Below are 115343 nucleotides of genomic sequence, written 5' to 3'. Positions count from 1 at the left end.
CTAGGTGATATTTTAGAGAAAGAACTGGATTCAACAGTACAACCGAGCGAATATTCCCTTTCATTTCTTCTAGCAGCTTAAGTGCTACTAAGGCTCCCATTCCTTCAGCGAATAAATGGATTTTATTATTTATAATCTCTGTTCGGATGACAAATTCATATAAGCGCTTAGCCAAATGTACCGCTTTGTCACTGCCCCAATTCTTCCCATACAAATTCGAATAGAAAACGGTGTAGCCTTGTTTCTTCAGCCTTGAAATAAGGGCTAATTTCCCTTCGTTTTGCGTCCAAAAGCTTGTTTTCTCATCAACAAAATGCCTTTCATCACCAATGATAAGGATACCGAAACCAGTAGGTTTTTCGGGATAATGAATCATATTCCATTCGGTATCCAGTTTAAAGTTTCGGTGCTCCATACGAAAAACTCCTTTAGCAATTTTTACTCTTATTAATGTATGACGGGAACATTAAAGTGTAAGGGAATTTGCCTAGTTCTGGATGATTTCTTTCTTAAATTGTTTGATTTATTTTGATTGTGTAAGCGGTACATCACCCTATATATCAAGTTTCACTTTAACAATCATATTCCCTATGGTAGAATGAAAAGGATGTTAAATAGTAAGAGGTGAATACGGTGAAATACTTTTGGACTTTTTTCTGGACATTCGCTCTAATTCAAATGTTAACGTATGTAGCAGGCGCTATGATGGGAACAGCATTTAATTTTACAACAGGTGCCGTGATGGCAGTAATAGCAACGATTATCATTTTGGTCGCTCCTGCTATTCTACCGAACGAGCCAAGCTGAAACGAAACTCATTAATAGGTGAAAAAAAGTCATCCTGGACAAAAATGCTAGGATGACTTTTTTCGTGTTTGCTTTACTTAATTTTTATTGTATCGCCCTCAAGAATTATCTGTACAGAACTATTTTCACCGATTTTTCCTGCAATAATTTCCCGTGCTAACATTGTCTCAACATTTCGTTGGATAAATCTTTTTAAAGGTCTAGCTCCGTATACAGGATCAAAGCCATTTGCTGCAATATATTCTTTTGCTTCTTCTGTTATGCTCAAATCAATTTGTTGATCTGATAATCTTTCTTTTAATTGTGTAATCAATTTCATGACAATTTCTTTGATATTATTCAATGTCAACGGCTTGAACATAATCACTTCATCGACTCGGTTTAAGAATTCAGGTCGAAAATGACCTCTAAGTTGAGACATGACATTATCCTTTACTTCCTCTGAAATACTTTCACTCTCACCTTGTCCATCTAATAAAAAGTGTGAGCCGATATTTGAGGTCATAATAATAACCGTATTTTTAAAGTCAACCGTGCGTCCTTGAGAATCAGTCGCACGTCCATCATCTAGCATTTGCAACAAAATATTAAACACATCTGGATGCGCTTTTTCGATCTCATCTAATAGGATGACTGAATATGGCTTGCGTCGAACAGCCTCCGTTAGTTGTCCTCCTTCTTCATAGCCTACATATCCTGGAGGAGCCCCTACGAGTCTTGATACTGAATGCTTTTCCATGTATTCAGACATATCGATACGAATGATTTGCTCTTCACTATCAAATAACGATTGAGCCAACGCTTTCGCCAATTCTGTTTTTCCGACACCAGTGGGACCAAGGAAAATAAACGAACCGATTGGGCGATTCGGATCTTTTATTCCAGCTCTTGCTCTTAAAACAGCATCTGAAACTAATTGCACGGCTTCATCCTGTCCGACAACCCGTTCGTGCAAAATGTTCTCTAATCGCAACAGCTTTTCTCGTTCACCTTCCACGAGCTTAGCAAGAGGAATCCCTGTCCATCTTGCAACAATATTTGCAATTTCCTCTTCTGTTACTTCTTCCCGTAATAAACGCTCTCCCGCTTGTTTGCTTACTTCTTCTTCAAGTTCTTTCAATTCTTTTTCCAACGTAGGTATTCGCCCGTGGCGAAGCTCGGCTGCCTTATTTAGGTCATAGTTATTTTCCGCATCCTCTAGTTCTCTTCGTAATCTTTCGAGAAGCTCACGCTTTTCTTGAACCTTTTGAATGCCTTCTTTTTCGGCATGCCATTTAGCTTTCATGGAATTGGCTTTATCTCTCAAATCAGCAAGCTCTTTTTGCAGAGCTTGAAGACGATTCTTACTTTGGTCATCGACTTCCTTTTGCAAAGCAGCTTCTTCAATCTCTAACTGCATCACTCGTCTTGTTACTTCATCCAACTCGGTTGGCATCGAATCAATTTCTGTCCGAATCATCGCGCATGCTTCATCTACTAAATCGATGGCCTTATCTGGTAGAAAACGGTCAGAAATATAACGGTCAGACAAAGTCGCTGCTGTGACAATAGCTCGGTCATGTATATTCACACCATGGTGAATTTCAAATCGTTCTTTTAGACCTCGCAAAATAGATATCGTGTCCTCTACGTCTGGTTCTTGAACAAGCACCTGCTGAAAACGTCGTTCTAAGGCAGGGTCCTTTTCGATATATTTTCGATGCTCGTCAAGGGTGGTAGCCCCAATACAATGAAGTTCTCCACGAGCAAGCATCGGTTTTAACATATTTCCCGCATCCATTGCCCCTTCTGTCTTTCCTGCACCGACGATCGTATGAAGCTCATCAATAAAGAGAAGAATTTTCCCTTCACTTTTCTTGATTTCGTTTAAGACAGCTTTTAATCTTTCTTCAAATTCTCCGCGAAATTTTGCCCCAGCAATTAGAGAACTCATATCAAGAGAGAATATAGTCTTGTCCTTTAATCCTTCTGGAACATCTTTTCTCACAATACGTTGTGCAAGTCCTTCAACTATCGCTGTTTTTCCGACACCTGGTTCCCCGATTAGAACAGGATTGTTTTTCGTTTTCCTCGATAAAATTCTGATGACATTACGAATTTCGCTGTCTCGGCCAATAACCGGATCTACTTTGCCGGCTTTAACTTCCGCGACTAAATCACGTCCATATTTTTTTAACACATCGTATGTTGCTTCAGGGTTTTGTGAAGTCACCCTCTGATTCCCCCTAATCGTTTTTATTTCTTGTAATAATACCTCATAGGTGATTTGATGTCGTTTTAGAATTTCATTTATGTTTGACTGCTGTAGCTTTGCTGCTGCAAGTAGCGTGTGCTCAACAGATAGAAATTCATCTTTAAAAAGATTCATTTCTTTTTCAGCTTCTGTAATTAATTTTTGTAGGGTATTTGTGATGTAAATCTTGCCTTGTTCGATACCACTTCCTGATACTTGTGGCTTTTTCTGAAGCAAACGATTGAGTTCATCGGAAAAAGTCTGTGAAGGGAGGTGGACCTTTTCTAGAATTGCTGCAATTAAGCTATCGTCTTGCTCCATCAATGCTAAGAACAAATGGACATCATCAATTTCTTGATGTTCGTTTGAAGTTGCCATAGACTGTGCACTCATAATGGCTGTTTGGAGTCGTTCTGTCATTTTATTTAAATCCACTTTCATTCCTCCTTTGACCTTTTTTGACCTTTAATTTTATTATATCCTTTTTATCCCATATGTAAAGCCATCCTTTTTACAGGATGGCCGGTTTGTAAGTATTGTCATTTCAACCTGAGTCTCGTGGTTTTGTTTTGTAGGACCATTGGCGATTATGGTTGGAGTTTTCAGGGAAACGGTCCCCGGCTTTAAGTTTGATCCTTTTCGGATTCATCACGCCGTCCCCTTCTTCTCCTATTTCTACATATATTCCATTGTTAGGCGCTTTTTGTCCTGCACGGAATCGATGCTGTTGTCCCATTTATACTCTCCTTTCCTCGAAGTTGCTTTTAGTATTTCCTTTTGAGTGGCTTTCATGAATGAACAGTTTATAATTTGATGAGGTCATTGATTTCATATTTTTAGACAAAGCCTCATTTAAATGAAAATATCAGACGTTTACAAATGATTCAAAAAAAAGCCCGCTCATGAACTGCACCCCGATAGTTAGACACTTAAATCTAACTATTGGAGGTGCTTTTCTTTTGGCCAAATTTACAGCGGAACAAAAAATTAATGGAGTAAAAGAGTATTTAAATGGTAGTGAAGGACAAAGAATCATTGCGGATAGAATTGGTGTAGATGAATCTGTACTTCGCAATTGGATTAAGCAATATGAACTTCACGGAGAGGATGCTTTTGTAAAACGCTATACAAATTATTCTGCTCAATATAAACTAGACGTACTAAACTATATGAACGATAATGGGACGTCTATAAATGAAACAGCTGCCATTTTCAACATCCCTTCTCCCTCAAGGGTCTATCAATGGTTAAAGTCTTATGAAGCTGGAGGAGTAGATGCCCTTATTTCAAAGAAAAAGGGGCGCTCTCCAATGAAAAAAGAAAATCAAAAACCAACCAAAAAGGGAGATTCAAAAGAAGTAACCGTAGAGGCTCTACAGGAAGAATTAGAACGTTTACGTATGGAGAATGCCTATTTAAAAAAGTTGAATGCCTTAGTTCAAAACAAGGAAAAATCACCAAACAAGACAAAGCACAAGTAGTCTATGAATTAAGGCATGAATTTCCGGTGAAAGCTCTTATTAATCTGGCAGGTATCCCTCGTAGTACTTATTACTATTGGGTGAAGAACTTCGATCGCCCCGATCCAGATGCAGAGCTAAAAGTATTAATTCAATCTATCTACGATGAACATGAAGGACGGTATGGATACCGCCGTATTCGTGATGAACTAAGAAATAGAGGGCATGTAGTAAACCATAAAAAAGTACAACGTCTTATGAAAGAACTTGGTCTAAAATGTTTAGTTCGTATGAAAAAATATAAATCTTATAAAGGGACTGTAGGAAAGACCGCTCCAAATATTTTAAATCGTAATTTCAAGGCGGAAAGACCCAATGAGAAATGGGTTACGGATATTACGGAGTTTAAATTGTTTGGGGAAAAGCTATATTTATCACCGATTTTAGATTTGTATAATGGTGAAATTATTACGTATACGATTGGCTCAAGACCAAGATACTCACTTGTTTCAACCATGTTAGATCAAGCTTTTGAATGTTTACAAGATGATGAGGGTGAGGAACTCCTTCTTCATTCAGACCAAGGCTGGCACTATCAAATGAAGCAGTATCAACACGCATTAAAAGGAAAAGGAATTACACAGAGTATGTCACGAAAAGGAAACTGTTACGATAACGCAGTTATCGAAAATTTCTTTGGCATTTTGAAATCAGATCTTCTTTATCTAAAGGAATTTGAAAATGTGGAACACTTTAAGCAAGAGCTAGAAAAGTATATTGAGTACTATAATCACAAACGAATTAAGGCAAAATTAAAAGGCATGAGCCCGGTACAATACCGAGTTCATGCCCACCAAGCTGCCTAATGAAATAACCTGTCTAACTTTATGGGGTCACTTCACTCAATGCGGGCTTTTTCTTACTTCAATATTTCAACCAACAATGCTTTTTGGGCGTGAAGGCGGTTGCCTGCCTGTTGGAAGACGTAGGAGTGTTTTCCATCAATGATGGCTGCGGTCACTTCTTCCTCACGGTGTGCTGGCAAGCAATGAAGGAACATATAATCATCCTTCGCACCCTTTACAAGTTCTTCATTGACTTGATATCCTTCAAAGTCCTTTAGCCGCTGTTCATTTTCAGCTTCTTGGCCCATACTTGTCCATACATCTGTATAAATGACATCAGCATCTTCGACGGCTTCATTTGGATTATTCGTCACGATGATTTCGGCTCCTGTTTGCTTAGCAAACTCTTGAGCTTTACTTAACACGACAGCATTTGGCTCATAGCCCTTTGGCGAGGCAACTGCTAATTTCATACCCGTTTTTGCCGCTGCAATCATTAAAGAATGCGCAACATTATTGCCATCTCCAATATAAGACATCTTAATTCCCTTCAAGTTCCCCTTTACTTCGATAACCGTTAGAAGGTCGGCCAAAGCTTGGCAAGGATGATAAAGATCAGTTAATCCATTAATAATCGGGATTGTCGCATGCTCTGCTAATTCTTCAACTCTTTTATGAGAGAACGTACGGATCATAACTGCATCAATGTAATGTGATAAAACTTTTGCCGTATCAGAAATTGGTTCTCCTCTACCTAGCTGCAATTCCTGACCGTTCAAATGGATTACTTGACCGCCTAGCTGAAGCATTCCTGCTTCAAAAGAGACTCTGGTACGGGTTGATGGCTTATCAAAAATCAAGCCTAAAATCTTCCCTTTTAAGAACGGGGTCTCTTCTCCAGATAAATGGGCATTTTTCAGTTCAATGGCTAAGTCAAGCAAGCCTTCTATTGTTTCAGAAGAATAATCTGCTAACGTGAGCAGGTCCTTCCCTTTTATATTTATTGCGTGTTCTTGAATTGCGATCATGAAATTTCCACGCCCTCTCTCAATATTGAGTGCCAATCTTCAATTGCCTTTACTTCAAAATCTTTTACATTCAGAGCCTGACAAAATGCCAGTAAACTCTCTTTTTCCGTAAACGTCATGATTCTCTTTTTTGTCGCTATTTCGCGCAATCTTTTGTCCGCAGGGAGAAACGAAGGATTGTAATAGGCAATCGTCTCATCCGTTAGTAAAGCTCTCTCCTCACTAACAACGATTGGAAATTTCCCATCTCGGTGACTCAATGCCACTTCTTCCTTCAAAACAATTTTCCCACTTGGTTTAATTGCAGCATGGAACACCTTTCTTAACGCTTCCTCAACTGTTTCACCAAGACAAATTCCTTCACCTGTTGATCTCATTTCAGCACTAACCTTGGAATCCAATCCTTTTAACGCAAAATTTGAGAATACCGGATATTTCACACAAACAAATGGTAGCTTCATTAAATTCTTCTCTTCATCGTATTTCGACAAATTATATTTCCCGAGCAATATTTTTGTCGCAATTTGCACAAGAGGAACTCCCGTCACTTTGCTTACAATTGGAGCAGTTCTACTAGCCCTTGGGTTTACTTCCAACACATAGACTTCATCGTTATTCACGATAAATTGGATATTCATAAGACCCTTATACTGCAGATGTTGGGAAATTTTCTTTCCGTATTCAAGCATTTTTTGCTGCACTGAATCAGATAAGTTTTGCGCAGGCAGAATCGACATACTATCGCCTGAGTGTACACCTGTCTTTTCAATATGCTCCATGATTGCTGGGGCTAGAATAAATTGTCCATCTGTCACCAAATCGATTTCTGCTTCAGCTGCATGAAGAAATTCATCTACTAAAAACGGATAATGCGCCTGACCACTTTCAATATAGTGATCGAGTTCCTCCTCGTTATAAATCGTCTCCATTCCTCTTCCACCGATAACGAAGGATGGTCTTAATAGGACTGGAAATCCGATTTTCTTAACAGCGGTAAGCAATTCATCTTGATTGTTAACAATATCTCCTTGTAAATGAGGAATCTCTAATTTTTCTAATAGCTGATAAAATAATTTTCGGTCTTCTAACACATCAATCGTTGCCGACTTCGTTCCTAAAATATTGACATCATACTGTTCCAGTTCGTTTGCAAGATTAATTGCTGTTTGCCCACCAAGCTGGATGATGCAATCGGTAATTTTCTCGGCTTCAATGACGTTAAGGATATCCTCTATCACAAGAGGTTCAAAATACAATTTGTCAGCTGTTGCGAAATCCGTACTAACCGTTTCTGGATTGTTATTGATCATGATCGTTTCAATTCCCTGTTCCTTTAATGCAAATACTCCGTGAACGGAACAGTAATCAAATTCAATTCCTTGACCGATTCGAATCGGCCCACTCCCAATTATGAGTACCTTCTTTTTGGATGATGGGAATTGCTCATTTTCTCCAAAGTAGGTTGAGTAATAATAATTCGATCTTGCTGCAAACTCTGCTGCACATGTATCAACCATTTTATAAGAAGGGATGATACCTAAGTCTTTTCGTTTGCTACGTACCGTTTTCTCAGTAGCCTTCCATACACTTGCTAAATATTTATCACTGAATCCTTTTTCTTTATAAAGCTGAAGCTGTTCTTTTGTAACGCTCTCCAAGTTGGTCGTAGAAATTTCTTTTTCTAAATGGACTAATCTGTCTAAATAAGATAGGAAAAAGAGATCAATTTTCGTTTGCTCATGAAGCTCGTTAATTTCTTTTCCTCTACGTAACAGTTCTAGTAAAACAAATAAGCGTTCATCATTTTGTTCTAGTAATTTTTCCTCAAGTTTCTGTACCGTAAGAGCTCCAAATCCAGAAAGCTGTAAATCGAGTACATCGATTTCAAGAGAATGAATCGCTTTTAATAAAGCACGTTCGAAGTTTCGATCTATCCCCATGACTTCGCCAGTTGCTTTCATTTGCGTCCCGAGCTTACGCTCAATCGTAGAAAATTTATCAAACGGCCATTTCGGAATTTTCACAATGACATAGTCTAGAGCAGGCTCAAAGCTTGCAAATGTATCTCCTGTTACAGGATTGATGATTTCATCTAATGTATATCCTACAGCTAGCTTCGCTGCCATTCTCGCAATGGGATATCCAGTTGCTTTTGAAGCTAACGCTGAAGAGCGGCTTACCCTTGGATTTACCTCAATAAGGTAATAATTTTTGCTCTTTGGATCGAGGGCAAATTGGATATTACAACCACCAATAATGCCAAGAGCAGAAATAATTTTAATGCTTGCTGCACGAAGCATTTGATATTCTTCATCCGTCAATGTTTGAGACGGGGCAACAACTATTGAATCTCCTGTATGAACACCGACTGGGTCGAAATTCTCCATATTGCAAATCGTAATACATGTGTTAGCTGAATCTCGCATAACTTCGTATTCAATTTCCTTAAATCCAGCGATACTTCGTTCAATTAAACATTGTTGGATCGGACTTTCTTGAAGCCCCCCTGACACAAGTTGTTTCAGTTCGTCTTCATTGATGGCAATCCCACCCCCAGTGCCTCCAAGGGTGTAAGCAGGTCTAACGATAATCGGAAAATCAATTGCTCGGGCGAAAGCTAATGCTTCATCAACAGTATGAACAATTTCACTCTCAGGCACAGGCTCATTTAAATCCTTCATAAGCTGGCGAAATGCCTCCCGATCCTCTCCTTTTTTAATTGATTCAATCGAGCTTCCGAGCATTTTCACACCGTACTTTTCGAGGATTCCTTGTTCGCTTAATTGAAAGGCGAGGTTCAAACCTGTTTGCCCTCCAAGCGTGGCAAGAATTCCATCGGGACGTTCTTTTTGAATGATTTTCTCTAAAACATCAACCTTCAATGGTTCAAAGTAAATTCGATCAGCAAAGTTGGAATCAGTCATAATCGTTGCTGGATTGTTATTTACAAGTATTACTTTATAGCCTTCTTCTTTAAGAGCGATACAGCCCTGAGTGCCTGCGTAATCAAACTCAGCTGCTTGACCAATGACAATTGGTCCTGAGCCGATGACTAGTATAGTTTGTATGGTAGAATCTTTAGGCATAAAGCGCGGCACTCCTCTTCGGTTCATTTATCATCTGTAAGAATTCATCAAAAATATAAGCTCCTTCACAAGGACCTGGATTAGCTTCTGGGTGGAACTGAACAGTTTGGATTGGCAAATGCTTATGACTCAGACCTTCCACTGACTTATCATGAAGATTGAAGAACCTCCCCATAAGTCCTGTTCCCTTTATACTTTCTTCATCAACCACATAACTATGGTTTTGCGAAGTCATAAAGACAACATTATTCTTTTCGTCTTTGACTGGTTGGTTCGCTCCTCTATGACCAAACAAAAGCTTTTTCGTATCTCCACCCATCGCAAGTGCTACTAGCTGGTGACCTAAGCAAATCCCTAGTGTTGGATAGTTCTCTAAAAGTTTTTTGATGTTAGGGAGAATATTGCTTAATTGTTTCGGGTCCCCAGGTCCATTGGAAAGGAGAATACCATCAGGATTCAATCCCTCAATGGTTTGAAAAGAAGTATTATAAGGAACGACCGTTACTTTGCAGCCTTTTTCAAGGAGTGAAGAAAGAATCGACTTCTTTGTTCCAAAGTCCATAAGAACGACATGCTTTTTTCCACTTCCGTATGTCTTGATCATTTTATCTGATACGTTTGGAACCTTATCATCAAGCAAATGGTCGTTATTCATTTCATGCGCTTCTTTATCCAACGTCATTCTTGCAGGCATAGACCCTTGATGGCGGATTTTTTTTACGACTGCTCTTGTATCAATATGAGAAAGCAAAGGAATATTCCATTTTTCTAAATACTGTTGCAGTGAGTAGGTTGCTTGATAATGAGATGATTCATTATTCGCCTCATAGACAACGACCCCCGCAACATGTGGCTGTTTACTTTCGAAGTCATCCTCATTTATCCCGTAGTTTCCAATTAACGGATACGTAAAAACAATGATTTGGTCCTTGTAGCTTGGGTCCGTTAATACTTCCTGGTAGCCAGTCATTCCTGTATAAAAGACGATTTCTCCATCTATATTTTGAGTTGGGTTGCTAGTTGCCCAATCTCCTTCGTACACATCCCCACTTTGTAAATGCAAATATCCCTTCACATCATACACCTCAAAATCTTTTGTATATTTATTTTAGATAATTTATATTTATGCAACAAACTGTAAAAAAATTTGTCTATACGGCTGCCTTACTTGTCTTTTCGATTGTATGCTTCATTATTTCTACACACTTGTCTATTTCACTTATCGATGTTGTTAACGGTGGAAGAAGCCTTAACACGTTTTCGCCCGCTGATAAAGCCAGGAATCCTTCGTTTCTTAGTTCTTGTAATAGACCTTGAACAGGTTGATCGAATTCAATCCCAATCATGAGTCCTAGTCCTCTAATGTCCTTTACAGACTCATGGTTTTGCAATTTCTTTGTTAATTGTGAAACTAAATATTCACCTTTTATTAATACCTCTTGCAAAAATATTTCATTAAAAATGATTTCCATTGTTGCAATCGCCGCTGAAATACTGACTGGGTTGCCTCCAAAAGTCGAGCCGTGACTGCCTGGTCCAAAATGAACTTTGAGGCTTTCCTTTCCAATAACAGCCCCGATTGGAAGTCCACTTCCAAGTCCTTTTGCTACTGTAACAATATCAGGTGTAAGATCGAAATGTTGAAAGGCAAATGGTTTTGCTGTACGACCAATCCCTGTTTGGATTTCATCAATGATAAGTAAGGATCCATACTCTTTGCAGAGCTCCTCAACCTCTTGTAAAAATGCCTGCTCACCAACGTGAATGCCACCTTCACCTTGAATGACCTCTAGCATAATCGCTGCTACATCAGTATCCATTTCATTCTTTAATGCATCGATATTATTAAATGGCACATATACAAACTTCTCGAGCATTGGGCCATAGCCTAGCTTGATTTTATCCTGTCCAGTTGCCGCCATCGTGGCAAAGGTTCTTCCATGGAAAGACTTTTCAAAGGTAATAATCTTAGTTTTTCCTGTCGCCTTACGAGCTAGTTTTATCGCAGCTTCATTCGCCTCTGCCCCACTATTCGCGAAAAACACAGCCTCTAACCCGGCAGCTGTTGCCAGTAATTGTGCTGCTTTTTCTTGCTGGCCAATTGTAAAAAGGTTCGATACATGCCAAAAATGGTCAAGTTGTTTAGAAACTGCTTCTTTTATCACCTTCGGCTGATGGCCAAGGTTACATACCCCAATGCCTGATGTATAGTCTAAATAGGTTATACCATTAATATCTGTTAAATAGGTCCCCTCAGCAGACACTGGCTCAACTTCCCAGCGTGCATAGGTCGGAAAAAGATAACTCATCGATTAGCCCTCCCTTTTCAAAGAATCTTCGTCCCATACCATTCATTATTGAGATAAAAGCTTTTCTTTCCTGCTACAATTCGGACACTCTTGATTCCCTTTTTTATCGCGGAGATTGCTGAGGTAACCTTCGGAATCATCCCACCATAGATATCACCTTTTTTGATGTAGCTTTCAATCTCGACTGCTTGGATGGAAGCTCGCATCATACCGTCTATCATAATGCCTTCTACATCTGTAACAAATAGGCATTGCTCCACCTTAAGAGCTTTGGCAACTGCAGCTGCTGCATAATCTGCATTCACATTCAGTTTTGTTCCATCTGCACATGCTGCGATTGGTGTAAGGACTGGGATGATATCTTGTTGTAATAGAAGCTTTAGTAGCTCAACATTGACTTCGGTAATATCCCCAACGAAACCAAGTTGGTCCTTATCAACATACTCAGCTGTTAGGATTCCAGCATCACTCCCATTTAGACCAACAGCCTGCAAACCATTCTCGGACAGCTTTTGAACAAGCTTACGATTGGTTTGACCAGACAACACCATCTCCACAACCTTTAATGTTTCTTCATTCGTTTTGCGTAGACCGTTCACATATTCAGCTTTGACATTTAATTGCTCAAGCATTTGATTAATGTCTGGCCCCCCACCATGGACAATGATGACTTGATAGTTCTGTTTTTTCAATTCATGGAGGCTTGTGAAAAATTCTGCAGACAATTCATCTAAAATACTTCCACCACATTTTATTAGGATCGTTTTCACTTGTATCTCCCCTATGTTCTGTAGCTAGCATTTATTTTCACATAGTCATATGAAAGGTCGCAGCCCCATGCCGTCCCTGTTCCATTTCCCATATGTAGGTCAACAAAGATTTGGATAAAATCCTGTTGCAAATAGGCACTTGCTTCTTCTTCTGAAAAATCGATCAGGTTACTCTTATCCAGCATCGTCACTGGACCTATGGAAATCGTTACTGTTTCAGCTTTCGCTTTCGTGTCTGCTTGACCGATTGCTCCAATAATTCTGCCCCAGTTGGCATCTGCCCCATAAATCGCTGTCTTCACCAAATTAGATCCAACAATTTGCTTCGCAACCTTGCGGGCATCTTCCTCGTCATAAGCACCCACAACCTGCACTTCTACTAATTTCGTCGCACCTTCTCCATCCTTCGCAATTTGCTTCGCAAGACTTTCACATGTTTTAGAAAGTAATCCGACAAATACATCCCAATCAGGATGGCTTGGTGATAAAGGCTGATTTTCAGCTAAGCCATTAGCCATTACTAAAACCATATCGTTTGTCGACGTATCTCCATCGACAGTAATTTGATTAAATGTATAATTTGTTATTTTTTTTAATGCCACTTGTAAGTACTCGGGAGAAATATTCGCATCCGTCGTCACAAAACCGAGCATGGTTGCCATATTGGGATGAATCATGCCAGAGCCTTTCGATGCTCCCCCCATATGAACCGTTTTGCCATCTATCGTACCTTTAAATCCACAACTCTTCATGCAAGTATCCGTCGTTAAGATAGCCGTTTGGAAACCTTCCGCAAACTCTTCTTCAGCACCGAGTTCCAATTGAGAAATACCATTCTTAATTTTATCCATTTTAAGATATTCCCCAATTACGCCTGTTGAAGCGACGGCCACTAAAGTTTCATCGATACCAACCTTTTTAGCTGCTAAAACCCTCATTTCATATGCATCTAGAAGACCCTTCTCTCCTGTACAAGCATTGGCACATGCACTATTGACGACAACAGCTTGTAACAGACCTCCGTGGCTCAAGCTCTCCTGTGTTACTTTGATTGGAGCTGCTTGAAAATCATTTAATGTATAGACAGCAGCACTATTTGCTGGAACTTCGCTAAAAATCATCCCTACATCCTTGCGTGAATGTCTCAATCCAGCGTGAGTGCCTCCTGTTAAAAATCCTTTCGGTGAAAGAATAGTACCATTCTCAATTTCTTGTATACTTGAAACCTTCGTAAGTGTTTCCACCTGGTCTCCTCCTTATGGGTAGAGAGGCATCATTTCAAGGCCTAGCGTTTCTTCTAGTCCAAATAGAATATTTGCATTTTGAACCGCTTGCCCTGCTGCCCCTTTCATTAAATTATCAATTACGGATACGATCGTTAATCGTCCGGTACGTTCATCTACATGTAAGCCAATATCACAATAGTTAGAGCCTGCCACTTCCTTGACAGAAGGATAACTGCCAAGTGGCCGCACCCGCACAAACGGAGCGTTTAGATAGGATTCGTTATATAAATCTAGAATCTGTTCCGTGCTATATCGGCCGCGTAGCTTGACATAAATCGTGGTCATAATCCCTCTTGTCATTGGCAATAAATGCGTACTGAAGGTGATTGGCCGGATACTTTCATTCCAAGAAAGCAATTGCTGCTCGATTTCTGGTGTATGCTGATGCTCATTCACTTTATAAATTTTGAAGTTTTCATTCACCTCTGCAAACAAGGAGCCTTTTGATAGCGACTTTCCTGCACCAGATGTTCCTGATTTCCCATCAATGATGATACTCTCTGTATCTATTAACCTTGCTTTTGTTACTGGAGCTAATCCCAACAAAGCTGACGTGGCGTAACATCCAGGATTTGCTATGAGTCTGGAATGCTTGATTTGCTCTTTGTTCCACTCGCTTAGTCCATATACAGCTTCCTCAATTAGCTGACCATTAGCTGGCTCCTTTTTATACCAGCGCTCATATTCACCTGATTTTTTGAGCCGAAGGTCTCCTGATAGATCAATAACTTTAATATCCTTATCTGAAAATTCATCGACTAGCTTACTAGAAACGCCAGAAGGAGTCGCTAAAAAGACAACATCACTTTCTGTCGAAATTCTGTCAAAATTTATTTTTTCAATCTGACTCTCTAAAATGTTATATAAATGTGGATACTCATTCCAAATCGGCACTTCCTCTTTGGTGGAATGAATTGAATGAATGTTGAATACAGGATGCCGATGGAGAATACGCAGCAACTCCACTCCCCCATAGCCTGTAGTCCCTATAACTGAAACTTTCATTTCATTCCCCTCTCTTTTATAAAATGCATAAATAACCATCTGAATTTATTTTTATAAATTTTCGTTGCTCTTATTATAAGAATTCATTTTCTTAAAATCAACCAATTTTTGAAATTAATTAAAAAATAGGACTCTCTTAATTTCTATCTGTTATTTTCTGGATGCGATTAATTGATTGACTATGCTATTTTTTATTTCTAAACTGATAATAGGTAGAACTTCATAGGCACTAGCTGTTCAAAAATTGTTCAATTTTATGACCTTCAGTGCAATGTGAAATCAACGCAGGTAAATTTTTCGCCTCATATAAAGGTGGTTAAAGGATGCAAGCATATACTGAAATATCAACAGAACTGCAATCATTTATTGAAGCGGTCCATCATAATCGTAAAATCGAAAAAGGGATGTTCCTATATCAAGAGGGTACTAAAGCGAATGAGTTGTTCTTGATTTTAAGTGGGAAGATTCAATTGAGTAAAATGATTCCTGATGGTCGTGAACTGACGTTGCGGATGGCATCAGAGGGTGATTTAATCGGTGAACTTTCCCTCTTCTGTTCTGCTCAAAATCATATGCAGAACGCAAAGGTAATGGAAAGTGGAGAAGTTGCTGTCATCTTCAAAAGTGAACTAGAAAAAAAGCTCAGTGAGAACCATGAGATCGCATTGGAGTTTATGAAGTGGCTAAGTCAGGAGCATCGCAAAACTCAGACAAAGTTTCGTGATCTGATTTTACACGGAAAAAAAGGTGCACTCTATTCCACGTTAATTCGTTTGTCTAATAGTTACGGACTCGATACAAAGGATGGCATCGTCATTAATACATCATTAACGAATCAGGAATTAGCCAATTTTTGCGGGACGTCACGCGAGGTTGTCAATCGTCTGTTAAGTGAACTAAGAAAAAGTAATATAATCTCGATTGATAAAGGCATTATCACCATTCACGATCTAGAATACATTAAGATCGAAATTGATTGTGAAAATTGCCCGATCGAAATATGCTCGATTGAATAGAAAGAACTCGGTCTTATGAACTACACCCAATTGCTAACGATTTGGGCGCAGTTCATTACTTGACCGAGTTCTTTTAAATTAGGACTGCAATTGTCATGGCGATAAAGAAAATGACAGCATTGACGATTTCTAGTATGCCAACATCCTTCATGGAATAGGGCTTCCCGTAAAAATAATATGCTCGAATAAGGCTTGGGATAAAGGCGAGCGCTACGATCCTATAGCCAAAAATCAGGTAGAGTACAGGAATGATGATATGGTAGGTCCAAGAAATTCGTTTGTAAACGATATTTTTCTTTTCCCTTATCATTGTTTTTACGTAGAAGGTTGAACCAATGAAAAACAAACTAGATGCTACAAAAATTAGTATTGTGTCTGCATTCGTATGACCATAGGGCAAATACGCACTCGCTAAACCAGCAATGCCAAACACAATGATCGCACTGAAATCATTCAGTAAAGCACGGTCATTTTTTTTACTCGAATAATAAGCATTTATGATAAAAAACGGAATCATTGCTATACCAAAATAAACAATTGACGGGCGAGTCCATAACGGGATTAACAATAAAACAAGAGCTGGAATGATATAAATAAGCGTCCACTTTCGATAGAACGGGATTTTTTTTCCTTTAAAAAGCAACAGCATTGGATAGGTTGCTAAATATAATAAAAGCCAGCCGATAAAAAACGGGATATGTTGCCAGATGAAGGCTTGCGTAACAACCCCTAACCAAAAAGGAATTATTAACATTGCCCACGCACCATGCTGTTTCGGCATAAATAATTTCATGCTAAACTCACTCCTAATTTTTCTCCTTAACCATACTATATATGATTAAAAAGGAATTACGAGTGAGTGTCATCACATATTGGAAAACCGACACATAATCTTCACAACTTATTAGTCGAAAGACCTTCTTTGCAAGTAATGCGCGAGCCATTGTGGTCCAGTTTCATCATGGATTGAAAAGGCTTGAATCGTTTCAAGATTATTGTTCAACTGATCCCAATAGAAAACGACTTTAATATTTTGCAACTGTTCGAGTAACGATAGATCCTCTTTTTTTCGAATCAGCACCCCTTTTGGAAACGACTCGTGCTTATGACCTTCAATGAGGATGAAATCTGGCTGAAAAAAGGACATTAGCTCGAGCTTCTCTTCAAGTGACCAATGATTTTTTTCTGCTTGCAGAAGAAGATGGCCATCACCTTCCACAAGCGTCGCAATGGCTCCAGCTTGTAAATGCTGATGCGAATCTTTTCCCTCTTGAAAATCTGGCTTCCCGCCATGCCCATGGTGCTTAATCGTCACTGCTGTTAATCCTAGTTGAGCTAATTCATTTATCACCTTTTTGATTAAGGTTGTTTTGCCACTGTTTTGAAACCCTACGATTTGAAAAATGGTAGGGTTCACCATGGCCATTCACTGCCTTCATGCTCCTCAAGTAACAGAATCTCTACTTCGTCTCCAGCTTGATAGCCTCGAGTACCACCGGGCAATATAGTTAATGAGTTCGCACCGGCTAGGCTCATCACAATATTCGATTTATCCAATCCGCTCGGTGTCGTGATTAATTTGCCATCTGTGATGAAGCATTTACTTCTGACAAAACGGGTAAATGGATTTGCTTTCGGAAAATCCACATCAAGTATTGCCTTTTCTTTTCGTAAATGCGGGTTTGGAGAAAAAAGCATTTTCCGTATAACCGGTCTTGCAAATAACTCAAAGCCGACATAACAAGCAGATGGATTGCCCGAAAGACCGAACAAGATTTTATCATGATAATGAGCAACGGTCGTAACACTTCCAGGACGCATTCCTACTTTATTAAACAACACTTCCGCACCTAGTTTTTCATAGATGGATGGTAAAAAATCAAAATCTCCAACCGAGACACCACCAGTTGTAACAAGCATGTCTACTTTTTCAATCGCTTCTTTGATTGCTTCAAAACATGTATCAAAATCATCAGGAAGCGTACCAAAATAAGTAACCTCTGCCCCTGTACGCTCCATTTGTCCACTAATCATATACGAATTACTATTTCTGATTTTTCCAGGCTCGAGCGGTTCGTCCACATCTAAAAGCTCTGTACCTGTAGCAAATAACCCAACCTTTGGTTTTGCTGCAACCGGTACCTTTGCATATCCAAAGGTTGCAAGCACAGCTTGTATGCCTGGGTTAATTCGCGTCCCCTTTGAAACGAGTATGTCTCCTTCTTTCGCATCTTCCCCCCGGAAAGATACATTTTCTCCCGGCTTATGAACACGTTTTGTTGACATATATGCTTGTCCGTCCCGCTCGTAATCCTTCGTTAATTCGAGCATGATTACACAATCACAGGCGTCAGGCATTTGAGCACCCGTCATAATTCTTACCGCTTGGAAAGGACCAACGCTTTTATTGGAAACCAATCCTGCTCCGATATGATCAATGACTTCAAACTCAACTGGATTTTGCTGGCTCGCTTCAGCTGTATCAATTGCCCGGACAGCATAACCGTCATATGGAGCACGATCAAAATGAGGTACATCACTTGTCGCTAACACGTCTTCTGATAAAAAACGTCCATAGCTTTCATTTATAGATACATATTCTGTTTTCCCCTTCATTCGGATGTTCATTATTTTCAACACTGCTTCACTTATGGAAATTGGTTTTCTGAACTCTCCCATTACTATCACTCCAACCTTGTAGTAAACCTATTTGATTATTATAAGCGTACAAAATTTCCCGCTACATGACAAATATCACAGGAAAAAATTTCATTTTTTTTGTGAATTATTATGATTAGCCTTCCTTCTGTTGCAAAGGGCTCCATAAACGCCTCACCCCAATATAATTTCTCCTGTGTGTGATATGTATCACGTAATTCTAAGAAAAAATCATATATGCTTACAATGTGAAAATAAAAATTACAGGAGGTCCAGGGTTATGTCCTATCCTTTTAACGAAGCTTCATTAGTAAAAGATATTGTGAATGAAATGCCTAAGGCTGCAGATATTTTTAAAAAGTACCGAATTGATTTTTGCTGTGGTGGAAACATCCCTTTAAGTGAGGCAGCAGTTCAAAGAGCAGTAAATGTTGAAGAATTGACGAATCAATTAATCCAAGTTTATGAGAACCATCAAAACTCAGCAGATTCTCCAGAGATTTGGACTGATTCCTCATCGGAAGAAATTATTAAGCATATCCAGGAACGCTACCACCGTCCACTTGAGGAAGAACTGGCTCAACTAAGCCCTTATGTGACAAAAGTAGCTAGAGTACACGGCGATGGCCATCCTGAACTTTTAAAGGTATATGAACTATTCTATGAATTAAAAAAGGAATTACTTGAGCATACGAAGAAGGAAGACGAATTCACTTTCCCTTCATTACTAAAGCTTGATGATCCTAACGTGGAAAATTCAGAAGAAATTGTTGCAGCTATCGTTGAGCTAGAAAAAGAGCATGATCATGCTGGTAGCATCCTAAAAGAATTAAGAGAGATTACTTCTGACTTTACACCACCAATGGACGCGTGTGGTTCCTACCGCTTAGTCTTCAAACGATTAGAGTTACTAGAAGCAGATACATTCATGCATATCCATCTTGAAAATAATATTTTGTTCCCAAGATATATCTAAACCCACGGCTGCGATACATTATCGCAGCTTTTCTCATGAAAAAAACTCTCTCAATTGCTTGAGAGAGTTTATCCACCTATATAGGACATTTCAATTTTCTTTCGATTTGCTACGGTTTCTGCAGTACGGATATCAGAGTAACGGTCATCTCTTCCATTCCATATTTCACAAACACGTTCAATGATTTCCTGGTCATTTACGCCTGTCCTCATGAAATCTCTTAAATCATGACCATTCCCATTGAACAAGCATGTATAGATCTTTCCATCAGCCGATAATCTTGAACGGGTACAGCTGGAGCAAAATGATTCTGAAACGGATGTAATAAAGCCAACATCCACATTGGTATCCTTATAACGATAACGCTTAGCAACCTCGCCATAATAGTCTGGGTCCACTGGTTCTAGGGAAAAACGCTCGCTCAGCTGCTCGAAAATTTCCTTCTTCGTTACAACATCATCCATTTTCCAACCGTTTGAACTTCCTACATCCATGAACTCAATATAGCGGAGCTGCAACTCATTATCCTTGCAAAATTGAGCCATCGGAATGATCTCCGAATCGTTTAGCCCTTTTTTCACAACCATGTTAATCTTGACGCCCAATCCTGCTTCTTGAGCAGCCTTTATTCCTTTTAAAATTGGACCAACACCAACATTACGCCCGTTGATTTCGCCAAACAATTCATCCTTTAAGCTATCTAAGCTAATATTGACTCGTTTTAATCCTGCTTCTTTTAATGCTTTCGCATGTTTTGGTAGTAAAACACCATTCGTAGTTAGACCGATATCCTTTAATCCTTCGATCTTAGAAAGCATCTCAACTAGATAAGGAAGGTCCTTTCGTAACAAAGGCTCTCCTCCAGTTAAGCGGATTTTTTCAACACCTAATCCAACAAAAATCCGTGCCAATCGCTCAATTTCCTCATAGCTTAATAATTGATTCCTTGGTAAAAACACAAAATCAGGGCCGAATATATCAGCAGGCATACAATATTGGCAGCGAAAATTACAACGATCTATAACAGAAATCCGCAGATCTCTTAATGGTCTATTTAATTGATCTTTTACTTTAGTCAATTCCCATCAACTCCATATTAGAGTGTGTTTCATTTCAAGCTTTATAATGTTATTACATCATAATTCCTATAACTATAGGTATAAAATGTATAATTGTCATGAAGTTGTCATCAATTTAACTCTTTTTTCTATTTTACCATTTACATTCAATAATCTCATAATGGCACATATCACACTTAAAAACGAATAATTTTTGATTCTAATTCAGGTATCTATTGGATCTTAATTTATTCTATAAAAAAAGGTACCGTCCTAGAATAGGTAACACAAAAATGGAGCGCACAAATCAGGCGCTCCACTCGATTACGCTTCTTTTTTTCTTAATGCTTTTGGAATATACACACAGAACGGTTCACTCTCTAAATAATCCCCTGTCATCGCGTAGGCGCGAGAGCGGGAACCACCACATACATTTCTGAATTCACAAACTCCGCATTTGCCCTTATATTTGTCTGGATTCCGCAAATCTTTGAAAATCGGTGATTCTCTGTATATTTCTGCAAGCGGCTGTTCTTTTACGTTCCCTGCCTTGACTGGTAAAAGTCCACTCGGGTATACATCACCAACATGCGAGATAAATACAAAGCCATTTCCATCATTGACTCCCTTAGGTGCGCGTCCTAATCCATCAATCGAACCAGTCAGTCCCTGCTCAGTTAACGCATCTAAATAGCGAATTTCTTCTGTTTGTCCCTTTTTCTCTTTGAGCTTTTGTTGAATAAAAACTCTACGGTAGTGCTGTCCCGCAGTTGTTTTAATATCGAATTTAACACGCTTGCTCAAATCGTGAAGCCACAGGAACACCTTCTCATGTTCCACTGGTGAAATCATGTCACTCTCTTGACCTCTCCCCGTTGGAACGAGGAAGAATACGCTCCAAAGCACACAATCTAACTCCTCAATCAACTGTGCCATTTCTTCTAAGTAATTCACATTATAACGAGAAATAACCGTATTAATTTGTATCGGAATCTCGAGCTCATGAAGATATTTGATTCTCTCCATCGTTAAATCAAATGAACCTGCAGTTCCACGAAAATGGTCATGAATTTCCGCATTATGACCATCTAAGCTAAATGCCCAGCGTGAAAGGCCAACTGCCTTCGCTTTTTCAATCGCTTCTTTTGTCACATTCGGCGTTGCACTTGGTGTCATCGAAACACGGACACCTTTTTTAACAGCGTATTCTGCAATATCAAATACATCAGGACGCATCAATGGGTCTCCACCTGTAAAAACAAGCATTGGATTATTCATTTCATATATTTGGTCAATTAAGTCTTTTCCTTGTTCAAACGTTAATTCACGGGGATCTCTTTTATATTGCGCCTCTGCTCGACAGTGTAAGCATTTCAACTGACAAGCTCTCGTTAACTCCCAAATGACGATAAACGGATCTTTATTGAAATCTCTACTAAAAACCATTCAAAACGCCTCCCAGCTATTTTGAGGGACTTTTTGTTTGAACCAATTTCGTATGACGAAATCGATTTAAAAAAAGTTTCTGTACATGCATTATAAAAGCTTTTTCGAGAGAAGAAAGTGAACTATCTCACAGTTGACGCAAAAAAACAGGGTTTCCCCTGTTTTTAACTGAAAAATATTTAGAATTAACGAATGCCTAAGGCAATTTTTGCATAACGAGACATTCTGTCCTTTGTCCATGGCGGATTCCAGACAATATTTACATCTGTACTCTTAACCTCAGGAATTTCATCTAACGCTGTTTTGACTTGATCAACAATTGTACCTGCTAGTGGGCAGCCCATTGTTGTCAATGTCATCGTCACCGTTGTATTCCCCTCTTCATCCATTTCTATATCATATACCAAACCTAAATTCACAATATCTATTCCAAGCTCTGGGTCAACAACAAGCTCAAGAGCTCCCATAATACTATCTTTTACTTCTTGATCCATTCGACTCACTCCCTTAAATCGTATTCATTTCTATCTTAGACAAAGATACCATTGTTTTCAAATGATAAGTCGATTTTATCTATTTTGTCGCGAAGTTGTAGTGATTTCCATCATATAAGGCTAAAATAAAATTATTTCATTGTTTTCGTAGCAATTTTTGCGAAAAGAGCCAAATATTTAATCATAATCTTTTACAAAACTTCACAAAAATTGATACCATTATTAAGATTTCCTATATTTTTAGTTTAACATGTAGACGGATAAAAACCTAAAGCTTTAAACTATTATTACTAAATAAAACACGAAGGAGAAATTATGGCAGAAAAACACTTAATCGCATTAGATTTAGATGGTACGTTACTAACCGATGATAAAAAAATATCTGAGACAACGAAAAAAGTTCTTAAGAAAGCTCAAATGGATGGGCATATTGTGATGATTGCAACTGGAAGACCATTTCGTTCTAGTGAAATGTACTACCATGAGCTCAATTTAAATACCCCGATCGTTAATTTTAATGGAGCATTTGTCCATCACCCTCTTCAAAATGATTGGCTCGGTTATCATGCTCCTCTCGATATTAAAGTGGCGAAGGATGTAGTTGAAGTATGTCATGACTACCAATTCCACAACATTGTTGCAGAAGTAATGGATAAGGTCTATTTCCATAATCACGACGAAAGAATTCTCGATGTGTTTTCCATGGGAAATCCAAAGATCACAACAGGGGATTTACGAGAATTCCTTACTGACTCTCCAACAAGTATGTTAATTCATACAGAAGAAGATCAGCTAAAAGTGATTCGCAAACACTTATCTGAAGTCCACGCAGAAATGATTGATCATCGCAGCTGGGCTGCTCCATGGCATGTTATTGAAATCATTAAACATGGGTTAAATAAGGCTGTTGGGATTCAAAAAGTAGCTGAGTATGTCAATATTCCGAAAGAAAGAATCATTGCCTTCGGAGACGAGGATAATGATTTAGAAATGATTGAATATGCTGGACACGGGATCGCGATGGGCAATGCGATTGCACCTTTAAAAAATATCGCCAAAGACATCACCGTGACAAACGAAGAAGATGGGGTCGCAGTTTATTTAAACGATCTTCTCAACCTTAAAGCGATTTAGGCAAAAAGTGGGTTCATGAACCTTAATGGTTAGAGCATACTAAACAGTGAAGCAGCTAAGATTTTTTCAAAAATCGACAGCAGTTTCGCAAGCTCGAAAAGCCAGGAGGGATTGGAATGGGTAGAAGTAGTAAATCGAAGCGCTTTGTCCAACGTGGAGTAGATGCAGTAACACAGCATGATAAACGCATTCCTTACCATACCACCTATGCCGAAGCGGAAGCTCAAAAAATGGCAAATGTTAAAGATTCCTCACTAGGAGGAATCTAGCATGGGTAATCGCCTGTTCATTGAAGCAAGAAATGCTGTAGAACAAGCCAAAAATGCTACCGGAAGCGGCCAGCATACTGAAATTGCTCGTGCGAAAAATGCCATTTCTTCCGCTTTTGCCAATTCTACAATGGCAGAGAGAAGACAATTAAGTCAACTGCAAAATGAGCTTGATCAATTAACGTAAAGAAAAGCCGGCACTGAAACATGGTGCCGGCTTTTCTAATCGTAAAATTCCTCTAATATGACAGGATAATTATGTACAATCTGATTGGCCTTATCCCGTTCATACAGATTAAGTATGAGAGTGGCGTTATCAGGAAGCTGTTCTGTAGGAATCTTCACAGCAATTTTAAAAGGAGCCGAGGATTTATCCGATAAGGTTACTTTCGTTTCATCGACATATTGATAATGCCCGTCCTCCACTGTGTAAAAAAATACTCCAGCTTCTGTACGAACTTCCCCTTCAACAAGATACTCTCCCTTTTCACCATCTACGAGAACATTTTTGAAAACAGCTTGTTCACCCTCTCCAAATAGTAGACTTGATAGAAACGGGATGAATAATAGGAATTGTAACAGACTCATCTTTTGGCACTCTCCTTTCTACTTCATTAGATTCTACTCTCCGGCAAAAAATGACTAGTCCTTACGGAAAAAACCGAATATCCCCGTTGTCTGAACAATATTTGTGAATGCATGTGGGTCGACCTCTTTTAAAATCTGCTGAAGCTCAAAAAGCTCATACCGAGTAATCACAATAATCATCATTTCCTTTGTTTCATTTGTAAAAGCCCCTTTAGCGGGGACTGTGGTAATCCCTCTCATTAACTTTGAATGAATCGCGTTTTTCAGCTCTTCGTATTTTTTTGTCACAATCATCGCTGTTAATTTTTCATGACGAGTATGAATCGCATCAATGACCCTTGTGGAAGCATACAAAGTGACGAGTGTGTAGAGGGCTTTTTCCCAGCCGAATAAAAAGCCTGCTGTCAAAATAATAATGCCATTCAAAGCAAAAAAGTAAGTCCCCACAGGACGATCTGACATTCTAGAAAGAACCATCGCAATGATATCCAATCCTCCAGTTGATGCCCCCATTCTTAACGTTAATCCAATTCCTACTGCCGCAATGACTCCTCCAAAAACAGCATTTAATAAAATATCATGTGATAATTGATAAATTGGGATAATTTCAAGAAATAACGACATGAGTGCCACACTAATAAAGCTGTACAAGGTGAACGACTTCCCTACTTTTAACCAACCAAGAATGGTTACAGGGATATTTAAAAGGAACAGGAGAATCCCAGTCGATACATTCCCGCCAAAAATACTTGATAATAGTTGGGCGGTTCCGGTGAATCCACTGGCGTATACGTTTGCCGGAATTAGAAAAAGATTCATGGCTACCGCATTTAATAGAGCTCCAATCAAGACAACTATGAGTTTTTTTACATGAAGCAGAATAATAACTACCTCCTTTTTCGAGTGAAAAATCTATCTCTTATCCCTAATTTCCCCATTCTAACTACTATTTATTGAGTTTTTCTCATAATTTCTATAAACTAAAAGAAATGATTGAAAGCAGGTGTATGTTTTATGTCAGTAAAAATTCTAGCTGACAGCGCGAGTGATTTACCACTAGAGTTTTTTGAAGAAAATGGCGTGACTCTCTTTCCTTTGGGAGTTCATTTAGAAGATAAGGAATACGAGGATCTCATCACAATTAAACCTTCCAAAGTTTACGATGCAATTCGTTCTGGCCATATGCCAAAAACATCACAAGTATCTCCTTCCCTTTTCGAAGAAGTTTTTACAAGCATGGCGAAAAATAATGAAGAAGGCATTTATATCGCCTTTTCATCTGGCCTTTCCGGTACATATCAAACGGCCGTCATGATTCGCGATCAAGTAAAAGAGGAGTACCCAAATTTAAAACTTGAGATTGTTGACACTAAGTGTGCTTCATTAGGTTGTGGTCTTGTTGTCATGGAGGCAGCGAAATTAGCGAATGCAGGTGCATCTTTTGAAGCTGTACTTGAGGATGTTAAATTCCGCAGCGAGCATATGGAGCATTTATTTACAGTAGATGATTTAGACCATTTGGCAAAGGGCGGACGTCTTTCGAAAGCATCAGCATTTATGGGTGGACTGTTGAATATTAAACCACTTTTAAATATGGAAGACGGCAAGCTTGTTCCGATTGAAAAACATCGTGGGCAAAAGAAGCTCCTTCGTCGCATTATCGAAGTAATGAACGAGCGTGGCAGTGAATTAGAAAAGCAAACGATTGGAATTAGCCATGCAGACAGTCTAGAAATGGCTCAAAACATGAAGGAATTAATTCAGGAAGAGTTAAAGGTAGCGGATGTAAAAATTTCCGATATCGGTGCAGCGATTGGTTCTCATACTGGAGCTGGCACAATTGCCTTCTTCTTCCTGAACGAATTACCTTCTAAGTAAAAGACTCTTTTCGCTAACTTAGTTGCTTTTGAATATTATTGTTCTTATGTATACCTATATTTCCCAAAAACAATGAAGATGTAGCGAAAAGTGCTGTGGAAACATAATATTGTAACTCATTAGATTTTTTTAAATAAGAAAGATATGTACATACTCCTTTTTAACTTGAAGAACAATAAAGCGATGACTTTTATTCTTTAATAGAAAGGAGTATTTTTTATGCCACATACTTCTGATAATGATAAAAAAGCGCAGGACAACAATGCTTTCCGCCATGAGAAAAACATGGAGCGAGAGAAAAATCGCAAAGCAGGTAAGCGCCAATACTCAAAAAAGACGGACCATCTATGATCGAAAAGAGCTGCTCCTTGGTGGGAGCAGCTCTTTTATCGTGGATATCGGCGATAATTTGGATATATCGGCGATTTTTTCATTTTATCGGCGAAAATGGAAATATATCGGCGTTTATCTCATTTTATCGGCGAAAAATCAATTATATCGGCAATCCGCTATAATGGCAGAGTGACTAGAACCACCCGCCAGACCATATATCGGTCTAAACCCAATATCAGCGAAAACAGCGACTCATACTCATTCCTCTGTTTTGTTGTACGTCCAGCCGTTCTCTTGATACACGCGGCCATCCTTCATGAGCTTACCCAATGCCCTTTTAAAAGCACCTTTACTCATTCCGAAACGCTCCTCAATGTCCTCGGGCATACTTTTATCCCAGTAAGGCATAGCACCGTTTCTTGTTTGCAAATATGCGTAGACTTTCTCTGCATCATCACCCAACGCCTCTTGCTTACGTGGCGCAAGGGAAACATTGATTGTCCCGTCCTCTTTTACATCGATAACGCGCCCCTCTACTTTTTCGCCTAAACGAGGTTCCACAAGACGCTGAGATTCATGAATAAAGCCTTTATAGCCTTCAGCGGTAAAAATCCAGCTTCCTACCTTCGCTGTGCGGTAGATATGCCCTTGAATATTCTTGTTAAAATCTTCACGCGTCGCCTTCACCCTTTTTTCATCAATAATCGGGTCAGTTGCAAGCTTTACGTAAATACGATTATTCCGATTCACTCTAAGCGTGATGTACAGAAGGTCGCCTACTGTCGGCCAAACAGATTGCTTCGTCGGCAAATCCTCTTCCCCTAGGAGCATCTCTTTGTTAATCCCAATATCAAGGAACACACCTAATCCTTCCTTCGTATCACTTACTTTTGCCCAACCATAAGTGCCTACACGAACCTCAGGGATCGTCGTTGTAGCAGTTGCTCTCCCATGGTTATCGGCGTAAAGAAAGACTTCTACCTCGTCTCCCTCTCTCAATTCAAGCTCTGTATCATTTTCATGAAGCAGGATATCCTCTTCCCCATCCGTTAAAAAATAACCATACTGGGCATATCGTGCCACCGTTAATGTTAGAATTTGTCCAATAAAATCATTTAAAGCCATTTAAAAAACACTCCTCAAAAATCCGAAAGTTGTTTGAACCTGTTAATTTTACTATAATGAAGCCATAATGGGAAATTGTAGTTAGGAGGAATTATGATGGCAAAAGAAAGTTCTTTTGATATTGTTTCAAAAGTAGAATTTTCAGAAGTAACAAACGCGATTACGATGACGATGAAGGAAATCTCCACTCGTTATGATTTTAAAGGGAGTAAAAGCAATGTCACACTCGATAAAGAGGAACTTGTTCTTGTTTCAGACGACGAGTACAAACTAGATCAACTTAAGGATGTACTCCTTGGTAAGTTGATCAAAAGAAGTGTACCAATCAAAAATCTTGATTATGGAAAAATTGAAGGTGCATCTGGTGGAACTGTGCGTCAACGTGCAAAGCTCGTTCAAGGTATCGATAAAGATAACGCAAAGAAAATTAATACAATTATTAAGAATAGTGGTCTTAAGGTAAAAAGTCAGGTTCAAGATGACCAAGTCCGCGTGACTGCAAAGAGCCGTGATGACCTGCAAGCAATTATTTCGGCTGTTCGAGAAGCAGATTTAACGATTGATGTTCAATTTGTCAATTATCGATAGGTGCTTGTCAAACTAAAACAGATCGCTTATAATGAAACAAACTTACATATATAGTAGGTTTCATAAAAACATAACACAATATATAGTATCAACCAATAAATTAGGTGTCTAAATAGACTTAATAGGGAATCTGGTGAAATTCCAGAACTGTACCCGCAACTGTAAGTGTGACGAAATAAGGATAACCACTATCGAAATGATGGGAAGGCCTTAGAGTAGGATGATCACAAGTCAGGAGACCTGCCTTTTTTATCGCGTCATATCTTCTTCGGGAGTTGGGAAGGTAAAACGAAGGTCTTTAAGAAAAGGCTTGTTCCTTTCTATCTTAAAATCAACGTTTTAACCCATCTTCATTTTGAAGGTGGTTTTTTTATTTACCCTTTCCTCTCGACCCAAATTTTAAAAAGAGAGGTTTTAACATGCAAACAATCGAATCAAATCAAGTACTCGAAGCACTTTCTCTTACTGCCAAAAAGTATAACTTAAATATTGGAGAAATCGAGCAACAAATCCTTTCAGCAGATGAAGCTTCATGCAAGCAACTCGTCCTTCAGTATGCCTTAGATCGAATTGACATGATTGAGCCGAATTGGACTTTTGTTGCAGCACAAATGCTTCTACTTGAGCTTTATGAAAAAGCAGCCCACTCAAGAGGCTATGAACCTAGCCAAAAATATGGCGATTTTTATACCCTTATTCAACACTTAACTGACATTGGCATTTATTCTAGTGATTTACTGCGATCGTACAGTAAAAACGAAATTGAAGTATTAGGGCGGGAAATCGCTCCAGAAAGAGATCATCTTTTTACATACATGGGATTATTCCTTTTATCTGACCGCTACTTAGCAAAAGACTATCATCAAAACTTGTACGAGCTGCCGCAGGAACGATTCATGATCATCGCTATGACCTTGATGAAAAACGAAAGTCGTGAAAACCGACTCACCTACGTAAAGGAAGCTTACTGGGCGTTAAGCAATCTATATATGACTGTTGCAACTCCTACTCTTTCAAACGCTGGAAAAAGCTTTGGGCAACTCTCTTCTTGTTTCATTGATACGGTCGATGACTCCTTAGACAGCATTTATCTGAACAACTGGGATATTGCTAGATTAAGCAAGGACGGTGGTGGGATCGGCATTTATTATGGTAAGGTGCGAGCTCTTGGCTCAGATATTAAAAAATTCAAAGGAAACTCCTCTGGTGTTGTACCTTGGATACGCCTAATTAACGATACAGCCGTCAGTGTCGACCAACTCGGCCAACGCCAAGGAGCTGTGGCTATTTATTTAGATATCTTTCATAAGGATATTATGAATGGTTTCCTGGATTTAAAAACCAATAACGGGGACGAACGCCGAAAAGCACACGATATTTTTACAGGAGTCTCGATTCCTGACCTCTTTATGGAAAAAATTGAAGAGGTTGATGAGACTGGTAAAAGCATTGGTGAATGGCATACTTTCTGCCCTCATCAGGTCAAACAAATTATGGGCTGGAAAGATGAAAATGGAGTTCCACTTGGTCTTGAGGATTTTTATGATGAGTTCGAGCACAAAGCCTTCACGGAGAAATACGAAGAAGCAGTGAACCACCCTCTCCTTCCTCGTAAAACGTATCGTGCAATGGATGTCATGGTTCGCATTATGGTAGCACAGCTTGAAACAGGCACACCATATATGTTTTATCGAGATGAGGTGAATCGTCAAAATCCTAACAAACATATACTCGGCCCTGGCCGCACGTCCATTTTTTGTAGCAATCTTTGTACAGAAATAGCGCAAAACATGTCGGCAACTACAATTCAAAAAGAATACACCGACTCAGACGGTAATATTGTCATTGTCCGCAGACCTGGAGATTTTGTTGTTTGCAATCTTTCTTCCGTACATTTACCTAATGCTATTGGTGCGAATGTTCTAGAACGATTGATTGCGATTCAAATGAGAATGCTAGATAACGTGATTGATATAAATGATATTTCCGTTAAGCAAGCCAAGGTGACGAATGAAAAATTTAGAGCTGTCGGGCTAGGTACCTTCGGATGGCATCATCTTCTCGCTTTGAAGGGAATTGAATGGGACACAGATGAAGCAGTCCAATATGCAGATGAAGTTTATGAAGATATTGCCTTCTACACGATTAAGGCATCTATGGAACTAGCCAAGGAGAAAGGTTCTTATTCTTTATTTAAAGGGTCGGAATGGGAGACTGGGGATTATTTTAAAAGAAAAGGCTATTGCTCCGAGCGATGGATCGAGCTTCAAGAAAACATTCGTGAAAACGGGGTTAGAAACGGTTGGATGATGGCTGTTGCTCCGAATTCCTCAACTGCGAAAATTGGTGGTTCAACGGACGGAATTGATCCGTTATATGCCCTTGAGTATGCCGAGGAAAAGAAGAATTTCAAGTTTAAAGTAACAGCACCGGATTTAAACCATCACACTTATTATTACTATCGCAAGGTTCGCCATGAACTTGACCAGAATTGGAGTATCAAGCAGAATGCGGCGAGACAACGCCATATTGACCAAGGAATAAGCTTCAACCTCTACGTGCGACATGATATTAAAGCGAAGGAACTTTTAGACTTGCATCTTGAAGCGTGGAAACGTGGGATCAAAACAACCTATTATGTTCGCAGCACGTCGCAAACTGAAATCGAAGAATGTGAAGCTTGTCATAGCTGAGAGGAGACCTTTTAATGCTCAAAAAAATTAAACTATTAAACCCTCAATTCCCAAATAAATCAACAGGCATCGTAAATGGACAAGCATCTGGGATTTTGAATTGGAATGATATCGCCTATCCTCAAATGTATCGAATGTATCAAACTCTACTGGCCAATTTTTGGAAGGCGCAGGAAATTAATATGCAGGATGATATTAAGCAATGGGATCAGTTAAGTTCGATCGAAAAAGATGTATTCCTTCGTGTGAACACACAGCTTGCATCCCTAGATAGTTTGCAAACACCAACGATGACCCAAGTAATGGATTATGTGACAGACCCAAGCTTTAAAGCAATTTTTGCGGTTATTTCACAACAGGAAGCCGTCCATAATGAGTCTTATTCCTATATTTTAAGCTCGTTGATTCCTTTAAGTGAGCAAATTGAACGATTCAATCAGGCAAAGGATGACCCCATTGTCCGTAAAAGAAATCAAATCATCCTAGTCGCTTATGAGAACTTCCGAAATGAACCTACTCCACAGCATTTATTCCAATTAGCTGTGCAATCGATCAATCTTGAAGGAATTTATTTTTACGCCGGCTTTGCCTTTTTCTATCATTTAGCTCGGCAACAAAAAATGCTAAAAACGAGCACAATGATTAGCTATATCCAAAGGGATGAAATGCAGCATGCTTATTTTATCGCGCAATTTATTCGGATTTTGTTGACTGAGAATCCTGACTTAAATACATCGGAAAATATTCAATATGTGTACGACTCTATTTCTGCTGCCGTTGAATTGGAAAAAGAATGGGCTCAGCACATATTAAAAGATATCGAAGGAATCAGTTTAGAAGAATTCGAAGGCTATGTCGAATATTTAGCTAATAAGCGGTTCCGCCAATTAGGGCTGGAAAATCACTATGATGGACGAGATAACCCAATGCCATGGATTCATGTTTTTAGCGACGAAATGATGAATGAAACGAAGTCTGATTTCTTTGAGCAAAAATCACGAACTTACACGAAAGTGTCTGAAACGAATGGCTTTGATGAACTATGAAGCTAGCGATTGTCTATACCTCCATCACTGGCAATACAGAAGAGCTTGCTGAAATTCTATCGGGGTGCTTCAGGCAGCAGGGAATGGAGACAGATTGTTACCCTCTCGGAGATTTTTCACTAGACTCGATTTCTGGTTATGACAGTCTCGTAATTGGAACCTACACTTGGGGGGATGGAGATGTTCCAGAGGAGTTGCTCCCTCTACAACAAGAATTGTTACATTGCCCTCGGCTTGTTACAGGAATTTTCGGTACGGGAGACAGCTTTTATCCGAATTTCTGTGGGGCAGTCGATGTATTGCACGACATTTTCCTAGACGCTGTTTCGCTAAAAATAGAGCTATCCCCTCAAAGGATCGACATGTTACAAATTGAAAACTTTGTTGGTCAGATTATTGGAGCATGAAAAAATGCAAGAGGATGCCCTCTTGCATTTTTCTATTTCCGTGCTTTCCTTTTTAGTAAAAACAGAAATCCTATGAACAGGACAACAACTCCTGCTGTAGCTACTATAAATGGGATATTCAGTCCCGTTTTTTCAGCCAGCAAATAAATTTCTGCTTCTTCCCGGTCAAGAATAATATGATATTCCCCGTTCTCACTTCTTACCATATCGTCGTTAAGCAAACCACGTAATTCCTTGTCATCTTCTAATTCTGACGATGAAATCGTAACAGATTGAGATTTCGTTGTATTGTTAATGGCAACAACAGAAATTTCCCCATTATGCTCCCGCTTGTAAACAGTCATTCCATCTTTCGCATACAAGACTTCCATCTCGCCTTTTCTTAGGGAAGGTAACTGTTGGCGAACACTAGCAATACTCGTAATGAATTCGATTAATTCCTTATCTGTTCTAAAATCCATTTGGCGTAGATTATCAGGCTCTTCTCCGCCATCCAAAGCTATTTCACTACCGTAAAAAACAAAAGGTACACCCGGAGTCGTGTATAGGTAAGTCAATGCCAATCTCCAACGCGGTCCAGGATGTTGATTAATTTCAATTGAATCTCTTGTAAATCGATGCATATGGTTATTATCCATAAATCCTGCAACTGGTCTTGAGTGGTCGATTGATAATGGTTGATCAGGCTGAACAAATGCCGCTCTTAACTCTTTATTGATAGAGTAATTGAAGAAGACATCCATTCCTGCATCCTCATATTTTGAGATAATTGATTCATTTTCAGAGCGAAGATCCCCAAGTAAATAGAAATCTTTTTTTACCTGCTTAAGTGAACTCGTAAACTCCTGCCAAAAGGCTACCGGTACATATTCAACATTTTCAAGACGATAGCCATCAATATCGGTTTCTTCGATCCAATATTTCGCAGTATCTATTAAATAGTTTTGTACATCTGGGTTTTCTTGGGCTAAATCAGGTAATCCTTCAACCCAGCTAGTTTCAAGATTCGTGTTCTGCTCAGGGTGGAACCAATCTTTCTTCTCAGCATCCTTTAACCATGGATGGTTTGGTCCAACGTGATTGGCATTAAAGTCAACGAGTACCTTCATATCCTTTTTATGTGCTTCTGTTACAAGCTCTTTGAATTTTTCCAGTGAACCGAAGTGCTCCTCAATCGCTTGAAAGTCCTTCGTCCAATTGCCGTGATAACCATCGTCTTCATTATCAAAAATGGAAGACAAGCTGATCGTTGTGAAGCCCATATCTTTTATGTAATCCAATCTGTCGATTATCCCTTGAAAATCGCCACCATGATATTTATTTGGATCGTTTGCCTCCACATCCTGGTCGATGGAAAAATCATTATTGTTAAACCGATCAATGTTTATGTAGTAAATGGTTTCATCCTGCCACGTACGTACTTCTTTTTCAGCCGCTTCACTAGGAAGTCCATAAAAAAGAAGCAACGGGATTAAAATGAATAGTAACCGCTTTTTCATCCGCGTTTCTCCTCTGCATTTGTTATTCTTCTATAAGATTATCTCTACTAACCTGGGGAGTCAACTGAATCGTTGTTTGGGTTTCCTAAAAATAGACATATTTCATAGACTAGTTTCTGTAAAGGACATGGTATTATAAATTCCGAAAGACATAAATTACGAAAGGTTGTGATTGTTTGATTTTAAAACCCCGTAGCGAGTCTCCTGAATTGTTGATTCTTCGTGCTTTATCCCCGAGAAAAAACTTAACTGAAAAAGAAAAACAGTATTATGTAGGTCTTGAAAAAGGATACGAAGGTGAAGTCAAGTTTGACAAGTTGATGGAAACCCATCTGAAGGACATATCTTTTTTAAATGACCTTCTCCTCGAGCAAAATAATTCACTTTTTCAGATTGATTCTTTGGGATGCTCGAAAGATGGTTTGTATCTTTTTGACATTAAAAATTTTGAAGGAGACTTTATTGTAGATGGAGAAACGTGGAAAACTACTAATGGTACAGAAATCAAAAATCCTTATCATCAACTAACTCGTTGCGATACATTATTGAGACGATATTTACTGGAACGGAAATACAATATCCCCATCAAACCATATCTCATTTTTATAAATCCTCATTTTACCTTGTACAATGCCCCTCAAAATCCCGCGATTATTTTACCGACTCAACTTGAAAAATTCATCGAAAAACTACAAATGGACACCTCAAATCCAGGCACGAAATACACAAAGCTTGTTGAACATATCCTATCAGATACTCGTCCTAGCTACCCAAACTCAAACCTACCAAAATATGAATATAGTGAGTTAAGGAAGGGGATATTTTGTTGTAAGTGTGGAACATCGATATACCCCGTGTTAAATAAGTATGGAAAACTCGCTTGTAATAGTTGTTCATATACGGAAAGCGTCGAAGTTGCAGTGCTCCGAAGCGTGAAAGAATTCAAGTTGCTTCTTCCAGAGAGGAAAGTTACCTCTTCTGGTATTTATGAGTGGTGTAATGGAGTAATAACTTATAGAACGCTATTAAGGATACTTAAGAAAAACCTTACTTCTTCTGCTCAAGGTAAAGCAACTCACTATGAAAACTAACTTCATTTGAATATTCTATGGTTGAGTGACAAACTTTCTATCAGCAGCTGTAGTTTGTCACTCATTCTCTACTTAACTGACAAAATTTTTTTCCGGTCACTGAAATCTGTCACTCATTCTCTACTTAACTGACAAAATTTTTTTCCGTTCACTGAAATCTGTCACTCATTCTCTGCTTAACTGACAAAATTCCTTTCCCGCCACTGAAATCTGTCACTCATTCTCTACTTAACTGACAGAATTCCTTTTCAGCCACTGAGATCTGTCACTCATTCTCTATTTAACTGACAAAATTCCTATCCAGCACTGAAATCTGTCACTCAACCACCCAAAAAAGGCATCCTCCCCCAAATGGAGAAAGTTGCCCTTCTGTTCTTCCTACAAACACCAAAAAGGACAACGTCCCCTCGCCAAAAGCCCGAGCAGCACGTTGTCCTCTAAAACCCCCAAACCTCAATCCACGATCTGAATGCCGTACTCCTCAAACCAAATGTCAAGTTGCACCAAGTACGCCAACAACTGAGGGCCTGTCATCAACTGACCGAACCATGGCTCCTTGAAAGACGCTCCTTCTGACTCGATAATCCCCCGGAGCTTCTCCTCATTGAAAAACTCATACAGAACTGAGCTACGGTTCTTCATAATATCCCCCAGCATCCCCTTAACCACAGCCGTATATTTCGGATTATGCGTTTTCGGATAAGGGCTCTTTTTACGATACAGCACGTCATGTGGCAAAACATCCTCAAGAGCCTTCCTCAACAAGCCTTTTTCCCGATTGCCGTACGTCTTCATCTCCCATGGAATATTCCACACATACTCCACCAAACGATGGTCTGCAAACGGTACGCGTACCTCAAGACTTGCACCCATACTCATCCGATCTTTACGATCCAATAACGTTGTCATAAACCAAATCATATTTAAGTAAAAAAGTTCTCTGCGACCGGCATCTAACTCACTTTCACCCTCTAGACGCGGTGTCTCAGCAACAGTTTCTTTAAATTTCGCCATCATATAATCTTCAAGCTGTAGCTTTTGCTGCCAATCCCCTTTTAACAGGCTTTGTCGTTCGTTAATCGACCGCATCCAAGGAAATCCCTGTCTTTGCAAATCCTCTGGGCGATAAAACCATGGATAGCCACCAAAAATCTCATCTGCACACTCACCAGACAAACTCACAACGAAATCCTTTTTGATTTCGCGACAGAACCAAAGCAAGGAGGAATCAATATCAGCCATCCCAGGAATATCTCTAACATGTAAAGCCTCTCTTAAATAGCCCGCCAAGTCATCCTGTGAAATGACACAATTATGATGAACCGTGTTAAACTCTTGGGTCATTTGCTGGATAAAGGCTGCATCTGAGTTTGGCTGGAATTCATTTGCTTTGAAAAATTGGTCATTTCCCTCATAATCGATTGAATAGGTGTGGAGCTTCCCTTTTCCTGTCCGCTCATACTCCATCGCAGCAATCGCCGTAATAGCACTGGAATCCACTCCACCGGATAAGAACGTACATAATGGGACATCTGAAACAAGCTGTCTTTCAACCGCGTCCGTAAATAAAAACCGTACTTTTTCAATTGTTTCTTCAATCGAGTCCTCGTGCTTTTCACTTTTTACATTCCAATAACGCCAAATCTTTAAACCGTTGCTCGATGAAAGTGTTAATGCATGACCTGGACGCAATTCACGAACCCCTTTAAAAACCCCACTACCAGGAGACCTCGATGGCCCTAAAGCAAATATTTCCGATAAACCGTCTCGATCAATTTCTGTCTTCATATCTGGATGAGCTAATATTGCCTTTATTTCCGAAGCAAAAATAAATCCTTTTGGCAATTCAGCATAAAATAGTGGTTTTACCCCTAAACGGTCTCTTGCCACAAACAATTGTTGCTTTCTTTCATCCCAAATTGCAAAGGCGAATATCCCATTTAAAAAATCCACGCATTTTTCTTCCCATTCTATATAGGCTGATAACAGAACTTCTGTATCCGAATGACCTTGAAAGGAATATCCTTTTATTAGTAGCTCTTTGCGTATTTCTTCCGTATTGTACAGTTCACCATTGTAACAAATAATGTAACGGTATCCGTTCTTGTCTCTTTGCATCGGCTGTCTACCGCCTGCCGCATCGACCACGATCAGTCTTTTGTGACCTAATCCTACATGTGTGTCTGTCCAAATATTTGTGTCATCAGGACCGCGTTTCGCTAATGTTTCTGTCATTGTACGTATCGTTTCCGTTTCAACTTGTAGATTTTTTCCGAAGTCTACCCAGCCTGTTATTCCACACATTGTTATCATCCTTTCGTTACTGAACGTGTGTCTTTTCACATAAGCTTAGTTGTATCTTATGCTGGGCTCAAAAATTGGTTAATTGTCCTAAATTTAAAATCACGGTTTAAAAAAATTGGAAAATGTCTACAACAAATGTTGAGGCATCGATATTTTAAATTAAGGCCGTTTATGTTTTTTTCGTAAAACCTGAAAGTAACATGCCTTAATTTCAAAACACCCAGTCTGAACCTGAAAAACATAGGGGTTTTTCTTTTTGGAGGTAAAGGATGAATAGACAGCAGCGCTCAAAACTAATCGAGTTTCAAACCCGCGCCTTTATCGAAGGGACGGTTGAGTATATCAATGAACAATGGGTCTTTTTCGAAAATGAAACCGAAGAAGCCTCCTTGCTAGAGGAATACCTTCATCAGGAAATTGAAGTATTCCGTCATAACCGTTTTCGGAAAGGCGTTTTATTTGAGGAAGGCAAAATTGCATTTACAGATGAAATCCTTGTGCTCAAAAACAATGATACAATCCGTATTCGAAAAAATTTAATCTACTCATTGGAAAGATTATTAGAGGAAATTTCAGATGATGCCTTTTATCAATTCGTTACTCATTTAAATTCATTAAAATTTTCCGTGTATGACTGCATTTACTGCTACAATCACCTCACCTTCTTAAACAAAGAAGAACGCAAAGAAGGTGTGAATTTTATTATTTTTGATAATCAAGAGGATATTTGCAGTATTCAGCATCATTTTTGCTATTATGAAAAGAAAAACGATCGCTTCGAGTTCACGCTGAATAATGGAAAACGAACGATTATCGAAAAGCTTACATCATAAGAAAAAGCGCCGTTCGGTGGTGACCCCAAAAGTTAGATTCTTACTCTAGCTTTCGGGGTGCAGTACCTCTTGGCGCTTTTTTTAACCTATAAGAACTTTCTCAAAATCTTCAGATGTTAGTGGGCGATGCAAGAAAAATCCTTGTGCGTAATGGCATTTCAATTTCTTTAATAATTCGATTTGCTCTTCCGTTTCAACACCCTCTGCGACTACCTTAACTGCGAGTCCATGACTCATCGTAATAATCGCTTTAACAATGGCAATATCCGATGTATCGATACGTAAATTATTGATAAAAGAACGATCAATTTTCAAGTGATCTATCGGTAAATCCTTTAAGTAGCTAAGGGATGAATAGCCTGTTCCAAAATCATCAATCGAGACACGTACTCCTAGCTTTTGCAAGGATTTCATCACTTCAATGCTATGGTCAATATTGCGTAGCATTGTGCTTTCAGTCAATTCCAAGGTCAAATATTTGGGTTCTAGACCTGATTTTTCTAATGCCCTAGTTACCTCTGCAACAAATTTTGTTTGCTGGAATTGATTAGCAGAAACATTGACCGAGACTGTTATATTTTTTAACCCTTTTTGCTGCCACAACTTGTTTTGTTTACAAGCGGTCCGTAATACCCAGCTGCCAATTTCCTCAATTAATCCCGTCTCTTCTGCCAATGGAATAAAATCACCTGGAGATACAAGACCGAGTAGAGGATGATTCCAGCGAATAAGTGCTTCGCTACCATATAGTTTTCCTGACTTTAAATCAATTAATGGTTGATAGCATAAGAAAAACTCATCTTTTTGTAACGCTTTTCTTAAATAACTTTCAAGCTCAAGTCGTTTTAGCGCTTCTTCATTCATATCATTCGAATAAAGTGTAAGCCTGTTTCCGCCTTGAGACTTGGAACGATTCATGGCGATATCGGCATTTTTCATTAATGTCATCTCGTCGGTACCATCTGTTGGGTAGAGACTAACGCCAATGCTTGCAGATACATAAAATTCTTGGCCGGAATAATGAATCGGTGCCCCAACTTGACGAAGGATTGAATTGGCTATTTTAATCACTGCTTCTATCGATACGTTTTTCGAAAGAATTAAAGTAAATTTGTCACCATTAAATCTTCCTAAAAAAGCTCCGCCGGGAATAGCAGCCTGAATCCGTTCACTAATTCCCTTTAAAATCTCGTCACCTGCATCATGCCCCAAACTATCATTGATAATTTTAAAACGGTCCATGTCTATTACCATTAAAGCAAGCTTTCGTTTTGTCTTTTTTGCATTCTGTAATAATTCAGTTAGCCTCTCACTGAATCGAATCCGATTAGGAAGTCCAGTATCCTGATCATAGTAGGCAAGTTGAATGATTTTATCCTCTATTTTCTTCTGCTCGGTAATATTCCGTCCAATTCCGTAAATTCCTACACATTCACCATTCACGGTGATCGGAATGTTTTTCAAATGGAGAAGATTATTCTCTCCAGTTTTCGAGCTTACCTCGATGTTGTAATATTGTTCTTTTCCTTTCAATGCGCTATAAAAGTGCGTACGTACTCTAGGAATATCCTCTTTATTTATGTACTTCAAGGCTGATTTTCCAAGTAATTCTTCCTTTTTATAGCCTAATAATTTTTCAAAGGCAGGATTCACACTTGATATGTTTCCATCTAAGTCAGTGGAATAAACAATGTCTGTATTATTATCAAATAATGACCGATAATATTGCTCAGAAATTTGAGCATGATCATTGAGAATCTCAAGATCCGCTTGTGACGCCCTCATTAAATGAGTAAGGGTAACAATCGTTTTCACACTATCTGGAATGTGATATTGGAAATCAATTTTTCGATTCGATAGCTTCTTTTTATTCTCTGACAATGCTAAAAAAGTTAAAGCATGACCGACTAATTGTGGCTTTCCATTTTCAGTAGATATTTCCCCATTCGCAAAGAAACCATTGGTTGGCGCAATCGAATTAAGCATTCGCATTTCATCCGCAGCGAATTCGTGAAGCATTCTTTTTCGAGATGAACAATTATACGCAAAAATGGTCTCAACGTTCTGCTTCGATAATCTCTTTAGTTCACGAAGGGAATTGTCAATAATCTCTTTTAAATGGGCATAGGCAAAAACAAGGCTATCCCCTTCTGAAATTGGGTGATTAACTGTTACGGTTCCATCTTCTAACAGATTCGTTATCCATATCGGTGTTGATTTGTCTTTTGTTCCTAGAAGAAACGGAAAGTCATTTCTTTGTAACTTAATTTGCTCAAGAAAATCTTTTCCTAAATAGCTTTCAAGTACTTTACTCGGCTTTTTCTTATCGATTGATACGATCGTATTACCTATTGCCTTTGTGATCTTGAACGATTTTCCGACTTCCTGAAACTTAAAGTTCGTAAACGTCTGAACCTGTAAGTCTGAGTTATTCAAGCTCACAGCAACGATCCCTTCATTTGTCGATTCTTCTTCATTAAAGATAATACCCTCTCGGAAGGAATCTTTTTCTCCAGCAATACCACCAGCTAAGGTTATATCTTGCTTTTCCTCATCAATACTATCAAGAAGTGGCTGTAGGTCCACCGAAGATGGAGAAGAAAACAGTATAAGAGCTTTCGTATCCGCTCCACATAGTTTTGCTACAATGCTCTTTCCCATTTCACGGATATTTTCGTAGTCTTTTACATAAAACAGAGAAGAATCTATTTTCGTTTTTTCGAAAATGGTAAAACTAATACTAATCTTCTCTTTAACAAAGCTGCCTTCTACGATGTCTCCAGAAGTCGTGCATCCCATTACTTTGGCAAGCGGAAGAGAAGTACGAATCGTCTCTTGAATCTTTTCTAACTCCACTAAATCAATGTTACTAGAAAAGATTTGAATAAATATGTTTGGATATTCATATAAGACATTGTCTTCTATTAAATTTTTAAGGTCATCCGTATTTTTATACACATAGGATATCGTTTTTATCATGCCAACCACCAATTGTTTGTCTAGTCAGTGCATAGTATATTTTCTTCTAAAATAACATATTTACCTATTAAAAAATAGAAAAAGCTGCCTTTTTGGCAGCTTTTTTCGAAAATCGTCGAATTTTCTTAATATATCTTCTTAAAAACCAAGTGGCAAATAGAATCCTAACACAAGAACAACGATTAAAGAGACAAAGAACAATACCCAAAACATCGTTGTTTTCTTTTCTTTTTTCGTACGCACTAGCACCATTTCCATGAAACCAATTACTAGGATTCCGAAAATAAATTTTAATACATATGTGATTGGATATTGAGAGAACATTAGATGTGCGATCATTCCACCTGTTGCAATCGTTAATAGGTAGAATAGACGTAGAATCATGTGAACAATCTTCTGTGCTTTTGCTTTTCCACTCTTATGTAGACCAAGGGCAACGAAAAATAGGATTAAAGTTAACACCCAAGTTGTAATATGTAGATGTGTTGATGCTGTCATGTATATGCCTCCTCTTCTAATTTCTACAATATCTTATCATATCTGCGTCAGAAATCCTAAAAATTAACCGATCAAAAGTTTCATAGATTTCGTCTACTCTTCGATATAGTTCACAAGTTTGCCAATTTTTTCAACAGTTACTTCCATTTTATCTCCAGACTTTAAAAAGATTGGTGGTTTAAAGCCTTTTCCAACTCCTGCTGGTGTACCTGTTGCAATAATATCACCTGGCTCTAATGTCATTCCTTCTGATAATACAGAGATGACTTCCTCGATAGGAAAAATGAAATTTTTCGTATTAGAGCTTTGACGGACCTCATCATTAATACGCGTTTCTAGTTTAAGTTCATTCGGATTCTCAATCACTGAAGAATGAACGATCCATGGCCCCATTGGACACGATGTATCCAAGCTTTTTCCAATAAAAAATTGTTTATGCCTGGATTGGAGGTCTCTTGCGGTAACATCATTGATAATCGTGTATCCAAAAATATAGTCTAGGGCTTCTTCCCGCTTAATGCCTTTACCTTTTTTCCCAATGACAACAGCCAGTTCACCTTCGTAATCTAACTGCTCTGTCACATTTTTGTGATTTAAGACCGTTTCATTTGGACCAATTACCGTTGTAGGAGCCTTTGTGAACACCATGACATGTTCAGGAATATCATCCTTGCTGCCCATTTCGATTGCGTGTTCCGCATAGTTTTTTCCAACACAAAAAATGTTTTTCGCAGGTCTTGGAATCGGTGCTAATAGAGTAGCATCTTTCACAAATAATTCTTCTGCATTTTCGAGACTCCACTGTAGGATCCCAGAGGCTTGTCCGGCAAAGCCTTCTAATGCAATACATTCTTGTAAAGTTTCAGGAAGGGTACTTTCCCCTTTCCAAGCTTCCTCCGCTCTTTTTAAAGGTAAAACGCTATCAGTCTCTTCTCCTATAATGCCAACAAATACACCATGATGATCCTCTGCTGTTACAAACTTCACGGCTAATCCCCCTTTGTTTTTTGAATTTTAACTCAATTATACTACATATCTATCAATTATTCCTTTTCCAAGCTGGCCATTTCAAGTAGGTTATGCTTCTCCATAGCCATTCCACCGGTCCGTAATAATGATTTTTAAGCCAATAAGAACTCCATACGATTTGTAAGATATAAATAAGAACAACGAGAACGGTACCCCAAAATGCCGAAATCTGATCATATAGCCCGAAGCCATAGGAATAGAAGAGTAGCGTTGACACAATGGATTGAAGTAAATAATTACTCATCGACATTTTTCCAACAGGAGCAAATATTTTTAAAACTCTATTTGACTTCGCTGCCCATAGAGCAATCCCTAGTGAATAGGAGAATGCCAGCAGCGGGCCACCAAAAGTATCTTGTGCATATTCATAAACAATATTTCTATCTACAATATAAGGACTTAGTTTTAGAAAAAGACCCACAATAATGAAAACGAGCATACTGATAAAAAATGGCTTCTTTAATTCTGTAACTCTTTCCATCCATTTCAGTTTGGCAGCGCCTCCCCCTATGAGGAAGAATGGAAAGATCGAAAATAGCATAAATACCCCATTTGCTAAATTATTCACTGCATACCAATCCTCAAAACGTTGGTGAAAAATAGAAAAATAGCTTCCTTGCTGATAGATTTCAACGGATTGTCTAGCAAGTTCTGGTTCATACATAGTCAGTTCCCCTGCTGGGCTTAGCAGAAGTGCCACAACAAATAGTAATGTTAAGAGGATATTCGGAATGAGCCAGAAAAGCGCCCCCATGATCATCATCGCTTTTCCTGATAGCTTTCTAAAAAGAAGGAATAGGAAACCGAAAATAGCATATGTGATGAGAATATCCCCGTGCCAAATAAAAAATGCATGGACCATCCCAATGAAAAGGAGGGCTAAAAGCCTTCTTGTTGCCATCGAAAGAAAGGCTTGTTCTCTTTTAATCGTTCTTTCATAGAGAAGCACAAGACCATAGCCAAACAGAAGTGAAAACAAGGGATAAAAGCTACCTTGAGCAAAGACATCAATAAAAATATACGTCCCCTTATCTAGGTCTGATTCCCACCATGAAAATGGGTCCAAATAAAGGAGGGGAGAGTGAAATGAGAGCATGTTGACGAGGAATATCCCCAATATCGCAAATCCCCGCATCATGTCGAGTGAAACAATTCGATCTTTTTCCGGTATGTACATATTTAGCTCCTTTTCCAAAATATTCTTGCTTCAAATTATACTCTCAAAATAATGAAAGGACCAGATTTCTCCGGCCCTTTTAGGTCTAATTTACAAATTTACCGCCTTTTCCGGATGCTTCCCAAAAATCATTGCGAAGGACCACTTTTTGGATTTTACCAGAAGCAGTTTTCGGTAATTCATTCACAAAGGTTACGCCTGTAATCGCTTTAAAATGGGCAAGTCTTTCTCTTGAGAACGTAACTAGCTCTTGCTCTGTTACATTTCTCCCTTCTCTTAAAACAACAAAAGCATGTGGCGTTTCTCCCCACTTTTCATGAGGAACTGCGATCACCGCTGCTTCTAGTACATCTGGATGGTCATACAAGACCCCTTCTACTTCGATCGAAGAAATATTTTCACCACCCGAAATGATGACGTCCTTCTTCCGGTCGACAATATCGATATGTCCATATTCATCAATCGTTGCCATGTCTCCAGTATGGAGCCAACCATTCTTGATTGTTTCCATGGTTGCCTCTTCATTCTTCCAATACCCAAGCATGACATTATTACTTCGCGTAATGACTTCACCAATCTCCTTGCCATCATGAGCAACTTCCTTTCCTTTCTCTGTGACAACCTTGACCTCGCAACCAATCATGGAAATCCCTGCTTTTGATTTGATCCGATATTGCTCTTCGACTGATAAGTCTTTTAGCTGAGAACGAATAACAGAAATCAAACTTAATGGCGTAGACTCTGTCATTCCGTAAACTTGTATGAATTCCCAGCCTAGTTCTTTCTCCACTCGTGTGACAAAAGCTGGAGGAGGTGCAGAACCGGCAATAATGACACGGACGGCTTGCTCAATACTTGGTGTGTTTTTTTCATAATACTGGAGAAGTGAGTTTAGAACAGTTGGAGCCATATGCATCACGCTCACTTTATGTTTTTCAAGCGCTCCGAAGATTGTATCAGGAGTTGTTTTTCTTAAGCAAACTTGGGTGGCACCGTTCGCTGTGTAGTAAAAAGGAGAGCCCCAACCGTTCACATGGAACATTGGTAAAACATGCAATAGTACATCTTCATCCGTAACGCGAAGATGATGCATCGAACTTAATGCATGTAAGTAATTATTACGGTGGGTCAGCATAACTCCCTTTGGATTGCCGGTTGTCCCGCTTGTATAAAGTAGGCTGCACACATCGTTTTCATCCAGTGGTACACGGTCAAAAACATCAGAACTTTGCTGACTCAACCATTCATCATAGCCTAACTCATCTAAGTCATCTTCCTTATAATGCACAATGATCTTTTCCACTGTTTTTAGCTGCTCTTTAATTGGGGTAATAAGATGATAGAGATCTTGGTCGACGAGCAGAACTTTTGATTCACTGTGATTTAAAATAAACAAATAATCAGCAGGTGTTAAACGAATATTTAGCGGTACCATCACTCCTCCTACTTGAAACACCCCGTAAAACCCTTCTAGCATTTCGATCGAATTCGGAGCTAAATATGCGACACGGTCTCCTTTTTCAACACCTGCATTTTTTAAACCATGAGATAGACGGTTTACTTGCTCGTTCAACTGTCCATATGTAAGTACTCGGTCCTCACTAATGATCGCTTGTTTGTCCCCATACAGATTAACTGCACGGTCTAAAAACTGTGGAAGCACTAATGGTACATTCATACATATCCCCCTAGTAAAATTCTAAATATTCTTAATTAAATATATTTTACCACGTTGATCGGGAGTGTTATATAACAATTTTGCGAACATCAATTTTGCAAATGTAGGCATTTGCATCACATTTGCCCAGTCAATACATACAATAAAAGTGGAAATAAGAAATAAAGGGTGTGAAATATGCCTGCCATTGTCGGGATTGTTCAAGTGAATTCGATCGGAACCAGTTCCGTCTTCAATATCGGGGATGTCTATAAAATCATGCCAGTTGCTTCTGTTAAAACCTTTTCTGGAGCGGGATCATTTAACACCGGCGATTATGTAGAAGTATACAATCACATTAGTTCCACGAATACATTTGATCAGGATGGAGCCGATCAAAGCATCCTTTTCAATAATTAAAGGTGTGAGACTATGAATTATTACATTCAGCAATCCATTGTGATAAATAATTTAAAAATTGAAAGTATCGCTAACTCCTCTGTGCTTCAAATTGGCACCGCAGGGATTATCAGAGGTTCGAGTCACCTCTATAATACTGGTGGTTTTGTCGAACCTGCCCCTGAAGCAGAAAAGCCAGGTCAACCTCAGCCTGCTGAGCAAGGAGACACTCTAACCATGCCTTCCGTACCATTAGTAACAAGGCCAACTTAAATAATGAGGTGTTTGGATGAATCAAGATCTATACACTTACTTGCAACAGATGCATTCGTTTATACAATCCCAGGAAAAGAGAATTATCGAACTTGAACAAAAGGTCGAGCTCCTCGCAAGCGAATTAGAAGAAGTGAAGTCACGCCATCCTATTCAAGTAGGCACGATTGAATACAAATTTGATCAACTCAAAGTTGAATCGTTAGAAGGAACATTAAATATTGGGCTCAATCCTGCCGAAATTGAACAGCAAATCGAAGAGCTCGAGCTGCCAAATAACAATGGAAATGGAAATGGCAATAGTAACAATAATTATCATAACGGGCTCAACATCCATCCAAAAAAGGGGAAAGTAAACCACATTCAACCGAAAAAGAAAATGCAGAGAAGTATGGATTTAGAAGATTCCGTTTTTCAATACTTAGAAACTAAATTAGAGCCATTAATCAAAAAATATGAAGAACAGCTCGGCAGAACTTTTGATGAACCATACGTTACCTTTATTAAAGAAGATATTATTAGACAGCTACCACAGCGAATTGAATATTATTTAAAGAAAATCCCTGATAAAGAACGAACAGAGGAAGCTGAAAAGAAAATCGATGAGCAACTCCAACAGCAAATGAAAACGGATATAGAAAATGCAGTGCTTGCTTTTTTAAAAACTTTACCAAAGGATGATAAGGATGAACCTTCAAGTGTATAACCGTGAAATTGGGGTTGGAAATATGCAGGTTGAAAGTGTGTCAAGTTCTTCAATTGTACTTGTAGGGGATACGGAGACGATTCAGTTGGCTTCAACCTTTGACACTCCTGCTGAGTCGTTGATTATTGGACCTTTTGTTCCATTAAATCCACAGGCATAGGATAAAATGATTAGCAAAAGAACATCTTCTGTTGATCGTATCAATGTTACCTCTGTGACCACAGCATCAACCTTAGAAATTGGGGATTCATCACAAATTCAAGCATTTTCCCGTGCGCTCGCTGTTCAAAGAGAGCATGAAATTTTCTATGACCACGAAATGGATTTTTCTCAATTTGATACTTTTAATGAACCTCTCACTCTTGATCCCATAATAGACGAAATAGCCTTTGAAACAATTGCACTGAAACCGATTATTAAAGTTAAGCACATCGAAATTATTGGTATTTCCACCTCATCCCTGCTTCATATTGGTAATAGCCGCAACATTTCTATGGAATCAAGGATTAAGCATATTCGACACCTTCGGGATAACGACTAGCAACTTTAACTTGTTTTTTGCATAGGATCTTATAACAACACTCTCAGGGTGCTTATGTCAAATTTACGAAAAGGGTGTTTTTATGCCTGCTATAGTTGGACCAGTACAAATTGTCAATGTAAGCGGCGGTGTTGTTCAATTCGGCGACACTTTTTTCATCTCCCCTAAAAGCTCATCTAAAACCATTTCGGGATCGGGCGCAGGAAATACAGGCGGTTTCATCCTTACCAATAACGCCATTAGTGCGAACAATACATTAGATACAAACTTAGTGGATCAACCAATTGCGGGGAATAACTAGAAAAAGAGACTACTCCAAAGGCTAATCAGATTGCCTTTTTAGGAGAGTCTCTTTTTCTATGAGTTTTTGTTTGAATGTTTGACAGGTTTCGGCTTGGAACTACATTAGTTGGCAGACATTCGTTGGTTGATTGACAAGTTCCAGCTTGAAACAACAATAGTTGTCAGACATTCGTTGGTTGTTTGACAGGTTCGTGCCCTGAACAACAATAGTTGTCAATCATTTGATCGTTGTTTGACAGGTTTGGGCCCTGAACAACAATAGTTGTCAATCATTTGATCGTTGTTTGACAGGTTCGGACCTAAAACAACAATAGTTGTCAATCATTTGATCGTTGTTTGACAGGTTCGGGCCCCGAACAGGAAAAGTTGTCAATCATTTAGTGCTTGATTGACAACTTCCGACTTAATCTAATACAAGTTGACACGCATTTGCTATTGAACAACATATAAGCCAAATATGTAGAACCAAAAAACAAAACTGCTCTCATGAATCGCTCATGAGAACAGCTTTTTATAAAAAATCATAGCCCCAGTATATGCCCACCATCAAAGAAGAACAAATACCGTTCCGTCACTTTTTTCTTTAAAATTTGCTCGAGTGCTTTTGTGTAGAGCTCGATTTGTACCTGGTATCGCTTCTCCAAGATTGGTCTAGCTTCATCAAACCCACCTCTGTAGCGATCATGAATGCCGTCAGTCTTGTAATCGACAAGAACGAGTCCATTCTCGTCTTCAAATACACAGTCGATGACACCCTGTACTAAAATCGGTTCGTTCTCGCCTTTCCAATCCGGATAAGCGACACTCGCCGGAAAGGCAGCACTGAATGGTACCTCACGTTTAAGTGACTCTGCCTTTAACATCCTTTGTCCCAACTCAGAATGGAAGAATTGAACAATCTGCTCCACATCGATAACCTGTTTTTGTTCCTCTGTTAAAAGCTCTTTTTCGACCATTGCTTCTAACTGATGCCCAATGGTCTCCGCCGTAATCGCCTTCCCTAAATCTACATGCTGCATGACCATATGCATAGCCGTTCCTCTCTCCGCAGGCGTAATGCTCTTCTCCTGTAGAAAACGAGGGCGATTAAAAATTGGACGTGAAACTCTAGAAAGCAGTTCCTTCCCACTATGCTCATCAACGATTTCACGCTGTCTCTTCATTTCAGATACAGACTGCTTTGAGCGATGTGAAGCAGCCTCTTTAAAAGAATATTGCCAACTCAAAGCTTGTAAAATTTCTTCTTTTCGCTCTGATGCCAAATCAATCGCTTCGCCACGATAGACCTTTTCTAGCAATTGATCTTCTTCAACTTCTTGCTCTTCATTCCTCGAAGCAATATCCGTCGATTTAATAATCTCTATCCGCCAAGATGAAGGATGCTCCGTAATCTCCATTGGTACCAATGGGTCGATTCCTTTTTCACCACGAAGTATTTCACTATCTTGGTGTCTTATAAGCGCTGGCCCTATCCAGTCTAAATAGCTTTTAGCTGATGCTCGCTCATATTCGCCTAATAACCATTCTTGATGCGCCAATCCTTGCGACCAGCTTTCTAACTTCTTCTCTACTTCCTTTACCGAAGCGAGCATATACAATTTTTCCTTTGCACGAGTTAAAGCCACATAAAGGACGCGCATTTCTTCGGCTAACATCTCAAGCTTCTTTTTCCGCTTAAAAGCAAGCTGTGGAAGAGATGGATAGGTGATTCTTTTCTCTGCATTCACGTATTTTGCAGCAAATCCAAGCTCTTTATCGAGCATATACGATTTGCGTAGGTCCATCATATTAAACTGACGAGCAGTTCCCGCAATAAACACGACCGGGAACTCCAAGCCTTTACTGCTGTGGATCGTCATAATTCGAACAACATCCTCTTGCTCACCGAGTGCTCTTGCTGCCCCTAGGTCATCCCCACGGTCACGCATTCTTTCTATAAAGTTCAAGAACCGGAATAACCCTCTAAAGGATGTGCTCTCGTATTGTTTTGCTCGGTCATAAAGAGCACGTAGATTCGCTTGACGCTGCTTTCCACCAGGCAACCCACCAACAAAATCATAGAATTTCGTTTCTCGATATAGCTGCCAAATCAGCTCTGCAACCGCCCCTTGTCGTGCTTTCTTGCGCCATTCTTGGAAACTCTCTAAAAATAGTTTCAGACGACCATTTAGCTCTTCTGTTTCGGCTGTAGGAGCTTTCTCGCAGAAAGCTAGAACTGCATCATAAAAAGAACCACTTCTATGATGAATACGAATCGTCGCAAGCTCCTCTTCATTTAATCCAACAATCGGTGAGCGAAGTACTGCTGCTAGAGGAATATCCTGATACGGATTGTCGATCATTTTTAAAAGAGACATCATAATCGATACTTCTGTCGCTTCAAAATAACCCGAAGATAGATTCGCGTAAATTGGAATCCCTTGCTCCTTAAACTCCTCCATAATTTGCGGTGCCCATGTCATTGAACGAAGCAAAATTACGATATCTCTGTACATAATCGGGCGACTTGACTTCGTCTTCCCATTATAGACTTCCTTCCGTTCTGCAATTAATTGTTTGATTTTCTCCGCCATAACCCGAGCTTCTAATTGCGATTGCTCAAGTTCTACTGCATCAAACTGGAGCTCTTCTACCTCATCGGTTTCATCCTCACTGTCATCTTTACCTTCTTGATCGATTAACAGCAATTCAATCGGATGTTCCCCTTCAGGATAGTCGGCTCCCTTAACAAGTTCAGCTGCTTCATCATATTCAATCTCTCCGACGCTAGTCCCCATTAGCTGTTTAAAAAGAAAATTCGTTCCATCTAGCACTTCTTTGCGACTTCGGAAATTTCGTGCAAGATCAATCTTAAGTCCAGAATCCTGTCCTTCACTTGTAAAACGGAGGTATTTGCCTAAAAATAAATTCGGTTCAGCCAAACGGAAGCGGTAGATGGATTGTTTTACGTCTCCAACCATGAACATATTGCCGCTCTTCTCGCCTTCCTTCGTCACGAGCTGAAGAATCGATTCTTGAACCATATTCGTATCCTGATATTCATCCACAAATACTTCTTTAAAATGGTTTCGGTACGATAATGCAGCTTCAGAAGGAATCAGACTTCCCGCATCCTCCGCTAATATTTGCAGACAATAATGCTCCAAATCAGCAAAATCAACAAGCCCTTTTTCCTTTTTCACCGCATCAAATCGACCCGCAAAGCTCTCAACAAGTCGAACCAATGTATCCACATGTGGCGCCATTTCTCTCATATCACGGATAAAGCTTTCAGGTTTTCTTGAAAACAGTTCGTCCTTTATGTTCCGGATCATTTTTTTCGCTTTATCTCTCAGCTTTTGTGCTTGCTCTAAAAGTTCTTTATCAAATTCATCCCCACGACAAGCTTTTGCGCGAGAAAAATTCACGACCTGCATGCGCAAATGTAGCTCCTGCCAAGAAACCTTCTTTGCCTCAAGTAGCCCATCCATTTGACTTATATCATCTATCAGATTCTCTGCTCGCGGAGCTGGTCCTCCTGGAAGCTTCGTTAATTCAAGAGCATTTTGTAAAAGTTGCTTGGCTCCTCGGAGCTGCAATTCGATGTCAAAAAGGAGTGCATTGACAAAAGGAAGCTCTTCGATTTCTGTTCCTTCCCCAAGATGGTACATATCCTTCATCGAATTTAAATACTTGCTCGGTGAAGCATTTGCTTGTGAGAAATCATAGATTTCACGAATAATTTCCTGAAGAGCCACATCGCTACGGTCATTTGAAAAAGTATCCACTAAAGCAAAGAATGCTTCATTTCCGTCCGTACCATATTCGTCCTCAAACAGTTCATCCATCACTTCATCACGTAATAGCTGGGCCTCTGTCGCATCAGCAATTCGAAAGCCAGGATCGACATCAATTTTATAATAATACTTACGTATGACTTCTAAGCAGAAGGAATGCAAGGTCGAAATTGAAGCTCGATTTAGCAAGCTCAATTGTTTTCTTAGATGCTTTGAAGATGGATTGGCATTAATCGCTTTTTCCAAAGCTTCTCCGATTCGATGTCTCATCTCAGCAGCAGACGCATTTGTAAACGTCACGACTAACAGTTCATCTACATCAATCGGGTCTTCCGTCGAAAGAATTTTGTTAATGATTCTTTCAACAAGGACAGCGGTTTTACCAGAGCCAGCTGCCGCAGCCACAAGTATATCCTGGCCACTTGCCCATATCGCTTTCCACTGGTCGTCTGTCCATGTCACACCCTCAGGCTTAGTTGGAATCGCCATGTGCTTCCTCCTCCTTTCGAATCATTTGTAGAACCTCTTCTTTTGAATGAATTGGGAGATTACGATAATCATTCCCCTCCATCGATTCATCAAATTGACAAACCGATTTAAACGAACAAAATGTACAAGGCTTTCGGTCCTTCATTTTATAAGGGGCAATCTCCACATTTCCACCGGCAATGGCATTCCCTGTTTTCACGTAAAAATTGCGGACATACTTTCTTAAATCATCAAACTCATCTAGACTTGCAACCTTCGAACGCTTCGTGAGCATGCCATCCTTCTTAATGCCTGCAGAAATGATGGAAGATTCTCCTGAATCCAATGTTTGGTCCATCATCCGAATAACATTTTCGTCTCCAAGTAATAGCCCATTCATCTTAAACTTCTTAAACAAGGCATCTTCAAGCTCATCAAGAGAAAGCATTTTCGATGCATTCACAATCGGATTATGAACATGGAAATAGAGCATCCCTGCCGGATTTGCTTCTTTTCCAATTAACATTTTTGAATTGGTTAAAATGATGTCCAAATACGTCAGCATCTGCAGTGCTAATCCATAATACACTTCATTAACATTCAATTCTTTGGCACTCGACTTGTAGTCAATAATCCGTAAATAAACGCCTTTGTCATCCTCAGCCTTGTCGACACGGTCAATCCGACCAATTAGCTCCATCTTTGTCCCATTATTTAATGAGAATTTCATTGGTGGAAGCTTTTGTTTTGGACCAAATCCTAGCTCTAAGCCAACAGGAGCAAAGCCACTTGCCTTTGCGTGTTCTTGTAAAACGAATGAAGCCCTCTTGATAATTTGCTCAAGCTTTCTTTTTATATAATGATGACGATTCGAACTTAACAAAATTTCATGCTGAAGCTTCGGTGCTAAAAGCTCAACCGCTTCCTTTGCTAGCCTTTCAATTTCATCCCTCGTTATGCGGTCCCAGGTACGTTCACTGACCGTCACGGTCTCAACAATATATTTCAAAGCACCATGGAATAATTCACCGATATCAGGCGCTTCTAGGCGGAATATTTGCCGTTCTCTTAACTTCAGGCCGTGCTGAGCAAAATGGGAAAACGCACAAGATGAAAACAGCTCCATCCGTGAAACACTACCCTGAATTACATCGGAATACAGTTCTCTACTCGTTTCTTCCGTAATTTGCTTCGATTCATTTGTATAATTCAAGCTCGACAAGACATTTTTTGCTTTTTCACTCAAACGTGGATGTGATAAATAGTAGTTATATACATCCCACCACATCTCATAGACTGGATAATTTCTCTTCAATAGCTGAAGCTGAGCCGTTAAATAAGACAGACTCGTTTCCTCATGGGAAATATAGTCCACTTGCTCATCCTCATGAAGCTCAGATATTTCAGCTAAATAGCGATGATGGTGAATATTTGGGAACATCTCCATCATTCTTGAAATATACGGAGATGGCATGAGTGCCTTTCCTTCATCATTCGCCATTGGATAACTGATAAAAACGCGGTCCGAAGCAGTTGTAAAAGCTTTGTAAGCTAAAAACTCTTCATCTAGCAATCTTTTACGGCTGCTAGGGGCAATCTTCAGCCCTCTTGTTGCGAGACGCTCCCTGTCCTCATCTGCGAGCAATCCATCCTCTGTAAACTTCGCAGGAAGTACTCCATCATTTAAACCAATTACAAAGGCTACCTTAATATCCGATAGACGTGATAATTCAAGATCCGCGACTAATACTTGGTCTACGGCTGGTGGAACAAGAGCAAAACGCAACGATTCCAAGCCCGCATCTATGATACTAGCGAATTTTTTCAGCGAAATTGGTTCATCGGAGAGCATTTCCACAAACTGATCAAGTAAATCGATAATCCCATTCCAAGCCTGATCGTGTTCACGGGCTGCCACAAGATTTCCTTTTTCCTCTTCTTCTGTTTTCCACTTTTCTAATTTCGCTGGGATTTCGAGTTCCTCAAGAAAAAGATAGAGTGCCTCACATAGCTGCTTACCCGTCTCTGCCTTCTTAAATCTTTTCGCTAATGTCAGAATAGGAGCCGAAATCATATCCCTTAATTCATTCAATTCATTTTCTAATTCTTTTTCCGCATCCGTTTGAACACCAGTTTCAAACTCTAATCCTCTGAATCTACGATACTTCCAACGTTCCTTTTTCGTCCATTTTCCACCCTGAACACCGTGCTCAAGAACATAATTTTCGAGCTTGTCCATTTTTGCACGTAGCACTCGCGGGTTCTGATTTAATGGGAAAAAGAGCTCTGTTTTCGCCGCTCGAAAGACAGGCTCATAGCGCCAAAATCCATTGATCACTTCAAGACTTGAACGAATAAGTTCAACTAATGGATGGTTGAGCATTACTCTTTTTTGATCAATAAAGACTGGTACTTCATAATCTGCAAAAATATTTTCGATGAGATCCTGATACTCCTGCCCATTTCTCAAAAGCACAGCAATATCGCGATATCGATAATCCTCATCTCGTACGAGTTTGCGAATAGAACGGGCAATTCCTTCTATCTCTGCTCGCCGATTGACCGCTTCGGCAAGATGAATGAGAGGCTCTTTTTCATAAGGAATACTTGGTCGTTGATCAAAAAATGATTCCATGTGTTGCAAGGAATCGTTTGCCAACCTCAATTGTTCTTCAAAAAGGACCTCTTCTATTTCCAGTCCTTCTACTCTTGCCATTTCATAAAGGGTTTGACACGTCTCACCTGACATGCGGAAGAGATGAAGTTCATCTGGTGCCTCATGAGTAAACGGTTGATCTAAAGTTAACGCAATCGTTACTTGTTTAGCGTGTTTCATTAATTGTGCAATAATCAAATATTCCTGCGGTGTAAAGCTATAAAAACCGTCTACATAGATGGTTGCATTTTTCAAATAAGATGAGTTCGCAATCTGCTCACCTAGTAATCTTAAATAATCCTCTGAATCTGTATATTTTCCAAATAAGGCATCTTCAAATGCCTGATAAATGATTTCTAAATCGTGGAGCTTGTCCTGCAGAACTTTTTCATTAGTATCCCGCTGTTTTTCTGCTAATTCTTCAGGCCGAACGAGATAGCGTTTAAACTCGGTTAGAATAGTCTCCATTTGTTGGATAAACCCATTCTTATCAGCTGCTCTTTCAAAAAGTCTAAGCTCTTCCTTTTTATCCATGATGATTTTTCGAATCAACATGCTGACCCCAACATTGTTGATATGATATCGACTAATTCCGCCTGTTTCTTGGAGAATTCTCCAGGCAAGACGAGAGAAGCTGAATACTTGGGTACGGATCATCCCAGCGATATCAGGGGTTGTGATTAATTTATATTCAGACAGAAATGTCATTTGGTCTGGTACTAAATAGATGATTGGATCACCATCAGGGTCCCTCTTCATTTTTTCTTGTATTTCGTTTAGAGAGAAGGTTGTTTTTCCTGTTCCTGATCTTCCAATCAATAGTCTTATCGACATTGTTTAACCTCCTAAAACACCCACTATGCGTCTTCTGTGTTGTAGACTATACACATCTTACCACAATATGTAGTCAATTTTTCGGATCATGTTTTGTTACTTTTTTCATATAAAAAATTGTATTCCTTTTCTGGAAGGTTATGCTAGATAATCGTTGATTTTTCGCTATTAGAACATGATCCAAAAAAAAGCCGAACATTGCTGTTCAGCTGTTAATAATCGATTGTACTCTTCCCACTTGTCCGTCTGTTAGTCGGACTTTGATTCCATGGGGGTGGAAGGAGGAATTGGTTAAAATATCTTTCACGGTTCCTTTTGTTAATTTTCCTGTTCTTTGGTCTTTTTTTAAGACGATTTCCACTTCTAGTCCTTCTTTTATATCTTTACGATTACGGCCATCTGACATTTTACTTGCTCCTCTATTTCTCTGTTTTTGTTAAGGTTAAATCTAATGGTATAATGAAACGAAATTAAAATCCAATTTTAGTGGAGGCACCATGCTATCATTTGAAGAAAAGCTACAAATTATTGAATCGTTCCCTCAATTAACTCGCCGTGATGTATCATTAGGTCGTGTTAATTTTCATTATGAAGAAAGTGATTATGATAAAAAGACTGTTGTTTACCATTTACATCCCAATGGAAATGGCTTTGTCTATGCTGAATACTTAGATGAATATGAACCAGACCAAAAAGGAATGGTCAATATCCGTGAATTCTCAGCAAAAGAGCTTCGTAAAATTATTGAACAATCGATTGAATCACTAGCCCCAAGATCAAACATCGAGTCTGCGATTGTCGGAGAATCTGAAGAAGAAGAATATTGGATTAATGAAGAAAACTTCACCCTTATTCTTATTTATGAAGATGAGATGTGGAATGTTTATGCTGGATTAAATCTTGATGGAACATTTCCTTCCTATAATGAAGCAGCCCAGTATTTGAAAGAAGAAGGATTCCGATTGAAATAATATTCAATTGCTTATACAACCTACCTATGCCACAGTACTTGCATACTATGGCATAGGCGGGTGATATATGTGGATACGAGATTAAGATACACAGCGGTTTTACTCATCATTACTGGCGTTTTTGTTGCCAGCAATATTTATACCTTAATCCCCATTTATGACACTGTTTCTCACTCCTTACAGATTAAAGAAAACCATGTCGTCTTTGCTGGAAGTTTATTTTCCCTTTGCTACGCGGTTGGGCTTCTCTACTTCGGTCCAGCATCTGACCAATTCGGAAGAAGAAAAATCATTATAATCGGCATGCTCGCTTCAGCTTTTTCAACCTTAATGGTCGGGTTAGTGGATACTACAATTGGTCTTTACACCGCACGTTCTCTTCAGGGGCTAACACTAGGAAGCTTCGCACCAGTCGCGTTCGCACTTATCTTTGATCACTATACCGAAAGAACAAGAACACTCCTACTTGTTTTTATTAACACAGGCTTCTTAATGGCTGGAATTCTCGGTCAATTAATTAGTTCTTCAATTACCGCTCTATCTGTATGGAATAATGTCTATTATTTTTTTGCAATTAGCTACTTTGTCCTTTTTATTCTGAGTCTAATCGTCCTTCCAAAGTCCAAAATATCACACTTTAAAAATCGTGCTATCCTATCCACAATGACTTCCTTATTCAAACATAGAACCTTACTTAAATGCTACGGAATTACCTTCACATTGCTCTTTTCTTTCGTTGCCCTTTATGATGGAATTGGACGCTATTTTGGAGAACAACCTGAGCAGCTATTTAGCCTTCGTGCCGTTGGATTAACCGGAGCCGTCCTTTCCCTATTTACCGGGAGACTGATTGAGAAATTTGGGATAGAACGTACCATGTTTACAGGTTTTGCGATTGGTATGATCAGTCTCATTGCTATGAGCCTCTTTCATAGCTGGTTTGCTTTAATGACTCTATCGATTTTATTTGTGGCTTCAATTTCATTACTGATTCCTACCGTGATCACATTAGTTGGTACGTTAGGAGGAACACACCGTGCCAAAGCCCTTACTATCTATTCATTTGTCCTCTTAACAGGGGCAAGTATTGCTTCGCCAATTGTCATGCTACTCAACTTCCAATTCGTTCTTTTTTTACTAATAGGATTTTTTATCCTTAACTTTATTTTAGGGATCTTTCTATCCCAGGAGTTAGTTCAGGAACAACACGCCTTTTAGAAAAAAAATCGAGCATCCATGGCTCGATTTTTTTATACAAGGCTCTTTTCGCAAACTTTGTTGCTTTTGAAGCTAAGTTGGTATAGGAATTACCTAGTTGACCCTAAAAAACAATATGATATTAGCGAAAAGTGCCGTGCAAAATTTATGTGTTCCACTAAACCGAGTAGGAGGCGTAAATGTCGGCCTCTGGACATTTACGAAAAAAACTACAACCATTATGAAAACAGCGTTACTCAAAGAGAGATATCCCAATATAGATGGCTGTTCCCCACATAATAATGGCTGAAACCTTGTTTAGAACGTTCAAAAACTGACCTGATTTATTCAGGTTGCCTACAAGTCTTCCTGCAATTCCAAGTCCAGCAAACCATATCCATGATGTTATGATGCAGGCAATCGCAAAGGCGAATTTTTCAGTTCCTATATACTTAATAGAGCTTGTTCCAATTACGCCGACCGTATCCATGATCGCATGAGGATTCAACAAAGAAACCGACATTGCGAAGAGAATCTGTTTTTTCGGTGAAACTGACGTTTGCTCTCCATCAAGCTGTGTAGGCTTGCTTCTCCAAACGACGATTCCCATGTATACAAGAAAAATGATCCCACCTACAAAAAGAATCGTTTTAATCCAATAGGAGCTTAATACAACAACTGACACTCCCAATACTGCTAATGAAATAAGTAGCGTGTCACAAAGCGATGCGGTAATAATAACAGGGAGCGCTTTTGAGAATTTAGGTTGAATTGCTCCTTGATTAAATACAAATACGTTTTGTACCCCTAAAGGTAGAATAAGTCCAAATGCTAAAATCAATCCATGAATCACTGCTTCGATCATAATAATCCTCCAAATTTTTGAAACTATTTATCAATTAAAACACAAAAAGCGTGAAAATTCATTCTTCACGCTTTTTCGTTTATATTTGAGCCCATTTCCTTTAACAGCTTTTTATCAATTTTCCCCACATGTGTTTTTGGGAGCTCTTCTAGAAAAAAAAAACTTTTGGAATTTTATATTTTCCTAACTTATAAGAACAGAATGTTTTCAACTCTTCACTTTCAATTTCTTCATCCGGTTTCGGGACCACGAAAGCAGCCACCATCTCTCCCCATTTTTTATCTGGCAATCCAACAACCGCTACTTCATCCACCTTAGGATGAGAAGCTAGCCAATGCTCCACTTCTAAAGGATAGACATTTTCTCCACCCGTAATAATCATATCCTTTTTCCTACCAACAATGTAAAAATAGCCTTCTTCATCCATTCGTGCTAGATCACCAGTCTTAAGCCAGCCATCCTCTATTGTTTCCTTTGTCGCCTGTTTATTGTTCCAATAATATTCGAAGGAGTGCTTTCCTTTTATCAGCACCTCTCCTACCTCGTTCACACCTGCTTCTTTTCCGTTTTCCTTTACCAATTTGATTTCATTAAACATCATCGGCTTTCCAACTGAACCTAGTTTCTCCATTGCAACATGGGGATCAATGAAAAAATTATTCGGACCAGCTTCTGTCAGTCCATAGCCTTCTTTGAATAAAATTTCTTTTCTTTTAAAAGCCTCATAAATTTCTAACGGACATGGAGCACCCCCTGATAAAAAGGTTTTCATCGATTCAAAGGTACTCGTTTGAAATTCGTTTGTTTCAATCATCATTTGATACATGGTAGGAACTAGTAATACAATCGTGCATTGATAGTCCTTGATATACTGAATAGCTTTTTCAGGAATGAATTCTCGACCGATGACAACCCTTCCCCCTGCCATTAAAAGAGGAATCGATAACGCATTTAGACCTCCTGTGTGAAAAAGAGGCATATATGTTAGCGTCGTGTCATCATTTGTTAAATTCCAGCTAATAATCGTATTTATCCCATTCCACATGATCGATCGGTGAGACAATACGACTCCCTTTGGATTTCCAGTCGTCCCCCCTGTATAAATAATCGCTAACGGATCTCTTTCGTGGATAGGTTCTGCTGAATATTGGCCTCCTTTTTCTACATTCTGATTCACTTGAAAGGAACAGTATGATGCAAATATTTCATGTTCCATATTCTCTTGAAAGCTTTCGTGATAGCCAACTAGTTTTGGTGAACAATCCTGTAAAATATAGGCTATTTCATGAAAGGACAACCTCCAATTTATCGGAACGAATATTGCCCCAAGCTTAAGGCAAGCACAAAGCAATTGAAAATAGCTAATATCATTTGGTGAAAAAAGGGCAACGCGATCGCCTTTTTTCACTCCTTGTTTATATAACCAATTTGCCGTATTCTCGCATAGGTGATTGAACTCAGCAAATGTCCATTCCCTCTTTTGCTCCGCATCAATAATTGCTACTGCATTTGATGTTAAACTCGCTTTATTTGCTAGCCAGTCAAGCTCCCACCTCACCACAATCTCTCCTTCATTCTTGATGGATTGATTGTAATTAGAAGTGGTTACAAGGAAGTTACAAATGCAAAAAAGTAGCCCAAGGCTACTTTTAAAGTATTACATCCGAATCCCACCATCCACGTGTAAGGTGATGCCATTTACATACCTTGCTTCATTAGAAGCTAAAAACAAATAGGCGTTAGCAATATCTTGTGGTGCCCCAAGCCGGCCAAGTGGAATCTGCTGTTTCATTTGGTCAATAACCTTGTCAGGTACCGTAGCGGTCATTCCCGTTTCAATAAATCCCGGTGCTACTGCGTTAACAGTAATTCCTTTGCGGCCAAGCTCTTTTGCCCATGTTTTTGTCATGCCTACAACTCCTGCTTTTGAGGCAGCATAATTTGTTTGCCCAATGTTTCCATATACACCCGAAACAGACGAAGTATTGATGATCGCCCCGCTTCCTTTCGCCACCAAAGTAGGAAGAACCGCTTGTGTACAATGAAAAACACCTGACAAGTTTACATCGATTACCTTTTGAAAATCGGCCGCAGTCATTTTGGAAAGCATCGCATCTCTTGTAATTCCAGCATTATTGACAAGAATATCAATAGTACCAAAACGGTCTAGTACTCTTTGCACCATCTCATCAACGCTGACTCGTTCCGAGACATCTACTTGAAAAAACGCTACATCGTAGCCTTTTTCCTGGAGTTCATTTGCTTTTCCACCACCAACCTCTTCATCAAAATCAGCAATGGCTACCATTGCCCCTTCGTGAGCAAAGGTTTCTGCTGCAGCGAAGCCAATTCCCCCTGCTCCTCCAGTAATTATCGCTACCTTTTCAGCTAATCTCATAGTTCTTCCTCCATTAAGATAAGAAATCAGTTATCTCCTGTAACAATTGTTCTAAATCATCTACGAGAGGAGAATGCCCACAATCTTTCAATTCAACAAAACGAGCATTTCCCCCAAAGTCCTGCATAATCTCTTCTGCCATATGCTTAACAACAACCAAATCACGTTCACCTCGAAGCACAAGTGTTGGGATGATAATATCTTTGGCTTGATTTTCCCCTCCTGTTAAACCATTGTTCACCGAACTAATGTTGAAAGTATTGAGCGCATGATACACCTCTGCTAAATTTCTTTGTGTCAGCATATCATCAACATACTCCTCGTAAAGCTCTTCACTTGGTTGATTTTTTGTGTAAATCAACGCATTCCAAGTCGCTTTCAACAGTTCACGATTTTGCGTATCATACGCTCCTTGAATCGCCAAGGTTTTACTATCGTTTTTCACATCTTCATACGTTTGGAGACGATTGTTCAAGTCAACTTGACCATCCGTTGTTACTCCATAAAATGGATAACCCCTTGTTGAAGCGGAGGCTAAAAGGACGAGTTTTTCACAAACACCAGGGTAATCAGCGACAAACTGCATTCCAACAGCTCCTCCTGTTGACCAACCAACAATCGAGAAATCAGTCAACTGTATGGAATCAACAAAGAGCTTCACATCTTTTGAAAAATCCTTAATTGACTGAATAGGAGTATGATAGGTGGACCCTCCAAATCCTCTTAAATCAACCGCATAGATTTTAAAAGAAGGCGCGATGTTTTCAATAACCCGATCCCAATGCTTTGAAGAAGTCATATTTCCATGAATGAGCAAAACCTTCTTTTCTCCACCTTCTCTTTCTCGATATGCCAATGTTTCACCGTTCGACAACAATACTTTTTTCAGTTCTACTTGAACACCCAGTGTCATACTAATCTCCCTTTCCCCAGCGAATTGTTGTTGCCCCCCATGCATAGCCGATTCCTGCACTTACTAAGACGACGATATCGCCATTCTTTAACTTACCTTCCTGTTCTGCAAGCTCTAGAGATAAAATTTGATCAATTTGTCCAATATGACCGTAGTTTTCTAGATAAATAGAATGATCTTGAGACAAACCTAATTCCTTTAATACATATTCATGTGCTGATTTTTTCATGTGTAAGAGACCCACATACTGAATATCCTTCTCAGAGTACCCACTCTTTTTCAGTGATTCGCGAATAACCTTCAAGAAGTTGGCCATTGACTTCTGTTCCAGTCGATTTTTCATCCCCTCAGGATCTAAGACATCAAGTTGGTGGAGGTGAAGATTATCTTTTGTAAGTGGGTTCTTTGTTCCCCCTGCTACAACCACTACGTCTTCAGAAAAGCTTCCATCTGTGATTAAGTCGGTTTCCAGGAGTCGATTTTCGCTGTGACCCTTTCGTAACAGCATCGCTCCACCGCCTGCACCAAGATTAAACATAAAACGAGTTCTCGTATTCTCGTAATCAATAAAATCGATATTACGATAGCCCCCTGCAAGTAAGACGGTTCCTAGCTTTGGGTCCGAACTCATCATATCCTTCGCAATCTTTAAAGCCATAATTGTTGTTCCACATCTTAGTGCAACATCAAAGGCCACAGCATTATATGCACCAATTTCCTCCTGAAGCTTAATTCCGGCAGTCCATAAAGGATACTCCTTATGTTCTTCACCAATATTTATAATCAAATCAATCTCTAATGGATCGATTCCTGCTCGCGCTATCGCCTTTTTGGCAGCCTTTATCCCCATTTCACAAGTATGATCATCCACACCTGGAATCGGTTTACATTTAATCCCCATCTTTTCTTCCACAATTTCATATGGAATCCCTGCTTTTTTTGCAATTTCCTTTCCTGTCATAAAAGTATCAGGAATATATGTCGCGACACTCAAGATTCCAATTGTCATTTCCCCTCACCTCAGTTTTAAGCTTCCCCGACAATCTTTTTCATAAAAAGAGTCGCTTCCTCAATCGTTTCAAAAAGGGTTTCCTCGTCCTCTTGTACATGCGTGACTTTAATTCGCCAACTCTTTTTATTTGATTCCTTATCAAACTCAGCTAAATGAAATCGAATAATAAATGAGGCAATTTGTGTTTGCTCCATAACCATTCCTCCTTAACCCGCTGCCTTTTGTTGCTCTGATTTATCGGTTACACGCTTTTTGGATTTCAGTTTTATATTCCTTACTGTTCCGACAATTCCTCGCGGAAAAAACATCACGACAAGAATATAGATAATGCCAAAGAAGATAATCCAACGTTCAAAAATCCAATGAACCTTCGCAAGCTCGGTTAACCAATGGTGAGCAAATTCAATCAATCCAGCTCCTATAATCGCTCCGATTAATGTACCGACACCACCAATTATCGTCATTAAGAGAGCATCCAACGTAATGTCCATCGTAAATACACTCGTGTTAACAAAACGCAACGATACGGAGTAAAGGATTCCTGCAAATCCAGCCAAAACACCTGAGACAACACTCGCGATAATTTTGTATTGTATAACGCTGTAGCCTAAGGATTCTGTTCTTTGCTCATTTTCCCGAATCGCTTGTAACACCTTTCCTAATGGTGAGTTTGTAAACCGGTTTAAGAGCAAAAAGACGACAATCATGGAAACGAGGCAGATTAGGTAAAAATCTAATCGATCTCGAAATATTTCAGGCGTTCTAAAAGTAAAACCGTCATTTCCATGGGTCAATGTGCGCCATTTTTCAGCCAATACTAAAAACAAACTAGCAAATGCTAATGTGAGCATTGCGTAGAAATGACTTTTTAAGCGTAAAGTTAATAATCCTACTACATAACTAACAATAGCTGTGATGAGGATCGTTATGACGACGGCCAGTAGGAAATAAGGTAAGGTGGGTTCAAATTGTTTCATAAAGATCCCAACTGCGTATGCTCCAATTCCAAAGAACATCGCATGACCAAATGAAACAATTCCTGTGAATCCTAACAGTAAATCATAGCTCATGGCGAAAATCGCAAAGATAAACACTTGTGTAAATAAAATCATCATCGAGCGAGAATCATTCATAAATGGAAAAAGGATAAGCAAAATCGCAATGATTGTATAAACAATGTTTTTTCTTTGAACAAATATTGATTTCACTTTTTTCTCACCCCTTCCACCCAAATAAGCCTTGTGGTCTAAAAATTAGGACTATCGCCATTAACAGCATGTTTGCAGCAAGGGCTAAGTCTGGTACATAATAAGCCATAAAGGAGCCAGATAAACCAACGAGAATGGCTGCTAGAATCGAGCCTGGGAAACTCCCCATTCCCCCAATGACAACGACAATAAAGGCGAGAATCGCAAACTCCATACCCATTTCTGCATGAATGACGCCGGAATATGGACCAAGGAGAACCCCACTAAGAGCTGCCATTCCAGAACCAACCATGAAGACAAGCATAAAGACCTTCTTAATGTTGATTCCAAGTGCTTGCACCATCTCTTTGTTCATAACTCCAGCGCGAACAACAAGACCGATTTTTGTATTCTTCAACACATATTGAACGGCGAAAAACACAAGTAACCCAACAGCAATGATAAAAAGGCGATATTTGATAATAATAACTCCGCCCACCTCAAAGCTTCCTTTTAAGAAATCAGGAGCTGTTGCCGAAAGCTGATTCGGTCCCCAAACGACCTTTAATAATTCAGATAAAACAAGCATGAGACCGAGAGTAATTAAAATCTGCTGTACATGATTACCGTATACTGGCTTAATGATGACCCGTTCTGTAATCAGCCCAAGAATTAATCCCGTAACCACGGCACCGAGAATGCCGATGATAAAACTACCGGTTGTAGCATAGAGCCACGTACCACTATAAGCTCCCCAGGCAAATAATCCACCATGGGCAAAGTTTAGGACATCCATCAATCCAAAAATCAGTGTTAGCCCTGCAGCTAATAGAAAAATGAGCATGCCCGTCGCCAATCCATTTAATGTTAAATTAAAGAAAACATCCAATTCCTCTTCCCTCCTCTACGCGATGCCTAAATACTTTCTCCTCATCTCATCGTCTTCTTTTAGCACTTCCATTGGTCCATTTTGTACCGTCTGCCCATCGTCAATAATGTAAAAATGGTCCCCGATCGTACTCGCCATCATGAAATTTTGCTCGACAAGCACAATCGTTGTTGTATCCTTCATTTCGATAATCGATTCCATCACTTTTTCCACGACAATCGGAGCAAGTCCCTTACTCGGCTCATCAATCAAAAGAAGCTCATTATCGTTTACATACGCTCGTGCAATCGAAAGCATCTGTTTTTGCCCGCCACTTAAAAGACCACCGGGCTTCTTCCAAAACTTCTTTAAATCAGGAAACAAATTTAAAATATAATTAAGACGCTCTTTTGTACTGTCACTTTCATTTTTCATGGCAACCTTCAAATTTTCTTCAACTGTCAGCTCGGAAAAAATGCCCTGATCCTCCGGAACATAACCTATCCCCTTTTGCGCTACAGAATACGTCGGAAGTGACTGAATTTCCTCATTGTTAAAAGTGATCGTTCCTTTTGTAGAGGGATTTAAGCCCATAATTGTTCTTAGTGTCGTCGTTTTCCCGGCACCATTCCTCCCGAGGAGCACGGTTACCTCACCTTTACGTACTTCTAGTGAAATGCCTTGTAAAATATGAAACTGGCCAATATAGGTTTCAACCTCATTTAACTTCAATTGGATAGTCAACTGTGAATCCCTCCTAGATAGGCAGACTGGACGGTTTCATTTAGCATAATCTCTTTAGGAGTGCCATCTGCAAGCAACCGCCCGTTAAACAACACCATAATGGAGTCGGATAGATCCAAGATCATATCCATTTTGTGCTCGATTAATAGAATCGTTCGATCACCTTTTTCTTTAATTCGTCGGATCACATCTAAAATCGCAGGTACCTCTTCCAACGACATTCCTGCTGTTGGTTCATCTAACAGTAAAACCTCTGTGTTTAACGCTAGTAACATCGCAATCTCTAATTTTCTTTTTTCACCGTGGGCCAAATTGATCGCAAGTGTCTCTTGCTTATCCTCAAGCATCACCATTTCAAGCCATTCCAGTGCTTTTGCCTCTAAGTCTTGATATTTTTTAAAATGGGAAAGCATTTGATATCGAATACCTGCCTGAGACTGAACAGCAAGTCGTACATTTTCTAATACCGTCAAATTCGGAAACACATTCGTGATTTGAAAGGAGCGTCCAATCCCTTTCCTTGTCCGTTCAGTCGAAGAGAGCTTCGTAATATTTTCTCCACGGAAAAAGATCTCCCCTTCCGTTGGAGAAAGCTGACCACTCAACAAGTTGAAAAATGTCGTTTTCCCTGCACCGTTCGGACCGATGATCGATTTGAATTGATTGGCAGGAACCGATATGTTCACGTGATCGACAGCTATATGCCCACCAAAAGCGATGGTTAAATCCTTTGTTTCAAATAATGTCTCCACCCGAAAACCTCCTTTTAAAATAGAACAATGAACTTCGGTAAAATTACCGAAGCTCATTGTCCGTACTAATGCTAATTCCTAATTGGAGGAGCAGTCTCTTCCGGACTCAATTCACGAATTAAAACTGGGACTGGATATGGAACTCCGTCCTTTTTCTCCAGTTTAATTGCATATAGCGATTGTAACGCCTGATGATCCTCTGGTCTGAAGGTCATTGTGCCTTTTGGTGTGTCAAAGCTCATCCCTTCCATTGTTTCAATTAAGGTATCTGCATCAGCTTCTCCCTCTGTTTTCTTGAGGGCTTCTACAATCGCAATGGCCGCTGTCATACCTCCTGGTGTAAATAAGTCAGGTACATCTCCATTAAAACGCTTTTTATGTTCTTCAACGAGCCAGGTATTCATGTCATTTTGCGGTAGGTCATGATAGTAAACGGTGAAGCCTTCCATTCCAACAAGGGGCTCCATAGTCGCTAATGCCGCGATATCTGGTGCACCAGTCGAGATTTTAATTCCTTTTTCCTGTACTTTCATGTCAGCAATTTGATTCCAAGGAGAGTTTGCCCCAGCCCATACGACAAATAAATAATCTGGCTTTGCATCAATGATTTTTTGAATATTAGACGTGAAGTCTGTTGCATCCTGAGGGGCATATTCTTCATGAATAATTTCTGCTCCTAGTTTTTCAGCAGCTTCTTTGAATGCTGCCACTCCATCCCATCCAAAGGAATAATCAGGGGCAAATGTAGCAATTTTAACCCCTTCACCAGCAATGGCAGCTGCACCAGCTACGGCATCCTGGGAAGAGTTACGAGCTGTACGGAAAATATATGGATTAAACTCTGAACCTGTTACACTATCTGCAGCCGCTGGTTCAACAATCATAATTTTTTCATATTCTTCAGCTAGTGGTAGTACGGCTAATGTGTCACCTGAACTAGAAGAACCGACTAGAAAATCAACCTCATCTTCTTCTAATAGTTTTGTCGCTTTTTGAACGGCAACTTCAGGCTTTGTTTCTGTATCTTCTATGATGTATTCAATTTTTCGTCCAGCTACTTCCATCGTTCCTTCTGTCGCATATTCCAATCCAAGTTCAAATCCTCTTAATGTTTGCTCACCATACGCTTCTAGCCCGCCTGTTTGTGAGGCAAGCACACCAATTTTAATTGGTTCTGTTGGTGCTTCTTCTGTTTCAGTTGTTCCTTCTGTTCCTTCATTGCCTTCAGACTCGGTTTGTTCTGAGTTGCTACATGCGCTTGCAATCAAGAATAATGATAAAAAGAATGCAAAAAACAAGCTCCGTTTCAACGTTTTCACAGTCGTTCTTCCCCCTTAAATTTTTTCAAAGACTCATTGCTTACTATCTTGTTTCTTTCCGCTCCAGGCACCAAGTCTTACCCTAGTGCTGCCCATCAACAAGATGTGTAAAACATAGTCTTTTCCATAAGCTTACGAGCTTTGAAAACATCATAAATCGAGCAGGTTACATTTGAGTTACAAAGAGGCTCTTTTCTCAAACATTGTTTATTTTCTTACGAAAAAAACTTGTTGCTTTTGAAACAAAATAACAAAAAACAACCCATCATCTGGGTTGCTCAAATCGGTTCGATATTTTCTTCCGCTTCTAGAATCATTTCATACATGTGACGAGTAGGATCGAGAGGGGTGACTCCTAACTCTTCTTCTAAGATTTCGCTACATTTCTTATACCACTTCAAAGCAAAAGGTCGATTGTTTTTTCGATAATAACAGTACATGATTAGCCGATATGCTTCTTCCCATGTCCGGTCCTTCTCGATAATTCGTTCACACCAATAGATCGCCTTATTATAATCCTCAATTCGCACATACAATTGGGCGAGCTTTTCGGCTCCTCTTAAAAAGAGAACAAGCAATCTTTCCCGTTCATTTAAGCACCAATCGTCATATAACCGTTCATGCAAATAATCTCCTTTATAAATTTGGAGACCTCGTTCCAAACAAGAAATCGCTTGATTCCGCTCACTCTCATCAAGTCCTAGCGTGACCCACTCTTCAAATTCTGATGCATCTAATTCAATTCTAGCAGCGACATTTATTCCATATGTAGCCCCTTCTCTGATTACAAAAAATGGTGTTTCTCGTGCTTTTCGATTCGGCTCTAAAGCGCTGTGCAGAGCATTTAGCGCAACTTTAAAATCTCTCGTCGCACCTTTTTCATCTAAGGTTGGCCATAGCTTTTGAAAGATTTCTTCCTTCGTAAACATATGGCGAATATGGGTCATAAATAGCTGAAGAAGTTCCTTCGCTTTTCCTCTTTGCCAATCTTTTTCTTCTACTTCTTTGTTCCCGAGCCATACTTTAAATTGCCCCAAGGCTTTTATTCTAAGAGTATATCCTGGATGGGAATCAAGCTGGTATATACCCATATCCTGTAAAAGCTTTCCTGTGTAACCTGAGGAAATATTTTTTCGATGTGCTTCAATTAATAACGGGGCAAAGATTTGCAGGTCTCTTGGGCCAAAGAGAGTTCTTTTATGAAAAATATATTCATAGTTTCCAAGACGTACATTTTTTAAAAACTGAAGGATATATTTCTTAAAATTCTCTTCCTCTTGCCCTAAAAAAGAACAATAAGATAGCCAAAAAAAGCTCAGCATTTTCCCATATTCATCTTGGCACTCAACGAACATTTTTTCCGCCTTTTGAAAATAAATAAATGCTTCCTCAAGCCGGTCATTATTTATAGAGGCAATCCCCATTCCTAACATAATTAAAGATGAAAGCCACAGATCCTTGACCTTTTCCGTCTCTTGCAGGGCTGCTTCTCCCATTTCAATGGCACGCTCATATTCTCCCTTACTTCCATATAAAATGCATAACCCCATTAAGGGCTCAGCTTTTCCTCTCTCAACTTGAATCTGTTCCATAATGTCTAACGCCGTTTCATAGCACTTTTTTGCCAAAGTATTTTCATAGTGATGAATGAGTTGAACTGCATGACCCATTCGAATCCAACCACAAGCTTCCACAAATGGGGAATGAATTTCAATTCCGTATTGAATGCCAGCTTGGGCCAACTTCTTGGACTCCTCATCATTTCCTTTAAATGCTTCAATAAGTGCTAATAATAAATCGGTTTCACGATGAGACTGGGGAAGTTTTTGCATATTCGATAACTTTCTCGCTGACAGTAACGTTTTTCTCGCTTCCTCTAACCGACCTGTCCGTAAATAAAGCCTTGCTTCTAAATTCCCATCAACAATATTTTCATGGAAGGCTTGTGCTCTCTTTATCCATTTCTCCGCCTTCTTTGCCTTCCCTGAGTTGATTAAATTCTCTGCTAGCAACCGATACAGCTTATGAGTTTCTTCTTCGGGGCTTATATCACTATTTTCTCGAATTTCAATCGCCTGATACAATAAGCGTTCCGCATTGAACGGCTGAATCGTATCAAGAAATATTTGTGCTTTTCCTTCTAACGCTTTGCTTTTTTCAAGCTGATTGCCTCTTTTATCAGCCTCCACAATCGCCCGATCATATGAAACAGATGCTTCCATATATAAAGAGCGATAGCGCTCCACCTCACCTTGCAAAAACCACAGCTTGAAAAATTGATCCTTAATTTCATCCGGAACTTTACCTAAACGGTCGTATAAGCTTTCTAGCTTTCCACTCTCAAGAAGCTTTGAACCATAATCATTTAAAAGTGCTGCAACTGCTTGAATATGGCCCATTTTTTCATAATGTCTAATAGCCGTTTCCCATTGTTCTTTTTTCTCGAAAAAACGAGCACATCGTTCATGAATTAATGCAAAACTTCGAGGTTGATTCGTGCGCAACTGTTCCTCTAGAAATTCTTTAAATAACGCATGATAGCGAAATTGATTATCCCCCAATTTTTGGATAAATAGATTTCGCTCATGAATTTGCTGTAACATCGCTCTCGAACCAGTAAGCCCAAGGACCTCATTACATATTTCTTCATCAATTTCCTCAAGCACACTTGTTTGCTCAAGAAACTGTTGAATCATTGGTGGCTGCTTTTCAAACACCTCTAACGCTAGATAGTGAAATAAGTCCTCTAATGAAAGCGAGGGCTCTTTAAAAACCAGCTCTGGATATTCAGGAATTTGCTGGGCGACCATCCCTAAAGCGATTACCCATCCCTCGGTTAAACGGTACACTTCCTCAAGTTGTTCTTCCGTTAAACTAAGTTGATAAAAATCATATAGTAGGAGCTCGACTTCCTCCTTTGTTAAAACGAGATCTTCCTTAGTTATTTCTAGTAGTTGATTACTAACTTTCATTTTCCGAAGATATTTCCAAAGCGGTCTGCTCCGACTCGAGACAATAAGATGTAAATTCTCCGGTATGTGCTCTAATAATTTCTCCATCCAGTGATTTATGTTGTACGAGTGCTCAATTTGATGAAAATCATCCAATATTATCGTTATTTCATCTTCTAAGCTAACGATTTCATTTATAAATACCGTACATAGCTGGCTAATTTCTTCTTCACGGATATATGGATCCATTTTTTCCATATACTCAGCTAGGTCCTTACCAAAAGAAGGAATTATGCTCTGGACCGCAGCCATTACATAAGTCAGAAAAGGGACAATATCATCGTCAGAGGAGGTGATCGAGTACCAACAACAACGAATTTCTTCATCATGAACATATAATGATAATGCTGTGCTTTTTCCATAGCCTGCACCTGCATGAACAAGCGTCAAAGGATACTTTGAAATCGTTTTCATTTTTCGAGTAAGCCTTGCTCTTCGAAGTGATTCTTCACGAAACCTTGGTGGAATGAGCTTTGTCCTCATCACAGCGAGTGGTTTTTCCATCGTCTCCCCCCCCTTTTATTTTCTGACTTTTCTTTCTTATTAGTGTAGCACAAAAATAGGAACCCGAAAATAATCGAGTCCCCTCAGTATGCATTCATTTTTTCAAAGGCTGTTTCTTACGTCCAGTCAAGTATTTTTTAAATATTTCTTCTTGATGGGTTCATTGTTTTGTTTGGGGACAAGAGAAAGAAACGACAAATAAGCCTAATCTATAATCATTTTTTGAATAGGCTTAAATATATGTTAGAATGTGAGGTATAACTATGATGAGGTGGCTAGCCGGTAGTCATAGCTTATACCATGTGTGATTAAATGAAAGATACTCTTTAGTAGTTTATTCACACAAGCGATGGACGCAACTTTATGACATTTGTTATAAGGTTGCGTTTTTAATTTGTCGTAATAATCAACGATGTGGTTATTCCCGTTTCGACGTAGCCTAATCATATTTTGAATAATAATAAACAGTAGCTTACGCAAGTGCTTATTTCCACGCTTGTTAATCTTGTCTTTATAGAAGGACTTCCCAGATTGAAAGCGTCTGATATCAATTCCTGCGAAAGCATTGAGTTGTTTATTATTATTAAATTTGAATATATCTCCAATCTCAGCCATTAGCCTTACAGCTGTATTTGGGCCTATACCTGGAAAGCTTAGGAGGATCTTATACTCTACTCTTTGTTCAGCGAGCTTAATCATTTTCTCGGTACATCGGTCTTTTTCATTTAAAAGCTCTTGAAAACGTTTGGAGTAGATTCTTACTTGTTCACAAAGAACATCAACTGATGAAACAGCTGGATAGGATTGTTCCGCAGCTAGTAGTAGTTCCTGTGCCTTCTTTTCAGCTCTGTTCTTAGAAATATTTTTATTGGTATTCGCTATAATTTTGTTTCGAATAACTGTGTTTGAGTGCCCAATTAGAAAGTCAGGGTGGGGGAAGAGTTGGGCAATGTTTAAAAACAAATCTGATTTTCTTGTGAAAATGGTCTCGAGTTCTGGGAAAGTTTCCTGCATAACCTTATGTAATCGATTTCGAATAACCGTTAATTCGTCGTCCAATTCACTGTAGAATCGCGAAAGTGATTTCAGTTGATCAAAGACTGAATCAGACACCTTTTTTTCTTTTCTATCCATCGTAAAATGAGTTAAGGCTAATTTATGCGCATCACTTCGATCTGTTTTATGGATTCGCAAGGAATCACATTGAATCTTTGCCTCTAAAGGATTCAATAAGCAATATCGGTAGTGGTTCTCTTTCATAAAACGCTCTAAAGCCTTAGAGTAGACTCCTGTAGATTCAAACACGATTTCAGGGAGCACTCCATAGCTTATAATAATTTGATCAATCCTTAATTTGACTTCAGCAAAGCCCGTTTTAGTGTGATTAAATTCGCCTTCGTATACACACTCTTTAAACGAGTTGTATATAACCATGTAACTTTTCCCCATACTTACATCAAATGAAATAATATGTTTCACGTTCCTTTCACCTCTCTCTAGTATAGTACGATTGAAGACTTCATTTTACACTTATCGATTCCCATTTCTTATACACGATCTTAAGGATCCAACATACTTAAACCTGATTCAAATAAGGTAAATGAAGAAGGTCAGTTTTTTTTACGGATTCTAGATCCCAAAGAGCCACCGACCTATTCTTCACTTCTACTATATAAAAAAATAGTAGTGCTAACCAATGCCTTGGTCCGCACTACTAATCTTAGTATGTTTTTTTTGTTATAATCTTAAAGCCTAAAAGCAACAAAGTTTGAGAAAAGAGATTTTTAAAAAGACATATCCATATGATCAATTGGCCAATAGCGTAAATTCACTTTGCCCACTACTTGATCAATTGAGATAAAGCCGAATTGACGACTATCGTAGCTTTTTAATCGATTATCTCCCAGGACAAAAAGCTTCTCTTTTGGCACGGTTAAGGTAAAATCCTCTGTTAGCCTTATTGCGAGGTGTTGTTTACGATATTTATCGAGGTAAGGTTCATTGACTTTCTTCCCATTAATAATCAACTGGTCGTTTTTGTATTCAATTTCATCTCCAGGCAAGCCGATGATTCTTTTCACATAATCTTCTTCCTCGTTTGCATGAAAAACAATGACATCAAAGCGGTTAAAATCTCCGATTTGATAGCCAAGCTTGTTGACAATCAGCTTATTTCCGTCCTCGAGAGTTGGTCTCATCGATTCACCCTCTACGACATAATTAGAAAAGAAAAATGCACGAATGAAAACAACTAAAATAAGACCAATTCCCACTGCTTTTATCCATTCAATGCCCTCTTTTTTTACCTCTTCTCTCAACTCCTTCACCTCCAGGAAAATTTAGCTATATGTAGAATGTCGACTTAACTAATTTGTTTTTCCTTTTCCACGTTTTTATTTAGTCTGACTTCAATTTGTTTCCCAACAAGCCACAAGATGAAAATCACGACTCCTACAATGGCTGTTCGGATAGGCTGTGTAATCAGTGATCGAATATCATAGCCAACAAAGCTTATCGTAAAAATCATCACCATTTTTCCAGCTATAACGGCTAGCATATACTGATAGATGCTTATTTTCGAAAGACCCGCCACGATATTGACAACAGCTGATGGCGTAAATGGAAAGCATAGTAATAAGAATAATGGTCCAAATCCGTGCCTTTCTAACCATGCCATTAATTTCTTTACCTTCGGGCTCTTCTTTAGGAAGGAGAGGAATCTTTTTTGCCCATATCGACGAATAAGAAGAAAGACAAGCAACGCTCCTACAGATGCTCCTACCCAAGAAAAGAGAAATCCAAACCATAACCCAAAAGCATTGGCGTTCGCCATCACAAAGATCACCAATGGCAGAAAAGGCAAAAAGGCTTCTAGCATAGGTAATAATATCCCTGGAATCGGTCCAATTGCACGGTAGTCTTCGATAATTTCCATTATATTTTCTAATGTGAACCATTCTTTTAAAACTTCAACTTCCACTTAAATATCTCCTTTAAAAAATATGAGAGAATTTGTTTTTATTCGATTGGGCTTTTTTGTTCTACAAGAAAATCATGAATCGCTGCTTTATTTTCTTCTAGGTCGATTGTGAGCACTGATGCATTGTTAATAGTTGGATCATTCCACGAACCATCAACTGGAATTCTTAAAGAATCGATATTGCGGTTTTCCTTGGATAAAAAGTCTTTCCCAATATACAGCATATCTCCGGTGTCCATATTCGTATTTATGAAAGGTGTGACAACACCAATCAATTTCGGCAGCTTCGGTATCGTTTGAATGCTGGTCAGCTGGCTACCTATTTGTTTGACCACCTTTTGTTGTCTCTCCACTCTTCCGAAATCCCCGATGGCATCGTGACGGAATCGAACATACCCTAATAGATGCTCTCCATCTAAATATTGAACACCAGGCTCTAGTGTGACACCAATATTTTCAGACATTTTTTTCTCAACATCGATTCTTACGCCTTTTGGAAAAGCCTCATCAACCAAATGAACAAAACCTTGGAAATCCACGATGGCATAATACTGAATATCTAAGTCAAAATTTTCTTTGATTGTTTCTCTAAGTAATTCTGGACCACCAAGTGCAAAAGCGGTGTTGATCCGATTCTCACCATGACCTGGAATTTCGACATAAGTATCCCGCATAATGGAAATTAATTTATAAGAACCTGTATCCGGATGATATCTCGCAACCATGATTGTATCTGCCCGCGACTTTTCCTCTCCTCGAGAATCACTACCAAGGAGAAGGACATTCGTTCCTCCATAACGGTCTTTTTCTCCGTTAAATTCATATTCTTCCTGTACAATCGTTTCGTTATCTACTTTGTCTAACGATTGCGATACCCCTTGTTTATATTGAAAATAACTATAGATAATCGCCCCTACCACCAATAGCAAAATAATGAGGAGGAACACTTTCCATTTTCTTTTTTTCTTTTTCACTTGTCTCTCATATCTCATTTAAAAAATACCTTTCATTTAAGAAATTTTACTCCGTACTATATTGGACATATTTTTTGCGCTAGAGGTTTCGAAATTAATAAGAAATCATTTATTATGTTCAAAAACGAACATTATCACATTTTTCTGTATCTTTATTATAAACTCTTATAAATGACTAGACAGATAAATTTTCACTAAATATTCATTCGATAGTAGTATGAAGTTTATTTAATTCAAGAGTACCAAAAATTGAGGGATTTTTCTAATTTGAAGGAGGACTAGTATTTACCTGAGATAAAAAGAACCGCAAAACTTAAGCTTTGCGGTTTAGTCTTCTTATTATTTAATATACTCATGGAACCAATTTAAAATGTAATTTAATCTAGCAATTCTTAAACTAGGTTTTCCGCTTCGTGAAAGCTCATGATTGGATTCAGGGAAACGAACAAACTTTGTTTCCTTCTTACGATGTTTTAAGGCAATAAATAGTTGCTCTGCTTGCTCAATTGGACAACGGAAGTCCTTTTCGCTATGAAGAATGAGAAGTGGAGTCTCAACGTTTTTCACATAAGCAAGTGGTGAGTGCTTCCATAAGGTTTCCGCATCTTCTAATTCACTCTTAATTTGCCATGCATTAAAATAGTAGCCAATGTCACTTACACCATAAAAGCTAATCCAGTTGGAAATGGAGCGCTGGGTTACTGCCGCTTTGAAGCGATTTGTATGACCAACGATCCAGTTTGTCATGAAGCCTCCATAACTTCCGCCTGTTACGCCAAGCTTCGTTTCATCGATAAAGTCGTATTGCTCTAAAGCATAATCGACGGCTTCCATTAGGTCTGCATAGTCTCTTCCACCATAATCGCCTCTAACTGCGTCGACAAATTTTTGTCCATAGCCATGGCTGCCTCGTGGGTTAATGTATAACACAGCATACCCTTCTGCCGCTAACATTTGAAACTCATGGAAATAGGAATTGGCATACATCGCATGTGGCCCACCGTGAATTTCAAGAATAAGCGGATATTTCTTTCCTTCTTCAAAGTTTGCTGGCTTCATGATCCAACCATGAAGGTCCCAATCATCCTTCGATTTAAATTCGATTTCCTCTACTTCTGCTAGCTTCACTTCATCTGTGTATTCTTTATTAACCTCAGTTAATTGTTCTAGATTTCCTGTTGGAACGTCTAGAAGGAATAGTTCTCCATGCAATGTTGGTTTACTAATCGCCACTACTGCTCGATTTAATGTCCCACCTGTTGTTAATCCATACACATGCTGATTTTCCAATAGGGCTGGATACAATTCTCCCTGTAGCGAGCCGTAATAGACCGCCGTATTCCCATGATCAGAAGCAAGGAAATAGAAGCTTTCATTATTCTCAGTCCAAAGTAGACCAGGTGAAACAGCTCCTTGTTGAAAATCTCCAATTGCATAATCACCAATCAATAAATCGGTTTCAGCTGTTAAACAAGAAAGTTCTTTTTGCTCTGTATCGTACACCCAAATCTTACTTAGGGTTGCATTGTCATACTCTCTTTCATGTCCAAGAAGACCAATGTATCTTCCATTTGGAGACCACGTAACACCACCAAAGTATCCATTACTGTTTGTAATTTTTTCAAGTTCTTTTGTCTGTATATCTAATAGATACACATCACTCACAAAGGAGAAATCTAAGTCCTCGTTGAGGTCTGTTGACACTGCTAGGTGTTTTCCATCTGGTGACCAGCCTTGCAGATGATAATCATTTTTCCCTTTTGTCACTAATTCTGTGTCGCCTGTTTCTAGGTCCACTACAGCAATTTGTGAATACTTTCCATTCCAGAAGCCAGCAGCATCTGATTTATACTTCATTTTATCTACTTCTAATGGAACAAGTTTTTTCTCTTCTTTTTTATCCTTTTCTACTAGTTGTTCTTCTTCACCTAGAGAAACGTTGAAGGCAATTTTTTTGCCATCTGGAGACCAAACTGGATTAGATGCTCCATTTGTGCACTCAGTCACTTGACGTGCTTCTCCACCTGTTGCTTTTAATACGTAAATTTGATTCTTGCCACTGCGATTGGAGACGAAAGCTACTTCTTGTTGCGCTGGTGACCAGCGTGGAGAATGATTGCGGTGTTCCCCATATGTCCATTGAACAGGCGTTGTTTTCTGTTCTACATCTATGTAATAAAGATTGGAAACATATTCATCCTTCTCTTCAGAGATCTTTGTCTCCACATACACAAGATCCTTTCCATTACTGCTTAGACGTGGGTCTGCCACTGATTTCAGCTTATATAAATCTTCTGCTTTTAAATACCCTTTTGTCATTTCAATCATCCTCCATTTTTTAGCTTCTCTTTTATTTCGATAATTGAAATAATTTATCCTTCTTTTTCAACATTTTTTTTACAGATTTTAAATGGGAAATTATTCTTTGCACTTTGTGGAATTAATCACTTGCCAATTGCATATAATTTTTATAAAATAAAATCGAACATTTGTTCTGTTAAGGGGTGAATGAATATGACGAGGATCCCTGAAGAAGACCGGGATATCATTGAGAAGGCTATTTATCTGCCTATGGTCCTCACCATTTTAAATAGAGATTTGACCGTTATCCATAAGAGTCCTTTTAAACTGAAGGATCCTTATGTAAACCTCATTGAAAAAACAATGAAGACCATCCAAAATGAATTATCACAGGTTAAGCAATATATGAAAAAAAACAATCTGAAGGTTTTCGAATTAAAACGTGACGAAGCCTTTACTATGTATACGTTTCTCTATAAGGGTTACGAAGAGCACCATAACTACTTCAATCCAAGAATTCGTAACAAAGTTCAGGAGCTGCTAGAGTTTTACTTAACCCATCTTGGCATTTAAAAAGAAGCAGTCTTACCAAAAATAATTTTCTGGTTCTTCCGCCGAATTTGACTTTCGAAGCTTACTTGAGTAGATCGTCTTTGCTGTTGGGGTATCTTTGCTTTTCAAAATCTTTGTTTTAAGCATGACGGTGCGGATTAACTGATTTTCAAAAGAACTTAACGAAATAGGAAGAGGGATATACTGGTTGTTACTGAATTTAACAATCGTCGTACAATGCTCTTCTCCTCTTTTGTAATCGACAACATGTTCATGTGCTACCCAAACACAATGGGGATTTTCAGGTGATGTTGTTGGGAACAAATAAATGAGTGGGGAAACAGCAATGGGAACTTTTTGGACCGCTCCTATAAGTTTCCTAGCGGCCTCCTTTCTTCCCTCATAAGTGCTTCCAAAGCTATAGCAGCTTTCCTTGACAATCTCAAGGGGCTTGAATGGAGAAATTGAGTCCTCTTCAAGCTCATGAATCTTTGTAAAAATTCGACTTCCGTACACAATAGGTAGCAAGATAATTGTCGAAGAGTTTACCTCGTATTCTTCAATTAGCAACCTCCCATTTTCCATATATTCATCTCCTTTTTCCTCAAATAACTCTTTTATCAGGACTTACATCTGATATAGAGTTTCGCTACTATCATAACAAGGAAATTTGAATTTTTGTCGAATTTTGCCAATAATTCAAAAAACATTCACTATTCCATTTTATTTTTCAAAATTTTTATACAATTTGATTGATTGCTTACCGAAAATCCTTTATAATATCAAAAAGGCATCAGGGGTGATTTCGGTGAGAGAACAATCTTATACAGAATTTATGAAATCCGGTGCAATGAATCGCAAAAAGTTAAAGGAAGCTTATGTGTTAAACTTATACATCGATATGATTTTATCAGAAGCACTGCTCAAGTCAGAGAAGGAAAAATTATCAAAACGCATTGACAAGGCCATTGACGAGCAGGACAAAAAAACCTTCCTTCAGCTGTCTACAAAGTACAAGGAACTGAACAAAAAATTTGGCACGTAAATTTACTCATGCGAAAAGCTGTCTCAAAAGGTTCGCCCTTTCTTGAGACAGCTTTGTTTTTTTGAGCTATATTTCCAGGCCTAACCTCATGAATGAAGATACGATAACCGTTCCTGTTCCACTTTCTGTAGGTCCACTTGGACACGCTGCTTTTCTGCTTTTAATTCCCTCTGTAACACATCCAATCGTTCTAGACATTGTGCCACTTGGGAAGCAGATGCCGAAATTCTTTCCTGAACCATCCAATCTGAAAAAACATTATCAAAGAAAAGATCTGCGATATGTAGAAAATCAGATACCTCCAAATTTGTGGTTAATTCCTTTCCAAGATCGTTAAGCTCGGCTTGCAGGCGCTTCAAATAATACTGAGCAGAGTGCAAAACTTCCTTTGCTTCGTCCATATGAGATTTCTTAATTAAAGTAGACATGAGCCCTCCGCCAGCCATATCCATATAGCCCCAATTTTTCGCACTCGTCAAAGAACTATCTGCCTTTTCCAACGCATTTTCAGCTTGTAGGGCAGCATCCTCTGCTTCATCCAGTTCTTTTAACGCCATTTCTAAATTTATCTTCTGCTCCGTCAAATTATTGAGTAGAGCACTAAGAGCCGGATCGGATTCATGAATGAGCTGCTCTTTTTTCGTCAATACAGCCTTAAGCCTTTCTTCTACATCCCCACTCTCTTCAATCTTTGCATTTAAGGCATGAATATCTGTATCCAACTCTGCTAGCTTTTGCTTTGACTCCTCATACAGGATTCTTGCTTTAAACGCCTCTTCTTTTTCCTTTTCAAGGCGCTCTTCCTTTTTTCCAGCAATCATATGAAAAAATCCTGAAAGGGACACACCTTCGAGCTTATCCACGTCCTTTAATTCTTTTTCTAATCGTAGTCTCAAGCTTTTTCCGTTATCAGCTTCGTGTTGCCGATCTCTCTGAAGCTCTTCTAATCTCCGAAGAAACTTATCCTTTAAATATTTTTCTTGTTTTAGCTCCATAATTTGATCATCTAGTTCTCTCATAATTTCGCCCCCTAAATTGATAATACTACTTACGATATTCTTTGGAAAAAGTTTCAAAATAGAAAAGCGCAAACGCCTTGCTCATTGCCGTACAAACTGGAGGGGCATGTTCTTTCGATAAAGGAAACTTGAATTGCGTGAGCAATTCATAGTTGACTTATCGTAGGTAGTAAAAATGTACTTCAATTTTTACCTAATGACCCGAAGTTTGCTAGGCGATAGGCGCTGGAGCTAGACAGTGCTCAAAGTAGAGTATACTTTCTTAGATTAATAAAAACAGAGCCCAATTGGACTCTGCTTATTCCTGATTCTCTCTTCTCTTTTCAAGCTCATACTCCTCAAGCATCGAAATTCGTTCTAGCATTGTTGGGTGTCCATACCGAAAGAGTTTCACTAAAAGTGGTGGATTGACCTGGCTGAGTCCCGCTCTGCTCAGTTCCTGAAAAGTCGTCACTCCTGCTTCTACATTATCAGTCATTTCTATCGCGTATTTATCCGCTCTCGATTCTTGATAGCGAGAAACAAGATTGGAAAACGGACTAGCCGCAAACATGAGGACCGATAGCAGCAGCAAAAACAAAGGAAAGGAACGGATATCATTAACTCTTGGAATCCTCAGGACTTCTCCCCATTTAGCGACTATGATATTCATCAAACGAGCAACTAGATACAGCCCTAATAATGATAATAGTAAATAGCCTGCTATCCCTATATAGAGATGTTTTTCCACATAATGGGCCATTTCATGAGCCATAATGAATAGAATTTGATCATCCGTTAACCGATTTAACGTCGTATCCCAAAGGACAATCCGCGAATTTGCTCCAATCCCAGTAACATAAGCATTTAACGAATTCGTTTTTTCCGCCATATTGACTTCAAACACATGCTCAGCTGGAATATTCGCCTGACTGGCCATATCCAATATTTTGGCTTCTAGTTGCTTGTCCTTTAACGGGTAAAAATCATTGTATAACGGGTCGATGACAACAGGCTGAAGGAACATCACAAAAAGTGTGAACGGCACCGACAACAGCCATGCGTATAGCCACCATCGCTTCTGACTTTTACTCATTAACCAATAGACTACTGCAACTATGATCAGCATCGTGCCATAGTTAATCCAGAAATCAATCAACTCATCTTTCATCCACGATGGAAACGATTGAGTCGAAATATTATAGGACTTCGATAAGGAATGGCTGATATAGCTTAATGGGAACGTAACTGCATAAGCAAATAAGGAAAGCCAGAAGGTATAGATCGCCACTTGGATCATTTTAAACTTTGAAGACTGCCCTGCCCATTTTTTAAAAGCACCCGAAAGCCCTGTTAATAAAACAAATATATAAAGGAGCCATTCAAAGGGTGTACTTAAGAAAAATAACAAATTTCGTATTTTCGAGTATTCTTCACTTAGGGTGAGCTCGCGTCCATTCAGAAAAGTTGCCGGATCTGCACTCGAACCTTCGTATTCAAAAGGCAGACTCGAATCAGCAAAATAGAACAAATACCAATAAAAGAATAGACCATATACGATATACGCGAGAATGCCATATAATCCAATTTTTCTAGCCATCCCATTCCCCCTCCATGTTGTAAAAATGAACTGCTCGTTGGACAACCAATCTATTATCATTTTAGTAAAAAAAAATTAAATTTAGAACTTAAGACTGCTCTTAGCATCTCAAAATTTCCAAATTTAATCAAAAAAGCTCGCTCTCATATGAAAAAAGAGTACAATGATAAAACAGCAATTGAGCCTAATACAACAACAATAACATTGGCTCCGAGAAAGGAAATAATAATTGCCGCTGCCGCTCCTAACATTCCATACCAAATATCCTCGTGAATAAAAAGGATTCCTGGAAAAATGAGTGCACCTAATGTGGCATACGGAACATTTTTTAATACCCCTTGAAGAAATTCAGGCAATTCCTTTCCGCGAAAAAGAACAAAAGGCAGCATTCTTGGAATATAAGTGACAACTCCCATTCCAATGATCATCCAGACGATTTCACTCTGCATCTTTTGTCCTCCTTTCTTTCATCATCACGATTAATTCAACAAGCACTGCTGAAAGCAAGGTTGCAGTGACAATCGCCCATCCCGTTGATAAAGCATTGGTAATCGTAAAAACGGTATTAAAAATAGCCGCTAACACAGCTAAAAAGACAACCTTCACTCCTTTTTTCATTGAAGGCACTAACAGGCCAACAAACATCGCGTACAAAGCAACCGACATGCTTTCTTGGAATGTTTGTGGCAAACTCGCACCGACCGCATGACCGATTCCCGAAAAAATCACCCAGCTTAAATAAGCGATTAAGTTTAATCCGAACATATAGCCTGCTGATACAGTCCCTTCTTTGACTGCAGCAACTGAAAAGGTCTCGTCCGTTATCCCGAATGCATAGGCTGCTTTTATTATCGGCTCATCATCTTCACTCTTTTCATTTAATGATGCTGACATAAGAAAATGGCGGATATTCACAATAAAAGTTGTTAAGACGATTTCAAATGTCCCTGTACCTAGCGCTAGCAGACTCAGCGATATATACTGGGCAGCTCCTGCATACACAGCCAAACTCATTAATAAAGTTTCACCAATTGATAACCCTGTTGTCTTGGCGAGCAAGCCAAATGTTAGAGCAACAGGTAAATAACCAATGCCAATACTAATTCCTGCTTGCATCCCCCGTCTAAATTCCGTGCCCGATTTATTTAAAGCAATTTCTGACATGTGCCACCCCTCCATTGTACACCGTTTTTGCACTTAACTAAAAATTCTGATAAAATATATTATACATATGTGCGTTATAATATACAACGATTTCGGAGGAGAAAATGGAAAACATTCAAAAAAACATTGGAGATAATTTAAGGACCATTCGAAAAAATCGTGGCGCAAGTCTTGATCAGATTGCTGAATTAACAGGGGTTAGCAAAGCGATGCTCGGGCAAATTGAAAGAGGAGATTCAAACCCAACAGTTTCAACTTTGTGGAAAATTGCACGAGGATTGCAGATCTCTTTTTCTTCCTTGATTCAGGAAGAAGATTCAAATATCACAGTCGTGAAGCTAGAAAGCATTACTCCTGTGACAGAGAGTAATGGGGATTATCGTGTATATTCGATTTTTCCATTTGACCCTCGAAAAAAGTTCGAAATCTTCACAGTAGAGGTTGAGCCAGGCTGCACACATATTTCTGAAAAACATAATGAAGGGCTAGAAGAACACATCACCGTGATGAGCGGAGAGCTTGAGTTGAGTATTGGAGAGGAACACTTTGTCCTATCTACAGGTGATTCCATTCGTTTTCTAGCCAATAAAATTCATAGCTATAAGAATTATGGTACAGAGTTGACGAGCTTCCAGTTGGTGATGCATTATCCGTAATGAAGTCGTACATCGGAGCAACTCCTCTTTAAACAGCAAAGTGCTGTCGCAAACTCGACAGCACTTCATTCATTATTAAATTAACACCGTTCTGTCACTACTCAATTTTTCACCGCGAATACGTTGGAATTCCTCTAGGAGCTTATCAACTGTTAGCTGATTCTTTTGCCCTTCATTCGCTTGAAAAATGATTTGACCTTTATCCATCATAATCAAGCGATTGCCTAGTTCAAGCGCTTGCTCCATATTGTGCGTAACCATTAATGTCGTGAGCTTAAACTCTTCAACAATTTCCTTCGTTAACCGTGTGATTAGTTCTGCCCGAGATGGATCTAGCGCAGCCGTATGCTCATCCAATAGTAATATTTTCGGTTCAGTAAAAGTGGCCATCAATAATGATAGAGCTTGGCGCTCCCCTCCAGACAATAGTCCCACTTTCGCCTGTAGACGATTTTCCAATCCTAAATGAAGGATTTCCAATTTTTCTTTGAAAAATTCTCTTCTCTTTTTCGATACGCCTCTTGCTAAACCACGCGATTTTGTTCTTGTATAAGCAAGTGCTAGATTCTCCTCAATCGTCATCGACGGGGCAGTGCCGGCCATCGGATCTTGAAAAACACGACCTATAAATTGAGAACGTTTATGCTCTTTTACCGTTGTAACATCAGTTCCGTCGATTTTGATTACTCCAAGGTCAGGCACTAGCTTCCCAGAAATCATATTCATCAAGGTCGATTTCCCAGCACCGTTACTTCCGATTACCGTCACGAAGTCGCCTGGTTCAAGCGTTAAATTAACATGGTCCAGAGCAATTTTTTCATCCGGCGTTCCTTCGTTGAACACTTTATATATCTGATTTAATTGCAGCAAGGCTTTCACCACTCTTCTCGTTCGCTTTTATATTTTTCTTTGATGCTAGTAATCTCTTTCTCTTCTTTTGTTTATCCCTTTGCCAATCAATTACTTTCGGAATGATAAGAGCCGCTACCACGATAATGGCTGTAATTAACTTCATATCCCCCGTTTCTAAAAACTCCACTCTAAGGGCAAGAGCAACGATTATACGATATAAAATCGCTCCACCGATGACAGCAAGCGTCGCTCGTACAATGCTTTTCGCACCAAACACAGCTTCACCAATAATGACGGATGCGAGGCCAATGACGATCATCCCAATTCCCATCCCAACATCACTAAAGCCACTGTACTGACCGATTAACGCTCCTGAAAGAGCAACAAGTCCGTTCGAGAGCCCAAGACCAAGTACCTTTAAGTAATCTGTATTAGCAGAAAAGCTGCGAATCATCGTTTCATTATCACCGGTTGCCCGAATCGCTAAGCCGACATCTGTTTTTAAGAAAAGGTCAATCAGAGCTTTCACCGCAAATGCTAAAAGAAGCATAATAACGAGGATGCCCCAGGTTTTAGGAACAAAAGCAGATAGACCGATGGAATTAAAGAGGGCCTGTATACCATCATCGATTTTAAGACCTTTCCAAAAATCCGTCATTTGCGTAATCAACGTTTCTTGATTTAAGAGTGAGATATTCGATCTGCCCATAATTCTTAGGTTGATAGAATACAAAGCAATCATCATTAATATCCCGGAAAGTAACGGATTAATTTTCCCCTTTGTATGAAGCAATCCCGTGATACACCCTGCAATAAAACCTGCGACAAATCCTGCAACCGTCGCCACAAAAGGGTTTGTTCCCCCGATAATCAGCATTGCTGCAACCGCTGCACCTGTAACAAAACTTCCGTCCACCGTTAAATCAGGAAAATCTAGTATTCTAAAAGATAAGTAAACCCCTAAAGCCATGAGTGCATATATCGCACCGGCTTCAACAGAGCCAAAGATAGCCGTAAACATAAAATCTTCCTTTCGTGGAATTTAAACAAAGGGCTTTCCTACTAAAAAGTAGAAGCCCTTTGCATTCTCTTTTATTCTAGAAACTCAGCAATATCGTTCCATTCTTCCTTCAATTCAATATTCATTTCTTCTGCTGCCTTTTTATTGATGACTAGCTTTACTTCCGTCGGATATTGAGCTGGAATATCAGCAGGAGTCTTTTCGCCTTTTAAAATTTCAACAGCCATTTTACCAGTTTCATAGCCAATTGCTTCGTAAGAAATACCGAAAGCAGCAAAAGCACCCTTAGCAACAGAATCTGTTTCCCCTACAAATAGTGGAATGTCGTTTTCATTTGAAACTTGAATAACAGAATCTAGTGCAGAAACCACGGTATTGTCAGTAATGATATAAATGACGTCAACTTTTCCAATTAAAGATTCAGCTGCTTGCTTTACATCAGCAGTTGTTGCAACTGAACTTTCCACCAACTCGACATCCTTGCCTTCCAAAGCCTTCTTAATTTCTTCTACCTGAACATTGGAATTTTGTTCTCCTGTGTTATAAATCGTCCCAATAGATTTAGCACCAAAGTCTTCGACGATAAAATCGACTGTATTTGGAATCGCATCAGGATACATATCGCTTGTTCCAGTGACATTTCCACCTGGCTTTTCAAATGATTCAATCAAGCCAGCACCAATTGGATCCGTAACTGAAGTGAAGAGGATTGGAATTTCCGTTGTTGCATTTAATGCACTTTGCGCGCTTGGTGTCGCATTTGCAAAAATCAAATCGACTTTATCACCTACAAAATTAGTAGCAATTGTTTGAGCATTATTTAAGTCATTTTGAGCATTTTGTTCATCAAATTCAACTTTCAATCCTGATTCTTCGAGAGCCTTTTTGAATCCGGCTGTTGCTAAATCTAGCGAAGGATGCTCTACGATCTGAGTAACTCCAACCTTGTATGTTTTTTCCGAATCTCCACTACCTGAAGATCCACCATTGGATTCCTCGGCTCCACACCCACTTAAAATAAGTGCTCCCATCATTCCAACAGCAGCTACTGCTTTGAATTTTTTCAACATCTTTTATATCCCCCTATTTTTCTTTCACTTTGTTGCTTTTATGCTTTTATGCGCTAAATAATAATATTTAACTAAAATTATATAATTACCTTCCATTGGATTTCAAGTGTTTTTACACAAAGTTATAAATTTTTCGAAAATAATAATTATAAGATTAGAAGAGTTTATTTTTGATCTTATAGAGGATATTGCCCGTTCAGAGTTAAGGTGGGTTGAATTGAATTAAATTTCATTTCGTTGACAAAATGAGAAAATGTCTGAAATAATTGTCAGTCAACTCTTTTTGATAGACAGATTTATAGATATCTGACCTTTTTTTGTCAGACAAACCTCTTTTGTCTGACAGATTTATAGATACCTGTCCATTTTTGGCAATCAATCTTCTTTTTAGCTAAAAGTGCGCTAATAAAACAAATAAAAGCTGGCAGTCACTACCAGCCAGCTCAAAGAAAACTTCTAATCCACTTGCCAAACTCCACCTGCTCCTGGAGTAAAGCCACAAGTCTTGTAGAAATTCGTATTTTTTTCTTCGTATGTAACGGTTACTATGCCAAGCCCAAATCGTTCAGACTCCTGCAATAATGCCTTTACCAACGCTACTCCAATTCCATTCCCTTGATATTCAGGATGAACCATTATATCCTCCATATACCCATGCTCTAAGCCCATGCCACAAACATAACCAAAGGCAATCAATTTCTGATTTTCATCTCGAACCCCTGCCCAGAAATTACAACGCTCAAATATGGCTGGATAATCCTTATCGCGTCTACCCCATCCTACCAAAGCTCGCAATTCAGGCACTTCATGATTCTCTATCTCCATGTTGATCAAAACTTTATAGTTCATTTAATCGCTCCCAAACTGAATTTTAATAGTAAATTCGCGTTCCCATATCTCTAATCCTTCTTAAATCAAATAAATAGAGTAGGCGCATGAAAAATTGCATGCGCCTCTCACAGCTCCGTACATGCGGGCAATACATATGGCTCATCACCCTTGGGAATGCACTTCTTTATGAATATCGGCTATAAAGGCTAGCAAGTCCTCCGAACAGAACTTCTCAGTACCTGCACTACCCATCGGAGAAATTCGCTTCCTCAAGCACAATAGAGTAGGCGCATGAAAATTCATGCGCCTCTCGCAGATCCGTACGTGCGGGTCATCGCATACGGCTCCTCCATGTTATTCCTCTTGGGAATGCAGTTCTTTGTGAATGTCGACAAGAAATACTAGCTTTAGTTCTCGAAACCATTTGTTAGGTAATGCCGTGTGTACAGGGGTTGATTTTGAACTCCTCCATCTATCCATTCTTAATCCCGGAAGTTCATCTTTCCATTTCTTTTTCCTAAGCTCCTTATGGAGTTTTTTTAATCTTCTTCCAACTTCTCAACTGAACCATTCTAAGCCTACGCCTAATCCAACTATCTAATTCTTTGAAGATTTTCGCAGAAAAGCCAATGCCATAATATCTCCCCCAACCTCTGATAATGGGATTCACTTTATGTTTTATGAATTCTGCCATGTTAATGGTCTGGTTTTTACTTGTGGCTTTTCTGACTTTATCCTTGAACTTCTTTATAGCTTTATCTGAGGGTTTATGCCAGTACGCTTGTTTAAAGGTATAACCAAGAAACGTGAAGGGCTCCTCCATGTTATCGACTATTCTCGTTTTATCTGGATGTACTGTAAGTCCGAGTTCCTCTTCTAAGAGTTTCTTTATAGATTGGAGGACTCTTTCCGCACCTTTCCTTGACTTACAACATATGACGAAGTCATCCGCATAACGGGTTAAACGATGTCCACGTGTTGTCATGAGTTCATCTAAAGGATGGAGGTATATATTCGCAAGAAGCGGACTTATCACTCCGCCTTGTGGGCTACCATGTTTGCTTTCGTGAACAACTCCATTTTCAAATATTCCTGATTTAAGGAATTGTAAAAGTAAAGATAGTACACTGCTATCTACTACTTCTTCCTTTATCAGTTCAATTAGTTTTTCATGAGGAATTGTATCAAAGTATGTTTTGATATCAGCGTCTATTACGAATGTAAATCCATCCATTAAATCCTTTCGGATTTTCTCAATCGCCATGTGCGCACTACGATTAGGTCGAAAACCATAACTACAATCTAAAAATTTCTCCTCAAAGATAGGCTCTAGTTTTTGCTTAACTGCGGCTTGGACGATTCGGTCCTGTACAGTCGGTATTCCTAACGGTCTCTGTGTTCCATCAGCTTTAGGTATATATACTCTTCTTACTGGTCTCGCTCGATACGTCTTTTCTTTTAACGATTGTTGAAGCACTCTTAAGTTGTGCTCCAATTTGATTTCATAATCCTTTATCGTTACCTTATCTATCCCATGTGAACCCCGATTTTTCTTCACTTCACGAAAGGCTTGTTCCAAGTTCGGGATGGACCATATTTTGTCGATGAGACTATACCATTTCCTTTTCTTTTCTTTCCTCTCTACTGCACGTAAGTTCAGCGTTCTCTTAGATTCCTTCATGTATTCGTATCATTCCTATTCTCTAAACCATCTGAATAGTTGTGCACTGGATGGTTATCAAGTTAGTACTCCGCCCCAAACAACCTACTTTCTATTCGGTCTCGAATCTATGGCTATCTGCCTCCTCGATTTCTGTTCGGTACATGTAGAGTCTATTAGTGCTTTCCTTTTCTTTCATGGACAGACGGGCTTCGCATCAAATCACTGCCTTTTGGGTCAATGTTTGTCTTATCAACGTTGTGATAAGTCACTTACCTTTGTGGCCTTTCTGGTAAGTTTATTCACTACTATCCCCTGCTCTGACTTCTCACCTTCCGTAACATCTTTCTAGTCCATCCGGGTTTTGAAATATGCTTACCACTAAAGTGAAGAAGATGAGACCTCCTTGGGTCACGTCATCTCTCTTTCTCTCGAAGCCAGTCCTCATAACTTGTAGGGTCTTATTGCATTTGTGGATTGGACTGCCCCATCTCTTGCAAGGTACTCCAACCCTACCAGCCAACATGGTAAATGCCACCTGTTCCGAGATTTGCCTTTGAGTCCTCCGCACAGAACTTCACAGTACCTGCACTACCCATCAGCTATACACTTCCGCCACAACGGCATGTAAGGGACTTTCACCCATTAGAGAAATGCGCTGCCAAGCGCACAAGAGATTCAAATCAATACGATTTGAACCTCTTTTACTAGGAAATTATTTTTTTACTAACGTATCCCTCTTCAAGAAATATAATTGAATCAGTGTTAGAGCAATTAAGATAATCGTTACAACTGTTGCGAGCCAAAAATCTAATTTCCAATAAAAAAACCACTATTCCGATAACATATAAGGGTATCCACCTTATTACCCTTGTATACTTTTCCTGTTTAGATAATTTATGATATGGTTTCACAAAATGTATCTCCTTCTCATTTAATAAGGAAGATGATTAAAACAGAAAACAACTTTGAAAATTTCATATTCAAATTTACCATTTAATTTAATACAGAATGTAGTCGTTCATAATTTATGATCTACCACTCAGGAAAATTACATATTTTTACAAATTTACACAAAGCCCACGAATTGAATAGTATTGTTAAATTTAAATCATTGATGATAATTTTCATGAAGATAAAATGTAATTTCTCACAGAGGGAATCTTAATTTAACTTCTAGATCCCCCTGCTAGATCCCTTTCTTTCCACATAAAAAGGCGTTTCCACTCATACTGGAAACGCCAAAAATAATTAACTTTTAGTGACTTGATCCTTCAGTGCTCTGCGCAAAATTTTACCAGTCGTATTTTTTGGAAGCTCTTCTAAAAATTCGATCGCACTCGGAACCTTATATTTCGCTAAATGCTCACGGCAATAAGCAAGCACCGCTTCTTCAGTTAGACTAGGATCCTTTTTAACAACATAGGCTCTTACTGCTTCGCCTTGATTTGGATCAGGAACACCAATTACAGCAACTTCAATAATTTCAGAATGATTATACAAAACCTCTTCCACTTCACGAGGGTATACATTGTATCCACCGACAATAATTAAATCCTTTTTACGGTCCACAATGTAAAAATAACCTTCTTCATCCATGGTCGCCATATCTCCTGTATAGAGCCAGCCATTACGAATCGTTGCAGCTGTTTCCTCAGGCATTTTGTAATAACCCTTCATAACATTCGGACCACGTACAATCAGTTCTCCCGATTGCCCAGGTGGAACCTCTTCCCCAAGCTCATTGACCACTTTATTTTCAACGTGAACGATGGATTGTCCGATAGATCCTGCTTTTCTCGGACGATCAAGTGGATTGAAACATGTTACAGGTGAAGCTTCTGATAATCCGTAGCCTTCGGAAATCATAACGTTGAACTTTTCTTCAAAGCTTTTTAAAAGAGCAACAGGCATTGCCGCTCCACCAGAAATACATAATCTTAAAGATTTTAAATCCTTTGGATCGCCTTCTGGATATTGATAGAGGAAGTTATACATTGTAGGAACGCCAGCAAAGATTGTAGGCTCATATTCTTTTGCTAATCGGAAAATTTCCTTTGGACTGAACTTTGGATCAATCAAAATCGTCGCTCCACTTAACAATGGTGCATTCAATGAAACAGTCAAACAAAATACATGGAACATTGGAAGCGTCGTGATTATCCGGTCATCTTCATTCATATGCAAGTAAATGCCAACATCTCTCGCATTGGAATATAGATTCTTATGGGTAAGCATAGCCCCTTTTGGCTTCCCGGTCGTTCCAGAAGTATACAAGATAACTGCCACATCATCCTCATCTAGTTCTGGTCCTTGAAAACTTAGTTCTCCTGTAGCTAATACATCGGTAAACGATTTCAATTTTGGAAAAACAGATAGTTGCGTTACGTCCACATTCGCTTCTTTTCCTTGTGGTGTTTCACAAATGATATAGTTCTCCACCATTGGCAACGCATGATGTACTTTTTCAGCTAAAGGTACCATTAAATCAAGTGCAATAATCGTGTTGACGTCCCCATTATTCAAAATATATCCGATTTCATCTGGCGTGTAGATTGGATTGATCGGGATAACCGTCGCACCTAATCGTAGTGCTCCGTACATGCCAATGACAAAAAATGGCGAGTTTCCTAATAATAATCCAATATGATCCCCTTTTTTGACTCCGAGCTTTTCTAATCCTGATGCAAACTTTGTAATTGCCCCATCCAGTTCAGCATACGTACTTGATTGGTCCATAAAGTAATATGCTGGTTTTTGAGGTAATCGTTTTGCTGTTTCATGCAGTTGAGAAGATAAATTCATCTACTCCATCCCCTTTGTTTGTTGTGAAGGCCTTCCCGCAAAAAACTTATTAGGATGACTAGGAGGAGTGTATCTTCATGCTGTTTTCCAAACTCTCGCGAAAATGTTCACAAATAAAATAAATTTCTAAATATATTATATTGAAAGAAAATTATATACACAAGAGAAAACGCATACATAAATGAATTTTTAAAATATTAAACGTCGATTCACCTATTTATCAGACAATTTAGCCGAAATAAAAAAACGATGCCAGATGACATCGTTAGTAGATTAATGTTGTGAAATCTTCTTTTGTTATATTTCCAAAATAATGTTTTATATCTACATCTTCCATTGCTCGTTCAATTTCTGCTTTTTCGTAGCGAAGTCCGATTAGCTTCTGTTCAATATCTGCAACATCACCTACGCCAAAGAAGTCTCCGAAAATCTTGCAGTTTTCGATGATCCCTTTGTTGACCTCTAAACGTACATCGATACCGCCAACAGGGAAACGATGCGAATGCTGAAGATTGAATTTAGGAGATTTTCCATAGTTCCAATCCCAGTTTTGATAGCGTTCCTTTGAAAGCTCATGGATATTTTTCCAATCTTCATCAGTTAACACATACTCTTGAATATTTTCTTTTCCACCAAAGATATTCTCTAGTAACAAAGCACGGAAATCCTCGATTGAAATCTTCTCAGTAAGAAACTCAGAAATATTCGCAACTCTGCTTCGAATTGATTTGATCCCTTTTGACTCAATCTTATCCTTCTTCACTTTTAATGCAGATACAACATGATCAATTTCTGAATCAAGCATTAATGTACCATGGCTAAACATTCTTCCGCGCGTAGAAAATTGAGCGTTTCCAGAAATTTTTCGACCATCGACAACAATGTCGTTCCGTCCACTTAGTTCAGCCTGCACGCCAAGCTTATGCAAAGCTTCCACAACCGGCTCCGTAAACTTTTTAAAATTGTGGAAAGACTCTCCATCATCTTTTGTAATAAAGCTGAAGTTTAGATTTCCTAAGTCATGATAAACCGCTCCACCACCAGAAAGTCTACGGACAACCTTAATTCCGTTTGCTTCAACATACTCTGTATTGATTTCTTCAATCGTATTTTGATTTTTACCTATGATAATAGAAGGGCCATTTATGTAAAAAAGCAGGTACGTTTCGTTAATATCTAAATTCTTTAACGCATACTCTTCTATCGCTAAATTAATTTGAGGATCTGTGATCCCCTTGTTATCAATAAATAACAATGATGTCATCTCCTTATAATGTTACAACTTTCCCGTATTCTGCTAACGCAATCGGGCCATTGTAGATTTCTCCTGCCTCTTGAACTAATTTCGATAGCTCACCGTATTGAGGCAGATGAGTTAGAATCACCTGTTTTACCCCTGCTTCCTTCGCCAATTTCCCTACATCTGTGCTGTTCATATGACCAGCATTACGACCATCCTGATGGCTAAAGAAATTGCACTCTGCAAGCAACAGATCAGCATCAGTGGAAAAAGGTATAAACTCATCCTTGAAGGAAGTATCCGCTGTATAAACAAGCGCTTTTCCTCCCGCTTCAATTCTCATTGCGAAGCATGGGACTGGGTGATTCGTCCTTAAAAATTGTACCGCAAAAGGACCAACCTTTAAAGTTTTTTGCGGGTCGTAGGCAACTCCTTCTGTTATCCCTTTATGAGTTAGCTTGGCGAATTCATATTCGTCTAAGGTATGTCCATAGATTGGGAGTGTTTCTGGCTTCTCACCTAGAAAATCTTTGATAATACGAGCGTGCTGCAGGACACCGATGTCGGCAATATGGTCAGCATGATAATGAGAAATAAGAACGGCATCGAGGTCCTCTGGCTCAATAAAATTCTGCATTTTCGACAGGACCCCGCTCCCACAATCAAGAAGCAATTGGTACCCGTCATGCTCCAGTAAATAGCCTGTGCTCGCTTCGTTTATTTTTGGATAACCACCCCAAAAACCGATAACTGTTAACTTCAAAATAGTACCTCCTCAATTGAAACTTTTGTCTAACTTATATTATAAAGTATTTGTTTTAAAATTTATAAAATCAGGATTGACACTCACCTAACTGTTATAATACAATTAAGTTAATAGTTAAACTGTTTCAAACACCAACAACACAAGGAGGCAGTACAAATGATTGAGAGCATCGTTGAATTTTTCAGGAATTTACCAGCCAAGGAATGCAGCAACTGTGGGGCCAAGATTGAAGAACAACACGAATGCTATAGCAACCAATGCGATCATTGCCAAGGTGTTATAAATCTATAATTTTATTATTTTAAGTATTTGAATCTATTTCATAATGAAACAGTTTAAGAAACGAACTTAGATAGTCCCCAGCTTAACTGTTCGTTTTTTAAAATCATTGTGAAATTGTCTCAAATAGATCCATGTTTTACTGGAAACAATTTGCGCCTGCATTTTGTTCCATAATCCCTTCCAAATTGAAAGCCAGCTGTTTCATAACAGCTGGCCTTTTTTTATTCGCCTTTTTTTAGCTAACACATAAAATTGTCGCTTATGCTTGAAGCGGAAATATAGTAAGCTTCCAACAATAAATACGCACATAAAACCTAACAAAATGAAAAGGTTATGCCACATAAATCCAAAGTCTCCACTAGAAATGACCGCTTTAAATCCTTGAACCGAGTAAGTCATCGGCAAAAACGCATGGATTTTCTGAAGAAATCCTGGGATTAATTCTAATGGGAATGTCCCTGCACTTGTTGTTAATTGGAGAATCAAGATAAGAATGGCAACAAACCTTCCTGGATCTCCAAGTGGTGTTACAAAAAATTGAATTAATGCGACAAAGGTAAGACTCGTCACAACGACAAACAATAGGAACAATGTAATATTTTGAACCTCTAACCCTAATACTCCCATCAAAATGGCAGCTGCAATTAAACCTTGAACAATTCCAATTCCTGCAAGAATCGTAAATTTACTTGTGAACCAGCTCATTCCATTTCGAGGAACAGACGCTGGCTCTCTAAATGGAAATACGATAGAAATCATTAATGCCCCAACGAATAAACTCAGTGACAAAAAGTATGGAGCAAATCCAGTACCATAGTTGGGTACATGATTGATTTTTTCATCCTTAATTTCTACTGGATTAGCCATCATATTGTAGGTTTCCTTATCTGCATCAACAGATGTTGCTTCCTTCGCTCCATCAGCAAGCTTTTCAGATAATTCCTTGCTTCCTGCTGCAACCTCATCTGTCCCATCAGCAAGCTTGCCTGCACCATCTTCCAATTGACTTGCACCACTTGTAATCTTTTCCGTTCCTTGTGTTAATTCATTCAAACCACTTTGTAGACTTGAAGCACCTTCCGCAAGTTTACCTGCACCCGATTGTGCTTCTGCTAATTTCTGATCAAAAGTCGTCATTCCTGCCTGGAATTGTTCTTCTCCTGCAAGAATTTTATCTGAACCTGCCTGAAGCATGGCACTGCCTGAAGCTAGTTGATGAACACCTTGTTCAAGTTCTCCCTGTTTTTCGCTTAGAGTATTTAAATTTCCAGCAAGTCCTGCTGCACCATTTGAAATAACCCCAGCTGATTCGGACAATTGTGTTGCTCCTGTTTGGAGATTAGCTAAAAGTGCCTGAAGCTCTTGTCTCTCAGCTGGCTCCATTCCGGCCATGACACCAGCAAGCTTTTGCTGAAGCAAACTCAATCCACCATTCACTTTTTGTGCCTCTGTGCTCCATGTATTCAAAGAACTAGATAAATTTTCTGCCCCTTGAGCAAGCTGTTCAGTTCCTGACGTCATTTCAGGTAGCTTCTGATCCATCTGATCAATCCCTGCTTTAGCATCAGAAATTCCTTTTGCAAGCTCAGTATTCCCTTCTGCAATATCCTTCGAAGCCGCCGTTAACTGTGAATGTCCTTTTCCTAATTCTGTTAAGCCTTCATTCAGCGTTGTAATCCCAGATGCTAAATCTGTGGAACCTGAGTTGGCACTGTTCATACCTTGATTAAACTCAATCGATTTACTAGCCAATTCCACCAGATGCTCATGAAGTTCCTTCGTACCGTTATTTAAATCAATAGAACCATCTGTGAGCTTTCCGGCACCTTCACTTGCTTGTTCGATTCCATCTGCTAGCTCCTCAATATTCGCGAACACTGATTCAGCATAGGTTTCGGTAACTTTTTCCGAAATTGAACTCTTAATCTTCTCCATTGCGTTTCCACCAATTTGCGAAGCTAGAAAATTTGTACCTTCATTTGCAACATAAATCAATTCTAACTTCTTCGGTTTCTCATCCAATAAAGTAGTCGCATTTTCTGAGAAATTCTCAGGAATTTCTACAAGTAAATAATACTTTCTTTCTTCCAATCCCTTATAGGCTTCTTCGTTATCGATAAATTTATAGTCAAATTCATGATTTTCCTTCAATTTATCGACTAATTCTTCCCCTAGTTTTAACTGTTCTCCCTCAAATGTGGCACCTTTATCTTCATTTACGATCGCAACCGGAAGATCTTCAAGGTGACCATACGGATTCCAAAAGGCCCATAAGTACATGCCACTATATAATATCGGAATAAACAATATTGCAATTACAGGGATTAAGAGTTTCTTATTTGTGAAAAGTTGACGTAATTCTGCTTTCATTCTTAACCTCCATAATTATTGACCGTTTTGTTCATTTGGTCATTTTTGTTCAAAAAGGAAGGATTATCTATTTTGACAACCCTTGAAAAATATGTTGTTCCAATGTTTTTGCGATCATTTCCTTGGTTAAAGGCTGATGATTTTTTTCCCAATCAAAAATTAGGGCAATATACATCTTAATCATGACAAACGCAGTAAGCTCCGGGTCACATGGTTGAATTTCATCTTTCTCAATCGCCAATTTAATCTTATCTTTAATAAAATTCAAAATGGCTTTTTCGATTCGCTCAATCACTTCCATGACAGCTGGTGTTCTCATTTCTCTGCCCTCTTGGAATAGCTTAATCGTCAGCTGATGCTCAAGGCGAAACTCCAAAATTCGGTATAATGCTCGGTGAACATTATCTTGAAAAGATTTAGATTCATCAATCGATTCTTCTGCAGCAAGCTTCATCTCCTTAATGAGACTATTCGTAATCTCATCAAAAAGCTCTTCTTTTGTCTTGAAAAAAGTATAGATTGTGCCTTTTCCTACATTCGCAATTTTTGCGACTTGCTCCATCGTCGTTGCCTTAAAACCAAACAAGGAAAAGGACTTAGTTGCAGCTTCAACAATTAGTTGTCTTCTATCAACAGCCATTTCGTCACCTCTTCTGACCAAATGTCTAATTCGGTCAATCAGTACGAAATCTATTGTACTCCTTTAGATTTAATTGTCAATAGCTTGGTACATTTTAAACAACCTCGAATATAGAAACACACTTATCAACGAAAAAATAAATAATAAACCTAATATTCCCATAGGTTCAACCCATTCAGATAAAAAGACGGTGATTGGAGCTAAAAACCTTCCAATTGTATATTGTAAATTATCTGCACCAATGTACTTTCCTCTCGCGTCAGGAGGTGCATAATGACTGACAAAGCTCTCCATCACGGGCGAGCGCATCAGTTCTCCAAAGGTAAAAATAATCGTCACAATAAATAAGTACCAAATATTTGTGTGAAACCCTAATGCAAGCATTCCAATTCCTGATATAGATGATGAGAGAATAAAGACATCCCGTTCTTTCCAATTTTTTAACCACTTTGTAACAGGTAATACGAATAAAACAAATAACAGTCCATTCAATCCTAATATCCAACCAAAAGCTTCTGTACCGGTTAAGTTAAATGACCAATCGTTCCAGTGAATAAGCGTTTGAGATGGGACATGCTCCACAAAGTATACAGGCAAATATAAATCGAGTTGCATAACCGTCACTACAAAAAATACGCCTGCCAATAGGTAAATCGCGAATATTTTATCACGAAGAATAATATGATACTCTTTCCATTGTTGTATAATGATTGTTCCAATCGAAGCTTTTTCATGAACCGAATTCGGCTTCGTTTCCCTAACAATGAAAAATATCGCGAATGTGTATGCGAGCAATACGATCGCGCAAGTCCATAAAAGTTCAGATCGATATTGAAAGAAAAAAATCGCTCCAAGTCCTGGACCGAGTACAGCTCCGATGTTTTTTGCCGTCGTAAAGGTCGCGAATACTTGGCGACGTTCTGACTCTGGAATTAAATCGGCTACCATCGCAGCACTAGGTGGTCGGTACATGGCACCGCCTAAGCCAATGCCGATAAAAGCAAGGTAATCAAGCCACGGAGACCACGACATCGCAAATGCTATGAACATCATTGCTTGAAGAGTCGACCCAACTAACATCATGGGTCTTCTTCCCAGACTGTCGGCTAGGCTACCTCCAATCAAGCTCCCTAACATACTTATGATCGGAGGGACGGTCATAAGTAACCCTGCTACATGATTTCCCAATTCCATGCTGAAATAGAGGGCAATAAACGGAAAGTACATCCAATACAGTAAATTAAACATCGCTTCGCCAATGAGACGAACTTTTAAATTATAATCCCAATAACGCATATACAAGAGATCCTCCATTTCACTGCTTTCCCGGCCAGGTGTTATTAATATAAAAGAATTTTCAGATAAAATATAGACTACAATTAAAAATTGTTTTATACTAATAATATGGAAATCGAGGATACTCGCTTTTTAATTTGAGTGCTTCACAAAACGAACATTTATTCGTATATTAAAAGACCAAACCCTCATAGGATTTGGTCTTTATTTGTTAGTTAGCTTGGACAAATTGTAATACCTTCTCAACAGCAGCCTCGCCCTGGTCGATACAATCCGGGATTCCTAAGCCTTCAAATGAAGCCCCAGCAATAAATACTCCTGGCAATTGTTGATCAACTTGTTCGAGTACTTTTGATAAACGTTCCTTATGCCCAACCGTGTATTGAGGCATGGCGTTTTTCCATCTCGAGATCACGGCAAACTCTGGTTCCATCGTAATATTCATCGTCTTGTTCATATCCTCAAGGACGATTTTAACGATCTCATCATCTGATAAATCAACGATCGTCTCATCTCCAGCTCTACCGACAAAGCAACGCAATAAAACTTTATCATCTGGACAAGCATGAGGCCATTTTTTATGCACCCATGTACAGGCTGTTATCGTATAATCACTGTTTCTTGAAACGACAAAGCCTGTTCCGTCAATATCCTTCTCTATTGCTTCTTTTGGGAAGGCTAGTGCCACATTGGCAACCGAAGTTGAAGGGATGTCCTCAAATACTTCAAAAAACTCGTTTTCAGAAAAGATAGCAGGTAACACCTGATGGGAAAGAGTAGAAACTACACAATCCGCCTGAAGGATTTCCCCGCTATTCAATTTGATATTATAGCCTTCCTCCGTTTTACGAACGTACTCCACTCGATGTCCTTTTAAAATAGAATTTGGATCAAGCTTCGCTTCGATTGCGTCAACCATCGATTGCAATCCACCTTTTGGCGTAAGAAACATGCCTTTTTTGCTCTTATTAGAGCTAGGTGTTTTCTTTGGAGGAGCAGGTGTACCTTTTTTCATTCCCAAAATAAGGCTACCATATTTTTGTTCGACCTCATAAAACTGAGGGAATGTTGACATTAAGCTCATATCATCAATGTTACCAGCATAGATCCCAGACAAGAGGGGTTCAATCAAATTCTCAAGTACTTCATCCCCAAGTCTTCTTCTAAAAAAGTGACCAAGTGACTGGTCTTGAGAAGGATTTGATTTTGGTAATACAAAATCAGCTGCCGCTCTCATTTTACCTGCGAGTGAGAATAATCCAGTTGTAATAAAAGGACCGATTTGGGTTGGTATTCCCATTATGGAGCCTCCAGGCATTGGATGGAGACGTTCCTTAGCTAGTACGTATGACTTTCCAGCAGTATTACTAACTAATTGGTCTTCCATACCGACTTCCTTGGCTAAACGGGAAGCGCTCTGCTTTCGTGCCAGAAATGAATCTGGTCCCCTTTCGATCACAAAGCCGTCTCGAACTACCGTCTGCATTTTTCCACCTAATCGGTGAGTCGCTTCTACGAGAATGACCTCTAGTGAAAGCTGTTTCTCCCTTGCTTCCTTCTGTAAATAGAAAGCAGTAGTGAGTCCAGTAATACCTCCCCCAAGTATTACAACCCTTTTCTTTTTCTCAGACACAGTCAATCGCCTTCTTTACTTAGTTTGGATTAATGACTTATTTTAATAAATCGAGTAATACAGTTGCCATTGCATCAATAAACAATGGATCTGTGTTTGGCATTTCAGGACGATAGTAGCTGACGCCAAGCTCTTCTGTAATAACCTTACACTCATAGTCATTATCGTATAATACTTCTAAATGCTCAGCTACAAAGCCTACTGGTGTATACACGAATGCTTTAAAATGGTGATCTTCATATAATTCTCTTGTTAAGTCCTGAACATCTGGCCCTAACCAAGGCTCTGGCGTATTTCCGGCACTTTGCCAACCTAAGTAATAGTTACTTACTCCTGCACCCTGCGCAATTAATTCAGCTGTTTCTTTTAGCTGGTTTGGATAAGGGTCACCAAGTTCAAGAATTTTTTCAGGTAAGCTATGAGCAGAAACAATTAAAGCTGCTGCATTTTTCTCTTTTTCAGGCATCCCTTCGAAAGTTGCCTTCACTTTTTCAACCCAATATTGAATGAACTTCGGCTCTTTGTACCAGCTTTCAACAGACTTAATTGTAAGTCCACCTAGCTTTTCTGCTTCCTCTTTTGCACGTCCATTATAAGACTGAATGCTAAAAGTTGAAAAATGAGGAGCTAATACAATACTCAAAGCTTCTTCAATGCCGTCATCATGCATTTGTTTTACAGCATCCTCGATAAACGGTTCGATATGTTTTAATCCAATATATAATTTGAATTCAATTTCATCTTGGATTTCATTTAAGTGATTTTGTAGAGCTTTCGCCTGATTATTCGTCGTTTCAGCAAGTGGAGAAAGTCCTCCAATAGCCTCGTAACGACCTTTCAAGTCCTCTAGCATTTCGTCTGAAGGTCTACGTCCATGACGAATATGTGTATAGTAACGCTCAATATCTTCTTCTTTATAAGGGGTTCCATATGCCATAACAAGCAAACCCATTTGTTTTTTTGCCATTTCTTCTGTTCACCTCATAATTTACGTCTCTAGTCCATAATCTTGCCAAAAACCAAACGAACATTTCAAACAAAATGCTCAGGACTAACGACGTAATTTTTCTGCTGAATATTCATGAATAAATGCAGTAAGTTTTTTCAATGTTTCTGGGTTAACTTCTGGGAAAACCCCATGGCCAAGATTAAAAATATAGCCAGGTTGAGCCATTCCTAGATCTAAAATGGCCTTTGCCTTCTCTTCGATTACATCCCAAGGGGCTAAAAGAATAGCTGGATCTAAGTTACCTTGTACCGTTTTTTGAATTCCCATTGCGCGTGCCTCATTGATCGGAAGACGCCAATCTAGACCAACTACATCAAGTGGGAGGTCATTCCATTCAAGAGCAAGATGGCTCGCTCCAACACCGAACATGATTAGTGGTACATTTTCTTCACGTAATGCTGAGAAAATCCGATTCATGACTGGTTTAATATAAGTACGGTAATCTGCTACATTTAAAGCTCCTACCCATGAGTCAAAAATTTGGATCGCTCTAGCTCCTGCTTTAATCTGCGATTTGACATATGTAATTGTCGTATCACCTAGCTTGTCCATAAGCGCAAACCAAGCTTTTGGCTCTGCATACATAAATGCCTTTGTTTTATTGTAATTTTTCGAAGGTCCACCTTCGATCATATAGCTTGCTAACGTAAATGGAGCTCCAGCAAAACCAATCAGTGGAACTGATAACTGTTCCTCTGTTAATAACTTAATTGTCTCTAACACATATGGGACATCCGTTTCCGGATGAATTTCGCCTAAGCGCTCCACATCTGCTAATGAACGAATGGGATTGGAGATAACAGGACCAATACCTGATTTAATCTCAACATCTACACCAATTGCAGGAAGTGGCGTCATAATATCCTTATATAGAATCGCAGCATCTACCCCGTATTGTTCCACAGGAAGTCTTGTTACATAAGCACAAAGCTCAGGCTGATGCGTAATTTCAAATAAAGAGTATTTTTCTTTAATCGCACGATATTCTGGCTGCGATCTCCCAGCTTGTCTCATATACCAGACAGGAACGTAATCTGTTTGCTCCCCTTTTGCTGCTTTTAAAAATGTTTCATTTATTTCTTTCACCATGCAAAAAAGTCCACCTTTCAAGACCATTTATTCTCATTTAAACCCTTTGTTCGAGAATAATTTATTTATACTCATTCTAATATAGCGTTTTCTCCTATCGTTGTATACCTTACTCGGAGAAGTGTCAAAAAATAGACGTTTTTAGAATGGCTTTTTCAAGTTGATTGTAGTTACTTACTCTCATTGATTTTGATAGAAAAATTTTATGAAAGATTCCTTAGCTGGAACTGATTGCGATAAGAATCGTAGTAAAAACCTTTTCGATCCATTAAATCGTGATGGGTTCCTTTTTCAATGATTTTTCCATTTCGAACTACTACTATAACATCTGCATTCTCGATTGTTTTTAGACGATGGGCAATGACAAAACTTGTTCTACCCTTCATCAAATTGGCTAAGCCTGTTTGAATTTCAATTTCTGTTTTTGTATCAATGCTAGAAGTCGCTTCATCCAAAATTAAAATATTCGCATCCGCCAAAATAGCTCTCGCAATCGCAAGTAGTTGCTTTTGTCCTTGACTTAGATTTCCTCCACCAGGCGTAATAATCGTTTCGTATTTATTCGGCAAGTATTTAATAAATTGATGGGCAGATGCCGTTTTCGCGGCACGAATAACTTCTTCATCTGTTGACTCTAATTGGCCATAGCGAATATTGTCCATGATGCTTCCAGAAAATAAGAACGGCTCTTGCAACACAATCCCGATATTTTTTCTTAGATCACTTAATTGATAATCTTTAATATTTCTTCCATCAATCTTAACTTCCCCTTCATCAACATCATAAAAGCGAGCCAATAGATTAATTAACGTCGTTTTGCCTGAACCGGTTGGTCCTACAACTGCAATCGTTTGTCCAGCTTTAGCTTTTAAATTGATGTTTTTCAAGATCGGCTTATCCTTTGAATAACCAAAGGACACATTATCAATCTCGACATTCCCTAACAATGAATGAACTGGTACAGCAGCTGCCTTGTCCCTGATTTCTGGGACTTCATCCATTACTTCAAATACTCTTTCAGCCCCTGCAATAGCTGCTTGAAACGTATTCAAGAGACTCGACATTTGGTTAATCGGTCGGAAAAATTGGCGTGAATACGTCACAAAAGCAGCGATGATCCCAACAGTAGCAATATCATAAAGGGTCAACAATGCTCCCGCTGCAATGATTAATCCGAGCCCGAGATTATTGATAAAGTTATTGATAGGACCTAGAAATCCTGAAACCATTTCTGCTTGGGTAGAGGACTGGCGTAGCCGCTCGTTGATCGTAGAAAATTTATCAAATACCTTCTTTTCTTTGCCGAATAATTGAATGACTTCAAGCCCCGAAATCGACTCTTCGATCACACCATTTAATTCGCCTAAGTCCCTTTGCCTTTTGATAAAATTGCTACTGCTGTACTTAAGAATTTTTTTCGTTACATAAAACATCAGAGGGATCACGCAAAGTGTCACAAGCGCCATCATCCAGTTTAAAGAGAGCATCGCGATCATCACACCAACAACCGTTAAAACAGTTGAGAAAATTTGGATCACACTTTGACTCAATGCGTTATTTAGTTGGTCAATATCATTCGTTACGCGGCTCATCAGTTCGCCTGGGGTCTTTTTATCAAAAAATCGTAAAGATAGATTTTGAATCTGATTGAATAAATCCTGACGCAATCTCTTAATCGTTTTGAGGGAAATATTAATCATGATATAGGACTGGAACCAAGTGAAAAGGGATAAAACCACATAAATCCCCGCGAGAATGACGGCCATTCGAATCGTCCCCGAAATGTCTTTCGGAATAATATAGTCATCAATAATAACGCCAATTAAATAAGGACCAACAAGTCCTAGTAAGCTAGTCAACAACACCATTGCAATCGAAAGAATGAGTGCCGTTTTCTCTTGCTTCATATACAACCAAATTCTCTTCAATGTTCCCTTGCTGTCCTTTGCTTTGACAACCGGTCCTCCAAATCGTCCCTTTCCTCCTGGGTGACCTGAAAACTTAGTTGCTGGCTGATTCATGAATCATTCCCTCCTTTCCACCTTGCGTGTTGTATATGTCTTGGTACACATTGTTTTGTTCCAACAATTCACGATGAGTCCCAATTCCTACAATTTTTCCATCTTCCATGACCAGAATTCGATCCGCATTCATAATCGATGAAATCTTTGATGCAATGATAAAGGTAGTGGACTGCTCGTACTCATGGTACAAGGAATCAAGAATCTCTTTTTCAGACAACGCATCAACAGCTGAGGTAGAATCATCCAATATTAAAATGGCTGGTTTTCTGATTAGTGCACGAGCAATGGATAATCTTTGTTTTTGCCCGCCAGATAAATTGTTTCCACCCTGAGTTAGGACATGTTCAAATCGTTGGTCAAGCTTGTCGATAAATTCAGAAGCATTAGCTGTAGCGGTTGCTGCTTCCATCTCTTCCTTACTTGCATCCTCTTTTCCAAATCTTAAGTTTTCAGTAATTGTGCCTGAAAATAACATAGCTCTTTGTGGGATAAATCCAATTTCTTCTCTTAATTGTTCTAGTTTATATTCTTTGATGTTTTTCCCATCAATGATAATTTCTCCAGTATCAACATCATATAGACGAGGAAGCAATTTGATTAGGGTTGATTTGCCACTTCCGATCGACCCGATGATCCCAATTTTCTCTCCTTGCCTCGCTTTAAAATTAAGCTTCTTTAAGACAAGCTCTCCATTTTTGCTATAGCTAAAGCTAACATTACGGAATTCAATGTCTCCTTTGATTGAAGACGGCTCATACGTTTCTATTTGATTTTCGATATCCATTTTTGTATTCAACACTTGCTGAATCCGCTCAGCTGATGGGAAGGCTCTTGTTATCGCCATTAGTACATGACTACTACTAATTAATGCGTTCAATGTGATCGTTAAATAGTTGATAAAAGCGAGAATGACCCCTACTTCTGTCGTTCCGTTATCTACCTTTATTACACCCATCCAAAGTGCAGCGACAACGCCTATATTGACAAGAAACAGCATGACCGGCATAAGCCCCATAATCATTTGACTAGCAGACGTATTTATTCGAGTCTGTTCTTCGTTTATGTCGGCAAAACCCTTTTTCTCATAGTCCTGTCGCCCGAATGCTTTTACCACACGGATTCCCGTCAAATTCTCCTGTAGCTTTGTATTCATTTTATCGACGGCTTCTTGGACTTTTCGGAACAGCTTTCCAGCATTTTTCATGAAATACCAGTTCACGATCGCAAGTAGCGGAATTAAGATTAAGAGAATTAAAAAGAACTCTCTTGCTGAAATAAAAACGATGATCACACTCCCTATGAATAAGAGAGGGCTTCGAACAAGAATTTTCAACGTCATCATAACCGCCATTTGAACGGAAGTAATATCATTCGTGGCAATCGTTATTAATTTCCCTGTCCCAAACTGATCTGTATTTTTAGCCGAAAATTTTTCTACCCTACGAAAGACATCCTGTCGAATATCAGTAGCGAAGTTCACAGCTGCTTTTGTGCTGTAAATGGAACAGACAATCCCACCGATTAATCCAATAATGGCGACAAGGAGCATGAGTAGACTCATTTTCACTACATAAGCCGTATTGTCCGTTGCGATTCCATTGTCAATGATGTGCTGCATAATCATCGGCTGCAACAAATCCATCCCGACCTCAACACACATAAAAAGAGGGCCAATAATGGCAAAGAATGTGTACGGTTTCAAGTATTTTAATAGACTAATTAATGATTGCATGCGAGATTCCTCATTTAGTTAAATTTAGACAATGGATTAATTATAATCCTCTAAAAAGTGAAAGACAATTTAAGAATCTCTGGCACAAATAGAAAAAGCACTCGCGTTGAGTGCTGTTATGACCGGTTCTGGACCAGTCCATTCCTATTTGCATATACCGCTGCTTGCGTTCGATCAGTAACATCGAGTTTGCTTAAAATATTGCTCACATGGGTCTTAACTGTCTTTATCCCAATAAAAAGTTCTTCACTTATTTGTTGATTCGTCATACCTTCCCCGATACACAGGAGCACTTCCATTTCTCGTTCGGTTAATTCGTCATGGGGCTTCTTCTCTTGAGGACGGAATCGCTTCATCATTCGATTCGCTACCTTTGGCTCAATTACAGTTTCACCCGCAACAGCCTTGTGGATTGCTTTTACCACTTCTTCTGCAGTGGCTGTTTTAAGCATATAGCTAAAAGCCCCTGCTTCAATCGCCGGAAACACCTGCTCATCGTCATAAAAACTGGTGATGATGATGATTTTACATTCTGGGTACTCTTTTAAAATTTCTTTAGTCGCATCAATACCGGTTCCATTCTCCATCAGTAAATCCATTAATACAACCTCTGGTCTCTTTTCAAGAACGAGTGATACAGCCCTATTTCCGCTATTTGCTTCCCCAACGATTTCAATTTCAGGTTCGGTAATTAAATACGAAATAATCCCTTTTCTAACCATCTCATGATCATCAACAACAGCAACACGAACCAAGCCTCATACCTCCCTCACAAATGGTACTCGAATATCAATATATGTACCTTCCTTTTCTTTGGAACGAATCTTAAAAACGCCCCCTAGCTCCTCACATCTTTCTCGCATTGTTTTCAAACCGTAAGACACGATTCTTTCTGTATTTGGATTGAAGCCTTTGCCGTTATCGCCAATAAAGAGATAAATATAGTTTTCTTTCTCGGTAAGCGTCATCGTAATTTTTGAAGCCTCAGCATGGCGCAAAATATTCGAAAGAGCTTCTTGAATAATACGAAACAAATGCTCTTCTGTTGCCTTTGATATATGTTCAATTTCATCAATACTGGCCTGAAAATCTAAATTTGTTTTTCCCTTAAGCTCTTGTAAAAGTTTAATGACTCCATCACAAAGATTATCATCGCTTAGCTGTATCGGACGTAAATGAAGGAGCAATGCCCGCATTTCTCCTTGGGCATTAGCAGCAATTTTTGAAATTTCCTCAAGTTGTGATTTCGCCTTCTCTTGGTCCGTATCAAATAATCTTAAAGTTGCAGACGACATCATACTTAACGCAAACAATTGTTGACTTACAACATCATGTAAGTCCCTAGCTAATCTTTGCCTCTCTTCCATTACAACAGCTGTATGAGCCGACTGGGCTAAGGACGTTTTTGTATCTGCTAATCTTTGCAGGGAGCTACTTTGTTCTTGAATATAGTTTCCAAGTTGATTTAGTTCTTCAGCGATTAGACCGATTTCATCCCTTTCATTGATTTTGAGCTTTTCAGAAATATTGCCACTTCTTAATGTAGAAATATAGAGTAGGACATCCGTTAATCTTCCTTTTAAAAGCTGGCTCCCCTTTATCCCAAAATATCCTCCGACAAACAAAAAAATGATGAGTGCCGATATGGATAACCAAAAGGTCATTTTTATATCAAGAATGGTAGAGTCATTATTAAATAGATAAATTTGCAAACCGACGAAAAGAATTAATGTACCGATAAAAGCCATCATAATAAAGCTTTGAATAAACCAACCCCGAATACCAAATAATTTTTTCATAAATAACTCCTATACCTTATCAATTCGAATCGATCCGATTTTCAAGTCTATGATAATATTCAACTTCCTAGTGGCTTCTTCATAGCCTAGCGTCTTATAATCTAAAATTCGATTAAATGAGTCTGTCTTTTGATCAAAAATACGAATATCCCCTACACTGATCTTTGAGTGAATTTTGACCGGTATATCTTCCGGAATGATCATCTTCACATCGCCTATCCACCCACGAACCACGACTGGCGTCTCTTTCTCTGGGATAAATGCTTTACTAAAGTCAATATAGTAATCCCCAACTGAGTTCGATAATTCGAGTGGTTCCAACGCCCAGTTGCTATCTTTGAAACTTATATCGCCAATGGATAAACTACTACCTTTTCTATGTCCCTTATATTCCTCGTCCTGTTCTATATCCAATCCTGTTTTGGAACGATCTCTTGTAATGTGAATCTTAATTGTTTTCTTCTGAAACAGCATCGAAAGGGCCATTAGTATAATAATCGCTGGCCACAGCTTCCAGATGTCCCAAAAACCAAACGAAATGTAATTCAGGCGATCGAGTACGAGCATTGTTGCAAATAGCATTAAGAAAAAACTAAAAGATATTGAATCTTTCCTTCTGCTAAAGAGCCTTTTAAAAAACATGCTGATTCCTATAAATAACAGCAAAAATGGATAAAAAACGACAAAAAGCTCTTTTATTTCCAAGGAAATGACACCGATATTTATAAGTAAAAGAACAACTCCTACCGCTAATAAAAATAATGCAAATAAAATTTGATTGATGGATCGAGACTTCATGGCAATTCCCTTTCTTTCTATTCCTAGTTTTCTATATTCGATATAAAACGATAATCCCCTTTTAAAATATAGTTTACTTTTTGTTTTCCATTTCTTAAACAACCTTAAGAGTGTTTTCATCTCCGTCTACAGACGGAGAAGTCGTCACACACCATTTTTACATTTTCACATACTCTGTAAAAAATGGGTTATCGCCCAAAGGGGGAAGGAAAATGGGCGTTGAGTTAGCAGCGCTTCATTGGATTTACGTTCTATTTATTCTTTTCATCATTGGCTTCATGATTTTCAAAAGAGATACCACTCTCGTTTGTATAGTCGGAATCTTTCTCATTGCCATCACAGCAACTGGATCCTTAACTGCTTCTGTCAGCAGTATTTTTACAAGCTTTATCTATGCGATCACCGAGCTCTTACCTACTATTCTTGTAATCTCCATTATTGTCGCCATGAGTAAAACCCTGACTTCTACCGGTATTAACGACGTCATGATCTCTCCATTTGCCAAAATGATTCGCACCCCTGCTTTAGCCTATTGGACAATTGGGATATTAATGATGGTAATATCCTGGTTCTTCTGGCCATCCCCAGCGGTTGCTTTGTTAGGTGCTGTCTTGTTACCTGTAGCTGTGAGAGTAGGGTTACCCGCTCTTGGCGTTGCCATGGCTATGAACTTATTTGGACACGGAATCGCCCTGTCCGGAGACTTCATTATCCAAGCAGCACCTAAGCTAACAGCAGACGCTGCAGGACTTCCTGTTAGTGACGTCGTAAGTGCAAGCATTCCCCTCGTTATCGTCATGGGTGTAGTGACAACGATCGCTGCTTTCTTTTTCCTAAAAAGAGATATGAAGCTCGGGAAACTTGTGGTTTCAACTACAATCCAAGATTCAAATGAAAATCTCGATACCAAACCTTCACTCCTATCAAGGACCCAACAACGACTCCTAGCCATACTTGTCCCTATCCTATTTGTATTAGATGTTGTTGGCATGTTTGTTCTAGATTTATCAGGCGGGGATGCGACTGCCCTTGTCGGTGGCACAGCAATCTTCATTCTGATTGTCATTACCTTAATGAGCCATAAAAACAAAGGACTTGAAAAAACAACGAATTATTTAATAGAAGGTTTTCAATTTGGCTTCAAAGTATTTGGTCCCGTTATCCCCATAGCTGCCTTCTTTTACTTAGGCGACTCGGGCTTTACAACGATAATTGGTGAATATTTACCAAAAGATTCTCTCGGAATCGTCAATGATTTAGGGGTTGCCCTTGCATCTGTAGTACCTTTAAGCAAAGAAATTGGAGCCATTACCTTAACAGCTGTTGGAGCCATTACCGGTTTAGACGGTTCAGGATTTTCTGGTATTTCTTTAGCTGGTTCAATAGCCAATTTATTCGCCCACTCGATCGGAGCTGGTGCTGAAACATTAACAGCACTAGGGCAAATCGCTGCCATATGGGTCGGCGGGGGAACTTTGGTTCCTTGGGCGTTGATCCCAGCAGCTGCAATTTGTAATGTAGACCCATTTGAACTGGCACGAAAAAATTTGCTTCCTGTTACGATAGGTTTGATTGTTACTACTATTGTTGCGATGTTCTTAATTTAATAATGACCCCTGTTGAAAATGTCCAGATGCTCTGGGCACTTTTTGTTACCCCTTCCATTAAATGATTTAGTATAATGCATATGTAATAATGTTTTTTTGAAAGACATGTTGGTTTTGGAATAGGTAACAATACTTAAGACTAAATTTTTTAGTATCGGAGGAATTAGGATGACGAAATACACCGGCTATGTTGGAACCTATACAAAAGGTGAAAGCAAGGGAATCTATTCTTTTGTTTTAGATACGGATGCAGCAAAGTTAATCGAAGTGAAAGTAGCGGCCGAGCTCGAAAACCCTACATACTTAACGATTAGTGAAGATAATCGTTTTCTTTATTCTGTTGTAAAAACTGGAGATTTAGGCGGTGTTTCAGCTTATAAATTAAATGCTGAAACAGGACAATTATCTCTTTTAAACACTCAAGCTTCTGCAGGCTCTCCCCCATGTCATGTAAGCGTTGGCAGTGATAACAAGAATATTTTTTCAGCAAACTATCACAAAGGAACGGTTGAATCCTATTTAACGGATACGGATGGCTCACTACTTCCACCTGTATCTGTTATTGAACACAAAGGTTCCGGTCCAGATTCACGACAAGAAAAGTCTCATATGCATTATTCAGCTTTTACACCTGATGAAAAATATATGGTTGCTGTTGATTTAGGAAGCGATCTTATCTACACATACGACGTTTCTAACGGCGTTTTAACAGAAAAACAAAGGCTTTCTGTAAAACCAGGTAGCGGGCCACGTCATCTTGTTTTTCATCCTACATTAAAAATTGCATATGTCATGACAGAATTCAGTTCTGAAGTGATTGTTCTAAGCTACAACGAAAATGATGGTAGCTTCACAGAGCTACAGGTAATTTCTACACTTCCAAGCGACTTTACAGAAAACAATCAAGGAAGTGCCATCCATATTTCGACTGATGGAAAGTTCATTTACGCCGGAAACAGAGGACATAACAGTATTGCTGTGTTTGCTGTGAATTTGGACAACGGTGAGCTTTCATTTGTAGAGCGTACATCGACTGAAGGAAACTGGCCACGGGATTTTGCTCTAGACCCATCTGAAAAATTCATCGTAGCATCCAATCAGGAGTCAAGTAATCTCGTTCTCTTCTCCCGAGACAAAGCTACTGGCAAATTAACAGTGCTGCAATCGGACATTGTAGTACCTGATCCAGTTTGTGTGAAGTTTATTAAGTAAAAAAAGGTGCAAAATGGACCGATTACTTTGATTTTCGGTCCATATTCATTTGTTGCAACATTATTTTTGAGTTCTACCATTTTTGACTGACAGCTATAGCTATGTGCACCTTCATCCTGTCAATCATATGATCTTTCACTGACAGCTTTTCCTTCTCTTTGAGTCATCTTGTCAATCAAATGATCTTTCGTTGACAACTATTCCTCTTCTTCGCTTCATCTTGTCAATCAAATGATCTTTCATTGACAACTATTCCTCTTCTTCGCTTCATCTTGTCAGTCAAACTAGTTTTCATTGACAACTATTGTCTGATTCAAATACTTCTTGTCATTCAAAACCAACTTCCCAAGAACTTCCCCTTCATTTTGATGAAAAAACTTAGATTATCGAATTATTTCTGTTATAATTATCAAAATAAATAAAAAACTTTTACAAAGGAGAGTTGAGAATGATTGATCAACTATTTACAAAGCTAGAGTCTTATTATGAGGAAATGGTTTCAATTAGAAGATATTTGCATCAGCATCCAGAACTATCCTTTCAAGAAGTCAATACTGCCAACTATATAAAAACCTTTTATGAAAATTTAGGTATTGAAGTAAAAGGAAATGTTGGTGGAAATGGTGTGGTTGCTAAGATTTATGGTGCGAAACCTGGAAAAACAATTGCACTTCGAGCCGACTTCGATGCCCTTCCAATTCAAGAAGAAAACGATGTTCCCTACAAATCTCTTAATCCAGGTGTCATGCACGCATGTGGACATGATGGACATACCGCCACATTGTTAGTTCTTGCTAAGGCATTACATGAGATTAAGGATGAACTTGAAGGTACATATGTAATGATTCATCAGCATGCGGAAGAATATGCACCAGGTGGAGCTATCGCCATGATTAAGGATGGTTGTTTAGAAGGTGTCGACGCCATTTTTGGAACTCATTTATGGGCAAGTGAACCAACTGGAAAAATCCAATATCGCAAAGGTCCTATCATGGCAGCAGCAGACCGCTTCGAAATCAATATTCAAGGTCAAGGTGGACACGGGGCTCAGCCGCACAGAACAAAGGATGCTGTCGTGATTGCTTCACAACTCGTCCTCAACCTTCAACAGATTGTCAGTCGTAAAGTGAGTCCTGTTGACTCTGCTGTTGTTTCTGTTGGTTCCTTTGTGGCTGAAAATGCATTTAATGTTATCGCGGATAAAGCAAAGCTTGTAGGTACTGTTCGAACCTTTAATGAAGATGTTCGTTCTTTTATCGAAAATGAGATCGAGAGAATTGTAAAAGGAACATGCCTTGCTGCAGATTGTGAGTATGCTTATGAATTCAACAGAGGCTACCCCGCTGTTGTAAACCATGACGAGGAAACAGAGTTTATTGTTGAATGTGTCAACAGCATTCCAAGCGTAGAAACAGTAGAAGAAGCCGAATTACAAATGGGTGGCGAAGATTTCGCATACTACTTGCAGCATGTGAAAGGTACATTCTTCTTTACTGGAGCAAGACCAGTTGGTGTTCCAGTAGCGTATCCACATCATCACCCTAAGTTTGAAATTGATGAAAAAGCATTGTTAGTTGCTGCGAAAGCATTGGGAGCTGCGGCATTGACATATGAACCGCAAAAAGCTGAGGTTACACTCTAATAAAAACTAAAAATACGAAGAGGATACTTCATTCTAAATAAGAATGTGTATCCTCTTCTTAATCATGTTTTTCCATTATATCTTTGGTTAGAAGGAGAACAATAAATGAAATATCCTATCCGAGTAAGAGCATGTGCGCTCATCATAGAAAATAATTCGATTCTGTTAGTTGAATTTAATGATGAAAGAGGTATACATTACAATTTACCCGCTGGTGGAGTAGAGCCGAATGAATCGGTTATTGAAGCAGTTCATAGAGAAGCAAAGGAAGAAGAATCGATCGATGTGGAGATTGGTCCTCTAGCGTTTGTTTATGAGTATGCCCCTCACTTAAACTCAAACAGATTTGGGTCAACACACTCTTTGCAGTTAATGTTTGATTGCAAAATTAAAGAAGGCTCGATTCCGAAAATGCCACCTAATCCTGACCCAAACCAGATTGGTGTTAAATGGATTAAGTTAGCCGAATTGGACGATATCATGCTTTTCCCAAATATCAAAGAACAAATTGTTAATTACGCAAAAAACAAAAAGAATATCGAGTTCATTGAAGAACAGACTCTAGAAACATATGCAGTTAGATAGAAAAATCAATTTAAGAAGAAAACAAGTGGAGAAAAATATATTCTCCACCTTTTTCTTTGAATATAGAGTGTCAATAAAGCTTCGGAGAACTCCCCAATATCCTTATTCGATAGGCGTTTTTTGCCACTTCCCCTAACTGGTCCAATAAATTATAGTTTGCATATGCGCCAACAACTGCACCGATTCCTGGGACGAGCTGAAGCATTTTGACAAAATCAATATAATCACGATATTCCTGTTGAAACTCTTGCCAATCCATATCGATGATTTCTTTCTTACGCTCCTCCCAATTCTCAATAATTTCTAACGTCTCTCTTCTTTTTTCGTCGCTTGAGAAGGCGAGCTTAAAAACATGGAGAATAAACAGCCGTTCTTCGTATTCTTTCGTATCAAATCCGTAGACAGCTGCCGCCTCAAAAAGAAACTTCATTTTTATCGAAAGTAGAAGTGGAAAGTCTGCTAGCCCTACTAATAAGCCAGCCGCACCAGTCCCTGCTCCTTCAATTGTTGCCGTTTTACGGTATAACGAAATCTTTTGTTCAAGTTCCTTGTCTCTATCTTCCAGACTCATATTCCTAATATCATTCATTTTCGTGGTAAAACTAGAACCTGCAATCGTCATCTTCACCATATTCTTAATGGCATCCGTAATAATCTGATGTGCCTTTTCTGGAATTTTTTCATTTATTTTAACCTGCGCTTTTTTTGATATACGCTGTACTAAATTTGCTCGCTTAAGAAGCTTTCGTTTCCATTGTTGAATTTCCTCGTATGCTTGTAACTCATACTTCGTCATGCCGTCGACATCCTTTTACCATAGTTTATAAATAGCATACGAATCAGAAGCAGGAAATGTTTCAAAAACAACTAATTCACTCTAATTCACCTTGGTGAATCCCTCTTCGGCCTCTCAACCAATTACGCCATTTCAAAAGGAGTAAAATGGCAATGGTACAGCACAAGATGATTAGGATGAAACTAAAAAAATGCTCTATCCAAGTAAAAACGAGCTGCCATTGATTTCCGAATACATAACCAACCCCGATAAATACGGAGACCCACAAAGCTGTCCCAGTATAGGCATATAAAACAAATGTACAAAATGGAACATGAGTTATTCCTGCAAAGTAGCTGTTAATCTGTCTAACACCTGGCAAGAAAAATCCAAAAAGAAGCATCTTTTTCCCGTATTTCTCATAGGCTAATTTTGCTTTCATAAAATGCTTCGGCTTCAAAAAGAACCATTTACCATATTTTTCGATAAGTGGCAGTCCCAACTTGTTTCCTATCCAATATGTAGTGGTGATGCCTAGTATTGTTCCAGAATATGCTGCTGCAAAAGTTGGTAGGAGTTCAAGCACATGTTTATAAGATAAATATCCCGCATATGCTAGTGTCGTGTTTCCAGGAGGAATCGGAAGAGCTATTAGTTCCAATGGCAGACCAAACAGTAACACTAAATATCCATATTGAGCAAACAATCGTTCAACGATATCCATAAGCTCTCCTCATTCCAATACGCCTATTTCGTTTATTTCAGGTGCCTTTATTTTTTGTTAATAATTGGTCCTTATACAAAAAAAGAGTCATGCACCACAGAATCTGAGTGCATGACCTCTTTTACATACCTATGCTTTTAACTTGTTGCGATTATACACAAACACAAATAAATAACTAAAAGCAAAGCCTGCCGCGACGGATACGAGTCCAATTAGCCATTCCGCTTTTAAAAATAATGGAATGCTTAGTAAGAGTGATTGAATGAACAATAAGACCACTAGAACTTTTTTGAATGACTCCCCTTTTAA

General features: G+C 39.0%; 105 protein-coding genes and 1 riboswitch (2 of these 106 cut by a window edge). Of the genes, 32 read left to right on the top strand and 73 right to left on the bottom strand.

Going from position 1 to position 115343, the window contains the following annotated elements:
* Positions 1-415, bottom strand: partial view of a lipase family protein gene (locus tag FAR12_RS11680; protein WP_126408844.1) — the 5' portion only. Its footprint begins 326 nt before the window's first position; only the first 415 of its 741 coding nucleotides appear in the window; it begins with the start codon at positions 413-415; its stop codon lies beyond the left edge, outside the window.
* Positions 416-633: 218 nt separating this feature from the next.
* On the opposite strand from FAR12_RS11680, the gene FAR12_RS11675 reads away from it, so the two are divergent.
* Positions 634-807: a YjzD family protein gene (locus FAR12_RS11675; RefSeq protein WP_126408843.1), complete on the top strand. Its 174-nt coding sequence runs from the start codon at positions 634-636 to the stop codon at positions 805-807.
* 73 nt (positions 808-880) lie between these two features.
* Here FAR12_RS11675 and clpB read toward each other — a convergent pair whose 3' ends face one another.
* Entirely contained in the window at positions 881-3475 is a 2595-nt protein-coding gene (clpB, locus tag FAR12_RS11670; protein ID WP_126408842.1) for an ATP-dependent chaperone ClpB, read from the bottom strand.
* Between the two features lie 109 nt (positions 3476-3584).
* Complete coding sequence (locus FAR12_RS11665) at positions 3585-3776, bottom strand: YjzC family protein (RefSeq protein WP_126408841.1); 192 nt, start codon at positions 3774-3776, stop codon at positions 3585-3587.
* Between the two features lie 223 nt (positions 3777-3999).
* Here FAR12_RS11665 and FAR12_RS24085 point away from each other — a divergent pair, with 223 nt between their 5' ends.
* Positions 4000-4521 (top strand): helix-turn-helix domain-containing protein, encoded by a 522-nt coding sequence (locus FAR12_RS24085; RefSeq protein ID WP_342772317.1) that lies wholly within the window; start codon positions 4000-4002, stop codon positions 4519-4521.
* Positions 4425-5366, top strand: coding sequence for an IS3 family transposase (locus FAR12_RS11660; RefSeq protein ID WP_342772318.1), 942 nt, complete (start codon positions 4425-4427; stop codon positions 5364-5366). Before FAR12_RS24085 ends, FAR12_RS11660 begins: the two co-directional genes overlap by 97 nt.
* Positions 5367-5419: 53 nt before the next feature.
* Here FAR12_RS11660 and argF read toward each other — a convergent pair whose 3' ends face one another.
* The 7 genes from argF to argC form a co-directional block, all read right to left on the bottom strand.
* Positions 5420-6373 (bottom strand): ornithine carbamoyltransferase, encoded by a 954-nt coding sequence (gene argF, locus FAR12_RS11655; protein WP_126408839.1) that lies wholly within the window; start codon positions 6371-6373, stop codon positions 5420-5422.
* Positions 6370-9459: a carbamoyl-phosphate synthase (glutamine-hydrolyzing) large subunit gene (carB, locus tag FAR12_RS11650; protein WP_126408838.1), complete on the bottom strand. Its 3090-nt coding sequence runs from the start codon at positions 9457-9459 to the stop codon at positions 6370-6372. The genes argF and carB overlap by 4 nt, the downstream gene beginning before the upstream one ends.
* Positions 9452-10534 carry a carbamoyl phosphate synthase small subunit gene (locus tag FAR12_RS11645; RefSeq protein WP_126408837.1) on the bottom strand — a complete coding sequence of 361 codons (1083 nt, stop codon included), beginning with the start codon at positions 10532-10534 and terminating at the stop codon, positions 9452-9454. Before FAR12_RS11645 ends, carB begins: the two co-directional genes overlap by 8 nt.
* 76 nt (positions 10535-10610) lie before the next feature.
* On the bottom strand, positions 10611-11768 hold the full coding sequence (argD, locus tag FAR12_RS11640; protein ID WP_126408836.1) for an acetylornithine transaminase: 1158 nt from the start codon (positions 11766-11768) through the stop codon (positions 10611-10613).
* Between the two features lie 17 nt (positions 11769-11785).
* The gene (gene argB, locus FAR12_RS11635; RefSeq protein WP_126408835.1) at positions 11786-12538 is read right to left on the bottom strand and encodes an acetylglutamate kinase; all 753 of its coding nucleotides are present in this window, start codon (positions 12536-12538) and stop codon (positions 11786-11788) included.
* Positions 12539-12549: 11 nt separating this feature from the next.
* Positions 12550-13782, bottom strand: a complete 1233-nt coding sequence (gene argJ, locus FAR12_RS11630; protein ID WP_126408834.1) for a bifunctional ornithine acetyltransferase/N-acetylglutamate synthase — start codon at positions 13780-13782, stop codon at positions 12550-12552.
* A gap of 12 nt (positions 13783-13794) precedes the next feature.
* Entirely contained in the window at positions 13795-14829 is a 1035-nt protein-coding gene (gene argC / locus FAR12_RS11625) for an N-acetyl-gamma-glutamyl-phosphate reductase (protein ID WP_126408833.1), read from the bottom strand.
* A gap of 323 nt (positions 14830-15152) precedes the next feature.
* On the opposite strand from argC, the gene FAR12_RS11620 reads away from it, so the two are divergent.
* A complete protein-coding gene (locus tag FAR12_RS11620) occupies positions 15153-15845 on the top strand; it encodes a Crp/Fnr family transcriptional regulator (protein WP_126408832.1) in 693 nt (230 codons plus the stop codon).
* Positions 15846-15918: 73 nt separating this feature from the next.
* On the opposite strand, the gene FAR12_RS11615 is transcribed toward FAR12_RS11620, so the two are convergent.
* The 3 genes from FAR12_RS11615 to FAR12_RS11605 all read right to left on the bottom strand — a co-directional run bounded on the left by FAR12_RS11615 (position 15919) and on the right by FAR12_RS11605 (position 18524).
* Positions 15919-16638 (bottom strand): YwiC-like family protein, encoded by a 720-nt coding sequence (locus tag FAR12_RS11615; protein ID WP_126408831.1) that lies wholly within the window; start codon positions 16636-16638, stop codon positions 15919-15921.
* 111 nt (positions 16639-16749) lie between these two features.
* A complete protein-coding gene (mobB, locus tag FAR12_RS11610) occupies positions 16750-17271 on the bottom strand; it encodes a molybdopterin-guanine dinucleotide biosynthesis protein B (protein ID WP_342772316.1) in 522 nt (173 codons plus the stop codon).
* Positions 17259-18524, bottom strand: coding sequence for a molybdopterin molybdotransferase MoeA (locus tag FAR12_RS11605; RefSeq protein ID WP_126408830.1), 1266 nt, complete (start codon positions 18522-18524; stop codon positions 17259-17261). The genes mobB and FAR12_RS11605 overlap by 13 nt, the downstream gene beginning before the upstream one ends.
* A 259-nt stretch (positions 18525-18783) precedes the next feature.
* Between FAR12_RS11605 and ric the strand changes: the two genes are divergently transcribed.
* Positions 18784-19479 carry an iron-sulfur cluster repair di-iron protein gene (gene ric / locus FAR12_RS11600; RefSeq protein ID WP_126408829.1) on the top strand — a complete coding sequence of 232 codons (696 nt, stop codon included), beginning with the start codon at positions 18784-18786 and terminating at the stop codon, positions 19477-19479.
* Between the two features lie 68 nt (positions 19480-19547).
* On the opposite strand, the gene moaA is transcribed toward ric, so the two are convergent.
* The 3 genes from moaA to FAR12_RS11585 all read right to left on the bottom strand — a co-directional run bounded on the left by moaA (position 19548) and on the right by FAR12_RS11585 (position 22477).
* Positions 19548-20558, bottom strand: a complete 1011-nt coding sequence (moaA, locus tag FAR12_RS11595; RefSeq protein WP_126408828.1) for a GTP 3',8-cyclase MoaA — start codon at positions 20556-20558, stop codon at positions 19548-19550.
* A gap of 303 nt (positions 20559-20861) precedes the next feature.
* Positions 20862-21983, bottom strand: coding sequence for a TIGR04053 family radical SAM/SPASM domain-containing protein (locus FAR12_RS11590; RefSeq protein ID WP_126408827.1), 1122 nt, complete (start codon positions 21981-21983; stop codon positions 20862-20864).
* Between the two features lie 185 nt (positions 21984-22168).
* Positions 22169-22477, bottom strand: a complete 309-nt coding sequence (locus FAR12_RS11585; protein WP_126408826.1) for a metal-sulfur cluster assembly factor — start codon at positions 22475-22477, stop codon at positions 22169-22171.
* A 315-nt stretch (positions 22478-22792) separates the two neighbouring features.
* Between FAR12_RS11585 and FAR12_RS11580 the strand changes: the two genes are divergently transcribed.
* The 3 genes from FAR12_RS11580 (at position 22793) to FAR12_RS11575 (ending at position 24067) form a co-directional block, all read left to right on the top strand.
* Positions 22793-23611, top strand: coding sequence for a Cof-type HAD-IIB family hydrolase (locus tag FAR12_RS11580; protein ID WP_126408825.1), 819 nt, complete (start codon positions 22793-22795; stop codon positions 23609-23611).
* A 116-nt stretch (positions 23612-23727) separates the two neighbouring features.
* A complete protein-coding gene (locus tag FAR12_RS23430; protein WP_170972174.1) occupies positions 23728-23880 on the top strand; it encodes a hypothetical protein in 153 nt (50 codons plus the stop codon).
* 1 nt (position 23881) lies between these two features.
* Positions 23882-24067, top strand: coding sequence for a DUF3813 domain-containing protein (locus FAR12_RS11575; protein ID WP_126408824.1), 186 nt, complete (start codon positions 23882-23884; stop codon positions 24065-24067).
* A 35-nt stretch (positions 24068-24102) separates the two neighbouring features.
* Here the strand turns inward: FAR12_RS11575 and FAR12_RS11570 are convergent, their stop codons facing one another.
* Complete coding sequence (locus FAR12_RS11570; protein ID WP_246010376.1) at positions 24103-24468, bottom strand: intracellular proteinase inhibitor; 366 nt, start codon at positions 24466-24468, stop codon at positions 24103-24105.
* Between the two features lie 54 nt (positions 24469-24522).
* Positions 24523-25353, bottom strand: coding sequence for a YitT family protein (locus FAR12_RS11565; RefSeq protein WP_126408823.1), 831 nt, complete (start codon positions 25351-25353; stop codon positions 24523-24525).
* 129 nt (positions 25354-25482) lie between these two features.
* Here FAR12_RS11565 and FAR12_RS11560 point away from each other — a divergent pair, with 129 nt between their 5' ends.
* Together FAR12_RS11560 and FAR12_RS11555 are read left to right on the top strand one after the other, a co-directional pair.
* Positions 25483-26346, top strand: coding sequence for a DegV family protein (locus tag FAR12_RS11560; RefSeq protein ID WP_126408822.1), 864 nt, complete (start codon positions 25483-25485; stop codon positions 26344-26346).
* Between the two features lie 219 nt (positions 26347-26565).
* Positions 26566-26697 (top strand): DUF3941 domain-containing protein, encoded by a 132-nt coding sequence (locus tag FAR12_RS11555; RefSeq protein WP_126408821.1) that lies wholly within the window; start codon positions 26566-26568, stop codon positions 26695-26697.
* Between the two features lie 240 nt (positions 26698-26937).
* Here the strand turns inward: FAR12_RS11555 and FAR12_RS11550 are convergent, their stop codons facing one another.
* Positions 26938-27804: a CvfB family protein gene (locus FAR12_RS11550; RefSeq protein ID WP_126408820.1), complete on the bottom strand. Its 867-nt coding sequence runs from the start codon at positions 27802-27804 to the stop codon at positions 26938-26940.
* Between the two features lie 96 nt (positions 27805-27900).
* Between FAR12_RS11550 and FAR12_RS11545 the strand changes: the two genes are divergently transcribed.
* From FAR12_RS11545 to FAR12_RS11530, 4 genes are all read left to right on the top strand, one after another.
* Positions 27901-28392, top strand: a complete 492-nt coding sequence (locus FAR12_RS11545) for a YajQ family cyclic di-GMP-binding protein (protein ID WP_126408819.1) — start codon at positions 27901-27903, stop codon at positions 28390-28392.
* Between the two features lie 85 nt (positions 28393-28477).
* Positions 28478-28654: riboswitch (cobalamin riboswitch) on the top strand.
* A gap of 157 nt (positions 28655-28811) precedes the next feature.
* A complete protein-coding gene (locus FAR12_RS11540; protein ID WP_126408818.1) occupies positions 28812-31085 on the top strand; it encodes a ribonucleoside-diphosphate reductase subunit alpha in 2274 nt (757 codons plus the stop codon).
* Positions 31086-31099: 14 nt separating this feature from the next.
* Positions 31100-32131 (top strand): ribonucleotide-diphosphate reductase subunit beta, encoded by a 1032-nt coding sequence (locus tag FAR12_RS11535; RefSeq protein WP_126408817.1) that lies wholly within the window; start codon positions 31100-31102, stop codon positions 32129-32131.
* Positions 32128-32538: a flavodoxin domain-containing protein gene (locus FAR12_RS11530; RefSeq protein WP_126408816.1), complete on the top strand. Its 411-nt coding sequence runs from the start codon at positions 32128-32130 to the stop codon at positions 32536-32538. Before FAR12_RS11535 ends, FAR12_RS11530 begins: the two co-directional genes overlap by 4 nt.
* Before the next feature lie 32 nt (positions 32539-32570).
* Here FAR12_RS11530 and FAR12_RS11525 read toward each other — a convergent pair whose 3' ends face one another.
* Positions 32571-34037 (bottom strand): alpha-amylase family glycosyl hydrolase, encoded by a 1467-nt coding sequence (locus FAR12_RS11525; RefSeq protein WP_126408815.1) that lies wholly within the window; start codon positions 34035-34037, stop codon positions 32571-32573.
* 176 nt (positions 34038-34213) lie between these two features.
* Here FAR12_RS11525 and FAR12_RS11520 point away from each other — a divergent pair, with 176 nt between their 5' ends.
* Positions 34214-35128 carry a nuclease-related domain-containing protein gene (locus FAR12_RS11520; RefSeq protein WP_126408814.1) on the top strand — a complete coding sequence of 305 codons (915 nt, stop codon included), beginning with the start codon at positions 34214-34216 and terminating at the stop codon, positions 35126-35128.
* A gap of 453 nt (positions 35129-35581) precedes the next feature.
* Here FAR12_RS11520 and asnB read toward each other — a convergent pair whose 3' ends face one another.
* A complete protein-coding gene (gene asnB, locus FAR12_RS11515) occupies positions 35582-37432 on the bottom strand; it encodes an asparagine synthase (glutamine-hydrolyzing) (protein WP_126408813.1) in 1851 nt (616 codons plus the stop codon).
* Between the two features lie 269 nt (positions 37433-37701).
* On the opposite strand from asnB, the gene FAR12_RS11510 reads away from it, so the two are divergent.
* A complete protein-coding gene (locus FAR12_RS11510) occupies positions 37702-38265 on the top strand; it encodes a DUF2777 domain-containing protein (RefSeq protein WP_126408812.1) in 564 nt (187 codons plus the stop codon).
* An 81-nt stretch (positions 38266-38346) separates the two neighbouring features.
* Here the strand turns inward: FAR12_RS11510 and FAR12_RS11505 are convergent, their stop codons facing one another.
* The 5 genes from FAR12_RS11505 to FAR12_RS11485 form a co-directional block, all read right to left on the bottom strand.
* On the bottom strand, positions 38347-41244 hold the full coding sequence (locus tag FAR12_RS11505) for a bifunctional diguanylate cyclase/phosphodiesterase (protein WP_126408811.1): 2898 nt from the start codon (positions 41242-41244) through the stop codon (positions 38347-38349).
* Between the two features lie 138 nt (positions 41245-41382).
* The gene (locus FAR12_RS11500) at positions 41383-41742 is read right to left on the bottom strand and encodes a YisL family protein (protein ID WP_126408810.1); all 360 of its coding nucleotides are present in this window, start codon (positions 41740-41742) and stop codon (positions 41383-41385) included.
* Positions 41743-41835: 93 nt separating this feature from the next.
* Positions 41836-42729, bottom strand: coding sequence for a fumarylacetoacetate hydrolase family protein (locus FAR12_RS11495; protein ID WP_126408809.1), 894 nt, complete (start codon positions 42727-42729; stop codon positions 41836-41838).
* A gap of 52 nt (positions 42730-42781) precedes the next feature.
* Positions 42782-43948, bottom strand: coding sequence for a DUF418 domain-containing protein (locus FAR12_RS11490; protein ID WP_126408808.1), 1167 nt, complete (start codon positions 43946-43948; stop codon positions 42782-42784).
* An 85-nt stretch (positions 43949-44033) separates the two neighbouring features.
* Positions 44034-45626, bottom strand: a complete 1593-nt coding sequence (locus FAR12_RS11485) for a long-chain-fatty-acid--CoA ligase (RefSeq protein WP_126408807.1) — start codon at positions 45624-45626, stop codon at positions 44034-44036.
* 177 nt (positions 45627-45803) lie between these two features.
* Here FAR12_RS11485 and FAR12_RS11480 point away from each other — a divergent pair, with 177 nt between their 5' ends.
* The 6 genes from FAR12_RS11480 (at position 45804) to FAR12_RS11455 (ending at position 47825) form a co-directional block, all read left to right on the top strand.
* Complete coding sequence (locus tag FAR12_RS11480) at positions 45804-46025, top strand: spore germination protein (protein WP_126408806.1); 222 nt, start codon at positions 45804-45806, stop codon at positions 46023-46025.
* Positions 46026-46037: 12 nt separating this feature from the next.
* Positions 46038-46277 carry a spore germination protein GerPB gene (locus tag FAR12_RS11475; protein WP_126408805.1) on the top strand — a complete coding sequence of 80 codons (240 nt, stop codon included), beginning with the start codon at positions 46038-46040 and terminating at the stop codon, positions 46275-46277.
* A gap of 16 nt (positions 46278-46293) precedes the next feature.
* Entirely contained in the window at positions 46294-46983 is a 690-nt protein-coding gene (gerPC, locus tag FAR12_RS11470) for a spore germination protein GerPC (protein WP_126408804.1), read from the top strand.
* On the top strand, positions 46964-47143 hold the full coding sequence (locus FAR12_RS11465) for a spore gernimation protein GerPD (RefSeq protein WP_126408803.1): 180 nt from the start codon (positions 46964-46966) through the stop codon (positions 47141-47143). The genes gerPC and FAR12_RS11465 overlap by 20 nt, the downstream gene beginning before the upstream one ends.
* A 6-nt stretch (positions 47144-47149) precedes the next feature.
* On the top strand, positions 47150-47524 hold the full coding sequence (locus FAR12_RS11460) for a spore germination protein GerPE (RefSeq protein WP_342772314.1): 375 nt from the start codon (positions 47150-47152) through the stop codon (positions 47522-47524).
* An 82-nt stretch (positions 47525-47606) separates the two neighbouring features.
* A complete protein-coding gene (locus tag FAR12_RS11455; protein WP_126408802.1) occupies positions 47607-47825 on the top strand; it encodes a spore germination protein in 219 nt (72 codons plus the stop codon).
* A gap of 523 nt (positions 47826-48348) precedes the next feature.
* On the opposite strand, the gene addA is transcribed toward FAR12_RS11455, so the two are convergent.
* The 3 genes from addA to FAR12_RS11440 form a co-directional block, all read right to left on the bottom strand.
* Entirely contained in the window at positions 48349-52092 is a 3744-nt protein-coding gene (gene addA / locus FAR12_RS11450; protein ID WP_126408801.1) for a helicase-exonuclease AddAB subunit AddA, read from the bottom strand.
* Entirely contained in the window at positions 52076-55561 is a 3486-nt protein-coding gene (gene addB, locus FAR12_RS11445) for a helicase-exonuclease AddAB subunit AddB (RefSeq protein WP_126408800.1), read from the bottom strand. Before addB ends, addA begins: the two co-directional genes overlap by 17 nt.
* 205 nt (positions 55562-55766) lie before the next feature.
* Positions 55767-55967, bottom strand: a complete 201-nt coding sequence (locus FAR12_RS11440) for a YwbE family protein (RefSeq protein ID WP_126408799.1) — start codon at positions 55965-55967, stop codon at positions 55767-55769.
* Between the two features lie 91 nt (positions 55968-56058).
* Between FAR12_RS11440 and FAR12_RS11435 the strand changes: the two genes are divergently transcribed.
* Together FAR12_RS11435 and FAR12_RS11430 are read left to right on the top strand one after the other, a co-directional pair.
* A complete protein-coding gene (locus tag FAR12_RS11435) occupies positions 56059-56532 on the top strand; it encodes a hypothetical protein (RefSeq protein WP_126408798.1) in 474 nt (157 codons plus the stop codon).
* Positions 56533-56601: 69 nt separating this feature from the next.
* The gene (locus FAR12_RS11430; protein ID WP_126408797.1) at positions 56602-57750 is read left to right on the top strand and encodes an MFS transporter; all 1149 of its coding nucleotides are present in this window, start codon (positions 56602-56604) and stop codon (positions 57748-57750) included.
* Between the two features lie 232 nt (positions 57751-57982).
* Here the strand turns inward: FAR12_RS11430 and FAR12_RS11425 are convergent, their stop codons facing one another.
* The 17 genes from FAR12_RS11425 to FAR12_RS11340 all read right to left on the bottom strand — a co-directional run bounded on the left by FAR12_RS11425 (position 57983) and on the right by FAR12_RS11340 (position 77575).
* A complete protein-coding gene (locus tag FAR12_RS11425) occupies positions 57983-58594 on the bottom strand; it encodes a LysE/ArgO family amino acid transporter (protein ID WP_126408796.1) in 612 nt (203 codons plus the stop codon).
* 148 nt (positions 58595-58742) lie between these two features.
* A complete protein-coding gene (locus tag FAR12_RS11420; protein WP_342772313.1) occupies positions 58743-60152 on the bottom strand; it encodes an acyl-CoA synthetase in 1410 nt (469 codons plus the stop codon).
* Between the two features lie 99 nt (positions 60153-60251).
* The gene (gene fabG / locus FAR12_RS11415; RefSeq protein ID WP_126408795.1) at positions 60252-60992 is read right to left on the bottom strand and encodes a 3-oxoacyl-ACP reductase FabG; all 741 of its coding nucleotides are present in this window, start codon (positions 60990-60992) and stop codon (positions 60252-60254) included.
* Between the two features lie 13 nt (positions 60993-61005).
* Entirely contained in the window at positions 61006-61905 is a 900-nt protein-coding gene (phaZ, locus tag FAR12_RS11410) for an intracellular short-chain-length polyhydroxyalkanoate depolymerase (RefSeq protein ID WP_126408794.1), read from the bottom strand.
* Between the two features lies 1 nt (position 61906).
* Positions 61907-62914 carry a 3-oxoacyl-ACP synthase gene (locus tag FAR12_RS11405; RefSeq protein ID WP_126408793.1) on the bottom strand — a complete coding sequence of 336 codons (1008 nt, stop codon included), beginning with the start codon at positions 62912-62914 and terminating at the stop codon, positions 61907-61909.
* A gap of 17 nt (positions 62915-62931) precedes the next feature.
* On the bottom strand, positions 62932-63111 hold the full coding sequence (locus tag FAR12_RS11400; RefSeq protein WP_126408792.1) for a hypothetical protein: 180 nt from the start codon (positions 63109-63111) through the stop codon (positions 62932-62934).
* A gap of 12 nt (positions 63112-63123) precedes the next feature.
* Positions 63124-64125 carry a branched-chain amino acid ABC transporter permease gene (locus FAR12_RS11395; protein WP_246010375.1) on the bottom strand — a complete coding sequence of 334 codons (1002 nt, stop codon included), beginning with the start codon at positions 64123-64125 and terminating at the stop codon, positions 63124-63126.
* 7 nt (positions 64126-64132) lie between these two features.
* Positions 64133-64993, bottom strand: a complete 861-nt coding sequence (locus FAR12_RS11390; protein ID WP_126408791.1) for a branched-chain amino acid ABC transporter permease — start codon at positions 64991-64993, stop codon at positions 64133-64135.
* A 15-nt stretch (positions 64994-65008) separates the two neighbouring features.
* The gene (locus tag FAR12_RS11385; RefSeq protein WP_126408790.1) at positions 65009-65716 is read right to left on the bottom strand and encodes an ABC transporter ATP-binding protein; all 708 of its coding nucleotides are present in this window, start codon (positions 65714-65716) and stop codon (positions 65009-65011) included.
* Positions 65713-66468: an ABC transporter ATP-binding protein gene (locus FAR12_RS11380; protein ID WP_126408789.1), complete on the bottom strand. Its 756-nt coding sequence runs from the start codon at positions 66466-66468 to the stop codon at positions 65713-65715. Before FAR12_RS11380 ends, FAR12_RS11385 begins: the two co-directional genes overlap by 4 nt.
* 71 nt (positions 66469-66539) lie before the next feature.
* Positions 66540-67736 (bottom strand): substrate-binding domain-containing protein, encoded by a 1197-nt coding sequence (locus FAR12_RS11375; RefSeq protein WP_425456167.1) that lies wholly within the window; start codon positions 67734-67736, stop codon positions 66540-66542.
* Between the two features lie 329 nt (positions 67737-68065).
* On the bottom strand, positions 68066-71302 hold the full coding sequence (locus tag FAR12_RS11370; RefSeq protein ID WP_126408788.1) for a winged helix-turn-helix domain-containing protein: 3237 nt from the start codon (positions 71300-71302) through the stop codon (positions 68066-68068).
* Positions 71303-71563: 261 nt separating this feature from the next.
* Positions 71564-72781: an IS110 family RNA-guided transposase gene (locus FAR12_RS11365; RefSeq protein WP_126408787.1), complete on the bottom strand. Its 1218-nt coding sequence runs from the start codon at positions 72779-72781 to the stop codon at positions 71564-71566.
* A 305-nt stretch (positions 72782-73086) separates the two neighbouring features.
* On the bottom strand, positions 73087-73620 hold the full coding sequence (gene lepB / locus FAR12_RS11355) for a signal peptidase I (protein ID WP_126408786.1): 534 nt from the start codon (positions 73618-73620) through the stop codon (positions 73087-73089).
* A gap of 44 nt (positions 73621-73664) precedes the next feature.
* Positions 73665-74237 carry a TVP38/TMEM64 family protein gene (locus tag FAR12_RS11350; protein ID WP_425456166.1) on the bottom strand — a complete coding sequence of 191 codons (573 nt, stop codon included), beginning with the start codon at positions 74235-74237 and terminating at the stop codon, positions 73665-73667.
* 83 nt (positions 74238-74320) lie between these two features.
* Positions 74321-75274: an LCP family protein gene (locus FAR12_RS11345; RefSeq protein WP_126408784.1), complete on the bottom strand. Its 954-nt coding sequence runs from the start codon at positions 75272-75274 to the stop codon at positions 74321-74323.
* Positions 75275-75595: 321 nt separating this feature from the next.
* On the bottom strand, positions 75596-77575 hold the full coding sequence (locus FAR12_RS11340) for a S9 family peptidase (protein ID WP_126408783.1): 1980 nt from the start codon (positions 77573-77575) through the stop codon (positions 75596-75598).
* Positions 77576-77770: 195 nt separating this feature from the next.
* Between FAR12_RS11340 and FAR12_RS11335 the strand changes: the two genes are divergently transcribed.
* Positions 77771-78130 (top strand): YhjD family protein, encoded by a 360-nt coding sequence (locus FAR12_RS11335; RefSeq protein WP_126408782.1) that lies wholly within the window; start codon positions 77771-77773, stop codon positions 78128-78130.
* A 12-nt stretch (positions 78131-78142) separates the two neighbouring features.
* Here FAR12_RS11335 and FAR12_RS11330 read toward each other — a convergent pair whose 3' ends face one another.
* Positions 78143-78694: a competence protein ComK gene (locus FAR12_RS11330; protein WP_126408781.1), complete on the bottom strand. Its 552-nt coding sequence runs from the start codon at positions 78692-78694 to the stop codon at positions 78143-78145.
* Between the two features lie 223 nt (positions 78695-78917).
* On the opposite strand from FAR12_RS11330, the gene FAR12_RS11325 reads away from it, so the two are divergent.
* Positions 78918-79154, top strand: coding sequence for an IDEAL domain-containing protein (locus FAR12_RS11325; protein WP_126408780.1), 237 nt, complete (start codon positions 78918-78920; stop codon positions 79152-79154).
* 86 nt (positions 79155-79240) lie between these two features.
* Here FAR12_RS11325 and FAR12_RS11320 read toward each other — a convergent pair whose 3' ends face one another.
* From FAR12_RS11320 to FAR12_RS11305, 4 genes are all read right to left on the bottom strand, one after another.
* Positions 79241-80173, bottom strand: a complete 933-nt coding sequence (locus FAR12_RS11320; RefSeq protein ID WP_126408779.1) for a hypothetical protein — start codon at positions 80171-80173, stop codon at positions 79241-79243.
* A gap of 298 nt (positions 80174-80471) precedes the next feature.
* Positions 80472-81752, bottom strand: a complete 1281-nt coding sequence (locus FAR12_RS11315) for a M48 family metallopeptidase (RefSeq protein WP_126408778.1) — start codon at positions 81750-81752, stop codon at positions 80472-80474.
* 143 nt (positions 81753-81895) lie between these two features.
* Positions 81896-82201, bottom strand: coding sequence for an AzlD domain-containing protein (locus tag FAR12_RS11310; protein WP_126408777.1), 306 nt, complete (start codon positions 82199-82201; stop codon positions 81896-81898).
* Positions 82191-82916 carry an AzlC family ABC transporter permease gene (locus FAR12_RS11305; protein ID WP_126408776.1) on the bottom strand — a complete coding sequence of 242 codons (726 nt, stop codon included), beginning with the start codon at positions 82914-82916 and terminating at the stop codon, positions 82191-82193. Before FAR12_RS11305 ends, FAR12_RS11310 begins: the two co-directional genes overlap by 11 nt.
* 104 nt (positions 82917-83020) lie before the next feature.
* On the opposite strand from FAR12_RS11305, the gene FAR12_RS11300 reads away from it, so the two are divergent.
* Positions 83021-83572: a helix-turn-helix domain-containing protein gene (locus tag FAR12_RS11300; RefSeq protein ID WP_126408775.1), complete on the top strand. Its 552-nt coding sequence runs from the start codon at positions 83021-83023 to the stop codon at positions 83570-83572.
* 75 nt (positions 83573-83647) lie between these two features.
* Here the strand turns inward: FAR12_RS11300 and FAR12_RS11295 are convergent, their stop codons facing one another.
* The 8 genes from FAR12_RS11295 to FAR12_RS11260 form a co-directional block, all read right to left on the bottom strand.
* Positions 83648-84442, bottom strand: coding sequence for an ABC transporter ATP-binding protein (locus FAR12_RS11295; RefSeq protein ID WP_126408774.1), 795 nt, complete (start codon positions 84440-84442; stop codon positions 83648-83650).
* Positions 84417-85445 carry an ABC transporter permease gene (locus tag FAR12_RS11290; protein ID WP_126408773.1) on the bottom strand — a complete coding sequence of 343 codons (1029 nt, stop codon included), beginning with the start codon at positions 85443-85445 and terminating at the stop codon, positions 84417-84419. The genes FAR12_RS11295 and FAR12_RS11290 overlap by 26 nt, the downstream gene beginning before the upstream one ends.
* 71 nt (positions 85446-85516) lie before the next feature.
* Positions 85517-86515, bottom strand: a complete 999-nt coding sequence (locus tag FAR12_RS11285; protein ID WP_126408772.1) for an ABC transporter substrate-binding protein — start codon at positions 86513-86515, stop codon at positions 85517-85519.
* Positions 86516-86971: 456 nt separating this feature from the next.
* Positions 86972-87364 carry a GNAT family N-acetyltransferase gene (locus tag FAR12_RS11280; RefSeq protein ID WP_126408771.1) on the bottom strand — a complete coding sequence of 131 codons (393 nt, stop codon included), beginning with the start codon at positions 87362-87364 and terminating at the stop codon, positions 86972-86974.
* A gap of 508 nt (positions 87365-87872) precedes the next feature.
* Entirely contained in the window at positions 87873-89027 is a 1155-nt protein-coding gene (gene ltrA / locus FAR12_RS11275) for a group II intron reverse transcriptase/maturase (RefSeq protein ID WP_126408770.1), read from the bottom strand.
* Between the two features lie 1230 nt (positions 89028-90257).
* Entirely contained in the window at positions 90258-91811 is a 1554-nt protein-coding gene (locus FAR12_RS11270) for a fatty acid--CoA ligase family protein (RefSeq protein ID WP_126408769.1), read from the bottom strand.
* Positions 91812-92076: 265 nt separating this feature from the next.
* Positions 92077-93066, bottom strand: a complete 990-nt coding sequence (lplA, locus tag FAR12_RS11265; RefSeq protein ID WP_126408768.1) for a lipoate--protein ligase — start codon at positions 93064-93066, stop codon at positions 92077-92079.
* A 13-nt stretch (positions 93067-93079) separates the two neighbouring features.
* On the bottom strand, positions 93080-93814 hold the full coding sequence (locus FAR12_RS11260; protein ID WP_126408767.1) for an MBL fold metallo-hydrolase: 735 nt from the start codon (positions 93812-93814) through the stop codon (positions 93080-93082).
* 159 nt (positions 93815-93973) lie between these two features.
* Here FAR12_RS11260 and yhfH point away from each other — a divergent pair, with 159 nt between their 5' ends.
* On the top strand, positions 93974-94108 hold the full coding sequence (gene yhfH, locus FAR12_RS11255) for a protein YhfH (protein ID WP_126408766.1): 135 nt from the start codon (positions 93974-93976) through the stop codon (positions 94106-94108).
* 192 nt (positions 94109-94300) lie between these two features.
* On the opposite strand, the gene FAR12_RS11250 is transcribed toward yhfH, so the two are convergent.
* The 11 genes from FAR12_RS11250 to liaF all read right to left on the bottom strand — a co-directional run bounded on the left by FAR12_RS11250 (position 94301) and on the right by liaF (position 108591).
* Complete coding sequence (locus FAR12_RS11250) at positions 94301-96469, bottom strand: YhgE/Pip domain-containing protein (RefSeq protein ID WP_126408765.1); 2169 nt, start codon at positions 96467-96469, stop codon at positions 94301-94303.
* A 67-nt stretch (positions 96470-96536) separates the two neighbouring features.
* The gene (locus FAR12_RS11245) at positions 96537-97109 is read right to left on the bottom strand and encodes a TetR/AcrR family transcriptional regulator (RefSeq protein ID WP_126408764.1); all 573 of its coding nucleotides are present in this window, start codon (positions 97107-97109) and stop codon (positions 96537-96539) included.
* A gap of 69 nt (positions 97110-97178) precedes the next feature.
* A complete protein-coding gene (locus tag FAR12_RS11240; RefSeq protein WP_170972179.1) occupies positions 97179-98411 on the bottom strand; it encodes an MDR family MFS transporter in 1233 nt (410 codons plus the stop codon).
* A gap of 205 nt (positions 98412-98616) precedes the next feature.
* The gene (hemY, locus tag FAR12_RS11235; RefSeq protein ID WP_126408762.1) at positions 98617-100038 is read right to left on the bottom strand and encodes a protoporphyrinogen oxidase; all 1422 of its coding nucleotides are present in this window, start codon (positions 100036-100038) and stop codon (positions 98617-98619) included.
* Positions 100039-100075: 37 nt separating this feature from the next.
* Entirely contained in the window at positions 100076-101005 is a 930-nt protein-coding gene (gene hemH, locus FAR12_RS11230) for a ferrochelatase (RefSeq protein ID WP_126408761.1), read from the bottom strand.
* An 84-nt stretch (positions 101006-101089) separates the two neighbouring features.
* Positions 101090-102136 (bottom strand): uroporphyrinogen decarboxylase, encoded by a 1047-nt coding sequence (gene hemE, locus FAR12_RS11225; protein ID WP_126408760.1) that lies wholly within the window; start codon positions 102134-102136, stop codon positions 101090-101092.
* A gap of 203 nt (positions 102137-102339) precedes the next feature.
* Positions 102340-104157: an ABC transporter ATP-binding protein gene (locus FAR12_RS11220; protein ID WP_126408759.1), complete on the bottom strand. Its 1818-nt coding sequence runs from the start codon at positions 104155-104157 to the stop codon at positions 102340-102342.
* Positions 104138-105892: an ABC transporter ATP-binding protein gene (locus tag FAR12_RS11215; RefSeq protein ID WP_126408758.1), complete on the bottom strand. Its 1755-nt coding sequence runs from the start codon at positions 105890-105892 to the stop codon at positions 104138-104140. The genes FAR12_RS11220 and FAR12_RS11215 overlap by 20 nt, the downstream gene beginning before the upstream one ends.
* 116 nt (positions 105893-106008) lie before the next feature.
* A complete protein-coding gene (locus FAR12_RS11210; protein ID WP_126408757.1) occupies positions 106009-106647 on the bottom strand; it encodes a response regulator transcription factor in 639 nt (212 codons plus the stop codon).
* A 3-nt stretch (positions 106648-106650) separates the two neighbouring features.
* On the bottom strand, positions 106651-107691 hold the full coding sequence (locus FAR12_RS11205) for a sensor histidine kinase (protein WP_126408756.1): 1041 nt from the start codon (positions 107689-107691) through the stop codon (positions 106651-106653).
* A 9-nt stretch (positions 107692-107700) separates the two neighbouring features.
* The gene (gene liaF / locus FAR12_RS11200; protein ID WP_246010374.1) at positions 107701-108591 is read right to left on the bottom strand and encodes a cell wall-active antibiotics response protein LiaF; all 891 of its coding nucleotides are present in this window, start codon (positions 108589-108591) and stop codon (positions 107701-107703) included.
* 110 nt (positions 108592-108701) lie between these two features.
* On the opposite strand from liaF, the gene FAR12_RS11195 reads away from it, so the two are divergent.
* The 4 genes from FAR12_RS11195 to FAR12_RS11180 all read left to right on the top strand — a co-directional run bounded on the left by FAR12_RS11195 (position 108702) and on the right by FAR12_RS11180 (position 113535).
* Positions 108702-110096: a hypothetical protein gene (locus FAR12_RS11195; protein ID WP_126408754.1), complete on the top strand. Its 1395-nt coding sequence runs from the start codon at positions 108702-108704 to the stop codon at positions 110094-110096.
* A gap of 168 nt (positions 110097-110264) precedes the next feature.
* On the top strand, positions 110265-111308 hold the full coding sequence (locus FAR12_RS11190; protein WP_126408753.1) for a lactonase family protein: 1044 nt from the start codon (positions 110265-110267) through the stop codon (positions 111306-111308).
* 448 nt (positions 111309-111756) lie between these two features.
* A complete protein-coding gene (locus FAR12_RS11185; protein ID WP_126408752.1) occupies positions 111757-112950 on the top strand; it encodes a M20 family metallopeptidase in 1194 nt (397 codons plus the stop codon).
* A 105-nt stretch (positions 112951-113055) separates the two neighbouring features.
* A complete protein-coding gene (locus FAR12_RS11180) occupies positions 113056-113535 on the top strand; it encodes an NUDIX domain-containing protein (protein ID WP_126408751.1) in 480 nt (159 codons plus the stop codon).
* Positions 113536-113605: 70 nt separating this feature from the next.
* On the opposite strand, the gene FAR12_RS11175 is transcribed toward FAR12_RS11180, so the two are convergent.
* The 3 genes from FAR12_RS11175 to FAR12_RS11165 form a co-directional block, all read right to left on the bottom strand.
* Positions 113606-114331 (bottom strand): EcsC family protein, encoded by a 726-nt coding sequence (locus FAR12_RS11175; protein ID WP_126408750.1) that lies wholly within the window; start codon positions 114329-114331, stop codon positions 113606-113608.
* 76 nt (positions 114332-114407) lie between these two features.
* Entirely contained in the window at positions 114408-115034 is a 627-nt protein-coding gene (locus FAR12_RS11170; RefSeq protein ID WP_126408749.1) for a DedA family protein, read from the bottom strand.
* Positions 115035-115163: 129 nt separating this feature from the next.
* Positions 115164-115343, bottom strand: partial view of an ABC transporter permease gene (locus FAR12_RS11165; protein ID WP_126408748.1) — the final stretch only. 1032 nt of this gene lie beyond the right edge of the window; the window shows 180 of its 1212 coding nt (coding positions 1033-1212); the start codon falls outside the window, past its right edge; its stop codon occupies positions 115164-115166.

This window comes from Bacillus yapensis (assembly GCF_005280205.1).
GTDB classification, from domain to species: domain Bacteria; phylum Bacillota; class Bacilli; order Bacillales; family Cytobacillaceae; genus Robertmurraya; species Robertmurraya yapensis.
This window is presented reverse-complemented; position numbering and strand designations above follow the sequence as displayed.

Excerpts from the sequence above, each read along its gene's own strand:
- FAR12_RS11345 (WP_126408784.1), bottom strand. The coding sequence starts at position 75,274 with ATGAGATATGAGAGACAAGTGAAAAAGAAAAAAAGAAAATGGAAAGTG.
- yhfH (WP_126408766.1), top strand. The coding sequence starts at position 93,974 with ATGATTGAGAGCATCGTTGAATTTTTCAGGAATTTACCAGCCAAGGAA.
- asnB (WP_126408813.1), bottom strand. The coding sequence starts at position 37,432 with ATGTGTGGAATAACAGGCTGGGTAGACTTCGGAAAAAATCTACAAGTT.
- FAR12_RS11285 (WP_126408772.1), bottom strand. The coding sequence starts at position 86,515 with ATGTTGAAAAAATTCAAAGCAGTAGCTGCTGTTGGAATGATGGGAGCA.
- FAR12_RS11370 (WP_126408788.1), bottom strand. The coding sequence starts at position 71,302 with ATGGAAAAACCACTCGCTGTGATGAGGACAAAGCTCATTCCACCAAGG.
- FAR12_RS11510 (WP_126408812.1), top strand. The coding sequence starts at position 37,702 with ATGAATAGACAGCAGCGCTCAAAACTAATCGAGTTTCAAACCCGCGCC.
- FAR12_RS11425 (WP_126408796.1), bottom strand. The coding sequence starts at position 58,594 with ATGATCGAAGCAGTGATTCATGGATTGATTTTAGCATTTGGACTTATT.
- FAR12_RS11180 (WP_126408751.1), top strand. The coding sequence starts at position 113,056 with ATGAAATATCCTATCCGAGTAAGAGCATGTGCGCTCATCATAGAAAAT.
- carB (WP_126408838.1), bottom strand. The coding sequence starts at position 9,459 with ATGCCTAAAGATTCTACCATACAAACTATACTAGTCATCGGCTCAGGA.
- phaZ (WP_126408794.1), bottom strand. The coding sequence starts at position 61,905 with ATGACACTGGGTGTTCAAGTAGAACTGAAAAAAGTATTGTTGTCGAAC.
- FAR12_RS11310 (WP_126408777.1), bottom strand. The coding sequence starts at position 82,201 with ATGCAGAGTGAAATCGTCTGGATGATCATTGGAATGGGAGTTGTCACT.
- FAR12_RS11185 (WP_126408752.1), top strand. The coding sequence starts at position 111,757 with ATGATTGATCAACTATTTACAAAGCTAGAGTCTTATTATGAGGAAATG.
- FAR12_RS11540 (WP_126408818.1), top strand. The coding sequence starts at position 28,812 with ATGCAAACAATCGAATCAAATCAAGTACTCGAAGCACTTTCTCTTACT.
- FAR12_RS11290 (WP_126408773.1), bottom strand. The coding sequence starts at position 85,445 with ATGTTTACGGCTATCTTTGGCTCTGTTGAAGCCGGTGCGATATATGCA.
- FAR12_RS11475 (WP_126408805.1), top strand. The coding sequence starts at position 46,038 with ATGAATTATTACATTCAGCAATCCATTGTGATAAATAATTTAAAAATT.
- FAR12_RS11480 (WP_126408806.1), top strand. The coding sequence starts at position 45,804 with ATGCCTGCCATTGTCGGGATTGTTCAAGTGAATTCGATCGGAACCAGT.
- fabG (WP_126408795.1), bottom strand. The coding sequence starts at position 60,992 with ATGAGATTAGCTGAAAAGGTAGCGATAATTACTGGAGGAGCAGGGGGA.
- FAR12_RS11280 (WP_126408771.1), bottom strand. The coding sequence starts at position 87,364 with ATGAACTATAAAGTTTTGATCAACATGGAGATAGAGAATCATGAAGTG.
- addB (WP_126408800.1), bottom strand. The coding sequence starts at position 55,561 with ATGTCGATAAGACTATTGATTGGAAGATCAGGAACAGGAAAAACAACC.
- FAR12_RS11665 (WP_126408841.1), bottom strand. The coding sequence starts at position 3,776 with ATGGGACAACAGCATCGATTCCGTGCAGGACAAAAAGCGCCTAACAAT.
- argC (WP_126408833.1), bottom strand. The coding sequence starts at position 14,829 with ATGAAAGTTTCAGTTATAGGGACTACAGGCTATGGGGGAGTGGAGTTG.
- FAR12_RS11215 (WP_126408758.1), bottom strand. The coding sequence starts at position 105,892 with ATGCAATCATTAATTAGTCTATTAAAATACTTGAAACCGTACACATTC.
- FAR12_RS11605 (WP_126408830.1), bottom strand. The coding sequence starts at position 18,524 with ATGGGAGAGTTCAGAAAACCAATTTCCATAAGTGAAGCAGTGTTGAAA.
- FAR12_RS11460 (WP_342772314.1), top strand. The coding sequence starts at position 47,150 with ATGATTAGCAAAAGAACATCTTCTGTTGATCGTATCAATGTTACCTCT.
- FAR12_RS11245 (WP_126408764.1), bottom strand. The coding sequence starts at position 97,109 with ATGGCTGTTGATAGAAGACAACTAATTGTTGAAGCTGCAACTAAGTCC.
- FAR12_RS11220 (WP_126408759.1), bottom strand. The coding sequence starts at position 104,157 with ATGAATCAGCCAGCAACTAAGTTTTCAGGTCACCCAGGAGGAAAGGGA.
- FAR12_RS11585 (WP_126408826.1), bottom strand. The coding sequence starts at position 22,477 with ATGGATCAAGAAGTAAAAGATAGTATTATGGGAGCTCTTGAGCTTGTT.
- FAR12_RS11250 (WP_126408765.1), bottom strand. The coding sequence starts at position 96,469 with ATGAAAGCAGAATTACGTCAACTTTTCACAAATAAGAAACTCTTAATC.
- FAR12_RS11555 (WP_126408821.1), top strand. The coding sequence starts at position 26,566 with ATGCCACATACTTCTGATAATGATAAAAAAGCGCAGGACAACAATGCT.
- FAR12_RS11440 (WP_126408799.1), bottom strand. The coding sequence starts at position 55,967 with ATGTCAGATGGCCGTAATCGTAAAGATATAAAAGAAGGACTAGAAGTG.
- FAR12_RS11300 (WP_126408775.1), top strand. The coding sequence starts at position 83,021 with ATGGAAAACATTCAAAAAAACATTGGAGATAATTTAAGGACCATTCGA.
- FAR12_RS11500 (WP_126408810.1), bottom strand. The coding sequence starts at position 41,742 with ATGACAGCATCAACACATCTACATATTACAACTTGGGTGTTAACTTTA.
- FAR12_RS11485 (WP_126408807.1), bottom strand. The coding sequence starts at position 45,626 with ATGAATGTACCATTAGTGCTTCCACAGTTTTTAGACCGTGCAGTTAAT.
- FAR12_RS11490 (WP_126408808.1), bottom strand. The coding sequence starts at position 43,948 with ATGTACATACCGGAAAAAGATCGAATTGTTTCACTCGACATGATGCGG.
- hemH (WP_126408761.1), bottom strand. The coding sequence starts at position 101,005 with ATGGCAAAAAAACAAATGGGTTTGCTTGTTATGGCATATGGAACCCCT.
- FAR12_RS23430 (WP_170972174.1), top strand. The coding sequence starts at position 23,728 with ATGGGTAGAAGTAGTAAATCGAAGCGCTTTGTCCAACGTGGAGTAGAT.
- FAR12_RS11340 (WP_126408783.1), bottom strand. The coding sequence starts at position 77,575 with ATGACAAAAGGGTATTTAAAAGCAGAAGATTTATATAAGCTGAAATCA.
- FAR12_RS11320 (WP_126408779.1), bottom strand. The coding sequence starts at position 80,173 with ATGAGAGAACTAGATGATCAAATTATGGAGCTAAAACAAGAAAAATAT.
- addA (WP_126408801.1), bottom strand. The coding sequence starts at position 52,092 with ATGGCGATTCCAACTAAGCCTGAGGGTGTGACATGGACAGACGACCAG.
- FAR12_RS11330 (WP_126408781.1), bottom strand. The coding sequence starts at position 78,694 with ATGGAAAATGGGAGGTTGCTAATTGAAGAATACGAGGTAAACTCTTCG.
- FAR12_RS11205 (WP_126408756.1), bottom strand. The coding sequence starts at position 107,691 with ATGAAAAAATTATTTGGTATTCGGGGTTGGTTTATTCAAAGCTTTATT.
- FAR12_RS11400 (WP_126408792.1), bottom strand. The coding sequence starts at position 63,111 with ATGGAGCAAACACAAATTGCCTCATTTATTATTCGATTTCATTTAGCT.
- FAR12_RS11550 (WP_126408820.1), bottom strand. The coding sequence starts at position 27,804 with ATGGCTTTAAATGATTTTATTGGACAAATTCTAACATTAACGGTGGCA.
- FAR12_RS11525 (WP_126408815.1), bottom strand. The coding sequence starts at position 34,037 with ATGAAAAAGCGGTTACTATTCATTTTAATCCCGTTGCTTCTTTTTTAT.
- FAR12_RS11270 (WP_126408769.1), bottom strand. The coding sequence starts at position 91,811 with ATGAATTTATCTTCTCAACTGCATGAAACAGCAAAACGATTACCTCAA.
- ltrA (WP_126408770.1), bottom strand. The coding sequence starts at position 89,027 with ATGAAGGAATCTAAGAGAACGCTGAACTTACGTGCAGTAGAGAGGAAA.
- FAR12_RS11590 (WP_126408827.1), bottom strand. The coding sequence starts at position 21,983 with ATGGTTTTTAGTAGAGATTTCAATAAAGATCCGTTTATCGTCATTTGG.
- FAR12_RS11575 (WP_126408824.1), top strand. The coding sequence starts at position 23,882 with ATGGGTAATCGCCTGTTCATTGAAGCAAGAAATGCTGTAGAACAAGCC.
- FAR12_RS11405 (WP_126408793.1), bottom strand. The coding sequence starts at position 62,914 with ATGACAATTGGAATCTTGAGTGTCGCGACATATATTCCTGATACTTTT.
- FAR12_RS11530 (WP_126408816.1), top strand. The coding sequence starts at position 32,128 with ATGAAGCTAGCGATTGTCTATACCTCCATCACTGGCAATACAGAAGAG.
- ric (WP_126408829.1), top strand. The coding sequence starts at position 18,784 with ATGTCCTATCCTTTTAACGAAGCTTCATTAGTAAAAGATATTGTGAAT.
- FAR12_RS11560 (WP_126408822.1), top strand. The coding sequence starts at position 25,483 with ATGTCAGTAAAAATTCTAGCTGACAGCGCGAGTGATTTACCACTAGAG.
- FAR12_RS11620 (WP_126408832.1), top strand. The coding sequence starts at position 15,153 with ATGCAAGCATATACTGAAATATCAACAGAACTGCAATCATTTATTGAA.
- FAR12_RS11455 (WP_126408802.1), top strand. The coding sequence starts at position 47,607 with ATGCCTGCTATAGTTGGACCAGTACAAATTGTCAATGTAAGCGGCGGT.
- argD (WP_126408836.1), bottom strand. The coding sequence starts at position 11,768 with ATGAGTTATCTTTTTCCGACCTATGCACGCTGGGAAGTTGAGCCAGTG.
- FAR12_RS11570 (WP_246010376.1), bottom strand. The coding sequence starts at position 24,468 with ATGAGTCTGTTACAATTCCTATTATTCATCCCGTTTCTATCAAGTCTA.
- FAR12_RS11175 (WP_126408750.1), bottom strand. The coding sequence starts at position 114,331 with ATGACGAAGTATGAGTTACAAGCATACGAGGAAATTCAACAATGGAAA.
- mobB (WP_342772316.1), bottom strand. The coding sequence starts at position 17,271 with ATGGCCATGGTGAACCCTACCATTTTTCAAATCGTAGGGTTTCAAAAC.
- FAR12_RS11170 (WP_126408749.1), bottom strand. The coding sequence starts at position 115,034 with ATGGATATCGTTGAACGATTGTTTGCTCAATATGGATATTTAGTGTTA.
- gerPC (WP_126408804.1), top strand. The coding sequence starts at position 46,294 with ATGAATCAAGATCTATACACTTACTTGCAACAGATGCATTCGTTTATA.
- FAR12_RS11580 (WP_126408825.1), top strand. The coding sequence starts at position 22,793 with ATGGCAGAAAAACACTTAATCGCATTAGATTTAGATGGTACGTTACTA.
- FAR12_RS11190 (WP_126408753.1), top strand. The coding sequence starts at position 110,265 with ATGACGAAATACACCGGCTATGTTGGAACCTATACAAAAGGTGAAAGC.
- FAR12_RS11505 (WP_126408811.1), bottom strand. The coding sequence starts at position 41,244 with ATGATAAAAACGATATCCTATGTGTATAAAAATACGGATGACCTTAAA.
- FAR12_RS11305 (WP_126408776.1), bottom strand. The coding sequence starts at position 82,916 with ATGTCAGAAATTGCTTTAAATAAATCGGGCACGGAATTTAGACGGGGG.
- FAR12_RS11465 (WP_126408803.1), top strand. The coding sequence starts at position 46,964 with ATGAACCTTCAAGTGTATAACCGTGAAATTGGGGTTGGAAATATGCAG.
- FAR12_RS11350 (WP_425456166.1), bottom strand. The coding sequence starts at position 74,237 with ATGGAAATTATCGAAGACTACCGTGCAATTGGACCGATTCCAGGGATA.
- FAR12_RS11545 (WP_126408819.1), top strand. The coding sequence starts at position 27,901 with ATGGCAAAAGAAAGTTCTTTTGATATTGTTTCAAAAGTAGAATTTTCA.
- FAR12_RS11615 (WP_126408831.1), bottom strand. The coding sequence starts at position 16,638 with ATGAAATTATTTATGCCGAAACAGCATGGTGCGTGGGCAATGTTAATA.
- hemE (WP_126408760.1), bottom strand. The coding sequence starts at position 102,136 with ATGGTGAAAGAAATAAATGAAACATTTTTAAAAGCAGCAAAAGGGGAG.
- FAR12_RS11335 (WP_126408782.1), top strand. The coding sequence starts at position 77,771 with ATGACGAGGATCCCTGAAGAAGACCGGGATATCATTGAGAAGGCTATT.
- FAR12_RS11315 (WP_126408778.1), bottom strand. The coding sequence starts at position 81,752 with ATGGCTAGAAAAATTGGATTATATGGCATTCTCGCGTATATCGTATAT.
- FAR12_RS11535 (WP_126408817.1), top strand. The coding sequence starts at position 31,100 with ATGCTCAAAAAAATTAAACTATTAAACCCTCAATTCCCAAATAAATCA.
- FAR12_RS11195 (WP_126408754.1), top strand. The coding sequence starts at position 108,702 with ATGGGCGTTGAGTTAGCAGCGCTTCATTGGATTTACGTTCTATTTATT.
- argF (WP_126408839.1), bottom strand. The coding sequence starts at position 6,373 with ATGATCGCAATTCAAGAACACGCAATAAATATAAAAGGGAAGGACCTG.
- FAR12_RS11435 (WP_126408798.1), top strand. The coding sequence starts at position 56,059 with ATGCTATCATTTGAAGAAAAGCTACAAATTATTGAATCGTTCCCTCAA.